Here is a 112,118-nt window from a genome sequence, read left to right on the forward strand (position 1 = left end):
TCCATCTGCCGTCGATCGGGGCAGGGGTGCCTGGATCCTCGACTTCAGAAGAAGAACAACCTGGGAAACGATACAATGAAAAAGTTCTCTGTCCTGATGGCAGCGACCGTCTTGGCTTCGGTCATGGCGACGTCCGCCTGGTCCAAAACGCTCGTCTATTGCTCTGAGGATTCTCCGGAAGGTTTCGATCCCGGCATCTACACCGCAGGCACGACGTTTGATGCGTCTTCGCGCACCGTCTATAGCCGCCTCGTCGAATTCAAGCATGGCAGCACCGAAGTCGAGCCTGGCCTTGCCGAGAGCTGGAAGGTTTCCGACGATGGCAAGGAATACACCTTCAAGCTCCGCAAGGGTGTGAAGTTCCAGACTACCGATTTCTTTACGCCGACGCGCGATCTCAATGCCGACGATGTTGTCTTTTCCTTTGAGCGCCAGCTTAAGGCAGACAGCCCGTGGGCAAAGTACATCTCTGGCGTATCCTACGAATATGCCGCCGGCATGGGTTTCCCGACGCTCATCAAGTCGGTTGAAAAGGTTGACGATCTGACCGTCAAGTTCACCCTCAACCACCCTGAAGCGCCGTTCATCGCCGACCTCGCCATGGACTTCGCCTCAATCATGTCGAAGGAATATGCCGACAAGCTTCAGGCCGACGGCAAGATGGAGCAGCTGAACCAGCAGCCGCTCGGCACCGGCCCCTTCACCTTCGTTGCCTACCAGCCGGATGCCGTCATCCGCTACAAGGCCAACGAAACCTACTTCAAGGGTAAGGAAAAGATCGACGATCTCGTCTTCGCGATCACCAAGGATGCATCCGTCCGCGCTCAGAAGCTGAAGTCGGGCGAATGCCAGATCATGCCTTACCCGAACGCTGCCGACATCAAGGACCTCAAGGCCGACAAGAGCCTCAAGGTTCTGGAGCAGCCAGGCCTGAACGTCGCCTACCTCGCCTACAACACGCTGGTTGCTCCGTTCGACAAGCCGGAAGTGCGCAAGGCGCTCAACATGGCGATTAACAAGCAGGCGATCGTCGATGCCGTCTTCCAGGGCTCCGCACAGGTTGCAACCAACCCGATCCCGCCGACCATGTGGTCCTACAACAAGAACATCAAGGACGATAAGTACGATCCGGATGCAGCCAAGAAGATGCTGGCCGATGCTGGCGTCAAGGATCTCAGCATGAAGATCTGGGCGATGCCGGTTTCGCGTCCCTACATGCTGAACGCTCGTCGCGCTGCTGAACTGATGCAGGCAGACCTTGCCAAGATCGGCGTCAAGGTTGAGATCGTGACTTATGACTGGGCTCAGTACCTGAAGCTCTCCTCCGCCAAGGACCGCGACGGTGCGGCAATCCTCGGCTGGACCGGCGATAACGGCGACCCGGACAACTTCCTTGACACCTTGCTCGGCTGCGATGCCGTCGGCGGCAACAACCGCGCTCAGTGGTGCAACAAGGACTTCGACGCCCTGACGAAGAAGGCGAAGCAGACGGCTGACATTGCGGAGCGCACCAAGCTCTACGAACAGGCGCAGGAAGTCTTCAAGAAGGAAGCTCCCTGGGCAACGCTCGACCATTCGACCGAGTTCGTTCCGATGAGCGCCAAGGTCTCCGGCTTTGTACAGGATCCGGTCGGTGTTCACCGCTTCGACGGCGTCGATATCGCCGAATAAGCAACATTATGTAAGAATGCCCGGTGAAGCCGGGCTAGCCGGCGGTCAGGATCAGTCCTGACCGCCGGAAAAATATTGGACAACTACCATGTTGCGATTTCTTCTGGGCCGTCTTGCGGTCCTGATCCCGACATTCCTCGGTGTATCGATCATCGCCTTTTCCTTCATTCGCCTGCTGCCCGGCGATCCGGTCATGCTGATGTCCGGCGAGCGCGTGATGGCGCCGGAGCGTCATGCGCAGATCATGCACGATCTCGGTTACGACCGCCCCATCGTGATGCAATATCTCGGCTATTTGAACGACATCGTGCACGGCAACCTCGGCCTGTCGCTCTTCACGAAAAAGCCGGTTCTGACCGAATTCCTGACCTTCTTTCCGGCCACGCTTGAGCTGTCGCTCTGCGCTATCATCCTGGCGATCTGTCTTGGCATTCCAGCCGGTGTCATTGCCGCCGTCAAGCGCGGCACCTGGTTCGACCAGGGCATCATGGGCGTGGCGCTGGTCGGCTATTCCATGCCGATTTTCTGGTGGGGCCTGCTCCTCATCATCGTCTTCAACGGTTGGCTGCACTGGACGCCGGTGTCGGGCCGCATTTCGCTGATGTATTTCTTCAAGCCCGTTACAGGTTTCATGCTCATCGACAGTCTCCTGTCCGGGCAGAAGGGCGCTTTTGCCTCGGCTTTGAATTCGCTGATCCTGCCGACCGTCGTGCTTGGTACCATTCCACTTGCGGTCATCGCGCGCCAGACGCGCTCGGCCATGCTGGAAATCCTTGGCGAGGATTATGTGCGCACCGCCCGATCCAAGGGCCTGACTCCAACGCGCGTCATTAGCGTCCATGCGTTGCGCAACGCCATGATCCCGGTCGTAACGACGATTGGCTTGCAGGTCGGCGTGCTCCTCGGCGGCGCCATCCTGACTGAGAGTATCTTCTCTTGGCCGGGCGTCGGAAAATGGATGATCGACGCTGTCTTCAAGCGCGACTACCCGGTCGTCCAGGGCGGGCTCCTCCTGATCGCTGGCATCGTTATGCTGGTCAATTTGATCGTGGACTTGCTCTACGGCTTCATCAATCCACGTATTCGTCACTAAGGAGCGGCTCATGAGTGTGGCAAGCGCCAAATCTGATCGACCCTCCGCAGCGGCGGAGTTCTGGTATTATTTCTCGCGTAACAAGGGCGCCGTCATCGGGTTGGCGATCTTCCTGTTTGTCTTCCTGTTGGCTGTTTTCGCCGGCGTCGTTGCTCCGCATGATCCGAACCTGCCCTATGGCAGTGAATTGCAGCGTCTCCCACCCGCCTGGGCGGCCGGGGGCAACGATTCCTTCCTGCTCGGCACTGATGCGAACGGTCGCGACCTCCTGTCGCGCCTGATCTACGGCACGCGTTTCTCGCTGTTCATCGGCCTCGTCGTCGCCTCGCTGTCGGCTTTGGCAGGCGTGCTGATCGGTCTCATCGCGGGTTATGTCCGCGGCCGCACCGATACGATCATCATGCGCCTGATGGACATCATTCTCGCCGTTCCGTCGCTGCTGCTGGCGCTGGTGCTGGTCGCGATCCTCGGTCCGGGCCTGACGAATGCGATGATTGCGATCTCGATCGTCAACCAGCCGCATTTCGTGCGCCTGACCCGCGCATCCGTCATGTCCGAACGCGAGAAGGAATATGTCGTCGCCTCTCGCGTTTCCGGTGCCGGTCCTTTGCGGCTAATGTTCAAGACGATCCTGCCGAACTGTCTCGGGCCGCTGATCGTCCAGGCGACGCTGTCCTTCTCTGCGGCGATCCTCGACGCCGCCGCCCTCGGTTTCCTTGGCCAGGGCGCCCAGCCGCCGACGCCGGAATGGGGCACGATGCTGGCGGATTCGCGTGAATTCCTCCAGAGCAACCCATGGCTCGTCACTTTCCCCGGTCTCTGCATCCTGATCACGGTTCTCGCCATCAATCTGATGGGCGACGGCCTGCGCGATGCGCTCGACCCGAAGCTGAAGAGGTCTTAAATGCCGCTTCTCAATATTGAAAATCTCACCGTCGAATTCCAGACTGCGTCCGGCCTGTTCCGTGCCGTCGATGGTGTCTCGCTCACCTGCGACAAGGGTGAAATCCTCTCCATCGTCGGCGAATCCGGCTCGGGCAAGTCCGTCTCCATGCTCGCCATGATGGGCCTTCTGCCCTGGACGGCTAAGATCACTGCGGACCGCATGTCGTTCGATGGCCAGGACCTGCGTGGCATTTCCGGCCGCCAGCGCCGCAAGATCATCGGCAAGGACATGGCGATGATCTTCCAGGAGCCGATGTCGAGCCTCAATCCATGCTTCACGGTCGGCTTCCAGCTCGGCGAGACCCTGCGCGTGCACATGGGCATGGGCCGCAAGGAGCGCCGTGATCGCTCGATCGAGCTTCTGAACCTCGTCGGCATCCCGGCACCGGAAGATCGCCTGTCGAACTTCCCGCACCAGATGTCGGGCGGCATGAGCCAGCGCGTGATGATCGCCATGGCGCTCGCCTGCAATCCCAAGCTTCTGATCGCCGACGAGCCGACGACGGCCCTCGACGTGACAATCCAGGCGCAGATCCTCGACCTCCTGGTGCGCCTGCAGCAGGAACAGGGCATGGCCCTTGTCCTCATCACCCATGACATGGGTGTCGTCGCGGAGACCGCCGAGCGCGTCCAAGTGCAGTATGCCGGCCAGAAGGTCGAGGAGCAGCCGGTCAAGGACCTGTTCCGCAACCCGCATCACCCCTATACGGCGGCCCTGCTTTCGGCCCTGCCGGAGCGTGCCGAGGTCGGCCAGCGCCTGCCGTCGATCGCAGGCGTCGTTCCCGGGCAGCATGACCGCCCAACCGGCTGTCTCTTCGCACCGCGCTGCTCCTTCGCGACGCCCGAATGCGATCGCGGCGTCAAGCGCCAGGGGCCGGAACTCGGCCGGACGCTTTGCAACTATCCACTTGAAGGCGGCAAGCCGGTCGGCCATCCCGGCCTTGTCGCGACCGAATCCGCAGGAGGCCTCGCATGACGGGTGCTGTTCTCGAAGGGCGCGATCTCGCCCGCTACTACACAGTCCGCCGCGGCATGTTCAAGCCGGAGGCCACGGTTAAGGCGCTGAACGGCGTCAGCTTCAGCCTTCAGTCTGGAAAGACGCTGGCCGTCGTCGGCGAATCCGGTTGCGGTAAGTCGACGCTCGCCCGCCTCGTCACCATGATCGAGGATCCGACTGCAGGCGAATTGCTGATCGACGGCAAGCCTGCGCATGTCGGTGACCGCAGCCTGCGCAGCCAGGTGCAGATCGTGTTCCAGAACCCTTACGGCTCGCTCAATCCGCGCCAGAAGGTTGGCTCTATCCTCGAGGAGCCGTTGAAAATCAACACCGATCTCGATGCTCGAGAGCGCCGCCGCAAGGCCGAGGAAATGATGGCGCGCGTCGGTCTCAGGCCCGAGCATTACGACCGCTATCCGCACATGTTCTCCGGCGGCCAGCGCCAGCGCATTGCGATCGCCCGTGCTTTGATGCTGCGGCCGAAGGTGCTGGTTCTCGACGAGCCGGTGTCCGCGCTCGACCTGTCGATCCAGGCGCAGGTGCTGAACCTCTTGATGGATTTGCAGAAGGAGATGGGCCTTGCCTATCTCTTCATCTCGCATGGCCTTTCCGTCGTCCATCACATCGCCGACGATATCATGGTCATGTATCTTGGCCGCCCGGTGGAAGTCGGCCCCGCGGCAGAAGTTTTCGCAAAGCCGCGCCATCCTTACACGGCGGCGCTGCTGTCGGCGACCCCGATTGCCGATCCCGAACGTGAGAAGAACCGTATCCGTCTACAGGGGGAGTTGCCGTCGCCGCTAAACCCGCCTACCGGTTGCCACTTCAATCCGCGTTGCTGGAAAGCTCAGGATCGTTGCCGTAACGTAACGCCCGAGCTCGGTGGAGAAGGCAAGCATGAGTATGCCTGCCATTTCCCGCTCGACTGACGACGTGGCATAGAAGGAGAAGGGTATGCAGGACCGACGGAAGAAGCCGCCCGCGATCATCGTCATGGGTGTCAGCGGCAGCGGAAAATCGTCCGTAGGTCAGGCGCTGGCAACCCGCCTCGGCCTCTCCTATGTCGAGGGCGACAGCCTGCATCCGGCCGCCAATGTCGAGAAGATGAGCAAGGGCATTCCGTTGACCGATGAGGACCGGATGCCCTGGCTCGACCTGATCGGTGAGAGGCTGCATGCAAGGACGACCCGCCGCGAGGGCGTCGTCGTCACATGCTCCGCCCTGAAGCTGTCCTACCGCGACCGGCTGCGCGCTGCCGCCGGCGGCCACCTCTATTTCGTCTATCTTGAAGGTTCGAAGGAGTTGCTGACGAAGCGCATGGGCGAGCGAAAAGGCCACTTCATGCCGGCCGCGCTGTTGGAAAGCCAGCTGAGCACGCTCGAAGTCCCGACCGGCGAACCCGGCGTGGTCACCGTTGGTATAGACAACACGGTCCACGGCATCGTCGATGCCGCAGTCGAGGAGCTTGCCGCGATTAGATAGCTTTTAGACTCCGAAACGCTGCGGTGAATAGGCCGAGATGTCGATGAACGGCGTCTCGCCGGTCATGAGTTCGGCCAGCGCACGGCCGGTGACGGGGCCGAGCGTCAGGCCATGATGGGCGTGACCGAAGGCGAACCACAATCCGTTATGTCGCGGTGCCTTGCCGATGATCGGCATCATATCAGGAGTGCAGGGGCGGGCGCCCATCCAGGGTTCCGGATCAAGCCTTTCGCCGATCGGGAATATCGTGCGGGCAACGGCTTCCGCGCGGTCGAGCTGGACCGGCGTCTTCGGCGCATCGCGGGATGCGAATTCCGCACCGGTCGTCAGCCGAATGCCCTGGTTCATCGGCGCCAGGAAATAGCCGCGCTCGGCATCCAGCGTCCAGTTGTTGAGGATGGCATTGCCCTGCGTCGAATAATGCATGTGGTAGCCGCGCTTGACGCCGAGCGGGAAGGCATAGCCGAGCCGCTGCGTCGCGATATCCGCCCACGGACCGAGCGCCATGACCGCATCATCGGCCGCGATGGAGCCTTCCGACGTCATCACCTTCCAGCCCGAACCCGACTGGCCGAGTGAGGCGGCATCGCCGGTAACGAAACGTCCGCCGAGGCTTTCGAAATAGCTGCGGTAGGCGGCGATCAGCGCATGCGGATCGAGCACCGACCATGGATCGGTCCATCTGATACCGCCGACGAAGCTTTCCGTGATGTTCGGCTCCATGCGGGCGATATCGGACGCACTGAGCGCCTCATAGGAGACCTCGAATTCCTTTTGCCACTTCGAAGCTTCAGCAAGCTCCGCGTCCCGCCTGGCCGCCGTGCGGAAAACCTTCATCCAGCCATCCTTGCGGATCAACGCTTCGGCATGCGAGGCCTCGATGAGATCCTTGTGCTCCAGGATCGAATTCTCGATCAGCGGCGCATAGGCCCTGGCGATCATCTCGTGCCGCTTGGCATTCGAATGCCACCAGTAGCGCGCAAGGAACGCAAGCTGGCTCGGCAGCGCCCGCAGATGGTAGTGGGCATCGATGCGATTGTTCAGCGCATAGCGCAGCAATATGCCGATCTGCTGCGGAAAGCCGTAGGGCACCACGCCTTCGCGCTGGATGAGGCCGGCATTACCGAAGGAGGTTTCCTTGCCGGGAGCCTTCCGGTCGATGAGTATTACCTGACGTCCGCGCCGCTGGAGATGGATGGCGGTCGACACGCCGACAATGCCGGCGCCAAGCACGATTGCGTCTTTTGTCATGAACCCTGCGATCTACTGCATTCATTCCCCAGCAATTCCAGCAAAAGTGTAACGCGGCTTTGCGTCCGGAATTGCGCTAAATCGAAGAGATGAAAATGCCTGCCGAATTGCTGCGACGCAACGGGGTAAACAAAATTCTTTCAAGCCTGAAGCATCGCCTTCGACAACGCCGCGTTCTCCGCCCGGATTCGGACTGTGAGGATCACGCCATTGAGGATTGAGAAAGCCAAGGCGTAGAGGGGCAGGCCGAAGGCAAGCGGCAGCGCCGCAATCTCGCCGATGACGATCGCATAGTTGGGATGCCGCAATATCCTGTAGGGCCCCGAGCGCACCAGCGGAGCATTTGGCAGCACGATGATCCGCGTCGTCCAGCGCTCCTTCAAGGTGACGAGCACCCAGATGCGCAGCAGTTGCAGGAGCATGAAGACGGCGAACCAGAGAAGATCGATCGACCGATCCGGAGCCAGCAGCCATAATCCGGCGAGCCAGACGGTATGCAGCATCACCATGTAAGGATAATGCTCGGCAGCGACCTCCCTGGCACCGCGGGAAAGCAGTGCCAGCGTATTGCGGCGGGCATAGAGGAGTTCGCCAAGCCGCTGCAGCGTGACGAAGAGCAGGAGCGCGACCGAGGGCCACATCATGCCAGTGCCTTCAACGTGACGCAGCTTGCCGCAAAGCCCGGGCCCATCGCGATCATCGCGGAACGCTTTGGCAGGCCGGCGATGATCGCCCGCTCCAGTACGAAAAGAACCGTGGGCGACGACATGTTGCCATAGTCGCTCAGCACGTCGCGTTCATGGTCCAGCGACCCCGGTTCTAACGAAAGCGAGCTCTCGATCGCCGTCAGCACCTTGGCGCCGCCGGGATGACAGATGAAGCGATCGATATCCGCCATTTTGAGATCCGAACGCGCGAGAATCCCGGCGATCGCCTCTCCGAGATACTTCTCGGCAAAGGGCGGCAGCGACTGCTCCAGGATGATGCCGAAGCCGATGTCGTCGATCTTCCAGCCCATGATACCGAGCGTATTCGGAAACAGATGTTCGCCGGTCGATTCCACTTCCGCCAATCCGCCTTCACCGGCTCTGAGGATGCAGGCACCGGCGCCGTCGCCGAAGAGCGCCGTCGCGATGATGTTCGGGCGGGTCAGTTCATCGAGCCGGAATGCGAGCGAGCAAAGCTCGATGGAAACAAAGAGAACCGTGGCGCCTGGCCGGCCTTTCGCCATCCGAGTCGCGATACCGAAGCCGGAAACACCCGCCGCACAGCCGAGGCCAAAAATCGGCACGCGCTCAATATCGCTACGGAAGCCCATTTCGGCGGCAAACCGTGCTTCCAGGCTCGGCGTCGCAAAACCGGTCGACGAGACGGTGACGATGCAATCTATATCCTGAGGCTTCAATCCGGCGCGATAAAGGGCCTTGTTCGTCACCTCGACGAACAGCTGCCCGGCGACCTCGGTGTAAGCCTCCATGCGGTCATGCCATGCATGCGGTTGTTCGAACCACGAGAGCGGCCGCGCTGTGTGGCGCTTATAGATACCCGCATTTCCAAAAACACGTGCCAGATGTCCGAAGTCGCTGAAGCGGCTGGAGAAAAGCCTGGCGGCGGTTTCGGCCGCGTCCGATTGGTAGATGACATGCTCCGGAGCGGCGACAGCCAGGCTCAGTAGCTTTACGGAATCGATCAATGTGTGTTTCTCCTTGGAGGCCCTCGGCAGCGATCTAGGAACACTTTTGCCGGCAGTAATATTCACTAACCCGTGATCACGAAAATGTGATCGCGACTGGTTAGATCACTCGTCGAAAAAAAAGAATGACCGGCCGAATAAAATCGGAAGATGGCGTGTTCTCTGGCCGCAACGTTCCATTTGCCAAGGAGAAATTCCATGACGTCTGCCATGATCCGCATTGCTTCTGTCGCTCTCGGCGCCTGCCTGACCCTCGGCGCGCTTTCCGTTCCGGTCTTTGCGATCGGTGATGACAGCAGCGACACGCCGACCTGCAAGAAAGGCGAAATCTACGACAAGAAGGCCAAGAAGTGCGTGAAGCAGCAGGGTGCGAACATCACCGATGAAAATCGCGCCGATTATGCATATTCGCTCGCCAAGAAGGATCATCGCTATGAGGAAGCCCTCGAAGTCCTCGACACGATGAAGGATCCGAACACCGCGGAAGCTCTGAACTATCGCGGCTATGCCACCCGCAAGCTTGGCCGCACGGATGAAGGCATTTCCTACTACCTCAAGTCCGTCGCGATGGACCCGAAATATCCGAAGGTCCGCGAATATCTCGGCGAAGCCTACGTCATCAAGGGCCAGATCGATCTCGCCAAGGATCAGCTGAAGACCATCCAGACGCTCTGCGGCACCGGCTGCGAGGAATATCAGGACCTCAACGAAGCGATCCAGAACCCCTCCAAGATCTGATGCGCCAGAGCCGGCATGAGCAGATCGGCGAATGATTTTCGGCACTTGCGAAAGGAATATGCGCGTGTCAATCGCTCATTCTTCATTTCCTGCTTATAGTCGGCCACAAAGGGAGTCGCCGGGTTGGCCGGCGACTCCGAAAAAGGCAGTCATTGCGGAGGGTGCCATAGCGAGCGAAGACGACATCAGGAAAGGGCTGTCGCAGCATTTGACGCGGCTCTGGCGCTATGCCGTCGTCCTGTCGCGTCAGCGCGACGTGGCGGACGACCTCGTTCAGGCGACCTGTGTGCGGGCGCTGGAACGCGCCGGGCAGTTCGTGTCCGGAACGAGATTGGATCGCTGGCTGTTTGCCATCCTCCATTCCATCTGGCTGAACGAAATTCGTTCTCGCCGCGTGCGTATGGGACAGGGTTTCGTGGATGCCGATGAGACGCTGGTTTTCGATGGGGCCCGGGAAACCGAGACGCATATTCTCGCCGGCCAGGTGTTGAAGCAGGTGCAGGCCTTGCCGGAGGCCCAGCGCACCGCAGTCTTCCTCGCCTATGTCGAAGGCCTTTCCTATCGCGAGGTGGCGGAAATTCTCGACGTGCCGATCGGTACTGTGATGAGCCGCCTGGCGACAGCGCGGGCGAAACTGGCGGATGGCATGGGACCGCCGGATGGTGCAAGACGAACAAGTGGGGGCCAGGGATGACCCAGAACGAAGACAGACAGATGCCCTCGGATGAATTGCTGGTCGCTTTCATGGACGGTGAGCTTGGCTCGCCCGAGCGTGAGCACATCGAGAAATTGATAGAGACGGATGAACGCGTGGCGGAACGCTTCGATTTCCTGTCGCGCAGCAACCTGCCGTTCGGCGAAGCTTTCCAACCGTTGCTTGACAAGGCGCCTGCAGCAAGGCTCGACGCCATGCTGGCCGCCATTCCCACAACATCTGGACGCAGGCAGGCATCGGGTGGCATGAGCCGCCGGAGTTTCTTCGCCGCGGCCGCAGCGTGTCTCGTCGCCGGCATCGCCGTCGACCAGACCATCAGCCGGGTCGGCCGCGAAATTTCAAGGCCGGACGAGGGCAGCGACTGGCGGGCCGTGGTGGCGGAGTATCTGGCGCTCTATACGACAGATACGCTGAGTGCGCTTCCCAATGACCGCAATACGCAGATGGCGCAGCTCGCCGAGGTCGGCTTCAAAGTCGGCCTGCCGCTGTCGCCGGAAACCGTGGCTCTTCCCGGTGTGGATTTCCGCCGGGCGCAGATCCTTGAATATGACAACAGACCGCTGGCGCAGATCGCCTATCTCGATCCTGAAACCGGCCCCATGGCGCTCTGCATCATACCTTCCGACAAGGGCGCGGCGGCACCCGACATGGAGCGCCGCCGTGGCATGAACGTCGTCTATTGGTCGAATGCCACCCACGCCTTCATGCTGATCGGCCATGATTCCGCCGACCGGATGAAAGAACTCGCCGACAGCGTGCGCGGAAGGCTGACGGCCTAGCTCAGCCGTGTGCGTAGCCGGGGAATGGCGAAGTCGAGAAAGGCGCGCAATTTCAGCGGCAGCAGACCTTGCCCGACATAGACGAAATTGACGGGCCACGGCGCCGGCTCGAACTCCTCGAGGATCGTGACGATCGTCCCGGCCTTGCGCTGCTCGGCAATCTGATAGGAAAGGACCCGGGCAATCCCAAGGCCGGCGGCGGCAGCATCGATGGCCGCCTCCGCCGTCGTAACAGACAGCCGCGGCCGGACGGGCACCTGGAAATCGCCTCCGCCCCTGCTGAATGACCATGCCTGCGATGGCGACGCTCCCATGCCTTCGAAGGCGATGAGGCTATGATGCTGCAGATCCTCCGGTGCTGTCGGTGTGCTCCTTTCCAGAAGATAGGCAGGACTTGCGCAGAAGACGCGGTGGATGGAGCCGAGACGCGTGGCAATCATGCCGCTGTCGGGCAGGTTGCCGATGCGTAGCGCCAGGTCCAGATGCTCGTCGGAGAGATGTGTGACCCTGTCGACGAGCGCGAGCCTGATGTCGATCTCTGGAAAGGCCCGTAGAAAGGCAACGACGACCGGCAGAACGTGCAACCGGCCGAAGACCACGGGCGCCGTGATGGTCAACTCGCCTCGCGGCGTCTGGTATTCCCCGGCCGCGGTGCGCTCGGCGTCGTCCACCTGTTCGAGAATACGCTTGCAGGAGGCCAAATAGGCCAGCCCGCTGTCCGTCAGCGAGAGTTTTCGGCCGCTGCGGCTGAAAAGCCGTGTCCGCAGATGATCCTCGAGATCGGCAACCTTTCGACTAACCGTTGCGAGCGGCATGTCGAGCCTACGCGACGTGGCGGAAAGGCTGCCGGTTTCCACCACCATCACAAAGATCGACATGGATTCCAGACGGTCCATTCATCCTCCCATTTTTTGAGAATAACGCTCTCGAATTTGCCAGATAGCGCAAAGAAATGGAAGAAATTACATACAATTCGTCGAATATCTTTTGGAGGTAAAATTTATGTCTCGCATTCCAACCCCGGCAACAGTCCAGGACGCCCCCGCAAAATCTCAGCCTATGCTTGAGGCCGTCGGGAAGCAACTTGGGGTGGTCCCCAACCTCTTCCGTCTCGTTGCGACAAGCCCGGCGGCGCTGGAGGGTTATCTCGGCGTCTCCGGAGTACTCGCAAAGGGCGGCCTTTCAGCAGCAACGCGTGAGCGCATCGCTCTCGCCGTGGCCGAGGTCAACGGTTGCAGCTACTGTCTTTCCGCCCATAGCTATCTCGCGAAGAATCTCGCCAAGTTGGACGAAGCCGAAATCAAGGCCAATCGCGACGGCCATTCGAACGACGCCAAGGCTGACGTGGCCGTACATTTTGCGGCAAAGCTTGCCCATGCGCGCGGCCATGTCAGCGAAGCCGATGTCAATGCGGTCAAATCCGCAGGCTACAGTGACGCGCAGGTGATAGAAATCATACTGGACGTCGCTCTCAACACCTGGACCAATTATCTCAACGAAGCGCTGAAGACCGAAATCGATTTTCCGCTGGTTCGCGCACGCGACGCCGCTTGATGTAGATTGATTTATCCGTTGGCGTCATTCGCGCCAGCGGGTTCTCTTGAAAAAGGACGAAAGCTATGAGCCGCCCACCACTTCCCCCATTCACCCGCGAAACCGCCATCGAAAAAGTGCGCCTGGCCGAGGATGGCTGGAACACCCGCGATCCTGCGCGCGTGTCGCTCGCCTATACCGTCGACAGCCATTGGCGCAATCGCGCCGAATTCATCGAAGGTCGCGAGGCCATTGTCGCCTTTCTTACTCGCAAGTGGAGCCGCGAACTCGATTACCGCCTCATCAAGGAACTGTGGGCATTCGATGGCAACCGCATTGCAGTGCGCTTTGCCTATGAATGGCACGACGACAGCGGCAACTGGTACCGCAGCTACGGCAACGAGAACTGGGAATTCGACGATGACGGACTGATGCGCCGCCGGCTGGCCTGCATCAACGATGCCCCCATCGCCGAGAAAGACCGTAAATATCACTGGCCGCTCGGCCGCCGGCCGGACGATCATCCGTCGCTAAGCGACCTTGGCTTCTAGAGGCACACGTTATGGACATGTCCCGGACTTATTCCAGCGACATCGCATTTACTCCCGTCGTCAAGGAGATCCAGGCGCGCAAGGGCTCGCGGCACGGCTATGCGAGCATGGAAGAGCGCGGGTCGTGGATGACGGAGATTACGCCGGATCTGAAGGTCTTCATCGAAAGCCAGATCAGCGCTTTCCTCGGCACAGCCAGCAAGGATGGCCAGCCCTATATCCAGCACCGCGGTGGCCCGCCGGGCTTTCTGACGGTGCTGGACGAAAAGACGATCGGCTTCGCTGATTTCTCCGGCAACCGCCAATATATCAGCCAGGGCAACCTGGCTGAAAACCCCAAGGCTCATCTCTTCCTGATCGACTACGGCACGCGCCAGCGGGTGAAAATCTGGGGGACCGCTCGCGTCGTCGAAGACGATGCCGCGTTGATCGGCCGCCTGATGCCCCATGATTACCGCGCCCGCCCGGAGCAGGTGATCCTCTTTACCGTCGAGGCCTGGGACGCGAATTGCCCGCAGCATATTCCGCAGCGTTTCGAAGCGGCTGAGGTCCTTGCTCTCATGACCGAGAAGGACGCGCGGATCAAGGCGCTCGAAGCCGAGATCGATCAGCTGAAAAGCAAGTCATAGGCTCCGGTTGCCGGTCATTCGTTGACGGCAACCGCCCGCGCTGTCGTTTGTGGCCTGGAGGTTGCGGCTAGTCCATGAACGCGCATGTTGCACCAGCAGGCAAAGGCGGAACTGACGAGGGCAAAGCTTTCGCCGATCGCCAGCCTGTTGTTGGAGTTGCTGAGCAGCGTCAGGGCAAAGAAGAACAGCCCCACCATATAGGCATGCATCGCGGCCCTCGGGATCACGCCGACCTGCCAGGCACGGCGGACGGAGACGACGAGCATGCCAAGAATGATCGACATCACGACGGCGCCGAAGAGACCGTAGCGAACGAGCATTTCCAGATAGCCATTGTGAAGCAGCGTATAGGGGACATCCGCATATTTGGTGTGGTACCAACGCTCCAGCCATCTGCTTCCCCAGCCGAAAATCGGTGCCGAGGAAAAGACTTCCCAACCGTTAGACCAGAGCTGAAGCCGCTGATCCATGGAAACGGGCGTGGCGGTGGAGCCGATCGTTCCATTGACCACGCCATTGATATCGTGGCCGCCGGTGATTTCGTCGATCATCAACGCGGCCGAGGTTACGGTCGGGCCGGCCGTCTGGATCAGGTTTCCACGCACCCCGTAAATGGCGGCAACGAGCGCTACGGCGAGACAGGCAATGACGAGGATGCCGGATTTCAGCTTCACATAGCGCAGCATGACGACGGCAAGCACAGGCAGCGTGATGCCCATCGCGAGCCACACGCCTTTTGACTTGGCGCCATAGATGGCGATCAGACAGAGCGCGAAAATCAGCGGCGACGCGACGAAAGCAAAACGGGCGATGAGCGGATTTGCCCTGCTGTCAGTCAGGTAATGCAGCAACCAGAAGCTCGTGAAGATGATGATGAGGCCGCAGGCGACCGCGCCATGGATCTGGTTGTTCATGATGAGAGGACGGATCGTGTCGCCGGCAAAAATCTCCCGGATATGCAGGCTGACGGTTACCGCAAGCATGACCAGCGTTATGCCAAGAAAGGCAGCGATGATCCTTTCCATGTAAGGCGCATAGAGGGCGAACGCGAAGCCCAGGATCGGGAAGAAAAAGGGAAAGGCGTAGAGCCAGTCGGATGCACCGACTTCATGCGGCGACGTCGTGAAATAGACGATCAGATAGCGAATGATGACATAGGCGCCCCAGGCCATGCAAAGCCATCCGAGCCGGTTCGTGCGCGGTCGGTTGGGCATGCGCAGATAGTAGGTCAACCCTATCAGCGCAAGTATACCGCAGACGTAGCGATAGGTGTCCGTTTCGACCAGAAGCGCTGATGCTGCAAGGATCCATAGCAAGCTTCCGAACAGTGTAAGAAGCAATGGCATCTTGGTCTTGGAAATCTCAAAGGTCATGGACACCGACACAACTTCATCATGCGGCTCCTCGATCGATCGGCTTTCGTGTAGACAGCCGCCTTCGTCTACACGCAATGCTATAGTTGCTATATCGAGATTTCTACGCGCCTGCGAGAGATCGTGGCCGGCAATTACACAACTCTTTTTGCCGAGATTGAGGCGATCACGTCTTTCAAGCTAAATCAGTGTCCACTGTTGTTAATGGGTCACGCCGTGGCTGCGAACTACTTGCGCAGCCGTCAGGAAGAGGATGCGCAAATCCAGAAGAAACGAGCGCCGGCGCAGATAGTCTTCGTCGAGTTTCACCTTCTGCGGTATCGGCAACTCGTCGCGCCCGTTGATCTGCGCCCACCCGGTCAGCCCGGGGACCAGCGCTTCGACGCCGCGTTCCGTTCGAAGCGCGATCAGATCGTGCTGGTTGAACAATGCCGGCCGTGGCCCGACGAGGCTCATCTCACCCTTCAGGATGCACCACAGCTGCGGCAGCTCGTCCAGGCTGGACTTGCGCAGGAAAGATCCGATCGGCGTCAGATAGGCGCCGGGATTGGTGAGCAGATGGGTCGCGACGGCAGGCGTATCCACCCGCATGCTACGGAATTTCGGCATGCGGAAAATGTGATTGCCACGCCCGACCCGGTCCGACCAGTAGAGCGCGGGACCCTTGGAGGTGATCTTGACCGCCGCCGCGATGATCAGAATCGGAATGAGGAAAACGATCGAGGCCAAGCAGGCGACCGACAGATCGAAAAGGCGTTTGGCAATCGGATACACGATTATTCCCTGCACCGCTCTCAGCGGCTTTATCTCTGGCGAACGTGGTGGTGTCGCGTGAAATCTCATATCCGCCTGCCTTTCACAATCGCTTTGATCGCGTTTTGCTCGAATTGGCTGGCTTCCGCGCCTGTGCAAACGGCCGGACATATGTTGCGAAAGGCCCGATCGACGCCTAAGCAGGCGAGGGACAATCGATGGAGCGCCGCATGATATTGGTGACGGGGGCAACGGGCTTCGTGGGGCATGCGCTCTGCGCCGAGCTTTCCAGGCGGCAGCTGCCCTACAGGCCGGTCAGTCGCAAACCGCAAACCGGCTTCCATCCGATCGGAGCGATTGATGCCGCCACGGACTGGTCTGAGGCCCTCAAAGGTATTGATACTGTCATCCATCTGGCCGCCCGCGTTCACGTCATGAATGATGAGGCGGCCGATCCGCTTGCCGCCTTCCGCGCAGCCAACGTCGATGCGACGCTGAATCTGGCTCGCCAGGCCGTGGCGTCAGGGGCGAAGCGCCTCGTCTTCATAAGCTCGATCAAGGTGAATGGTGAGGCGACAGAGAAGGGAAGGCCGTTCACGGCCTCCGACGTCCCTCGACCCGAGGACCCCTACGGACAATCCAAATGGGAGGCAGAACAGGCGCTTTTTGCATTGGGGCGGGCCACAGGACTGGAGATCGTGGTCATCCGGCCTCCGCTCGTCTACGGTCCTGGCGTCAAGGCCAATTTTGCCAGCATGATGAAATGGGTCCGCCGCGGCATTCCCCTACCGTTGGGACGCGTAGCGAACAAACGCTCGCTGGTCTTTGTCGGCAATCTGGTGGATTTCATTCTGCTGAGTGCCCATCATCCTCAAGCGCCGGGCCATGTCTTCCTTGTCAGCGACGGTGCGGACCTTTCCATCGCGCAGCTGTTGCGACGGTTGGCCGGGGCGATGGGGGTCAAGCCGCGTCTGCTGCCGGTGCCGACCGCCATTCTGCAGCACGCTGCTTCGCTTCTCGGACGCAGCGCGGCTGCGCAGCGGCTGTTGGGCTCGCTGCAGGTCGATATAACTGTTACCAGGACGATTACAGGCTGGACGCCGCCCTATTCGATTGATGAGGGACTTCTACTTACAGTCGAACGAACCTCAGTATAGCCGTAGATCAATTTCACGCAGGGCCAATCGGTATGCCCCGTAGAAGCGGTGAAACATCCCGTTTATCACCACTTTTTTACCGAAGCGTAAGGTTTCGGCGCCCTTACGCAGCGTTAGCCCGGACGGAAGGGCAATTTAGACCCTCTCACTGGATCGCTAGTCCTTTTGGTAGTCGTTTTCGGCCTTAACGAGCGCTGCGCGTCATTGCAACCCGTCTCTGATTATGGCTGAGGCAGGTGTCTAGCTCGAAGTACTTATTAAGGGTTGCATTGACCTCTCGTGACGGAAGGCGCACTGTGTGAATTGAGAAGGCAAAGTTGTGAAATACGAAATATATTATAAGTAATATGTAAATACATTCGTCAGTTTTTGATAATGTAATGCTGTATGTTGCATGTCTTCGTAATGATGGCTCCCGGAAATACTATTTGGTGCGCGTTTCTTGTTTGTAAGGTGGGGATTCGAGTGAGTATCGGGGGTCTGGCTTCGTTCTGCTGAGGACGATGGCCGGATAGTTGTGGGGATGCAAAGACGGACGTCGGGAAAACTGCCGTCGATGCCATGATACAGCGGAGTAATAGTGTGAGCGTTCTGCTGACTGGGGGTACAGGGTACATTGGGAGTCACGCGGCCGTGGCTCTTACACAGGCGGGCCATCGGGTCGTTCTTTACGACAATCTCTGCAATAGCAGCGCTACCGTGGTCGACCGCCTCTTTGCGATTACGGGAAAGCGATTGGCTTTCGTGGAAGGCGATGTCGCCGATACCAGGCTCCTTCTAAAGGTTCTAAGGGAGCATCAGGTCACCGCCGTCGTTCACTTTGCGGGCCTGAAGGCCGTGAATGAATCGATCATCGCGCCGGTGAACTATTATTCGAGCAACGTCCAGGGGACGATCAGCCTCCTCAAGGCAATGGACGCCATGGAGATCAGGAAACTGGTGTTCAGCTCGAGTGCCACGGTCTACGGCCATCCGGACTACACGCCGATCGATGAGGATCATCCCAAGCGGACGACCAATCCCTATGGAAGAAGCAAGCTGCATATCGAGGATATGCTGTATGACGTGGCGCAGTCGCATTCCGATTGGCGGATCGCTTGCTTGCGGTACTTCAATCCCGTCGGCGCTCACAAGAGCGGCCTCATCGGCGAGGATCCGATCGGCCTGCCGAACAATCTGATGCCCTATATCGCACAGGTTGCCGCGGGCAAGCTGCCGCGCCTCAGCGTCTTCGGAAGCGATTACGAAACGCCTGACGGCACGGGCATTCGCGACTATATCCACGTGATGGACCTTGCCGAAGGCCATCTGGCAGCACTCGATTTCCTTCGGGAAAGCCGCGGCTGGCACACCTTCAATCTCGGAACGGGAAAAGGTCACAGTGTCCTGGAGATGGCAAGGACCTTCGAGGCCGTCAGCGGGCGAAGCGTCCACTATCGCCTGGAGCCGCGGCGACGCGGCGATGTCGCGGTCTGCTATGCCAATCCGCAAAAGGCTGCGCGCTATCTCAACTGGACGGCAACCAGAACGTTGGAGGACATGTGCGCCAGCACATGGCATTGGCAGGCATCGCTGCTGCAGGACGAGATGCCGCTGACCCGCGCGCCAAGCAACTGGGAGTTTCGCGGAAATCCGGTAGCCGGCTAGGTTTACAGGCTGTTTCGATGAGATTGCTTCTGCTCCCCCAAGGGTGCAGAGGCGCCCGAAATCTCTGGTATCAAAAAGAATTTGGCTAAAGCCTGTCCTGCTGGTATCCTCACGCCAACGAAAAATCGAATGAGCGCCTGCTGCATGCCTTTTTGGCGTTGCGCGGCGCGGTGGAAAAGACACAGTGAGAGACCCCGACAGCGGCGCAAAGCCGCAATCCGGCGGGGCATCGACGGCAGAAGAACGCAGGAAGGGCAAATCCTCCCGGCGTGGCAAGCGTAAGCGTAGCGGGCTTCCCCGCAATGCCGCTTTTTCTGCCGAATCCAGCCAGAGCGGCAAGACCGATCTGGCGGCGATGCGCCCGACAGAAGACGATGCTGGCTCCCCGGCCCATAAGCGCAAGCGTCGCCGCCGTTCCCGTGGCGGCTCGCAGGCTGGCGCAACGTCACCCGCTCCCATGCAAGCCAGCAAGGCTGCTCCCCAACGGACCGTTACGGAGGAGAATTCCCAATCGGTTTTCCGAAAGGGAAAGCAGAGACGCAAGCACCGCGGTAAACGCGGCTTGCAGGGCCGTCCGCTCGCGCAGGAAAAGCAGCCGCAAATCGTGACGCCGACCGGAAGATCCGGTGGCGATCACGCGCCGGGCCATGCCGATAACAGGTTTCATGACGCGCGACCTCCTCATTCTCGTCGCGATGGCGGGTCGGCTCGATCGCATGCGGCGGCCGATGAAGAACGCTCCTATCCGGCCGATCTCTATGCGGCGCTCGATCTCGGCACCAACAATTGCCGGCTGCTGATCGCACAGCCGACCCGGCCGGGGCAGTTCCGCGTCGTAGACGCCTTTTCACGTATCGTACGCCTGGGCGAGGGGCTTGGCGCCAGCGGCAGGCTGTCCGGCGATGCCATGGATCGCGCTGTCGAGGCGTTGCGCATCTGCGCGTCTAAACTTAAGAGCCGCGAGATTCGCCGCATGCGGCTGATCGCGACCGAAGCTTGCCGCGCGGCTGAGAATGGCGAAGCCTTCCTTGCCCGCGTTACATCAGAGACGGGGCTTGAGCTGGAAATCATCGATCGCGAAACTGAGGCGCGGCTGGCCGTATCGGGCTGCTCGTCGCTGGTCGGTCCCGAAGCGCGGTCGGTCGTCCTCTTCGATATCGGTGGTGGCTCCTCCGAAATCGCCGTCATCAGAATCGACGAAAACCGCTCGAGCCGGCTTGCCAATCACATTACCCATTGGACATCGCTACCCGTCGGCGTCGTGACGCTGTCCGAGCGCCACGGTGGCCGCGACGTGACGCCCGACGTCTTCGAGACGATGGTCGTTGAAGTGCAGGGGATGCTGGCGAGCTTCGATTGCCCGCCTATCCATGAGGCGCTTGTCGAAGCCGGCAATTTTCATCTGATCGGCACATCGGGAACGGTGACGACGCTTGCCGGCGTTCATCTCGATCTTCCGCGCTACGATCGCCGCAAGGTCGATGGCGTCTGGCTGTCCGATGCGGAAGTGACGGCGATGCAGGCAAAGCTGCTGTCATGGGATTTTGCCGGCCGCGCCGCCAATCCGTGCATAGGCCCTGATCGCGCCGATCTTGTGCTCGCCGGCTGCGCGATCCTGGAGGCGATCCGCCGCCGTTGGCCGAGCCCGCGCATGCGTGTTGCCGATCGTGGCCTTCGCGAGGGGCTGCTCACCGACATGATGGCCGATGATGGCGTATGGCGCCGCAACCGCGCGCGCCGCCACCGTCCAAGGGATTCGAAAGGGCCGCAGGAATGACCAAGCCGCCGATCGCCGGTAACCGAACCGGCCGTAAACTTGGCCAGACGGTCAAGAAGAAGAAGTTGAAAGCCTCGTCGCGGCAATGGCTGCAGCGGCATATCAACGATCCCTATGTGCAGCGCGCGCAGCTCGAGGGATATCGCGCCCGCGCTGCCTTCAAGCTGCTCGAAATCGACGAAAAGCATCACATCCTGAAAGGCGCGCGCCGCATCATCGATCTGGGCGCTGCGCCGGGCAGCTGGTCGCAGATCGCTGCGAACGTCACCGGCTCGACCGACGAAGACATTCGCGTTGCGGCGATCGATTTCCTGGAAATGACGCAGCTTCCCGGGGTCAAGATCCTGCAGTTGGACTTCCTCGATCCCCAGGCGCCGCAACTGCTCATGGAAGCTGTCGGCGGAACGCCGGATCTCGTCATTTCCGATATGGCGGCGCCCACGACCGGCCACCAGCGCACCGACCATCTGCGAACCATGCATCTCTGCGAGGTGGCAGCACATTTCGCCGTCGAGGTTCTGGCAGAAGGCGGCCATTTCCTCGCGAAGACGTTCCAAGGTGGGACCGAGCGCGAGCTGCTGACCTTGCTGAAGCAGAATTTCCGCCAGGTCGTTCACGTCAAGCCGGCGTCGTCGCGTGCGGAATCGGTGGAGATGTTCCTGCTGGCAAAGGGCTTCAAGGGCCGCAAAACCGTGGGCGAAGCCGCAGAGGGTTGATTTAGCCGGGCCTTTCGTTCGATGATGTACGTTCATCGATAGTCAAAGGCGTATACATCAACACATGCTTCTCTATGTAACCCTCGGCACCAACGATATGCCCCGCGCACGAAGCTTCTACGACACCGTACTGCCGATCCTCGGCTACAGGCGCCAGCGCGATGCTGAGGAGGAGATCGGCTATGCGGCGGATGGCGACACGCGCTGCCGGCTATGGGTCGTCACCCCTTTCAATCACCGTTCAGCAACTGTCGGCAATGGATCGATGGTCGCGCTGCATGCGGAAACCCGTGCCGATGTCGATGCCTTCCACGCTGCGGCCTTGGCCCATGGCGGCGTGGACGAGGGCGCTCCGGGCCTGCGATCCTATCACGCGCATTTCTACGCGGCCTATGTAAGGGATCCTGACGGCAACAAGCTGTCCGCCGTTTGCGAGACCGCGGAATAGCCCTTCCTACTTGACCATCGGCGATTGCGTCTGCTGCAACTGCGGCTGAAGCTGTGCCACCCGCTTCAAACCGGCCTTGTGGCCCGAGACGACGGCGCCGGCGCTGCGATCCATCCGGATGAACGGGATGGTCGCAATGACCGTCAGCACCGAAATCGCGTAGAACGCGACATGGAAGTCGAAGACCGTCAGGGACGTTCCGCTGAAGAAGGTGCTGGTTTCGAGGATCAGCGCGGCAACGGCAACGCCAAGTGCAAGGCTGATCTGCTGCATGACTGAACTCATCGAGGTCGCCTGGCTTGCTTCCTTGTCATCGATGTCGGCAAAGGCCAGCGCATTGATGCCGGTAAAGAAGAACGAGCGCGCGAAGCCGCCGATCAGAAGCACGCCGACGATCAGCAGATGTGAGGTCCACGGCTCGAACATTCCCGTGGTGATGGTCGTGACTGTCGTCACGAAAGCGGCCGACAGAAGCGCCGTCTTGAAGCCGACGGCTGCAAAGACCCGACGTGCGATAAACTTCGTTGTGATCGCCCCGATCGCACCGGCAAAGGTGATAAGGCCTGACTGAAACGGGTTCAAGCCGAAACCGAGCTGCAGCATCAAAGGCGTGAGGAACGGCATGGCGCCGATGCAGATGCGGAAGAGCGTACCGCCCGTGACCGACGCGCGGAACGTCCCGTTGCGCAGCAGATTGAGGTTCAGGATCGGCGCGGGATGGCGACGGGCATGGCCGATATAGACGAAGCCGCAGATGAAGCCGACGACGACGGCGCTGATACCAACGATCGGCGGCAGCGCCGGCAGGCTGATGACGGACATGCCGAAGACAACGCCCGCAGCCGCAAAGGAGGTCAGCAGGAAGCCGATGAAATCCAGCTTCGGCGGCTGCACGGCCTCGACCTCAGGCAGAAAGATCGTCGCCAGAACGACGCCGAGGACGCCCACCGGCACGTTGATCAGGAAGATCCAGTGCCACGAGAAATAGGTGGTGATGAAGCCGCCGAGCGGCGGTCCCGCGAGCGGTCCGACGAGAGCCGGGATGCTGAGCAGCGCCATGGCGGAAACCAGATCGCTGCGCTTCGTCGTGCGCACCAGCACAAGTCGTCCGATCGGCGTCATCATCGAGCCGCCGACGCCCTGAAGGAAGCGGGCGAAGACGAATTCAAGCAACCCGCCCGAGAAGGCGCACATGATCGAGCCGACGACGAAGACGCCGATGGCGCAGCGGAAAATGAATTTTGCCCCGAAGCGATCAGCCATCCAGCCGCTGATAGGGATGAAGACTGCCAGTGCCACCATGTAGGAGGTGAGTGCAAGCTTTAGCGTAATAGGCCCGACATGAAGATCCGCAGCGATGGCTGGCAGCGCGGTCGCGATGACCGTGGAGTCCATTTGTTCCATGAAAAGGGCGACGGCAAGGATCAGAGGAACAATACGATTCATAGGCGGGCGCCTTGGAAGTTGTCATTTCTGGAAAGGGCCGCTGGCGCGGGCACCCGCTCTGTAGTCCTAAGCGTGGCCGCTGCCAATCCCGGAATCCGCTCCGGAAACCTCTCGCGATCACGTCTTCGTGAAGCCACTTGCACTGCAGTCTACGGCAATATGTTTGACATATGCTAAACGCATCGAATTGCTAAACGCATAGAGTAGATACTCGGTTCGAAGGCGATTTTAAAGGGCCTGAAGGCGTGACCAATTCGCCCGCCTTCACCCGCAGGCTCTATCCAACGTCGCAAGACGACAGCTCTTTTGGCAAACCATTTGATGATGACCCGCGCGGCATCAGCCGCGCAAACTGGAGAAATGAAAACATGACTGCCGCATTGCTTCCGCCGGTACACCAGTTCAAGCTCGGCTCCTTCACTGTGACAGTCGTCCGCGACGGCTTGAGCATTATCGAGAAGCCCTGGGAAACCTTCGGCGCGAACCAGCAGCCTGAGACGGTTCAGAAAATGCTATCCGACAATTTCCTGCCGACCGACAGGTTCGTGAACACCTATGCGCCTGCTATCATCGACACCGGTTCTGATCTGGTCGTCGTCGATACCGGCTTCGGCAAACCGGGACGGGAGAGGGGCAACGGATTGCTGCTCGCCGGCCTAAAGGCGGCAGGCTATGCGCCCGAACAGGTAACCGTGGTCGCGCTGACCCATCTGCACGGGGACCATATCGGCGGCATGGTGGAAGACGGGGCTCCGGCCTTCCCGAATGCGCGCTATGTCGCTGGCCGCAAGGAATATGACTTCTGGTCCGACAAAGCGCGTGAAGGCACCGCAGCCGAAGGCGGCCACAAGCTCGTTCTGTCGAACGTCACGCCGTTTGCCGAAAAGACGACGTTCATCGGGGAAGGCGATCAGGTTGTAGCGGGAATGACCGCGATGCTTGCAACGGGCCATACGCCCGGCCACATGGTCTTTCATGTCGAGTCCGACGGCAAGCAACTGGTCATGACCGGCGATACCGCCAATCACTATATTCTGTCGCTGCAGAATCCCGATTGGGAAGTTCGCTTCGATATGGACAAGGCGCAGGCAGCACAAAGCCGCCGCCGCGTCTTCGATATGATCGCAACGGACAGGATCGCCTTCCTCGGCTTTCACATGCCGTTCCCGGCTGTTGGTTTTGTGGAGAAGAACGGCAGCGGCTTCCGCTACGTGCCGAAGAGCTATCAGTTCGACCTATAAGTAAGAAGAGATGCCGGCGAAGCGCATGTTTCGCCGGCCTTCGACGATCAGCTGCGGTACATTTCGGCAGCGACGTCCTTCAGCATGTTGGCCATGCGGGTGCGAAGTTCGTCGTCGAGCACAACGACACCGGACTCGTTGAAATCGTGGCGAAGGCGATCGAAAGCTCCATCCGGCTGGGCAATGTCGGCTGCAATCAATTCGTTGGCATAGGCCTGCGCATCGTCATGATGCATCATGGCGGAGGCCCAGAGCGCAATCAGCTTGTTGCGGCGAGCCTGCGCCTTGAACATGAATTCCTGCTCATAGGCATAGTTATTCTCGAGCGCACGTGCCCGGCGTTGTAATGCTGTCATAATTAAAGTCCCCGTTTTGGTAAATTAAATATTAGCCTCTCTTGTCCGAAGGCTATGAGGGGAGTTATACATGGAAGTATTTTAAAATTGGTGTAGATGCAGAAGATATTCTTCGATGCAGTGCAAAATTTTTGAGGTCGATAATTTTGGCAGGGAAGGTCGTCACCTCCCTCATTTGCGCATGTCGCACATGCGCTTTTGGTATTCCCTTCCTGTCATAGACGTGTTACCAGCCCTCGCCAACTTCCAAGTAACTCTTGCAACGCCGCCGGGCGGACGATTCGTTCCGGATGGTTCTGCATTTCCTGAAGAATGAAGGAATTGGCAATGGCTCGCATCGTAGAAACGCCAACCGGCCTAGACGCTCTCACCTTTGATGACGTGCTGCTGCAACCCGGGCATTCCGAGGTTCTGCCTGGCCAGACCAGTGTCGCAACGCGGATTGCGACTGATTTCGACCTGAATATTCCGATCCTTTCATCCGCCATGGACACGGTCACTGAAGGCCGCCTTGCCATCGCCATGGCGCAGGCCGGCGGCCTCGGCGTCATCCATAAGAACCTGACCCCCAGCGAGCAGGCCGAACAGGTCCGCCAGGTCAAGAAGTTCGAAAGCGGCATGGTCGTCAATCCCGTCACCATCGGTCCCGATGCGACGCTGGCCGATGCGCTGGGCCTGATGAAGATGCACAGCATCTCGGGCATTCCCGTCGTCGAGAAGTCCGGCCGCCTCGTCGGCATCGTCACCAACCGCGACGTCCGCTTTGCATCCGATCCGTCCCAGAAGATCTACGAGTTGATGACACGGGAGAACCTGGTCACGGTCAAGGAAAGCGTCGAACAGCAGGAAGCCAAGCGCTTGCTGCACGCGCACCGCATCGAAAAGCTGCTTGTCGTCGACGGCGAAGGCCGTTGCGTCGGCCTCATCACCGTCAAGGATATCGAAAAGTCGCAGCTGAACCCCAATGCGTCAAAGGATGCGCAGGGCCGCCTTCGTGCCGCTGCCGCCATCGGCGTCGGCGATGATGGTTTCGAGCGCGCCGAACGTCTGATCGAGGCTGGCGTCGACCTCCTCGTCGTCGATACGGCGCACGGCCATTCGGCCCGCGTTCTCGAAGCCGTCACCCGCGTCAAGAAGCTCTCCAACTCGGTGCGCGTGATGGCCGGCAACGTCGCGACGTCGGAAGGCACCAAGGCGCTGATCGATGCCGGTGCGGATGCGGTCAAGGTCGGTATTGGCCCGGGCTCGATCTGCACGACGCGTATCGTCGCTGGCGTCGGCGTTCCGCAGCTTGCCGCCATCATGTCGGCGGTCGAGGCAGCGCAGGCGCAGAACATTCCTGTCATCGCCGACGGCGGCATCAAGTTCTCCGGCGACGTCGCCAAGGCGATCGCCTCGGGCGCCTCCGCCGTGATGATCGGCTCGCTGCTGGCCGGCACCGACGAAAGCCCGGGCGAAGTTTATCTTTACCAGGGCCGTTCCTTTAAGGCCTATCGCGGCATGGGCTCCGTAGGTGCCATGGCGCGCGGCTCCGCGGATCGTTACTTCCAGGCGGAAGTCCGCGATACGCTGAAGCTCGTGCCTGAAGGTATCGAAGGCCAGGTTCCCTACAAGGGTCCGGTCTCCGGCGTGCTGCACCAACTCGCAGGCGGCCTGAAGGCGGCCATGGGCTATGTCGGCGGCAAGGACCTCAAGGAGTTCCAGGAGCGCGCCACCTTCGTGCGCATCTCCGGCGCCGGCCTGCGCGAGAGCCACCCGCATGACGTGACGATCACCCGCGAAAGCCCGAACTATCCCGGCGCCGGCGCCTGATTGATGCCGGGCCGCAAGCCCACGACAGCGGTGGCGGCGATCCTCGCCGTCCTCTGCACTGCTCTCTTTGCCTGGACCTATCTCGGCTTCGTTCTGCCGTTCCGCGCCGTTGCCGCGGGACGGGACATGCTCGACGCCCGCATTGCCGGCTACGAGAGCGGCGACGTTCTCGACATGCTGCAGTTTCTGCGCGGACATCCCGATGCCGTTGCCATCCAGCACGCACTCTATCTCGGCCCCGAGCTGATTTTCCCTGCGCTGCTCGGCGCACTCCTTTTCCTTCTGATGCAGAAGGCGGAGCCCGGAGGCTTCTTTTTCGGTCGGGCGCTCCCGCCCGGCGCCGTCGCGGTCATCTTCGCGCTGCCGGTCCTCTATACGTTGGTGGATTACGCAGAGAATATAGCGGGCCTGCTGCTCTACCCGCCCGCCAGTCCCTCCGATGGGACCATTTCTCTCCTGTCGGTCACCTTACCGATCCTCGTGCGGATGAAATTCGCGCTGCTTGTCATCATCGTCATCATGCTCGCGCGCTTTGCCGCCTATCGCGGCCTCTCTCACGGCGATTCCGAGTAACATCAAGCCTCAGCGCGGCCAGCGCCATGTCGGATTGGAAAGCCGAGTCGCCACGAAATCCGCCAGTGCATCGACCTTGGCGGGGCGAGCGCGTGCGGATGGCGTGACGAAATAGAGTGCGCCGCTCGGCAGCGTCCAGTCGGTCAGGATGGGTTTGAGACGCCCATCGGCAATGTACTCGCTCGCCATGAATTCCGGCAGCTCGCAAATGCCGAGGCCGCGCAGGGCAAGCGGCACCAGCGCCTCCGAATTGGTGGCGCGCAGCGGCCCGTTCGGCGTGACCACCTCTTCCTCTCCGGCATTGCTTCTGAGCCGCCAGACATCCTGCCGCGGCCGATAGGTGTAACCGAGGATATGATGGGCGGCGAGATCCCGCGGATGTTGCGGGCAGCCGTGCTTTTCAAGATAGGCCGGTGCCGCGAGAATGAAGGGCGACACCGGCGTGATCCGGCGCGCGACAAGCGACGAGTCGGGCAGAACAGCGATGCGCAAGGCCGCATCAAAACCGTCTGCCACAAGATCGACGACGGCATCGCTCAGATGAAGGTCGATCTGAATATCGGGATAGAGCTCGAAGAAATCGGGCAGGATCGGCGCCACCCAGTGGACGCCGAAGGTCATCGGCGCCGCCAGCCGGATCAAGCCTCGCGGCCGGCTGGAAAGCTCGCGCGCCGCATTCTCGATCTCCTCTGCGTCGCAATAGATCCTCGATGCCCGTTCCGCAAGCTGACGACCGAAATCGGTCAGCGACAGTTTGCGTGACGTGCGATTGAAAAGCCGCGCCCCCAGCCGCTCCTCGAGCCTGCCCACGCCGCGCGAGACGGTGGCGACGGAAAGCCCCATCGCTTTCGCTGCCCGCGCAAAGGATCGCTCCTCTGCCACCTTGGCGAACATTGCCAGGCCCTCGAAATCGGGAAGCGCCATCGTTTCAATCCTGCAATGATAATTTGCATTTCTTTCTATTTAGAAACGATGTCCGCGTCCATATCTCAATTGGCATCGACACTGCAGTCGAGTTCAAACGGAGAAAGAACAATGACAGCAAGACTTCAGGGCAAGGTTGCCGTGGTCACAGGCGCCAATTCCGGCATCGGTCTTGGCATCGCCAGACGCTTCGTCGCAGAGGGTGCCCGCGTCTTCATCACCGGCCGCCGCGCCGATGCATTGAAGACGGCAGCCGAAGAGATCGGCGCGATCGCCGTCCAGGCGGATTCGAGCAATCTGACCGATCTCGACCGGCTCTATGAACGGGTGAAGAACGAAGCCGGCCGCATCGACGTGCTTGTCGCCAATGCCGGCGGCGGCTCGATGCTGCCGCTCGGCGAAATCACCGAGGAGCAATACGACGATACTTTCGACCGTAATGTAAAGGGTGTCCTCTTCACCGTGCAGAAGGCCCTGCCGCTGCTGGTCAAGGGATCTTCCGTCATCCTCACGGGTTCCACGACAAGCATAACAGGCACGCCGAATTTCAGCGTCTACAGCGCCTCCAAGGCCGCGGTCCGCAACTTTGCCCGCAACTGGATCCTCGACCTTAAGGATCGCGGCATCCGCATCAACACGCTGAGCCCGGGCCCGACCGAAACGCCCGGCTTGGTGGGTCTTGCCGGCGAAGACGCCGCCCAGCAAAAGGGCCTTCTCGACTATATGGCAACCCAGGTCCCGCTCGGTCGCGTCGCCCATGTCGACGAGATCGCAGGCGCCGCCCTGTTCCTGGCATCGGATGATTCCAGCTTCGTCAACGGCGTCGAACTCTTCGCTGACGGCGGACAGGCACAGGTCTGATTGCTGAATGAAACATCCGCCGCGAAATAGCGGCGGATGCCTGCTCCGGATGCTGGCAGCGGTGGTCGATTTCATTTACTGCTTCTGCCGAACTTGAACCGCACAGGAGCGCCGAATGACCGGCTATGAAATGTTCTGGCCCCTTTTGGCGCATGCCGTCCTCGTCTTCATTCTCTATGGCCTTCTCAGCATCCGGCGTTCCGCGGGGGTAAAGGCGGGGAAGATACAGAAGGAACAGTTCCGCGAAAATCGTGACGAACCCGCCGAAAGCCTGGTTGTTCGCAATAGCATCGCCAACCAGTTCGAACTCCCGGTCCTCTTCTACGCCGTCTCCATCGTGCTTTTCATCACCGAGGCCGATAACCTGCCGGCGCTTATCCTCGCCTGGATTTTCGTCGTCTCGCGCTATGCGCATGCCTTCGTCCACGTGACGAGCAACAATCTGCGCTATCGCAGCCCGCTGTTCGCGCTGGGTTTTCTGGTTGTCGTCGCGATGTGGGGATGGCTCGGCATCTGGATGGCCTTTTCCTGACACGCGCCGACGCGCTCGACCACACGCCAGTGTAGTCAACCGCAAGCGGTAACGCGCTTGTGTTCTTCCATAAGTCGTCCCTGACATATCTTCCCATGGGACGGTTTCCTCGTCGGCAGAGGGCCCGCGATGACCATGGAGGATCAAGATGGAAAAGCCCGTCGTCACACAGGCGATGATCAATGCCTATGATGAATATACGCATCTGACGCTCGACCGCCGCGCTTTCATGGAAAAGCTGACGAAGCTCGCCGGTTCGGCAGGTGCCGCCGCAGCCATCGCTCCGTTGCTTTCGGCCAACAAGGCGGCTGCCGAAATGATCAAGCCGGACGACGACAGGCTGGAGGCGAAGGATGTCACCTATCCCGGCACCAGCGGAGATATGAAAGGTTATCTCGTCCGGCAAAAGAATGTGTCTGCGCCGGCGCCGGGCGTCATCATCATCCACGAAAACCGCGGCCTCAATCCGCATATCCGCGATGTCGCGCGCCGCATGGCGCTGGAAGGCTTTGTCGCTCTTGCCCCCGACTTTCTTTCGCCGCTCGGCGGAACGCCTAATGACGAAGACAAGGCTCGCGACATGTTCGGCAAGCTAGACCGAACGATGACCGTTTCCAATGCCGAGGCGAGCCTGAGCTATCTCGCCAATATCGATGGCGTCAACGGCAGTGTCGGAGTGGTGGGTTTCTGCTGGGGCGGTGGTCTTGCCAATCTTTTTGCAACCAAATCGCCGGAATTGAAGGCGGCAGTCGCCTATTACGGGATGCAGCCGCCAATCGAGGACGTGCCGACCATCAGGGCAGCGCTGATGCTGCACTATGCCGGTCTCGACGACCGCACCAATGCCGGCATCGATGCCTATCGCGACGCGCTGGCCGCCAACAACAAGACCTTCGAAATCTACATCTATGACGGAGCCAACCACGCCTTCAACAACGACACATCAGCCGCACGCTATGACAAGACCGCGGCAGACCTCGCCTGGAAGCGCACGGTGGATTTCCTGAAGAAAAACCTTGCCTGAGCAGGCCGCAACCGAGTTCGCCGCTTGACTACTGCTGCTTGAGATCGGGACAGTCAGCGCATCGTTGATCACCAGCAAATAAGGCGATTCCTGCTTCGGGACGTACTAATTCGGGCCTTCGTGGCCCCGTTTTTTCATTTTGAGATATAATACTTAAAATTGAAATATCCATGTTTACGCGGCCTGAACGCGGTCGTGTGATATCGAGACGAACCTCTCCGGTTCGAATCCGGCTACGGATCGTTCGATGTCAGACGATGGAAACAGGATGAGCCCAGACAGATTGTCCCGCATCAGGCCACGCAGGCAGCCTCAGCAGGAGCGCAGCATACAGCGCGTGGATGCAATTCTTGCCGCTGCGGCCAAGTTGATTGCCGACAAGGGCGTAAACGCGATGAAGATGACGGAGTTGGCCGTCGAGGCCGGCGTGCCGATTGGTTCGCTCTACCAGTATTTTCCGGAAAAGGCGGCAATCGTCAAAGCGCTGTTCGATCGTCATTCGGTTGCGGTCCAGGCGAAGAGCGAAACAGCTTTCGCCTCGGTGGAATCGCTCGACCATGCGCTGGATATCGTCTGCTCGATTATCGATTGGTACTATCGGGAGTACCGCAACGATCTTGCCTATCTTGGCGTCTGGCTCGGTACCGAAACCGATAAGGACCTGCTTCGCTTGAATATTCAGCATAGCAAGCGCTCGGCCGAGATATTCCGAGAGGGCATCAGCCATCTCATTCCGCCAGACAGCCGTATCGACATGCAGGCGAGAAGCTATATGTTCAGCCATCTGATCGGCGCATCGATCCGTCTGGCGGTCATGAGCGACGACGAACTCGCGGCCCGCATGCTTGCGGAATGGAAGACGGTGATCCGGGCGACGCTATTTGCCGAACCGGATCCCGCCTGACGCTCACCAGCTGGGAAGTATCTGCCCCGACCGCATGCGCGGATAAATGCGCGTGATGGACTTCACATCGCCTTCCAGATCGTCGTCGACCATCGGTGGCGTCATGTTGTCCAGGCAAGCCGAAATATGCGCGGTGATGGCGTTCATGAGGGAAGGCGATACGCCGGCGCGCTTCATGATACCGATCTGCACTGGGGGCAGAGGCGGAAAACCATCGGCCTGGCTCAGTACCTTCATCCCGGTGCGCAGCGCGGATTCCGGCACGACGGAAACGGCCATGCCGGCGAGCACCGCTGCGGCAACAACCGTACAGGACCAACTGGTGAACAGGATCTGATAATCGCGGCCGACGGCATCCAGCGTCGCACAGGCGACCTGCCGCCACTGACAGTCGCGGCGTCCGACCGCAAGCGGCACCGGCGCATCCTCGCGGATCGGATGGTTCGCGGAACTGACCCAGCAGAGCGGCTCGGTACGCACTACATCCGAGACCCGAAGCCGCGGATTGTGCGTTACCAGCGCAATATCGAGCTCGCCCTTGAGCATGCGATCGGCAAGGTCGGGCGATGGTTCGCAGACGATATACATCTCGACATTCGGATGGGTCTTGGCGAAACGGCCGATGATCTCGGGCATGAAGCGATCGGCATAGTCGTCAGGCGTACCGATCCGCAACGTGCCTTCCAGCCTGTTGTCGTCGAAGGCGGCGATCGCCTCGTTGTTTAGCCGGATGATGCGCCTTGCATAGTTGAGCAGCTTCTCGCCCTCGGCGCTCAGCCGGTTGCCGCGGCCGTCCTTGATGAAAAGTTGCTTGCCGACGCGCTCTTCCAGGCGACGCATCTGCATCGAGACGGCGGACTGCGTCTTGAAGACGCGATCGGCCGCCTTCGTGAAGCTGCCGGAATCCACGATGGCGATGAAGGTCTGCAACTGATCGATATCGAGCGGCGTGGCCATGGGTTCCACCTATAAATGTACTTGATGATAATCATTAGAAACATTCGTTGGACTGATCAATAGGGCTTTGGCATCTTTCGATTGCAAATCAGCACAGTGATCGACCGGACAGCCTGCCTCGTCCGGGGATTTCAGCCTTCGCTCGTCCTTGGGACCTCCCGGGGAAGGGGAGGGCCGCTGTGTGCCGAAAGGAGGATATCATATGCCTGAACAGATATTGGACTGCGACCTCGCAACGTCCCGGCGACCGACGATGGTAGCGCGTATTGTGCTTACCCTTGCAACAGTGACGTCCCTTTTGGGCGCACTGCGAAATCGCAAGGAGATCAGCAGCCTGTACGATCTCGACGACAACCAGTTGCGCGATATCGGATTGACGCGTCACGACTTGGATTCGGCGTTTCTATCCTCGGCCTACTTCGAGGATCCGTCGAGCCATCTGACTGCAGCCGCCAGCCGGCGTGTCAGCCGCCGCTCACGCATGGCCTTTCTGGACTCGTTGCGCCGATAGCGGTTGACGTCAAACAGTTCCCCGCAGGGTGATAGCCAATAGCCCTGCCTTTTACCCGGTGTTCGGTTTCCCAACCAGCACCGGGTTTTTTTGTTCGCTTTGTAAGTGATCGCTTACTTTTTTGCGGGAGCAGACGGCGTATCCGACGGCTTCAGATAGGTATCGAAGATGGCTTCCATGTTCTTCTGATAGTTCTTCTGAACCTCGAGACCGCTGTCGAACATGGCGTTGAGCATGTTGGTATATTGCGCCATGTCGATGCCGGCTACAGCCGGCGGCGGCTCCTTGGCCGGCTCAGGCGGGCGGGCAGCGCCGCGCATCATATCCTGGAAAGCCTTGGCGAAGGGATTGTCGAGGAACGGATTGGCGGGCGCGCGCTCCGGTGCCTGTTCGCCGAACATCAGTTCCATCGCCTGGGTAAAGGGGTTGTCGAAGATGCTTTGCTGCGGCGTCGGCTTTTGCTTCGGCGCAAAGCCCATCGTCTGCAACCAGGTCTGCATCATCTCGCCCATGTCAGTGTTGAGGAAGGGGTTGGCTGCGACATTGATCTGCCCCGTCGTCTCCTTGAACAACCCGCCGACCAGCGTGTCGGCCATGACGGGCAACATCCGCTTGTAGATCTCCTGGCCGATACCCGTCATCTGCGCGGCTTGTGCTGCGATCGCCCGCGAGACGTCCTTGGAACCGAAGAGCCGCGCCAGCACATTGTTGCCATCGGCAATGCCCTCGGGCGTGAAGGCCTTGCTCATATCCTCGAAATACTTGGCATAGTTGCCAGACGCGATCGACTGCATCAGGCTGGTGAAATTATAGGGATCGGTGGCGCTACGCTTGAAGCCGGAGGAAAAGGCCGGCATCAGCGCGGCCATCGCCTTGGTGGTCTGTTCCTGGGCAAGGTTGAACTGCTTGCTCATCGCCTCCATCGCCGCCCCGTTCTGGGCCTGCATCATCATATCGAAGAGTGGCAGCATGGAAGTCCCCTTTTCCCCCGGGAAGCCCGGAATCGCATTGCCTATGGTGGTGGCAGTATAGCGGGAAAAGGGAGGGCGCAAACCGCTTTTTGCCGATTGCGCCTGCCCAAGAAAATTGCTGAAAATCGGTATGAAAGCCGATCGGTAGTCGGATCAGTACTGGTATTCCTCGAAGACGGGCTCGACCGACTGGTTCCAGCGGCCGTTATAGAGCATCAGCAGATCGTCCGCGAGCGTCCCCCGCTTGGCGAGCACTTCGTCGAGCGGCGCGAGGAACACGGTCTCGTCCTGACCTTCGCCATTCAACCGGGCGCGGGACTTCAATCCGAGGCGGGAAATTTCCACGACTTCGCGCGCGATGTCATAGAGACCATGGCCGCCGATCGAAGCCTTCAGACCCTCGACGGGTACGACGTCGCGCAGTGCGTTGACCTGATCATACGACCAATCCTTGGTCAGGACATCGGCAGCCTCGAGCGCACCATCGTCATAGAGCAGGCCGACCCAGAAGGCCGGCAGTGCGCAGATGCGCCGCCAGGGGCCGCCGTCGGCGCCGCGCATTTCGAGGAACCGCTTCAGCCGCACGTCGGGGAAGAGCGTCGACAGATGGTTCGTCCAGTCGCCCATGGTCGGCTCCCACGCGGCGACCTCGCCCTTCAGCGCGCCGTTCATGAACTGGCGGAAGGTGACATGCGTACAGTCATGATAGCGGCCGTCGCGCACGATGAAATACATTGGCACGTCGAGCGCCCATTCGACATAATGCTCGAAACGGAAATCGTCGCGGAAGGTGAAGTCGAGCAGGCCTGAGCGCTGATTGTCCGTGTCGCGCCAGATATCGCCGCGCCAGGACTTGAGGCCGTTCGGCTTGCCTTCGGTGAAGGGCGAGGAGGCGAAAAGAGCCGTAGCAAGCGACTGAAGCTTCATCGAGACGCGCATCTTTTTGCGCATGTCCTCTTCGGAGGAGAAGTCGAGGTTCACCTGGATCGTGCAGGTGCGGTACATCATGTCGAGACCCTTGGTGCCGACCTTCGGCATATAACGGGTCATGATGTCGTAGCGCGATTTCGGCATGCGCGGCGTCTCGGCCAGCGTCCACTTCGGGCTGCCGCCGATGCCGAGGAAGCGAATGCCCATCGGCTCGGCGATCTCGCGCACGGTTGCCAGATGCTGGTTCGATTCCTTGCAGGTCTGGTGCAGGGTCTCAAGCGGTGCGCCCGACAGTTCGAACTGGCCGCCCGGCTCGATGGAGATCGCGCCCATGCCATGGGGTTCGGCAAGGCCGATGATATTGCCGGCGTCGACGATTTCTTCCCAGCCGAGCTTGTCGCGCATGCCCTTGAGCAGCGCCGAAATGCTGGCGTCGCCAAGATAGGGAACCGGGCTGTTGTCGGCGCGGAAGAAGGCAAATTTCTCGTGTTCGGTGCCGATGCGGAAGCGCTCCGTCGGCTTGCTCCCCTCGGCAAGGTAGGTGGTGAGTTCGGAAACCGAAGAGAGCGGTGTCTGGTCGGTGGTGTCGCGGGCCATGGGATTACCTTGAACTCTGGAAAGGCCCGGAAAAACCTGAGGCCGACTGGGAAGGCTGATAGGACCGCACTCAGGTACGGTGCAAGTGAAATTCTTTCAATAGAGGATCAAAAAAATAGGATTTTACCTTGATCCCCTAAAACAGGAAAGTCAGTTCCAGTCGCCGATTGCGGCCTGAATGACCGCCATCGCCGCAACGGCCGCCGTATCCGCGCGCAAGATGCGGGGGCCGAGCGGGATCGCGGTGACGAAATCAAGGCTGCGCAGCCTTGCTCTTTCGTCTTCGGAAAACCCGCCCTCGGGACCGACCAGCAGGGCCAGATGTTTCTCCTTGATGCCAGACAGCAGCGGCAGCGGGTTCTGCCCGGCATCACCCTCGTCGCAATAGATGATGCGGCGTTCGCTCGGCCACCGATCGAGAAGCTCGGAAAGCTTCACCGGTTCCGCTACGTCAGGAATGGCGAGGATGCCGCACTGCTCGGCCGCCTCGACCGCGTTCGCCCTCAGGCGATCGATACTGGTGATCTTGCCCTGCACGTGCTGCGTCATGACCGGCTGCAAAATGCCCGCACCCATCTCGACGGCCTTCTGCACAAGGTAGTCGAGCCGGCCGACTTTCAGCGGCGCAAACAGATAGTGCAGATCCGATGCCGGCGGTTGCGGCCGCGTCTCCTCGACAGGCGTCAGCAGCAGGCGCTTGCGGCTTGGAAAGCTTAAGACTGCCCTCCATTCTCCGTCGCGGCCGTTGAAGAGCAGAATCTCGGCGCCGTCGCCCATGCGCAGCACGTTGACCAGGTAGTTGAACTGGTCCTGCCCGACCTCGATCCCGACGCCCGCTCGGATGTCTGCCTCGACGAAAAGCCGCTGCATGCGGAAGTTTGCGCGCATGATTGTCCCCGGTTGCTGAACGAAAGTCCCTTAAACGAAAAGCGCGGCCATGAGCCAGTAGGTGAGAGCAGCCAGCGTACCCGAAGCAGGAACGGTGACGACCCAGGCGGCGATGATGGTCATGAAATGCGATCGGCGCACCAGCAGGCGGCGATGCGCCTCATCCGGATTGTGAACCTTCGGATCCTCGATCTCCCATTGCTTCGCCCGCATGCGCATGTAGTTCGCGCGGCGCTTGGAATGCCGATTGTACCATTCGCGAAAGAAGCCGACGCCGAAGACGGCCCCAACGGCGATATGGGTCGAACTGACAGGCAGGCCGAACCAGGACGCAACGATGACCGTAAGCGCCGCCGACAACGCAACGCAATAGGCGCGCACCGGATTGAGCTTGGTGATCTGCTCGCCGATCAGCCGGATCAGGCGCGGCCCATAGAGGAGAATACCGACCGAGATGCCGAAGGCGCCGATCAGCGTTACCCATAGCGGCGCGTTGTTGCCGGAAAGAAGCGCCGACGCGCCCGAGCGCACGATCGCCGCCAGCGGCCCGATCGCGTTGGCGACGTCGTTGGCGCCATGCGCAAAGGACATCAGCGCCGCCGCGCCGATCAGCGGCAGGCGGAAGAGGGTGCGAAACGCGTAGTTCTTGTTTTCGAGGCCCTGCGATTGCGCGGCGACAAGCGGCCGCGCGGCAAGCCATGCCAGGCATCCGCACAGGATACCGAAGAGGATCGTGGAAACATCCGAGAACCATTCGGTCGGAGCCACCTGAACGGAGAGATAGGCCGCGAATGCACCTGCCATGACGCCGATCAGGATCGGGATCCAGTATCGCGCGGCGGCGATCTTGTCGTCGCGATAGACGATGAAAGTGTTGATGAAGAACAGGAAGCCGGCGGCAATCAGGCCGCCAAGGAGCGGCGTGAACACCCATCCCGCCGATATGACCGCCATGACGCGCCAGTTGACCAGCTCCGGTCCAACCGCCGCAATGCCCGCCCCCATGACGGCGCCGACAATCGCGTGGGTGGTGGAAACAGGCGCCTTCAGCCATGTGGCGAGATTGATCCAGACTGCCGCAGACAGGAGTGCGGCCATCATCAGCCAGCCGAGCTTGCCGTTAGTGGCGAATTGCGTGGTGTCGATGATATGGGTGGAGATCGTCGTGACGACGGGTCCGCCAGCAATGATAGCGCCGAGAACCTCGAAGATCGCCGCCATGACAAGCGCCTGCGACATGCCGATAGCCCGCGCGCCAACGGCAGCGCCGACATTGTTGGCAACATCTTTAGCGCCGATATTCATGGCCATGTAGGCGGCGAGCGCGGCAGCCGCGATGGCAAGCGTCGCATCGGGCCGGTCGAGCACGTAGATGCCGGCAAACAGCATCGCAAGGCCGAGGAAAATCAGACCGAAGCCGGGCGCCACCAGCCGCTGGGAGACGTGCTCGCTCGCATCCTCGACATAGCTTATCTTGTCGAGGTCCTTGTCGAGCTGTCGTTTCGCCAGTTTTACCGGTCGGTCAGGCATTCTGTTCCTTCTGTCGCTTGCCGTGCTCTACTGCCGCAACGGCAGCAATGCAACGGCGGCGATCACTTTGAAGAAACTTGGCCTTCGCTTGTTGTCTGCCGATTGCCCAGACGGCGGGAAAAGGCCAGGATCAGAGCCTTCAGCTCAGGTTCGTTGACGCGGTTTGCGGCTTCCTCGAAGGAAACCCATTCCAGCTTGCGCTCACCCTTTTCCTTGAAATTCTTGGCAAGGTCCGAGACTTCAAGCGCATAGACCTGCACCCGGCAGGCAATCTTGACGCCGTCGCGCAGCATCTTGTTATAGATGAAGGCGCCGAGCATTTCGGTCTCGACCGTGCCGCGCACGCCGGCTTCCTCATAGGCTTCCTGGGCAGCCACTTCGTGCGACAGCTTGCCCGACATCGGCCAGCCCTTCGGAATGACCCAGCGGCCGGTATCGCGGCTCGTCAAAAGCAGCATTTCCGGTTCGCCGCTCTTCTTCTTCACTCGATAGCAAAGCGCGCCATACTGCTGTCGCGGCGGGCGCCGAAACATGAGCTGCACATCATTTGCCAGTCGAGCGATAAGGGTCAATTGTCGGGTCACCTTTGAGTTTAGTAAAGAATCAGCCGTATATAAGCATTGTACGTTATACATATGGCACGTATCCGGTAAAAATGCGTATCCACCGGAAAATTTGATCTCCGTTACATATGGGAAACACGTCGCGATCCGGCCTTGGATCTCCGCCGAAGGATATCCTGAAAGCGACAATTCACAGGTATGGAATGCCGCTTATGTAATATAATCGTCCGGCACTTTCCATAGGTCGTCACGATGCTTTAGATGAAATCTATGTCTCGCCGTCTGCCGCCCCTGAATGCATTGCGCGTTTTCGAAGTCGTCGCCCGCTGCGGTAGCATTCTGAAGGCTGCCGAAGAGCTCGGCGTGGTGCGTGGCGCGGTCCGTCAACAGCTGACGGTGCTCGATGCGCATTTCGGCATGACGCTTTTCGAGCGAAACGGCCGCCGCCTTGAACTGACCGAAAAGGGCCGCAGCCTAGCCGAATCCGTCGCCGCCGCCTTCGGCATTCTCGAGCGGGCGGCTATGGAGCTCGAAGCCGCCGGCCGCCCGAAAATCAGGATCGGCGTACCCTCCGCCTTCGCAGTCTGGTGGCTGATGCCGCGGCTTGGCACTCTGCAGGCGGCACTGCCTGAGATCGATCTCGACATCATTCCCGTCACAGTTGTCGAGCCGCTGTCGCGTCATCCGGAATTCGACGCCGTGATCATGGGCGGCGAATATCGCCCGTCGCCGGATATAACGGCGATCCGTTTCATGGAGGACGAGTTCGGCCCGGTTGCCACGCCTGAGCTCGCCTCCCGTTTGAACCTCAATGACGGCCCCGATGCATTGGGAAAGGCGACCGGCCTCGGCATCCGCTCCGTACCGCGCCTGTGGGACGACTGGTTTGCCGAGAGCGGAGCACCGTCCCGCGGTTTCGCGCGGCTGCAGCAGTTCGAGGACCTGCTCCTGGCAATCGCCGCAGCCCGCTCGGGCATCGGTGTTGCCATCGCCCCGAAAACCGCTGTTGGCGATGACCTCGCACGCAAGACGTTCATCGCGCCATATGGCTTTATCCGCCGCCCGGCCGGCTTCAGCATCAGCTTTCGCACCGCGGATGCCACCAAGAAGCCGTTCTCGGCGCTTGGCGAGTGGCTGACGCTGCAGGGTTCGCTGGAGCTTTGAGATCGGCCAAAGTGCAGTTTTTCTGCTCCTTGGCGCAGATTTATGTCCATGGACAGATCGTCCATTGCCGATAGGAATGATGCCCGATCAATCTCTCAGGCCAGGTCATTCTCATGGACAATGCTTCCTCTTCTCTTTCCCGCATCGACTGGGTCGGCCGCAGCTGCCGCCTCTTGCAGGCGACCGCGTCGGAATTTCGCGATACGCGTCCCTTCGAAGGCTTGTCGATCGGGACAGGTATCCATCTTGAGCCGAAGACGGTGGCGCTGTTGATGACGCTGAGGGCCGGCGGCGCGCAGCTTGTCTGCACTGGCAACCTGAACAGCACCCAGCCCGAGACGGTGGAATACCTGCGCGGCCAGGGTATCAAGGTTTTCGCCACGCAGACGACCGACCTCGCTGAACACGCCGCAAGCCTGGACGCCATCCTTGCCGAAAAGCCGGACCTGCTGCTCGACAATGGTGGCGATCTCTTTGCCCGTGTCGCCGAGCGCCCCTATGCCAATCTGCTTGGCGGCACGGAGGAAACCACATCGGGCCGCACGCGGCTGATGCCCATGCGCGAGAAGCTGGCAATGCCTGTTCTCGTCATCAACGACAGCCCCATCAAGCAGTTTGCGGAAAACAAGCACGCCGTCGGTCAGAGCCTCTTCGAAAGCTATCTGCGCTTCACCAACCGCTCGACCAACGGCAAGCGGGTGACGGTTTTCGGCTACGGGGCCTGCGGCAAGGGCACGGCGGCCTGTTTCCGCAACGCGTTCTCGACCGTCAGCGTCGTCGATATCGACCCTGTCACCACGCTGGAGGCGCATCTCGACGGCTTCGTCACGCCGCTACGCGAGCAGGCAATCCGTTCTGCCGATATCCTCGTGACCGTCACGGGCTTTCCCTCGATCATAACAGCAGCCGACCTGCCGCTGATCAAGGACGGTGCAATCCTGATGAACGGCGGCCATTTCCCGCACGAGATCGACGTCGAAGCCTTCCGCAACAGCCCTGAGGTTAAAGGCGTCGATCGCTTCGAGGCCGATCACATCGAGACTTTCCACCTGAAGGATGGCCGCAGCTTCCATGTTCTGGGTGCCGGCCACATGGCCAACCTCGCCGGTCCGCGCCCCCTCGGCAATACCGTCGAATCCATGGACCTCGGCTTCACCCTGCAGGCTCGTTGCCTGGAGCGCGTCGCCAAAGGCAGCCTCGGCGCCGAAGCTTGCGTCGTTCCGGTTCCCGCGGATATCGATGCGATGGTGGCCGGCGCTTATCTCGACCTAGCGCGGTAAGGGTGTTGAGCGGGCGGCATTGGTCTTCTCCCCTCGGGGGGAACGGGGCGGCAGCCGGATGAGGGGGCCGCTCGCGCCGCACCTTGCTACTCGCTCACGCTCATAGCGTCGCTTCGTTCCTCCCCCTCATCTGCCCTTCGGGCATCTTCTCCCCTTGGGGAGAAGGGGGATCAGTGCGCACTCTCAATCCACCTCCACGACAAGCTTCCCATCCGCCCCACGGCTTTCGATCAGCGCATGCGCATCTCCCGCATTGGCAAAGGTGAAGCGGCGGCTGTCGAGTTTCGGCGCCAGCCTGCCGGCCTCTGCAAGCTTCGTCGCCTCAGCCATGATCTCGCCATGATGGGCACGGCCTTCGCCGCTGAGCAGCGGCAACAGCGTGAAGACGCCGGAATAGGTGGCGGCCTTAAAGGATAGCGGCGCCAGCGCATGGGTGCCCCAGCCAAGGCAACTGACGACATGGCCGAAACGGCCGACGGCTTGGAACGCGGCGTCGAGCCCCGCGCCGCCAACCGTGTCATAGACGAGGTCGAAACCTTTTCCACCGGTATGGGCCTTGACGTAGCTTTCGATGCTCTCATTCCGGTCGATCGGTGTCGCGCTCAGGCTTCTGATATCGTCGGCCTTGCTCGCGCTATCGACGGCATAGACATCGGCACCGGATGCCTTGGCGATCTGGATGACGATATGGCCGACGCCTCCCGCGCCAATGACCAGCACCTTCTGCCCAGCCTGCACATGGGCACGGTCGACAAGGCCCTCCCATGCGGTGATGAAGATCAGCGGCAGGGCAGCTGCCTCGCGCATCGATAGATTGCCGGGCTTGACTGCGAGCAGTCGCGCATCGACGGCAGCATATTGCGCTAGGGATCCCTGGATGCCGCCGACGCCACCGGTCATCCCATAGACCTCGTCGCCGACCCGGAAACCGGAAACGCCGTCACCGATGGCCTCGACGATCCCGGCAAGATCGATGCCGAGAATGGCGGGCAGGGGGTGGCGGGCATGCCCTGCTGCGCCCGCCCTGATCTTGGTATCCAGCGGATTGACGCCGCTCGCCTTGATGCGAACGAGAACCTCTCCCGTAGCCGGCGACGGCTGCGGTACCTCAGCCAGCCGGAAAGCAGCGTTATGGCTGTCGACGACGAGGGCTTTCATGACTGTTGAAGTGGACATCGCCTTGCTCCTTGGCTTTCGATGTCGAGACTATGTTCCCTCGAATAAGGAATGGAAATAAAAGAGATCGTACGCTATCCATGCATTTTTGTTTGGATGGAGGTCCGGCAATGGAATGGAGCGACATCGAAATCTTCCTGGCCATTGCCCGCGAGGGAACGCTCGGTGCGGCAGCCAGAAAGTTGAAGCTGACACAGCCCACCATGGGCCGGCGCCTGAGGAGCCTGGAGGCAGCGGTCGGCCAGACGCTGTTCCAACGCACGGCGGATGGCTTCGTACTGACCGATGAGGGCGCTGCCATCATGGGCTATGCCGAACGGATGGAGGAGGAGGCTCTCGCGCTCCGCCGCTCGCTCGCCGGCCAGGGCCAGCAACTGGACGGAATGCTGCGGCTATCCTCATCCGACTGGTTCGGCGCGCATGTTCTCTCACCTGTCCTCGCGGAATTCTCCGCCGCCTATCCCAGGATCGTCGTCGAGCTGATCACCGAAAGCCGATTGCTCAGTCTCGCCCGCCGCGAGGCCGATCTCGTCTTCCGCATCGCGCCCTTCACGGAGCCGGAGGTGATTTCTCGCAGGCTGATGCGCATCGAATACGGCCTCTACGTGAAGAAAGGCGGCGACCATCCTCGCCTCGGCGATGGAACAGACGCCCGCCTGATCACCATGGACGAAGCCTTCGGCGGCATGCCCGATGTCGCCTGGCTCAAGCGTGTATTGCCCAAGGCCGAGGTTGCGATGCGCAGCAACAATCGCGATGTCCAGGCAACCCTCTGCGCCAACGGCGCCGGCCTCGCCGTCCTGCCACGCCCTCTCGGCGACAGCATTGCGGCACTCGAGCGCATTGAGGTCGACGGCGCTCCGCCCAGCCGTGACACCTGGGTCGGCTATCACCGCGACCTGAAACGGCTGGCGAGACTGAGGGCTTTGCTCGATCTTGTGATCGAGCGGCTGGCGAATTGAAGCAATCACCGCTCCCAGTAGGGCACCGGCCCATAGAGCTCCGCGAGGAAATCGATGAAGAGCCGCACCTTGGCCGGCAGGAACTGGCGGCTCGGATAGACGGCCGAAAGCGTGACATTATGCGAACCTTCATATGCAGGCAGGACCTGGACGAGCCGCCCATCCTGTAGTTCCTGGCCGATATCCCAGGTGGAGCGCAGTGCGATACCGAGGCCGGCTATGACGGCTTCGCGGATGACCTCGCTGGAATTGGTGACGAGCATACCTTCGGGACGCAGGGTCATAGAGCCTTTCGGGCCATCGAGGCGCCAGGCGTCGTTATTGTGTGCCGGCAGGCAGACATGTTTGCGAAGGTCCTCGATATCTCCGGGCTGGCCTCTGGCGGCGATATAGGCGGGGGAGGCGCAGAGCACGCGGCGTACGGGGGCCAAGCGGCGGGCAACCAGGCTGGAATCGGTGAGTTCCGCAATTCGGATCGCAAGGTCGAAGCCGCCGCCGACGATATCGGTAAATTCGTCCGTCAGCACCAGATGGATGGCAAGCTCCGGATGCGCATCCATGAAGGCCTTGAGATGCGGCGCGATATGCATGCGCCCGAACGAGGTAGGGGCGGATATCTTCAGCGTGCCATGCATCTGCGCGGAACGGCCGGCTATATAATCCTCTGCTTCCTCCAGGCCGGCGAGGATCGCAAGCACGCGATCGTAAAAGCCCTGGCCGGCCTCGGTCAGCGAAATCTGGCGCGTCGTTCGCTGCAGTAGGCGGGTGCCGAGCCGATCCTCCAGCCGTTTGATGCGCTTGGAGATGACGGCCGGCGAAAAACCGAGCGCACGCCCTGCCAGCGACATGCTGCCTGTCGACACCACGCTTGCGAAAATTTCCAGATCGCCGAGATTGGTCATGCGTTGCTGGCCACTTTTTCCCCTTTTTACATAAGTGCTTAGCATTTGCGCCGAATTCGGGAAAGTGCTACGCCTTGAGCTACGAGGAAATGTGCGAACTATCTCCGGGGGAGGAGAAATCATGGCCCACGCCATTCCATTTCTGGCGCCGCGCGCCGAGGTGCTGGCGCGCCGTACCGAGATCGTTGCCGATCTGGTCGATCTCCTGCCGCGGGAGTGCCTGATCCATGAGGCGCGCGAAGTCGTTCCCTTCGAAACGGACGGCTTCATTTCCTATCGGCGCGTGCCGTTGGCGGTTGCCCTGCCACGCTCGACATCAGAAGTCGCAGCGGTGATGAAATACTGCAATCGCTATGGAATTCCGGTCGTGCCGCGGGGAGCAGGAACGTCCCTGTCCGGTGGTGCCATACCGCAGGAGGATGCCGTCGTTCTCGGCCTTTCGAAGATGAACCGCATCCTCGACATCGATCTCGCAAACCGCACCATGACTGTTCAAGCCGGCGTGACGAACCTGAACATCTCCGAAAAAGTCTCCGCGGACGGCTTCTTCTACGCACCGGACCCGAGCTCGCAGCTGGCCTGCACGATCGGCGGCAATGTCGGCATGAATTCCGGCGGCGCCCATTGCCTGAAATACGGCGTCACGACCAACAATCTGCTCGGCGTGACCATGGTTTTGACTGATGGCACGGTCATAGAGCTGGGTGGCAAGGCGCTCGACGCGGCCGGCTATGATCTCCTCGGCCTCGTCTGCGGCTCGGAAGGCCAGCTCGGGATTGTCACCGAGGCGACGGTGCGGCTGATTGCCAAGCCGGAAGGGGCAAGGCCGGTGCTCTTCGGCTTCGACACGTCGGAACAGGCAGGCTCCTGCGTGTCAGATATCATCGCGTCCGGCATCATTCCCGTTGCCATCGAATTCATGGACAAGCCGGCGATCGAGATCTGCGAAGCCTTTGCCCAGGCCGGCTATCCGCTCGATGTCGGCGCGCTGCTGATCGTCGAGGTCGAGGGGTCGGAGGCGGAAATGGATGCGATGTTGAAAAGTATTGTCGATATCGCCCGCAACCATGGCGTCAAGACCGTGCGCGAATGCCAGTCGGCAACAGAGGCAGCGCTGATCTGGAAGGGCCGCAAATCTGCCTTTGGCGCGACCGGCCGCATCGCCGATTATATCTGCATGGACGGCACGGTGCCGCTGAGCCAGCTCTCCTATGTGCTGAAGAAGACCTCCGAGATCGTCGATCATTATGGCCTGCGCGTCGCCAACGTTTTCCACGCCGGCGATGGCAACATGCATCCGCTGATCCTCTTCAACGCCAATGATCCCGAAGACGCCGCAAAGGCCGAAGCTGCCGGCAATGATATCCTCAGGCTCTGCGTCGACGCCGGCGGCTGCCTGACCGGTGAACACGGCGTCGGCATCGAGAAGCGCGACCTGATGCGCCACCAATATGCCGAGGCAGACCTCAAGCAGATGATGGCGGTCCGCTCCGCCTTCGATCCGGGCTGGATCCTCAATCCATCCAAGGTCTTCCCCCTCGATGGACGCAGCGCCGCATGAGCGACTTGATACCGACGACAGAGGAAGAGGCGGCGGAATTCATCCGCTCCCATGCCAGGGTCAGCGTGCCGCTTGCCATTTCTGGTGGTGATACCCGCTCAGGCTTCGGCAATGCGGTTGCGGCAAGCGCCCGGCTCCGCTCGACTGGGCTGACCGGCATCGTCGCCTATAATCCCGGCGAGATGGTGATGACCGTTCGGTCCGGCACGCTGGTCGCCGAGGTCGAGGCAGCACTTGCTGCCAACAACCAGATGATGGCCTTCGAGCCGATGGATCACAGGCCGCTGATGGCGACATCGGGCGAGCCGACCATCGGCGGTGTCTTTGCCGCCAACGTCTCCGGTCCCCGCCGCTTCGTCGCCGGTGCCGCTCGCGACAGCCTGCTTGGCGTCCGCTTCGTCAACGGCAAGGGCGAAATCGTCAAGGCCGGTGGCCGGGTGATGAAGAACGTGACGGGCCTCGACCTTGCCAAGGTCATCGCGGGCTCGCACGGCACGCTCGGCCTTTTGACCGAAGTCACCTTCCGCGTGCCGCCCGCACCGAAGACCGAGGCAACGCTCATCGTCTCAGGGCTCAACGATGCGGAAGCTGCGCACGCGATGGCGGCTGCGATGGCGCTGCCGGTCGAAGTTTCGGGAGCAGCGCATCTGCCGCTAACGGTTGCCTGGAAATTCCTCGGGGGCAAATTGCCGGAAGGTGAGGCGACCGTACTGCGTATCGAAGGCCTGCCTGATTCCGTCGACGTGCGGATGAAAAAGCTCGGCGCGGCCATGTCCGCCTTCGGCCGGGTTGCCCGCCTGGATGCGGAGAACAGCGGTCGGCTCTGGCGTGAAATCCGCGATGTGCTTCCCTTTGCCGATGGCACGGAGCGCCCGGTCTGGCGGGTATCCGTCGCGCCCGGCACCGGCCATCAGCTGGTGGCAGCCCTCCGGCTCGAGGCGGGCGTCGATGCATTTTACGACTGGCAGGGCGGTCTGGTCTGGCTGCGCATGGAAGCAGAGCCGGACGGCGCCCTCATCCGCCGTTTCATCCACGCCCTCGGCGGCGGCCATGCCACGCTGCTCCGCGCGTCTGCGACGGCAAGGGCAGGGGAGGCCGCCTTCCAGCCGCAGCCCGAAGCCGTCGCGCTGTTGTCGCAGGGGGTCAAGGCGAGCTTCGATCCGGCGGGGATTTTCAATCCGGGGAAGATGGGGTGATGGCGATGTCGAGTGCCACGACCTTCCGAGAGAGGCTCGATTAATGCAAACCAACTTCACCGCCGAACAGCTTGCAGATCCCGATGTGGCCGAATCGGAAAAGATCCTGCGCAAATGTGTGCATTGCGGCTTCTGCACGGCGACCTGTCCCACCTATGTGACGCTCGGCAACGAGCTCGATAGTCCGCGCGGGCGGATCTATCTGATCAAGGACATGCTGGAAAACGGCCGTCCGGCCGATACTGAGGTGGTCACCCATATCGATCGTTGCCTGTCCTGCCTCGCCTGCGTGACCACCTGTCCTTCCGGCGTCGACTATATGCATCTGGTTGACCATGCCCGTGCGCATATCGAAAACACTTACCAGCGCCCCTTCATGGACCGGCTGACGCGCGGCATCCTGGCGGCGGTGTTGCCCTATCCCGGCCGTTTTCGCCTCGCCCTCAACCTTGCGAGGCTCGGCCGTCCCCTCAAGGGGTTGCTGAAGGGCATGCCGGCGCTGAAACCTTTTGTGGCCATGCTCGACCTCGCCCCACGCTCCGTTCCAGCGCCCTCATCATTCTCAAGTCCCGGCTTGCATCCCGCCGAGGGGCCGAAGCACGGCCGCGTTGCGATCCTGACCGGATGCGCCCAGCCGGTGCTCGACCCTAATATCAACGCAGCGACGATCCGGCTGCTCACAAGGCTCGGCATCGAGGTCGTCGCGCCAGAGGGCGAGGGGTGCTGCGGCTCGCTGGTTCATCATATGGGGCGCAAGGAACAGGCGCTCGAAAGCGCGCGGTCGAATGTCGATGTATGGACACGCGAGATCGACAATGGCGGCCTCGACGCCATCATCATCACGGCATCAGGCTGCGGCACGACGATCAAGGATTATGGCCATATGCTGCGTCTCGATCCCGCCTATGCCGAAAAGGCGGCGAAGATTTCGGCGCTCGCAAAGGATGTCACCGAATATCTGGCGACCTTGGATTTACCCACCCATTTGCCGCGCGGCATCACTGTCGCCTATCACTCCGCCTGCTCCATGCAGCACGGCCAGAGGATAACAGGCCTGCCCAAGCAACTGCTTAAGGCGGCGGGCTTTATCGTCCGCGATCCCGCCGAGGGCCATCTCTGCTGTGGGTCGGCCGGCACCTATAATATTATGCAGCCGGAAATCTCCGCCGAGCTGAAAGCCCGCAAGATCAGGAACATCGAAGCGACGAAACCGGATATCATCGCAACCGGCAATATTGGCTGCATTACCCAGATCGCAACCGGAACTGATATTCCCATCCTCCATACCGTAGAATTGCTCGATTGGATTTATGGGGGCGAACTTCCGGGAAAATTAAGAGGCCTCAAAATAGCATAGTCACAGCGGGAGACATTGCGTCCCCGATAATGGGAGATCACAGCATGCGGCATCTGTTCTTCCTGGCGGCGGCAATGATTATCGGTATCGAACCGACTTACGCCGCAAATCGCTACAACTGCGCGGTCGACGACACGAATATCAAGTTGAATATCGATGCAGGATTCGCTGAGGACGGCGGCCACAAGCTCAACCATTTTCGTGGTGCCCTGATCGCCAAGTCCGACCGCGTTCCGGAAGGCTTCCGGCGTTTGATGCTCGACTCCGATCAGCTCATGCAGAGTTGGGCGTCCGATAGCGAGTTACGCTTGAGGATCTATGCGCAGAACGACGTTGACGATCCCGCCAACAATTTCGACCTCTTGCTCACGGTCGATGGCAGCGCGAACCCCATGCGGGGAAATTATCTTCTGACCTTTAATGCCAAGGGTCAGTCACAGCCGGCACAGTTCAAGGGCCGGCTGACCTGTTCCGAGCAATAAGAGCTTGCCGCCAACGGCGGCACGCTCGCAACGTCAGAAGTTGAAGGACACGCCGAAGTTCAGGGCGTTGGTGAAGACATTCGTCTTCAGCGTTGCACCGCTATCAATCGGAACGTCGTTCACGAAGCTGTAGTTGCCCTTGTACTCGAGGAACGTCGACCAGTGCTTGGTGATCTGGTAGCTGACGCCCGCCTGGGCCTGCAGCGCGAGACCGCCGAACTCATAATCGAAGGTCCGGCCCGATGCCCGGGTGACTTCGACATGCGGAACGTTGATGCCGGCGCCGAGACCGACATAGGGCGTCCACTTGCGGCTCGGATCCTGGAAGCGATAGAGCCCGTTGACCGTCAGAAGGTTAAGGCCGTCGGTGAATTCGAAATGGCTCCAGCCCGGCGTGTTGCCGAGGTCGCCATAGACCTTGGCATGGGTATAGTCGAGGCTGATGCCCCAATCGGGCTTGTTGAGGTCGTCCAGCCACCACGTGCCGCGGATACCGTAATAGGGCGGGTTCGCGAAGGACTTGCCCGACCAGTTCGGATCGAAATCGGCACCATCAGATGTCTTGACGTTGCTGCCGGTTGCTCCCTGCACGCCGCCATAGATGGAGAGCTGCATTTCAGCAGAGGCAGTGCCCGCAACGGAAACGAGGGCGGCGAGAGTCAGTGCGGCAAGGGCCGACTGGCGAATGCGGCATGCACGATTCATTTGGATTCCCCGGATCGCAATGGAACCGCATTGATGGCTGCCTTTCGTGACAACGCTATTACAGTTCCGACTCTGTAAACGGCATAATCGGCGAATCTGACAGTAAACTGAAAGGGGCAGCCCTTGGCTGCCCCCTTCCGAAACGCAATTCACGACAGTTGCAAATCAGCCACCGAGGCCGAAGAGCGTGCGCAGGACGTCGACCCCGCGATCTTGGTAGCTGACCTCGCCCTGCTTGTTGCCGGGGCCTACGACGATGACCTTGGCGCCAACAGGGACGCGATCGTAGAGCTCGGTCACGTCCTGGTTCATCATGCGGATGCAGCCGGAAGAAAGGTTGAGGCCGATCGTCCAGGGCTGGTTGGTCCCGTGAATGCGGAAGATCGTGTCGTGGCCGTTCTGGTAGAGATACATTGCGCGCGCACCGAGCGGATTGTCCGGGCCGCCGGGCATGAAGGGCGGGATCTTGTGTCCTTCCTTGGCTTCACGGACCCGCATTTCAGCAGGAGGCGTCCATGTCGGCCATTCGGCCTTGCGCCCGACATTCACCACGCCGGACCAGCCGAAACCGTCGCGACCGACGCCAATGCCGTAGCGGGTGGCGCGGTTGTTGCCTTCGACGAGATAGAGAAACTTGTTGTTGGTATCGACGATGATGGTGCCCGGAGCCTCATCGGTCGCCAGTCGGACCAGACGCTTGTGAAACTGCGGCTTGACCTGGTTGGTCGGCTTGATGCCGCGGACTGCGTCCGTCGCCGTCGTCGTGGGGCCTGCGTCAGCGACAGCCATCATGCATACCATCGCAACAGCGCTCGCCGCCACGAGCCGTATAAAATGCTTCATCCTGAATTCCCCTCGTGTACAAATCGCACGGGAGGCTAATCAAACCGGATTAGATTTCAAGCTCAAGAAGGCGGCAACACGGTTTTTTGTACGATGGCGAGCAGATAAACTGGCCGCTCGCCACCCTTAATTGCGAATTTACATCACTATGACGCGGGTGCCGACCTTCACGCGGTTGTAGAGGTCGGTGACGTCCTCGTTGCGCAGACGGATGCAGCCGGAAGAAACGGCATTGCCGATCGTCCAGGGAGCGTTGGTTCCGTGAATGCGATAGAGCGTGGAGCCGAGATACATGGCGCGGGCGCCAAGCGGGTTTGCCTCGCCGCCTTCCATATGCGCCGGCAGGTAGTGCCCCTTGGCAGCTTCGCGCGAAAGCATTTCGGAGGGCGGCGTCCAGTCCGGCCATTCCTGCTTTCGGGTGATCGTATGGGCGCCCGCCCATTCGAAGCCGGGCTTGCCGACGCCGACGCCGTAGCGCCGTGCCTTGCCGCCGTCCATCACGAGATAGAGGAAGCGATTGTTGGTATCGATGACGATGGTGCCGGGACGTTCCTTGGTCTGGTAGTCGACCACCTGCGGCAGGAATTGCGGATCGAGGTGACCCTGGATCGCCGGGATGCCCGGCCGACCCATCGCGACCTGTTGTACCGGCGCGCCGCCGAAGAGCGGATGGACAACACGCGGCGCAAAGAGGCCGCGAGGCTGGGGCGGCTGCTGCTGGGCGACAACAGGTGCCGGCGCACGCGGGTAGACCACCGGCTGCACGCGCGCGCCGCCGAGCTGGTTGATCCACGGCGCGGTCAGATCGGGGCTGACGATGACAGGCGGACGCGACTGATAGCGGTCGTCTGCAAGAACGGGGGAGGCAATCAAGCCGGCAATGCCGGCCAGCAGCAGAAAGCACTTTTTCATCATCGGACAAACTCTCTACAATGGACCGAGGATGGGCGCGCGGGCACCCTTTCGATGGGGCATCGTGTCACCGGCGCGCCAGCGAAAGGTAAACGGGTGTTCATTAAAATGCCGCGAAGCCTATAAACTTTTCGTCAGGGTTACTGGCCGGTATGGAAAGAGGGTTTGCAAATGGTAAAGCTTAGAAAAAACAGGGGCGAATCGCAAAAATGACCGGCACGGGCATTATCACTGGCGAGGACGGCAGGGACCGTTGTTCGTGGCACGGGGGGCTTCCCGAATACCTGCGCTATCACGACGAGGAATGGGGGCGTCCCGTCACCGACGATATCCGCCTTTTCGAGAAGATCTGCCTTGAAGGCTTCCAGTCCGGGCTTTCCTGGCTGACCATCCTGCGCAAGCGCGAGAATTTCCGCGCAGCTTTTGCCGGTTTCGACTTCGAGAAGGTGGCCCTGTTCGACGACGCGGACATCGAACGCTGCGTTGCCGACGCCGGCATCATCCGCCATCGCGGCAAGATCGTCTCGACGATCAACAATGCCCGCCGCGCCATCGATCTCAGAGGCGAGTTCGGCTCGCTCGCCCACTATTTCTGGAGCTATGAGCCGAGGCCCGAGGAACGACCGGCGCGCGTCGACCGCGAGACGATTGCCGCCAATCCGACGACGCCCGTATCCGTCCGTATCTCGAAGGATCTGAAGAAGCGGGGCTGGACCTTTGTCGGTCCCACCACAGTTTATGCCTTCATGCAGGCTATGGGTCTCGTCAACGATCACCTTGAAGGTTGTTATTGCCGCCACGACGTCGAGGCGATGCGAGCCGCATTGGTGCGTCCATGAAGGGCCTCGTCCTCGGCCTCTCGCTTTTTTCCGCAATTGCCCTGGCGGGCCAGCACGTCTGCGCGCAGGACGCCGGGGACCAGAAACCGGCGCAGGCACAGGGTGAGCAGCCTCCCGAGCTCGATCCCGGCGAAACGATCGAAAAGCTGGGTTTTCCCGCCGTTACCATGCGGCTTGCGGGCTGGACGAAATTCGGCAAGGGCAAGGTCTATACGCTGCCGCTCAAGAAGGGTCAGCACGTAAGGATCACCTTTTCCTCGAAGAGCCGCTATGCCTTCATGGCGATCTTCGATCTCTCCTCCAGCGAAGACGAATCCTTCTTCGGTACGGATGAGGATGGGAACATCGCCGACGTGACCGTGCAGGCTGATACGACCTGGCTGATCAAGCCCTACTATTCCCGCGTCACCCGCCGCCGCGGCCTCGGCGCGCCCTATGAAATCCTGATCGACCCCAATCCGACAGGGTCGGTGCCTGCGCAATCGCAGACACCGGATCAAAGCGCGCCCGCCGATAAGCCTTCGCTCTTCCCGCCCAGGGCGCCTGTCGCACCGTCGCCGCAACCTTCGCTATTCCCGCCGAAAGGCGAAGCACAACCACAATAAGCGTTTGTTCGGACTTTCCTGCTACAGACGATCTTCGTCTGCAGGGGTGGGGTCATGCTTGTTCTCGATCAGGGCGCTCTGTCCGGTTTTGGATGCGGTCAGCGCATGGGCATCGTATTTCTCGGTGCAGTCGTCGCGCAATTCGCCATGGTTGGCTTCGGTGTTTTTTGGTGGAAAGGGGACGGCGACAAAGTCGAAACCTTGAGGGGCACGCCATTTTTTACGCCCGCCCGCGTCTTTCTCGCCGGCATATGGGTGTTGGTCACCCTCATCGTCGCAATCATCTGCATGCTTCTGCGCACCGAAACGATGATCTCGACGGATGACAACTCAGTTGTCGAGACGAGCTGTTACGGCCCTTTTTCCGGCGATTACCAGCTTGATCGATCGAAAACCGTCGTCCACTACATCACGGAAATTTCCTCGGGCAAAGGGGGACGAACGCACGAATTAAATTATCTGGCACTGGAGGAAGCAGGGAAAGACCGGCAGCTGTATATCGTGCTGGACGGCAGCCACTATCTTTCAAATCTCGAACAGTTCGCGCCCCGGGCCATCAGTAGCTACCGAGATTACCTGAAGCAAAATCAGCGACCATCGTCTCCCCAGACTATCGTTCGGACACCCTGATGGCTAAGACAGCCCTTCGATCAACGGCCTGAGCTCGCCGATATGCTCGATCTTGCGGAAGCGCGGCGCTTCCGTCGGTTCTTCGACATGTTCGAGCACCCAGGTCAGCGCATGCGGTATGAAGACACCATAGCTGCCCGCGGCAATCGCCGGCACCACATCCGATTTCAGCGAGTTGCCGACCATCATCGCCCGCTCCGGTCCGTCGCCGAGTTTCGAGAAGATGCGGCGATAGGTGACCGCCGTCTTGTCCGAGACGATTTCGACCGCATCGAAGAAATCCCCCAATCCTGATTGGGCGAGCTTGCGCTCCTGATCGAAAAGGTCGCCCTTCGTGATCATCACGAGAAGGTAACGACCCGCCAATGCCTCAAGCGTTTCCTTCACCTCCGGCAACGTTTCGACGGGATGAGAGAGCAGGTCGCGACCGATGTCGAGGATCTGCGCGATGACTGACGCCGGCACCTCGCCTTGGGTAATCTCGATCGCAGTTTCGATCATCGAGAGCGTGAACCCCTTGATGCCGAAGCCATACTGGCTGAGGTTGCGCTTCTCGGCCTCCAGCAGCCGTTCCGAGATACGCTCGCCCTCGGCGTAGTCTCCCAGCAGTTCGGTAAAGAGCTGTTCGGTCAGGCGGTAGAATTGTTCGTTTTGCCAGAGCGTATCGTCTGCATCGAAGCCGATCGTCGTAAGCGGACGCAGAGTCATCAAAATATCCTCCGATGCTTCCTCGTCACAGGCCCGTCACAGGAATGCAAGCAAGGGAATCTATTCAAGTAGAGGAGAGAGGCAAGAGCGCCGGCGAGGTAACAGTTTTGTGAGGGCAAAAGGGGCTCGCGTTGAAAAGCGATCCTGGTGCATTATCTCGCTGCTTGCCAGGCATGTGCTTCTCTCCCGCCAACATGCGACGGCCAATAAGAAAGAAACGGACATTCGCCAGCCAGCGGCTTTGCTTTCGCGGCTGAACATAAGGAATTTTCACCATGCGTTATAATCAACTCGGCAATACCGGCCTGTTCGTCTCCGAACTTTGCCTCGGCACCATGACCTTTGGCGAAGCCGGCGCCGGTTCGACCTGGGGCGCCATCGCCGATGTCGATCAGGATACGGCCGACAAGATCGTCGAGCGTTCGCTGGCTGCGGGCGTCAACTTTATCGACACGGCCGACGTCTATTCCTTCGGCGTTTCGGAAGAGATCCTTGGCCAGGCGCTGCAGAACCTCGAAGTCCCGCGCAAGGATGTCGTCATCGCCACCAAGGTCTATGGCGTCATGGGCGACAAGCCGAACGATCGCGGTGCATCGCGCGGCCATATCATGGACTCGGTCGAAGAAAGCCTCGAGCGCCTGCAGACGGACCATATCGACCTCTACCAGATCCACGCGACCGACACGGTGACCCCGATTGACGAGACGCTGCGCGCCTTCGACGACCTCGTGTCCAGCGGCATGGTTCGTTATATCGGCGTCTCGAACTGGCAGGCTTGGCGCATCGCCAAGGCGCTCGGCATTTCGGAACGCAAGGGCTTTGCCCGCTTCGAGACCGTCCAGGCCTATTATTCGATCGCCGGCCGCGACCTCGAACGCGAGATCGTGCCGATGATGAACGAGGAAAAGCTCGGCCTTATGGTCTGGTCGCCGCTGGCAGGCGGTCTGCTGTCCGGTAAGTACGGTCCGGGCGCTCCGGGCAACGGCGAAGGCCGTCGCGCCAACTTCCACTTCCCGCCTGTCGACGAGAACCGCGCCTGGGCTTGCGTCGCCGCCATGCGCGAAATTGCTGCCAAGCATGACACCAACGTGGCAACGGTCGCGCTCGCCTGGATACTTGAAAAACCCTTCGTGACCAGCATCATCATCGGCGCCAAGCGTCTCGAACAGCTCGACGAGAACCTCGACGCCGTCAAGCTGAAACTCGACGCCGACGATATGGCCAAGCTCGACGAGGTCAGCGCGCTGGCTCCGGAATATCCGGGCTGGATGCTTCCCCGCCAGGCCGCCGGCCGCCGCCCGCAGCCTTTCGAACCGAAGGCTTGAGCGGCTTAGTCGCCCCGTGAAAGACAGACGCCGCCGCTGTTATTCGCAGCGGCGGCGTTTCCATCAGATCTCGACGACGATCTTGCCGAAGGCGCCGCGATCGAGATGGTCGAAGGCGGCGGGGACTTCGGAAAATGAATAGCGATGCTCGATGACCGGCTTCAGCCCGATCCGATCTACAGCGCGGACGAAGTCTTCGAGCGCCCGGCGGTGGCCGACTGCAATGCCCTGTATAACAGGCGATTTCAGCAATAGCGGTCCGGCCGGCCCCGATATATCGAAGCCCTCGAAGACCCCGATCAGCGAGATCCGACCATTCAGGGCGACTGCCTTTAGCGACTGGCCGAGATGCGGGCCGCCGACGATTTCGAAGATATGGTCGACGCCCCGGTCATTGGTGAGCTGATAGACCTGCTCGACCCAGTCGCCGGTCTTGCGGTCTATGCCATGACGCGCGCCCAGTGCCTTTGCCTTTTCGAGCTTCTCCCGGTCACCCGAGGTGACGATGACATCTGCGCCCTGGGCCGCTGCAATCTGCAGCCCGAACATTGCGACGCCGCCGGTCCCTTGTACCAGCACTGTATCGCCGGGCTTGACCTTGCCGCGCTCCACCAGCGCGAACCAGGCCGTCAGGCCGGCGCAGGTCAGCGTGCTTGCCTCGCCATGGTCGAGGGTTTCCGGGGCGCTTACGAACCAATCGGCGGGAAAGGCGACATATTCCGAGAGAACGCCGGGATAGAAGCCGCCGAGCGTCCGGTAGGGTGGGTTTCGGGCAGAGCCGAGCGGCTTGTCGTCGATCCAGCCGGGAGCGAAGGTGGATATGACCCTGTCGCCGGAGTGGAACCGCGTTACGCCTTCGCCGACCGCCTCGACCACGCCGGACATGTCGGAAGCCGGCACGAAGGGAAATTCTATCGGCAGCCCCATTCCGGTTTCTCGGACAAGCTTGTCCCGGTAGTTGAGCGAGGCGGCCTTCACGCGCACCAGCACCTCGCCCGGAGCGGGATTGGGAACCTCGGCCTCGGTGAACTTCAACTCCGCATCGATGCCGACCGTGTCGAGCGTCCAGCGCTTCATCATTTTGGGCATGCATTTTCTCCCTGCTGATATCAAACAAGGATTTTCTTTTATCGTTGATCTGATTTCGCCAGTGGCGATAAGATTGCGGAACTTTGGTTCCTAATAGGAAACAATCGCGATGAACGATGTGATCTCAGGCATCCCGGAATTCGTGGAAGCCGTGGAGGCGGGAGGTTTTTCTGCGGCCGCCGTCCGAATGAACCTCTCCCGCTCGGCGATCGGCAAGACCATCGCCCGGCTTGAAGCGCGCCTCGGCGTCCGGCTTTTCCATCGCACGACCCGCACGCAGAGCCTGACGGACGAAGGGCACGCCTTCTATTTGCGCTGCCGCCGTGCGCTCGATGAGATCCGCTCGGGCCAGGCGATGCTGGAATCAGGCAAGAGCGAAGTCGCCGGCCGTCTTCGCATCTCCATGCCGGTACTGTTCGGGCGGCGCTGCATCTCGCCCTTGCTGATGGAGTTTGCCCGGCAGCATCCGAAACTCGAACTCGATCTTTCCTTTAGTGATCGCGTGGTCGATCTCCTCGACGAGGGCTTTGATCTCGCCATTCGCAACGGGCCATTGAAGAATAGTTCCGGTCTGCTGGCCCGCAGGCTCGCCCATCACCGCATGCTCTGTTTTGCCTCGCCCGAATATCTGGAGAGCCGCGGCACGCCGCTATCTATCGCGGATCTCGATGGCCACGATTGTTTGGCCTATGTCAGGTCGGGCGAACTGCGAACCTGGTTCTTCTCGCAGGACAACACACAGCAGGAATTCGTTCCCCCTGCGCGTCTGCGTTTCGATGATCTGGAAGCGATTGCCGATGCCGCCGTCGCCGGCATGGGGCTCGCATGGCTCACCCGCTGGCTGGTCCGCGACGATCTTCAATCCGGCGCTCTTGTACCGGTCCTGAAGGGCCTCTCCTGCATAAGCTATGAGGCTCACGCCGTCTGGCCGCGAACCCCGCATCTGCCGCTGAAGATGCGCGCGGTCATCGATATGCTGGCCGCAAGGCTGCCAGGAATGATGGAATGATACCGGAGCCAGGGCAGCGAGGAAATGCCGGAGATATCTCCGGCACTTCAAGTTGCAAAAAGCCTACTTGCCGTGCTTCTTCAGCCAGGCGTCCATTTCGGCAATTTCCGCTTCCTGCGCCTTGATGATGGCTTCCGCCATCTTTCTAAGCTCCGGATCCTTGCCATATTGCAGTTCGATCTTGGCCATGTCGATCGCGCCCTGATGATGTGGGATCATCCCGCGGACGAAATCGACATCGGGATTGCCGCTGTAGTCGATGGCCATGTCCTTGTGCATCTTGGCATTGGCCTTGGCGAAGGCTTGGCTCGACGGCCCCTGGTCTCCCGTGGGTTTACTCATGTCCATCGACATGCCTTTTCCGGACATTTTCATGCCGGACATGTCATCGGCGATCGATGGGGCTGCGAAGCCGGATGCAAGCGCAGCCGTAAGGAGAATGGACTTCAAAGACATGCGTTTTCCTTTTCGCTGTCTGACGATAATGGATCGCGGGCAGGCTATCCTGCCGCGTCGTAAATAAGATGACGTCCTCAGATAGAACGCGGAGGGGGCGCCAGCGGAACGGGGCGGTTATCGCGAAGCGGATAGGAAAGAGCCGGTGCCGGATAGGAGAAGGCGAGCGGCTTATCGCTATCGATGGTGACAAAGGGCGGCACGATCATGCAGGCGGCACAGAAGGCCACATGTGCCATATCTCCGGCGCATGGATTGCTACGATGGCCGGCGGACCCGCCATCGCCATGCATGCTCATCCCGCTCATGCCTTCCATTACCGGTGATTGGGCCATCTCGGCGCTCATCGAGACAGCGGAATCGCAGATCGGACACTCCGCTAGCGTCGGCATGGCGCCATAGAGCAGCCAGGCGATGATCACTAGGGCAATGGCGAAAGGGCGCTTCATGGCGGCAAAGATAGGTCACCGAGGACGGGAAGCCAACGGGGTTTCCGTCGTCGTTCTGCGTTAAAGCTTCGCCGCCTTGCGGAGCGCATCGTTGATGCGACCTTGCCAGCCCTTGCCGGTCGCCTTGAAGGCATCGATGACATCAGGATCGAGCCGCAGCGAAATCTGCCGCTTCGGCCTTTCCACCGCGGGCCGTCCGCGGGCGCGCCTGATGCTTTCGGCAAGCTTTGGGAAAACCTCGGCGAAAGGCCGGGCATTCTTGAAATCCTCTTCGGTCCACTCGGGGTTGTCGGATACGTCATCCCAGTCTTCTCTGGAGTAGCCGCGGCCCTCCTGAAATTCGGCAGGTGCTTCAGATCTTTTCTTTTCCATTCAGCAATCCCCTTTCTGTCTTTCTAGCCGCCAGCATGGAGATGATCGATAATCCCTCAGAGTCCAGCCTTACGAAAATCACGACAATAACGCCGTTACCAAGACGCCCGATGGCCATGAGACGTCCCATCTTCGCCGGGCGAACGACGGCCGTAAAAAAGAATTCGAGATCCAGATCGACGAAATCGAGCCCATGCTTGTCGAGATTGGCGAGGCGCTTCGGCTCATCCCATAAAATTCTCATCGGACAATACCTGAAAATAAAAGTGATACAATAAATCTTTGATTGCACCCAGGCTATTACACGCCGGATCTTGCTGCAATCACCTGATGAATAATCTGGTAGTCGCGGCTTTCCTCGCCAAGCGGCGCGACGGGCCATGTCCAGCGATCCGGCGCGAGGGGCGGCGTGATACCCAGCAGCAGATCGGCCTCCTCATGCGTCTTCCCCATCCGGTCGATGACGGCGTAGGAGATATCGGTGATCAGGCATGTCCTACAGGGAAGGGCGGCAAGGCCTTCGATGTGGGCGGCGATCAGCCTGCTTGCTCCGTCTTGCACCGTGCCCTGTGGTTCGCTTTCGATCCTGCGGACGACGCCGCGGCCGATCTGCGATAGCAGGTTCGCGGATACGACGAAATCGAGGTAGGGCACTTGTCTCAGGAATGCCAGCGGCTCCGGCGATCCGCCGGAGATCAGTTCGTCATAGCCGGACAGGTCGCGCTCGATCAGCCGGATGTTCCGATAGCCCCGCGCCTTCAGCCAGAGCCGCACGGACGCAAGATGGACGAGATCGATCAGCACGACGGTGTCGAAACTCTTCGCCAGCACGTCGATCGGCACATCGCGCAGCAATCCGGAACCGAGGACGACTGCGGTGCGCTTCTGCCTGAGGCCGGCCATCGCATCTAGAACTGCTTTCCGGCTACGCTGCTCGTGTTCCGCCCATTCCTTGCTGCAACGGCGGGCGCGCGACCATAGATTGACCGAGTAGCGAATGAAGGGACGATGCGGCTTGGTGGTGACGGGCAGGGTGGCGAGATAGACGGCTGCTTCGGCGATCATTCGATCCCTGACGACTATTGGAGGCTATTTCATTCAGTCTGATGATTCTTAGGCCGACATCAAGGGCCTTCTCCCTTGCCGCACCCCGCCCAATCCGCTAGGTAACCGCCACTGTCATAATGACCGGATCGCACCTCAAAATGAACGACAAGCAGAAGAAACCGCAAAAGCTCAAGGCCCGTCTACCGCGGGGCTTCGTAGACCGTTCGGCCGCCGATATCAGGGCCGCCAACGAAATGATCGCCAAGATCCGCGAAGTCTATGAGCATTATGGTTTCGATCCGGTCGAAACGCCGCTGTTGGAATATACCGATGCGCTCGGCAAATTCCTGCCGGATAGTGATCGTCCGAACGAGGGCGTCTTTTCGCTGCAGGATGACGACGATCAGTGGATGTCGTTGCGCTACGATCTCACGGCGCCGCTCGCCCGCCATGTCGCGGAGAATTTCAACGAGATTCAGCTACCCTATCGCACCTATCGCGCCGGCTACGTCTTCCGCAATGAGAAGCCCGGCCCCGGTCGCTTCCGCCAGTTCATGCAGTTCGATGCCGACACCGTCGGAGCGCCCGGCGTCCAGGCCGATGCCGAAATGTGCATGATGATGGCCGATACGCTGGAAGCGCTCGGCATCAAGCGCGGCGACTATGTCATCCGCGTCAACAACCGCAAGGTTCTCGACGGCGTGCTGGAAGCGATCGGCCTCGGCGGCGACGACAAGGCGGCCCAGCGGCTGAACGTGCTGCGCGCCATCGACAAGCTCGACAAATTCGGCCCGGAAGGCGTGTCTCTCCTGCTCGGCCCCGGCCGCAAGGATGAATCAGGCGATTTCACCAAGGGCGCTGGCCTCGACGCGGAGCAGATCCAGAAGGTTCTCTTCTTCGTCGGTATCAAGGACTATGCGGAAAGTGCTGCGCAACTCGCCGACCTCGTGGCCGGAACGTCGCAGGGTGTCGAAGGCGTCGAGGAGCTGAATTTCATCGGCAGCCTCGTTGCCGGTGCCGGCTACAACTCCGACCGCATCAAGATCGATCCGTCAGTCGTTCGCGGCCTCGAATATTACACCGGTCCGGTCTACGAAGCGGAACTGACCTTCGACGTGACAAACGAGAAGGGCGAAAAGGTCGTCTTCGGCTCCGTCGGTGGCGGCGGACGTTACGACGGTCTCGTCTCGCGCTTCATGGGCCAGCCGGTTCCTGCAACGGGCTTTTCGATCGGCGTCTCGCGCCTGATGACGGCGCTGAAGAACCTCGGCAAGCTCGGCCAGAACGATGTCATCGAACCCGTTCTCGTCACTGTGATGGACGGCGATGTCGAGGCTATGGGCCGCTACCAGCGGATGACGCAGGAACTGCGCGCATCAGGCATTCGCGCCGAGATGTACCAGGGCAACTGGAAGAAATTCGGCAACCAGCTGAAATATGCCGACCGCCGCAGCTGCCCGATCGCCATCATCCAGGGCGGCGACGAGCGGGCCGAAGGCGTGATCCAGATCAAGGACCTGATCGAGGGCAAGCGCCTCTCCGGCGAGATCGAGGACAACGCGACATGGCGCGAGGCGCGTGTCGCGCAGGAGACGGTTCCGGAGGCAGCGCTCGTGGCCAAGGTCAGGGAGATTCTGGCGGCACAGGCGGAAGACAGGCGCCGAGCCGCGGACGGTAAGTAAGGCCATGGGCATCGTCGCACTTGATCATGTGCAGCTGGCGATGCCGGCGGGGCAAGAAGACAAGGCTCGGGAATTTTACCAGGATATTCTCGGTATTCCCGAGCGTGTGAAGCCTGCCAATCTCGCCGCCAGAGGCGGCTGTTGGTTCGAGGCGGGCCATGTCCGCGTTCATCTGGGCGTAGACCCCGAATTCAAGCCTGCGGGCAAGGCGCATCCGGCATTTTTGGTCGATGATCTCTCTGCGCTGAGGAAAAGACTTGAAGCAGCGGTCTGCCGTGTGGTTGAGGATGAGCCCTGGGAAGGGTATGAGCGGTGTTACACCTACGACCCTTTCGGAAACCGCATCGAACTGATGCAGCCGGTTGAACCGTGAAGAAAAGTATCGCTCCATGCCTTTGATCGGCCTACCTGATTTTGCCGAAGACCTGTTGACGGAGTTCACGAGCCGCAAGACGACGCGGGCCGAAACGCCGGTCATCCAGCCGGCGGAACCCTTTCTCGACATGGCCGGCGAAGACCTGCGCCGCCGCATCTTCATGACCGAAAGCGAGACGGGCGCGAGCCTCTGCCTGCGCCCGGAATTCACCATTCCCGTTTGCCTGCGCCACATCGAGACCGCGACGGGCACGCCGAAGCGCTACTCCTATTTGGGCGAAGTCTTCCGCCAGCGCCGCGACGGTTCGAATGAATTCTATCAGGCCGGTATCGAAGATCTCGGTGATAAGGACATGGCAAGCGCTGACGCCCGCGCCATCGGCGATGCGGTCGGCATCCTCAATCGGCTGCTGCCGGGCAAGGCATTGAGGGTCGTTCTCGGCGATCAGGCCGTGTTCGAGGCGGTCGTGCAGGCGCTCGGCCTGCCCTCGGGCTGGCAGAAGCGGCTCGTACACGCCTTCGGCAACATGGTGCAGCTCGAAGCGCTGCTGGCGCGGCTTTCAAGCCCGCAGCCGGTGACGGGGCTTAACCCGCGAATTCTGGAACTGGTTGCGCTCGGAGATGAGCCGGCGCTGGTCGCCCACATTGCCGAGACGATGCAGGCGACGGGCTACGCCAGCAATGTCAGCCGCTCGCCGCAGGATATCGCGCGCCGGCTGCGCGAAAAGCTCGTCCTCTCCTCGACAAGGATGGACGACGCATCCTTCGGCATCCTTCAGGAATTCCTGTCGCTGAGCGTCCCGCTGGACGACGCGGCCTCGGCGCTGGCAGGCTTTGCCGATGCTGCCGGCTTGAAGTTGGGGCCGGCGCTTGAACGCTTCGATGCGCGTGTCGCAGCCCTTGCCAATAGCGGCATTGACACCGCATCGATCGAATATCGCGCCGCCTTCGGCCGCCCCCTGGATTACTATACGGGCTTGGTCTTCGAGGTCACGGCTGATGAGACCGCGCCCGTGCTTGCGGGCGGCGGCCGCTTCGACCGGTTGCTGACGCTGCTTGGTGCCAAGGATCACATTCCCGCCGTCGGCTTTTCGCTCTGGCTCGACAGGATCGAAGAGGAGAGGGTGGCATGACAATCACCATCGCATTGCCCTCCAAGGGTCGGATGAAGGAAGACGCTTCCGCAATCTTCGAGCGAGCCGGAATGAAGATCTCCGCGGTCGGCAATGATCGCTCCTATCGCGGCCGGGTCGAAGGCTGGGAGGATGTCGAGATCGCCTTTCTGTCGGCGTCGGAAATCTCTCGCGAGATCGGCAGCGGCTCGATCGATTTCGGCGTGACCGGCGAAGACCTGATCCGCGAAGGCCTGGCGGAGGCCGACCGGCGCGTCGAATTCTGTGCGCCCCTCGGCTTCGGCAAGGCCGATGTCGTTGTTGCCGTGCCGGAAATCTGGCTCGACGTCGACAGCATGGCCGACCTTAATGATGTGGCCGCCGATTTTCGTGCCCGCCGTGGCCACCGCCTGACGATCGCCACCAAATACTGGCGGCTGACGCAGCAGTTCTTCTCCAGCCAGCACGGCATTCAGCTCTATCGTATCGTCGAAAGCCTGGGCGCCACGGAAGGCGCACCCGCCTCCGGCTCGGCCGATATCATCGTCGACATTACTTCGACCGGATCCACACTGAAGGCAAACCATCTGAAGGTCCTGTCCGATGGCGTGATCCTGCGCTCGCAGGCCTGCCTCGTCAGGGCGCGCAAGGATGCACACGAAGGCAATCCGACCGTTTCACGCATCATCGAAGCCGTGAATATGGCTCTCTGATCAACTATCGCAGAATACAAAAATGCCCGCCGTTTGTGACGGCGGGCAGGGATGCTTGGGAGGCTATTCGTCAAGTAATTAGGCGTGAGCGACCTGGGCACCGCGACGTGCGTCCAGCGAGTAGGCGCCTGCACCGTTGGTGGCGAGCATGATGTAGGCGCCGGCGAGCGTGATGTTCTTCAGGAAGTTCACGAAGTTCAGGCCGTTGATCCAGCCGTTTGCCATTGCCGGGAAGTCCGGAACGTTGACGGTCGGCAGATGGAAGACGACGCCGGTGAAAACACAGAAGGCAGCAAGCAGCCAGCCGACGATACGAACCTGGAAGCCGACGAGAACGCAAAGGCCGGTTACAAGTTCGAAGAGGCCGGCGACATAGGTCAGCAACGTGGCGGCGGGGATACCTGCGCCAGCAACCATGCCCGCGGTGGCGGACGGATCGCTGAGCTTGCCGAAACCGGTATAGATGAACATGAAGGCGAGCAGGATGCGCGCCACGAGTATGACTGTGTTGTTGACGTTGGACATGGAACTCTCCGCTGATGGGTTGATTGCCGGTCGGGCAATTTCTGGAGTGGAATATCCGTTGTTTCAGGAGAGTTGAAAAGATAAACAACCACAGACACTTTGTTCACAAAAAGAGAACGACCTTCAGCCAAAGCGCTCTTTTCATGTCCGTCGCATCCTTTATGGTGCTCGCGGCGTTTTGCTAAACCATTCCATACAAACCGATAAGTGAGACCCCATGGCAGATCTATCCTCTTTTCCGATCACCAAGCGCTGGCCGGCCAGCAATCCCGACATCATCCAGCTCTATTCGCTGCCGACGCCCAACGGCGTGAAAATCTCGATCGCCCTTGAAGAAATGGGCCTTCCCTATGAGGCGCACACCATCTCTTTCGGCACAAATGACCAGAAGAGCCCGGAATTCATTTCGCTCAATCCGAACGGTCGTATCCCGGCGATCATCGATCCCCATGGTCCCGGCGACAATCCGATCGGTCTGTTCGAGTCTGGCGCCATCCTCCTCTATCTGGCTGAAAAGACAGGCAAGCTGATCCCGGCCGATGCCGCTCGCCGCTACGAAGTCATCCAGTGGGTGTTCTTCCAGATGGGAGGCATCGGCCCGATGTTCGGCCAGTTCGGCCACTTCTTCAAATTCGCTGCCGACAAGGTCGCCAACAATTCCTATCCGGTAGAACGCTATCGCGACGAGGCAAAGCGCCTGCTGGGCATACTGGAAGCGCGTCTGGAAGGCCGGCAGTGGATCATGGGCGACAAATATACCATCGCCGACATCGCAAGCTTCCCCTGGGTTCGTGGCGTCGACATTTTCTACGGCGGCAGAGAGGTATTGGAACTCGCAAGCTTCCCGCGAGTCATGGACTGGGTTGCGCGCGCAGCGGCACGCCCTGCAAGCGAAAAGGGATTGAATACGCCGAAGCGTCCATCCTAAGGCCCGCGTCCTCTTAAAACTAAAAAGCCGGCCATTTGGGCCGGCTTTGCAAAGAGATCCGCTAATCCTGCGTCTATTGCCTTGCGGAGAGCTGGCTGCCCGGCTCCAGCTTGAAGCGCGGGAACATGAAGACGCCGACCATGCTGCCGGTATATTTTTCCTCCGTTCCGATCGATTCCCCGATGCAGAACACCGGCTGGCGATGACCGCTGGCGGCAAGGACCGTGGTGGAAAAGCAGAAGGACGAGGATGACGTTGCTGCCTGCTCGAACAGTTCGAGTATATGGGCACGGTCATGGGCTTCGTAGCAGCGCATCAGGCTTAGGAGGCCGCACTCGGAAGAGGTGAGGCCATGCATCACGGCGCTCCAGCTCCCGAGTCTGATGACACCGTTCGCAAGGTCTCCGACCCAGCCTTCCGACACGCAGAATTGCGACAGGAGATCGTATTCAGAAGTCTGTGCCTCCGGCAAACCGGAAAGAAAAGGTGTGGCAAGATTGGCTTTGGCAATCTTAAACAAGATGTTCCCCAGATCAGGCGGGACTTCTCCACAGCCGCGCATTGTAACCAAATTGCATTTCGATATCAGAATGCTGCGACGGTGACCGTATAGCGCCGTCGCGGGTAGCGTAATGGAGCAGTAAAGCCCGACTGAAATTCACCCGGCGACATCATGGACGCCTTGGAAATATCAGAACAAGCCACGTCGCTGCAGATAACATTGCATGTACAGTTTTCGCGCGCAAGTTTCAATTTTATTTGATTGCGCGCCGTACGTGTCGATTTGAGGAGGATTGATGAGCAACCCCAGCAAACCCCTTTAAATCGCTGGGGATGGACTTATAGAATGTTTTAAGAAAACGGCAATGGGGCTTTCGCCGCAAAGACAATTGTTTTGCGATCAATTCATCAAAAAGTTGTCATACTTTAGCCGGGGTGCATTAAATCCACGGGTAAATCATTTGATGCAAGAATAAAGAGATAATAGGCCGAAGACAACAGGAAATTGTTTTTGGTTGTGTATGATAGACGCAAAAAGGGCGGCCCGAGAGCCGCCCTTCGTCAATGCCTGATTGGCAAAGGCATCTGAGTAATAGGCCTTCAGCCTATCACATCATGTCCATGCCGCCCATGCCGCCCATGCCGCCCGGCATGCCAGCAGGGGCATCCTTCTTCGGCAGTTCGGCGATCATGGCTTCGGTGGTGATCAGCAGCGAAGCAACCGAAGCTGCGTTCTGCAGAGCCGTGCGAACAACCTTGACCGGGTCGACGATACCCATGGCGATCATGTCGCCATATTCAGACGTCTGAGCGTTGTAGCCGTAGTTGTCTTCGTTCTTGTCGAGAATCTTGCCGACAACGATCGAAGCTTCGTCACCAGCGTTTTCAGCGATCTGGCGAACCAGCGACTGAAGCGCCTTGCGAACGATGTTTACGCCGGCTTCCTGGTCCTGGTTCTCACCCTTTGCGGTGATCTTCGTGGACGAACGAAGCAGGGCAACGCCGCCGCCCGGTACGATGCCTTCCTGAACAGCAGCGCGCGTTGCGTTCAGAGCGTCGTCGATGCGGTCCTTCTTTTCCTTGACTTCGACTTCCGTCGAGCCGCCGACGCGGATGACGGCGACGCCACCAGCGAGCTTGGCAAGGCGTTCCTGCAGCTTTTCGCGGTCATAATCGGAAGAGGTTTCTTCGATCTGAGCCTTGATCTGGGCAACGCGGCCTTCGATGTCGGACTTGGCGCCAGCGCCGTCGACGATCGTGGTGTTTTCCTTGGAGATCGAAACCTTCTTCGAACGGCCGAGCATGTCGAGCGTTACGGATTCGAGCTTGATGCCGAGGTCTTCGGAGATGACAGTGCCGCCCGTGAGGATAGCGATGTCTTCGAGCATGGCCTTGCGGCGGTCGCCGAAGCCAGGAGCCTTAACAGCAGCGATCTTCAGGCCACCGCGCAGCTTGTTGACGACGAGCGTAGCAAGAGCTTCGCCCTCGACGTCTTCAGCGATGATGAGGAGCGGCTTGCCGGTCTGAACGACAGCTTCGAGAACCGGCAGCATAGCCTGGAGGTTCGAGAGCTTCTTCTCGTGCAGGAGGATGAACGCGTCTTCGAGGTCGGCGATCATCTTTTCCGGGTTGGTGACGAAGTAGGGGCTCAGGTAGCCGCGGTCGAACTGCATGCCTTCGACGACTTCGAGTTCGGTTTCAGCGGTCTTGGCTTCTTCGACGGTGATAACACCTTCGTTGCCGACCTTCTGCATAGCTTCAGCAATGTCGAGGCCGACCTGCTTTTCGCCGTTTGCGGAGATCGTGCCGACCTGTGCGACTTCTTCCGAAGTGTTGATCTTCTTGGCCTTGGCCTGGAGATCCTTGACGACTTCAGCAACAGCGAGGTCGATACCGCGCTTCAGGTCCATCGGGTTCATGCCGGCTGCAACAGCCTTGCCGCCTTCGCGAACGATCGCCTGGGCGAGAACGGTTGCAGTCGTGGTGCCGTCGCCGGCAATGTCGTTGGTCTTCGAAGCCACTTCGCGGACCATCTGGGCGCCCATGTTTTCGAACTTGTCGTCAAGTTCGATTTCCTTGGCGACCGAAACGCCGTCCTTGGTGATGCGCGGAGCGCCGAAGGACTTGTCGATGATGACGTTACGACCCTTCGGGCCGAGCGTTACCTTCACTGCGTCAGCGAGAATGTCGACGCCCTTGAGCATCTTTTCGCGCGCGGTGCGGCCAAACTTGATTTCTTTAGCTGCCATGATTGAAACTCCTGAATTCGAGTTGTCCGGGCTTTGGGCCCGTGGCTAAATCGGAAAGGGACGACGGCTGATCAGCCGATGATGCCCATGATGTCGGCTTCCTTCATGATGAGAAGGTCTTCGCCGTTGATCTTGACTTCGGTGCCCGACCACTTGCCGAACAGAACGCGGTCGCCAGCCTTGACGTCGAGTGCGACAACCTTGCCGGAATCGTCACGAGCGCCGGAACCGACGGCGACGATTTCGCCTTCCTGCGGCTTTTCCTTGGCGGTGTCAGGAATGATGATGCCACCCTTGGTCTTTTCTTCGGACTCAACGCGGCGAACAACGACGCGATCGTGAAGGGGGCGGAAGTTGGTGCTTGCCATTGTCTAATCCCTCGATCAAATGACATCAGCGGATCGGCTTGATCCGCACGGAACTGATGCTAGCACTCTGTCTCGGCGAGTGCTAGCAGGGGTCATTTAGGGACGGCTTGGAATTGAGTCAAGAAGACCTATCGCGAAATTTTGTGCCGGAATTATGAAAATCAGCGCAACTTAGTTTTGTTTCTCGAACGTTCCGAAAAATAGCGGCCTCGTTCGACCCGCCTGCTGCGCTGCCACCATTTATACTGCAATGCAAAAACCTTGGCGCCGCCCTTGTATTCTGGCGGCGGTTTTGCGACATGACCGCTTATCCTCATCAAGCGGCACGGGATCGGCATGGGAAAGCGCATCGAAAGCTTCAGCGAGATCAGCAACCATTATGATGTCGTGCTCAGCGATGTCTGGGGTGTCGTCCATAACGGCGTCTCCGCCTATAAAGAAGCATCCGTCGCACTCGAGGCGGCGCGGGACCGTGGCCTCACCGTCGTCCTTATCACGAATTCGCCGCGGATCGGCTGGCAGGTGGTCGAGCAGCTACGGCACCTCGGCGTGCCCGACAGCGCCTATGACCGCATCGTCACGTCAGGAGACGTTACTCGCGCATTGATCGCCAAGGGACCGAAAAAGGTCTTTCTGCTCGGCCCAAATCGAGACACGCCGCTGTTGGACGGTCTGGGTGTCGAACGGGTAGGGGCAGATGAAGCCGAATCCATCGTCTGCACCGGCTTTTTCGACGACGAAACGGAGACGCCGGACGATTACAGCGACATGCTGGCCGCCTTCCGCGCCCGCAATGTACCCCTGATCTGCGCCAATCCCGATCTTGTCGTCGAGCGCGGTCATCGCATGATCCCCTGTGCCGGTGCAATGGCGGCTGCCTATGCGCGGATCGGCGGCGAAACGCTGGTCGCCGGCAAGCCGCATGAGCCGATCTACGAAGCGACGATCGCGGCTGCCCGCGACGCACGCGGCGAATTTCCACTGGAGCGCGTTTTGGCAATCGGCGACGGCATGCCGACCGATGTGCGCGGCGCGCTCGATTACGGCTTGGATTTGCTCTACATCAGCCATGGCATCCATGCGCGTGAATATATGGTCGAGGGCAAGACCGACGAAGCCGCTCTCGGCGCCTTCCTTGCCCGCGAGCAGGCCTCGCCGAAATACTGGATGCCGCGCTTGGTCTGATCCCCAGGCCTGATCCGAGGAGTGCCGATGACCGTTTTCCACCGCAACGAGACCCGTGATCCGCTACCCGAAGGTCTGAAGGGAGGCGTCGTTGCCATCGGCAATTTCGACGGCGTCCATCGCGGTCATCAATCCGTGCTCAATCGTGCGCTGGAGATTGCGGAAAGTCGCGGCGTCCCGGCGCTGGTGCTAACCTTCGAACCGCATCCGCGCACCGTTTTCAGGCCCGATCAGCCTGTCTTCCGGCTGACGCCGGCGCCCTTGAAGGCCCGCATCCTGGAAGCGATGGGCTTCCGCGCCGTTATCGAATACCCTTTCGATCGCGCGTTTTCGCAGCGCTCGGCCGATGAGTTCGTGCATTCGATCCTGATCGACTGGCTCGGTGCATCGGAAGTCGTCACCGGTTTCGATTTCCATTTCGGCCACGGCCGCGAGGGCGGACCGGCCTTCCTGATGAATGCCGGCAGCCACAATGGCTTCGGCGTTACCCTAATCGACGCCTTTCGCGACGAGAATGCCGAAGTCGTCTCGTCGAGCCGTATCCGGAGCCTGCTTGCCGAAGGCGATGTCGCCGAGGTGGCAGGCCTGCTCGGCTATCGCTATACGGTCGAGGCAGAGGTGATCGGCGGCGAAAAGCTCGGCCGTTCGCTCGGCTTTCCGACCGCCAACATGCAGCTTCCGTCGGAAGCTGAATTGAAATCCGGCATCTATGCCGTCCGTTTCCGTACCGCCGACGGCAAAATGCATGATGCCGTCGCAAGCTACGGTCGCCGCCCGACGGTGACCGAGAACGGCGCTCCGTTGCTCGAAACCTATGTCTTCGATTTCAGCGGCGATCTCTACGGCCAGGTCTGTTCCGTCTCCTTCTTCGCCTATCTCAGGCCGGAGCTGAAATTCGATGGCCTCGATCCGCTTGTCGCGCAGATCAAGCGGGATGAGGAGGAGGCAAGGGCGGTGCTGTCAGGCGTCACACCTCTCAGCGAACTCGATCGTATTCTCTGCGCCTGACGCGGCGCTTGCAGGTGACGCGGCGCTCACAGGAATTGTGGAGATTTCAAGGCAAAAGTGCTTGCGCTCAAATGCTCAGGCACTATTCCTAATATTAGGGCTGCGAGGGATTCGGAGCGGCCCATAAAGGCGTGGTGGGGGCTGCGCAAAATCTCCGAAAGGCGTCGAAAATCATGGACAAACGTTTTGGAACAGCGGCCTGCTGGCTGCTCATCATTCCCTATATCGGCCTTCTCTGGGTTCCCTTTTACAACAGTCACGATCCGGTGCTGTGGGGCTTCCCGTTCTTCTATTGGTACCAGCTCCTCTGGGTTCCCATCACCTCTTTCCTGATCTGGATCGCCTATCGGAGCATGCGCAATGACGACTGACATCAATGGCACGGCGCTTGCCGTCTTCATCTTCTTCTTCCTGCTCGTCACCGTCATGGGCTTCATCGCGGCCCACTGGCGCAAGCCCGAAACGCTCGCTCATATCGATGAATGGGGCCTCGGTGGCCGCAGCTTCGGCACCTGGATCACCTGGTTCCTCGTCGGCGGCGACTTCTATACGGCCTATACCGTGATCGCTGTGCCTGCGCTCGTCTATACCGTCGGAGCCTATGGCTTCTTCGCGCTGCCCTATACGATCGTCGTCTATCCCTTCGTCTTCATGGTCATGCCGGTGCTCTGGAAGCGGGCTTCGGATTTCGGTTATGTGACCGCCGGCGACGTCGTTCATGGCCAATACGGTTCGCGCGGCCTTGAGCTCGCCGTCGCCATCACAGGCGTCATCGCCACCATGCCCTATATCGCGCTTCAGCTCGTCGGCATGGCTGCCGTTCTCAAGGCATTGGGCCTGCAGGGGGAATTGCCGCTGGCGATCGCCTTCATCGTCCTTGCGCTCTATACATATTCGGCAGGCCTGCGCGCGCCGGCGCTGATCGCCTTCGTCAAGGATATCATGATCTATATCGTGGTGCTTACGGCGGTCGCCGCAATCCCGATTAAGCTGGGCGGTTATGCCAACGTCTTTGCCGCTGCGGACGCGGCCTTCCAGGCGAAGGGATCGGGCAGCATCCTGCTCGGTAGCAACCAGTACGTGGCCTATGCATCGCTGGCGCTTGGCTCGGCACTTGCCGCCTTCATGTATCCGCACACGCTGACCGGCATCTTCGCCTCCAACAGCGGCAATACCATCCGCAAGAATGCGATACTTCTGCCGGCCTACACGCTGCTGCTCGGTCTTCTGGCGCTCCTGGGTTACATGGGCCACGCCGCCCATCTGACGCTCGAAAGCCCGAACGACGTCGTGCCGCAGCTTTTCAAGACGCTCTTCCCGAGCTGGTTTGCGGGCTTTGCCTTCGCCGCGATCGCAATCGGCGCGCTGGTGCCGGCCGCCGTCATGTCGATCGGGGCGGCCAATCTCTTCACCCGCAATTTCTGGAAGGCCTATGTCAATCCTGATGTCAGCCATGCCGGCGAGGCGAAGGTGGCCAAGGTAACGTCGCTGATCGTCAAGATCGGCGCGCTCCTCGTCATCCTCTTCCTGCCGACGCAGTTCGCCCTCGACCTGCAGTTGCTCGGCGGCATCTGGATCCTCCAGACCTTGCCGGCGCTGGTCTTCGGCCTGTTCACCAACTGGTTCCGCGCGCCAGGCCTGCTGGTCGGTTGGTTCGTCGGCTTCTTCGGCGGCACCTACCTGGTCTGGATCAACGGCCTGAAACCGCTGCAGGCGATCAGCCTCGGCGGCGCGCCTTTCACCGTCTATATCGGCCTTTTGGCGTTGGTGGCCAATATCATCGTTGCCGTGGTGATCAACGTGCTGACGCCGGCAAGGGTGGCCGCTAGGGCGTAATCTCGAAATCTCTATTGCAAAGACAGGGCCGCGGGCGGAAACGCCCGCGGCCCTGTCTTTGAGGTAGCGGCGAATCTCCTCTTCCTTTTCCTCCAAAAACGCCGTAATAACCGCCAGCGATGACCCAATTTCGGCTGTCCATAGCAATGCGAATTATTGGCCCGGCCTTCCGCGTGCAGTGATCTGCCGGAAGGTCCGGGTTCTTGGCGCTTGTTCAGAGCGCCGTTACGCCACAAAAATCCCAAACGAGACGCGCCTGTTTGAAGGCTGCAGCAAACGATTGTCAGGACAATGACCGACACCGCCGAAAAGATTGATTATTCGAAAACCCTTTATCTGCCCGAGACCGATTTTCCGATGCGAGCAGGCCTGCCGCAGAAGGAGCCCGAAACGGTTGCGCGCTGGCAGCAGATGGACCTCTACAAGAAGCTGCGCGCCTCCGCCGCCGGCCGCGAAAAATTCGTACTGCACGACGGCCCGCCCTATGCCAACGGCAACATCCATATCGGCCACGCGCTGAACAAGATCCTGAAAGACGTCATCACCCGCTCGTTCCAGATGCGCGGATATGACTCGAACTATGTTCCCGGCTGGGACTGCCACGGCCTGCCGATCGAATGGAAGATCGAGGAAGAGAACTACCGCTCCAAGGGCAAGGCGAAGCCGGACCTGACGCAGCCCGATGCGATGATCGAATTCCGCAAGGAATGTCGCGCCTATGCCGAAAAATGGATCAAGATCCAGGGCGACGAGTTCAAGCGCCTCGGCATCATCGGCGATTTCGACAATCCGTACCTCACGATGAACTTCCATGCCGAAAGCCGCATCGCCGGCGAACTCCTGAAGATCGCCATGAGCGGTCAGCTCTATCGCGGCTCCAAGCCGATCATGTGGTCGGTCGTCGAGCGCACAGCGCTGGCGGAAGCCGAGGTCGAGTATCATGATTATGAGAGCGACACGATCTGGGTGAAGTTCCCGGTAAAAGTTGTCAGCGATGTCAGCTTTCCGGAGGGGGCGGAGGCCGCGGAAGCACATCTCATGTCCGTGGCTTCGATCTTCAATCCTCCAGCGTCTGTTGTCATATGGACGACAACTCCATGGACAATCCCCGGCAACAGGGCGATCGCTTATTCGCCTAAGGTTTCTTATGGCCTCTACGAAGTCATTGCAGCAGAGAATGACTTTGGACCGCGTCCAGGTGAGCGACTAATCTTTGCAGACAATCTGGCAGAAGAGAGCTTTGCTAAAGCAAAACTGCAATATCGTCGGATCGATGATGTTCCCACGAGAGCGCTTGCCTCGATCACGTGTGACCACCCCCTCAAGGGCCTCGGCGGCGGCTACGAATACGCTGTCCCTCTCCTCGCCGGTGATCACGTCACCGACGATGCCGGTACCGGTTTTGTCCACACCGCTCCCAGCCACGGCCGCGAAGACTTCGAGGCCTGGATGGATCATGCGCGCGAGCTCGAAGCCCGCGGCATCGACACCAAGATCCCGTTCCCGGTCGACGATTCCGGCACCTATACCGCCGATGCTCCCGGCTTCGAGGGTGCCCGGGTCATGGATGATAGCGGCAAGAAGGGTGATGCCAATGATCGCGTCATCAAGGCGCTGATCGAGCGCAACATGCTGTTTGCCCGCGGCCGCCTGAAGCATTCCTATCCGCATAGCTGGCGCTCGAAGAAGCCGATCATCTTCCGCAACACGCCGCAATGGTTCGTCTACATGGACAAGGACCTTGCCGATGGCACGACGCTGCGCAGCCGCGCGCTGAAGGCGATCGACGATACGCGCTTTGTTCCCGCCGCCGGCCAGAACCGCCTGCGCGCGATGATCGAGCAGCGGCCGGATTGGGTTCTGTCGCGTCAGCGCGCCTGGGGCGTGCCGATCTGTGTCTTCGTCAACGAAGAAGGCGAGGTCCTGAAGGATCAGGCTGTCAACCGGCGCATCCTCGATGCCTTCGACGCCGAAGGTGCGGACGCCTGGTTCGCGGAAGGCGCCAAGGAGCGCTTCCTCGGAAACGAACATGATCCGGTGAACTGGACACAGGTCATGGACATCCTCGACGTCTGGTTCGACTCTGGCTCGACGCACACTTTCACGCTGGAGGATCGCCCCGACCTGAAATGGCCGGCCGACGTCTATCTCGAAGGCTCCGACCAGCATCGCGGCTGGTTCCATTCATCGCTGCTCGAATCCGCCGCCACCCGCGGCCGCGCGCCCTATGACACGGTCGTCACCCATGGCTTCACCATGGATGAAAAGGGCCAGAAGATGTCCAAGTCGCTCGGCAACGTCGTGGCGCCGCAGGACGTCATGAAGGATGCTGGTGCCGATATCCTGCGTCTCTGGGTCATGACCACGGACTATTGGGAAGACCAGCGTCTCGGCAAGACAATCATCCAGACCAACGTCGATGCCTATCGCAAGCTGCGCAACACCATCCGCTGGATGCTCGGCACTCTGGCGCATGACAAGGGCGAGGTCATCGCGCTTGCCGATCTGCCGGAGCTGGAACAGCTGATGCTGCATCGCCTGGCCGAACTCGACAAGGTCGTGCGCGAAGGCTACGACGCCTTCGAATTCAAGAAGATCGCCCGTGCGCTCATCGATTTCTCGAATATCGAGCTTTCGGCCTTCTACTTCGATATCCGCAAAGATGCGCTCTATTGCGACGCGCCCTCCAGCCTGCGCCGCCGTGCAAGCCTGCATGTCATCCGCACCATCTTCGAATGCATGGTGACCTGGCTTGCGCCGATGCTGCCCTTCACGACAGAAGAGGCGTGGCTCTCGCGCAATCCTTCGGCAGTCTCGATCCATCTCGAGCAGTTCCCGACCATTCCGGCGGAATGGAAGAACGAGGCGCTGGTCGAGAAGTGGAAGAATATCCGTGCGGTTCGCTCGGTTGTGACCGGCGCGCTCGAAATCGAACGCAAGGACAAGCGCATCGGCTCGTCGCTTGAGGCCGCCCCGGTCGTGCATGTGACGGATCCGGAGTTGCTGAAGGCGCTTGAGGGCGAGGATCTCGCGGAGATCTGCATCACCTCGGATATCTCGCTCCTATCGGACGAAGGCCCGGCTGACGCCTTCCGTCTTTCGGAGGTTGCGGGCGTCAGCGTGGAGCCGAAACTGGCAGAGGGCACAAAGTGCGCCCGCTCCTGGCGCATCACCAGGGATGTCGGCTCCGACCCCGCTTATCCCGAGGTGTCTGCACGCGACGCTGCCGCATTGCGTGAACTTGCAGCCTTGCAGTGAAGAAAGTTACCGGATGAATTGCGTTTGCGCAGTTCATCCGGTAAAAGCTGCCTGAAAATGGCCCGATTTTTCCGCCACTGAGCGCAAGGATCGTGGCGGGCAATGAATGCACCGGCGCGGCTGGGAAGGGTTTTCATGATTGCGATGCACAGGGTTCGCGTAGGCGTCTGCTTTGCGGCACTTTTGGCTGGATGCGGGATGATGTCCGGCTGCATGAGCAGCCCGACATATGGTACCGGCAAGACGGCCAACGAACAGCTCTTCGATGACCTCAGCGACATCGCGTCCATTTCGGCTGTGGCGCCGAAGGACAAGGGCGTAAAATACCCCAACCGTCCAGGCCTTGTCGTTCCCGCGGAAAACAATCGCCAACAGCTGGCGCAGCCCGAGCAGTCGCTTGCCAGCAAGGACAATCCGCAATGGCTGGAATCGCCGGAAGATACCCGCAAGCGTCTGATCGATGACGCCGAGGCGAACAAGAACAATCCCAACTATCGCTCGCCGCTGGCGAAAGCCGACAGCGCCAGCGCCCGGATGACCGAAACCCAGCAGACGGCCGCCTATCGCGCCGCTCGCCAGGACCAGGACGGCACCTATATCGACCAGCGCCGCTATCTGATCGATCCGCCGCAGCAATATCGCCAGGTTTCCGATCCGGCAGCCCTCAGCGATCTCGGCACGCCGGAATCGAAGAAGGAAAAGAAGCGTAAGAAGGATGCCGAAGCCGCGCAGGGCAAGGCCACCTGGTGGAACCCCTTCGACAGCAATTGATGATCGAACGGCTCGGTCAACCGGGCCGTTGCATCTGCGGCCAGGCAAATCTCCGGCCTTAATTCGTGTCCCGCTTTTCCGCGAAAAATTGCTTCAATATCTGCCCGGCCTCTTGCTCCGCTAATCCGGAATATACTTCTGGCGCGTGATGGCAGGTTGGTTGCGCATAGAAGCGCACGCCGTTATCGACCGCACCACCCTTGGGATCCTCGGCGCCGTAATAGAGGCGACGGATCCGCGCGAAGGAAATTGCCGCCGCGCACATGGTGCAAGGTTCCAGCGTGACGTAGAGATCGGCGCCGACGAGCCGCTCCTGATCCAGCGCTTCGCAGGCCATGCGGATGGCCGCAATCTCGGCATGGGCGGTGATGTCGCGAAGCTCGCGCGTGCGGTTGCCGGCCTTGCCGACCACTTGGTTGTCGAGCACGACGACGGCGCCGATCGGCACCTCGCCCCTTTCCCCGGCGGCGGTGGCTTCGGCAAGCGCAAGCTCCATAAAGTGATTTGTCTTCACCATTCAGGTTTTTTCCACTTAACCGCAGCGGCGTGACCTGATAGGACACGCGAAAGGCCATTTGGGTCTAAAAATTCAGGCAAACAGCAAATGACAGTCAATGACAAGCCCAAGCGGCCTGGGTCCAAGCCCGTTTTTCGCGACAAGCAGACGAAGCCGGCTGCCAAACGCGGCGATGACAAGCCGGTGAAGACGGCCTCGGCAAAGGTCGCTGCGGTGGCAACCGAAGGCGGCGAAAAGGCCGAGCGCATTTCCAAGGTGATGGCCCGCGCCGGTGTCGCCTCGCGCCGCGACATCGAGCGCATGATCATGGAAGGCCGTGTCAGGCTGAACGGCGTGCTGCTCGACAGCCCCGTCGTCAACGTGACGCTGACCGACAAGATCGAAGTGGACGGAATGCCGATCCGCGGCATCGAGCGCACCCGGCTTTGGGTCTATCACAAGCCGTCCGGCCTCGTGACCACCAATTCCGATCCGGAAGGCCGCCCGACCGTCTTCGACAACCTGCCGGAAGAGCTGCCGCGCGTCATGTCGATCGGCCGCCTCGACATCAACACCGAAGGCTTGCTGCTGCTTACCAACGACGGCGGCCTTGCCCGCGTCCTCGAGCTGCCGACGACGGGCTGGCTGCGCCGCTACCGCGTGCGCGCCCATGGCGAGATCGATCAGGAAGCGCTCGACAAGCTGAAGGAAGGCATTGCCGTCGACGGCGTGCTCTACGGCTCGATCGACGCGACGCTCGATCGCACCCAGGGCTCCAACGTCTGGATCACGATGGGTCTGCGCGAAGGCAAGAACCGCGAAATCAAGAACGTGCTCGGCGCGCTCGGCCTCGACGTCAACCGCCTGATCCGCATCTCCTACGGCCCCTTCCAGCTCGGCGACCTGCCGGAGGGCGAGGTCGTCGAGGTGCGCGGACGCACGCTGCGCGACCAGCTCGGCCCGCGCCTCGTCGAAGACGCCAAGGCGAATTTCGACGCGCCGATCTATAATGCGCCTGCCGTCACTTCGGCCGATGACGAAGAAGAAGACGACAAGCCGCAGCGCAGCGTATCGAAGGGTGATCGCGCCAAGGACGATCAGCGCTCCTGGGGCGAGGGCCAGCGCGAGCAGCGCCCGCGCCGCGAAAAGCCGGCCGACAAGCGCGAGCGCGCCTTGAGCCGCCTCGATACGAAGCGTGACGATCACCGCGACGACGATCGTCCGAAGCGCCCGGCGCTCGGCTCGCGCCGCAACGCCAATGTCTGGATGGCGCCCGGCGCCCGCCCGCTCGGCGAAAAGGCGGCCCAGAAAGCAGCAAAGAATGCCAAGACCGACGCCAAGCGCGGTGAGCGCGACCGTCCGCAGCGTGGCGCACCCGCTGCTGCTCCGGCATCAGCGCCGAGAGTCCAGGTCAATCGTGTCCGGGAAGAGGATGGCGAGTGGATCCGCTCCAGCGAGACGCGTGATGACGAGGGCGGTTTCGGCCGCAAGCGCTCCTTTGGAGATCGCCCGGCGCGTGGTGACCGTCCCGAGCGAGGGGATCGTCCTGCCCGCGGTGAGCGTTCCTTCTCCGATCGTCCGGCTCGCGGCGACAGACCGTTTGGCGACAAGCCGCGCGGTGACCGCAGGCCGCGTGCTGAAGGCGAAGAGCGTCCCCGTGGTGAGCGTTCTTTCGGTGATCGTCCGCCTCGTGGCGACAGGCCGTTTGGCGATAAGCCGCGCGGTGATCGCCGGCCGCGCGCTGAAGGTGCAGAACGCCCTCGCGGCGAAAGGTCTTTTGGCGATCCCGCTCGCGGCGACAAGCCCTTCGGTTCCAAGTCTTACGACGACAAGCCGCGCGGCAATCGCGGCCCCCGTCCGGATGGCGCCGAGCGGCCGCGTGCAAAATCTTTCGGTGGCGAGCAGCGCTCCGAGCGCGCCGGCGGCGAGCGTTCCTTCGGAGATCGGCCTGCTGGTGGCAAGCCTGCGGGCAAGTCTTTCGGCGGCAAGCCGGGCGGAAAGTCCTTTGGCGGCAAGCCGGGCGGAAAGCCGGGAGCGAAGGGCTTCTCGGGCAGGCCGCGCGGTGACGGTGCAGGCGGTGGCCGGCCGTCGGGTGGTCCCGGCAGGGGCGGTCCCAAGGGCAAAAGGGGTTGATGGGCAGTGCGGATCGTCGGCGGTGAATTTCGCGGACGGCCTCTCGCCGTGCCCAAATCAAACGAGATCCGGCCGACAGCCGACCGGACTCGCGAGAGCCTGTTCAATATCCTGAGCCATGCCTATCCCGATGCCATCGACGGCACGCGGATGATGGATCTGTTTGCCGGCACCGGTGCGGTCGGCCTGGAGGCGGCGTCCCGCGGATGCCGTCATGTGCTTTTTGTCGAGAGCAGCGTCGAAGGGCGCGGCCTTCTCTGGGAAAACATCGATTCTCTCGGGCTCCACGGGCGGACGCGAATGCTGCGCCGCGATGCCACCGATCTCGGCAGTGTCGGCAATCTCGAACCCTTCGACATGCTTTTCGCCGACCCGCCCTATGGCAAGGGACTGGGCGAAAAGGCCTTTGCGGCGGCGGCCAACGGCGGCTGGCTGGTGCCGGGCGCATTGGCGATCCTCGAAGAACGCGCAGATGTCGTCGTATCGGTACCATCGTCCTATATGTTCCTGGAGGAACGAACCTTCGGCGACAGCAAGATGCATTTCTTCCGCTATCAGCCGGTTTAAAACGGTGGTTGGGGTGTCGAATGGCTAGCGCCGAGCGAGCGGGTTTCAGTCTTCTGACCCCGGCTGCATCAGGGCCTTCCGTGGCAGTCGCGTTCGGCGGCGGTGGTGCTCGTGGCCTGTCACACATCCATATCATCGAAGCCCTGGACGAGCTCGGCATCCGGCCGGTGGCGATATCGGGCTCCTCGATCGGCGCGATCATGGGCGCCGGCATGGCGGCGGGCATGAGCGGTGCCGAGATCCGCGAACATGCGCTGGCAACCGTCGGCAACAAGGCAGCCGTCGTCAGCCGCATCTGGGGCATGCGCCCGCAAACGGTGCGCGATGCCGTCGCCAAGGGCATTCGCATCGGCCAGTTCAATCTGGAGCGGATCCTGCGGGCCTTCCTGCCGGAGGAGCTGCCCGCCAAGTTTTCGGATCTCCTCATCCCCATGAAGGTCATCACGACCGATTATTATGGACAGTGCGAAGTGATCGTGGAGGAGGGCGAGCTTTTCCCGGCGCTGGCTGCCTCTTCCGCCATCCCGGCGGTCTTCATGCCGGTGCGCCTGCACAATCGCGTGATGATCGACGGCGGCATCGCCAATCCGGTTCCCTATGAATGCCTGATGGATATCGCCGACATCGTCATCGGCATCGATGTCGTCGGCGCCCCTGAAGGCGACGGCGCGCATATCCCCAACCGCATGGAAAGCATCTTCGGTTCCGGCCAACTGATGATGCAGACTTCGATCTCGCTGAAATTGAAGCTGAGGCCGCCGCAAATCTTCTTGAGGCCGACAGTCGGCCGCACCGGCGTCATGGATTTCCTGAAGGCTCGCGAAGTGCTTGCCATGTCGGCAGGCGTCAAGGACGAGCTCAAGTTTGCGCTGGAGCAGGCGATCGAGGCGCATGGCTGATCGGCTGTATTTTTTGGCCGTGGCGTCGGATACTTATGCAGAGGCCGAGAACGAAACCACGAGCTAGGCTACGCATCGGCGGTCTGTTTTTCCGTCGGTGCAGCAAGATCGTCGTCGAAGACGTCCATCGTCCGCTTCGGCTTCATCAGCGGCTCCGGCTTGACCGGATGCGAGAACAGCATGTCGCGGCCGGCCTGCAGGCCTTCCGTCGTCTGCAGCACCAGCCGCTGTTCGTCCCGCTTGCGGATATCCTCTTCGATTGCATAGGCATCGGCCTCGCCGATGCCGAGCGCCTCCAGCGTCCTGCGGCCGAAGAGCAGGCCGGATTCCACCGTTTCGCGCAATTCATAATCGACGCCGTTGTTTCTAAGAGCGATGGAATGGATGCGGTCATAGGAGCGCACGAATAGCTTGGCATGCGGATATTCGGTCTGCACGAGCTCCACGATCTTGTCGGTAATCTCACGATCATGCGTGCAAACCATCACGATCTTGGCTTTGTCGATACCCGCGGAGCGCAGCACGTCCTTGCGCGTGCCGTCGCCGAAATAGATGCGGAAACCGAAGGCGGATGCCTGCCGTATGCGGTCTGCGGAATAGTCGATAACAGTGACGTCACGGCCGCCGGCAAGCAGAATCTGCGCGGCGATCTGGCCGAAGCGCGAGAACCCGATCATCATCACATCCGAGCCGGCACCTTCGAAATCCTCGTCCAGCTCCTCATGGGCATCGTCGCGCAGAAAGCGCTTTGCGAGCGCGGTGCTCAGCGGCGTGAGCGCCATCGAAAGCGTCACGATGGCAATCAGCAGCGAAGCGGTGCTGCCCGTCAGCAGGGCGCCGCTGGCACTTGCGGTGCTGAAGAGCACGAAGCCGAATTCGCCGCCCTGTGGCAGCAGGAAAGCAATGCGGATCGCGTCATTGTGTGGCGAACCCGAGACGCGACAGATCGAATAGATCACTGCCGCCTTGATGACCATGATGATGGGAACGGCCACGATGATGAGAAGCACATTATCGAGAATGACCTGCAATTGCAGCGACAGGCCGACGGCAATGAAGAAGATTGCGAGCAGCACGCCGCGGAAAGGCTCGATATCGGCCTCCAGTTCGTGCCGGTAGGAGGATTCCGCCAGCATCACACCGGAGAGGAAGGCGCCCATTGCCATCGACAGGCCGGCAAGCTGCATCAACGTCGCCGAGCCCATGACGACGAACAGCGCGGCCGCGATCATCGCCTCTCGCGCGCCGGTGCGGGCGATGACCTGGAAGAGCGGCGTCAGCAGATAGCGTCCCGCAATGATCATCGCGCCGACCGCGCCGACGGCGATGGCGAAATCGGGAACGGGATTGGTTGCCTCCTTCGGACCGTCGAGAACGGTAACCAGCGCCAAAAGCGGCACGATCGCAAGATCCTGCAACAGCAGCATGGAGAAGGAGCGCTGGCCGTAGCGCGTATTGACGTCGCCCTGTTCCTCCAGGATCTGCATGGCGAAGGCGGTCGAGGAAAGGGAAAGGCCAAAACCGGCAATGATGCTTCCGCGCCATCCGGTCACGCCGCTGAGATAGGCGGCGCCGGTCAGCAAAATGCCGGTGATGACGACCTGGGCGGTGCCGAGGCCGAAGATGTCGCGCCGCATCTGCCACAGCCGCGAAGGCTTAAGCTCCAGTCCGATGATGAAAAGCAGAAAGACGACGCCGAGCTCGGCCACGCCGAGAACGGATTCCCCGTCCCCGATGCCATGCAGGATCGGGCCGATCACAACGCCGGCAGCAAGGTAGCCAAGCACGGTTCCGAGCCCTAGCTTCTTGAAGATCGGGGCCGTGACCACGGCTCCGCCCAGCAGCAGGAGTGTTTCGGTAAAGAGGGCGTTGGGCGCTGACATCGTCTGTTTCTTTCATGGGCAGGCGGTGCTTCGGACATCCCGGGGAAGAATCGACATTCCCGCCCTTGATGCTTTTCGTAGTGCACAATAAATGGAACGCGAAGGAAAGGCCAAATCATGTCCTCAGAAATCGATTCCGCTCAGCTTCTTTCCCGTGCCAGCCAATTGATCGATCTCGCCCGAAAGGCCGGCGCCGACGCTGCCGATGCCGTCGTGGTGCGCTCGCGCTCTCAATCGGTCAGCGTTCGCCTCGGCAAGGTCGAAAGTACCGAATCCTCCGAAAGCGACGATTTCGCGCTCCGCGTCTTCGTGGGTCAGCGCGTCGCCAGCGTCTCGGCAAATCCGGGCTTCGAGCTGCAGGTGCTCGCCGAACGCGCCGTCGCCATGGCGAAGGTCTCTCCGGAAGACCCCTATGCCTGCCTCGCCGACGAAAGCAGGCTGGCCCGCACCTACAAGGATCTCGAGCTGTTCGACCCGACCGAAGTGTCGACGGAGCAGCTACGCGAAGCCTCGCTCGCCATGGAAGAGGCGGCCCTTGCCGTTTCCGGCGTCAGCAATTCCTCGGGCGCCGGCGCGTCTTCCGGCATGGGCGGCCTGGTGCTCGCCACGTCCCACGGTTTTGCCGGCAGCTACATGGGCTCGCGCTTCGGTCGCTCCGTCAGCGTGATTGCCGGCGAAGGCACCGGCATGGAACGCGATTATGATTTCGACAGCCGCCTCTATTTCGCAGAGCTTGACGATCCCGCCGAGATCGGCCGCCGCGCCGGCGAGCGCGCGATCAAGCGCCTCAACCCGCGCCAGGTGCCGACGGGCAAGGACCTGACCGTCATTTTCGATCCGCGCGTTGCGCGCGGCTTCGTCGGTCACATCGCCGGCGCGATCAACGGCGCCTCGGTGGCACGCAAGACCAGCTTCCTGCGCGACCGCATGGGCGAACAGGTCCTGAAATCGGGCCTGTCGATCACAGACGATCCGCTGATCGTTCGCGGTCCTTCTTCCCGTCCCTTCGATGGCGAAGGCGTCGTCGGCGAGCGGATGGTCATGATCGAGGACGGCGTGCTGAAGCACTGGTTCCTTTCGACGTCGACAGGCCGTGAGATCGGCATGGAAACCAACGGTCGCGGCGTGCGCGGCGGCACCACGGTTTCCCCGTCTTCGACCAATCTGGCGCTGGAGCCAGGCGATATTTCTCCTGAGGACATGATCAAGGGCATCGGCAACGGCTTCTATGTGACCGAGCTGATCGGCCAGGGCGTCAACATGATAACAGGCGAATACAGCCGCGGCGCCACCGGCTTCTGGATCGAGAACGGCGAACTGACATTCCCCGTTTCCGAAGTCACGATCGCGTCCAACCTCAAGGACATGTTCATGCGCACGACGCCGGCAAACGACATCGACCGCAAGTTCGGCGTCGCCTCTCCCACGCTTGCCATCGAGGGCATGACGCTGGCAGGTCTGTAAGGCGAGGTGCGCAACGATGAGTGATATTGCCGAGGCCGGTCGCCAGAACGATCTGGAGTTGATCGTCGACGCCGCCCGCCAGGCAGGAGAAGTGGCCCTTCGCTATTTTCGCCGTGAACCTGAAGTCTGGTGGAAGAACGAGGGGCGCTCTCCCGTCAGCGCCGCCGATTTCGCCGCCAACGAGGCCTTGGCGTCGATCCTCAGAACCGCCCGCCCGAATTACGGTTGGCTTTCGGAGGAAACGGACGATGATCCGGCCAGGCTCAATTCCGAGACACTGTTCGTCGTCGATCCAATTGATGGAACTCGCGGCTTTATCGCCGGGCTGGAGATGTGGTGCGTCAGCGTCGCCGTGGTGACGAAGGGTCGTCCGACGGCCGGCGTACTTTATGCGCCGGCGCTGGACGAGCTTTTTACCGCCGAGACCAGTGGTCCGGCATTGAAGAACGGAACCCCCATTGGCGTCTCCGATCGACCGGCAACCGAGATGCAGAGGCTTGCGACTGCCGAGGAAATGCTGAGCGGCTTCGATCCCGATTTTCGCAAGACGATTGAGCGTGCCAAGCATGTGCCGTCGCTCGCCTATCGTCTGGCGATGGTCGCCGACGGGCGGCTGGAAGGAACGCTGGTCAAGCGCGACTCCCACGATTGGGATCTGGCGGCGGCTGATCTCATTCTGGAGCGTGCGGGCGGCGCACTCGTCGACCTATCCGGCCATGCGCTGAACTATAATCGCCCCGAGCTTAGCCACGGCGAGCTTTGCGGCGCTCCTGCCGCCCATCTTGAGGCCTTTTTACGTCAGCTCTCCCATCGTCGAGATGGTTGACCTTTCGGTCAAAATCCCTCAGATGAAGGGGGGAGGAGAGAGACAGCAGAAAAGAGACAATCATGACGGACTCAAGCAGCAAAAAGCAGCTCCTGCACCTCGTATTTGGCGGCGAACTGGAAAGCCTTGAAGAGGTTCAGTTCCGCGATCTGAAGGATCTCGATATCGTCGGGATTTTCCCCGACTATGCGAGTGCGCTCGTGGCCTGGAAGGCAAAGGCACATCAGACCGTCGACAACGCCCATATGCGTTACTTCATCGTGCACATGCATCGCCTGCTTGACCCGGAATCTGCCATCAAGGGCTGATTTTCGTCCCGTGGAAATTTGATGCGGTCAGTAAAGGCGGCAATCTGCCGCCTGTCGTTCCATAAATACTATTTTTGACGCATTCAGAACTTAACTGCAGGCCTTCCGCCATAACAATAATCGGGATTTGGCTTTGATGACGATCAGCAGCGATCGGAGGCGAACAAGATGAGCAGCCTGAGGGCGCGCTTTGCCTTGGGTGCCTACCGCCTGGGCGGCATCGCGATCTATCCACTGATGAGCCCCTACCTCGCCGTCCGTGCCGCCAGAGGCAAGGAGGAGCGCGCACGCCGGTTGGAACGTTTCGGCTATGCCAGCGCCAATCGCCCCCAGGGTCCGCTGGTCTGGTTTCATGCCGCAAGCGTCGGTGAGAGCCTCGCCGTCATGCCGCTCATCCGGGAAATCCGCCGCCGCGATATTCACGTTGTCCTGACGACCGGAACGGTGACATCGGCCAGGCTGGTCAGGGAGCGGCTGGGCGACGATGTCATCCATCAATATGTCCCGCTCGACCTGAAGCCGGCTGTTCGCCGTTTCCTCGACTACTGGCAGCCCGATTGCACCATTATTGCCGAGTCCGAAATCTGGCCGACGACCATCATGGAGCTCGGCCAGCGCCGCATTCCGCAGATTCTCGTCAACGCTCGTATATCGGATCGCTCCTTCTCCCGCTGGAAGACCCGCCTGTCGCTGGCCGAAGCGCTGTTCGAGAACCTGGCGTTGGTGATTGCCCAATCGGATATCGATGCCGAGCGTTTCCGTGATCTCGGCGTCCGGCAGGTCATCATGTCGGGCAATCTCAAGGTCGATACCGACGCGCCGCCCTATGACGCCGCACTTCTTGCCCGATACGCAAAGCAGATCGGCGATCGCAAGACCTGGGCTGCCGTCTGCACCTTCGACGGCGAAGAGAGTGCGGCAGCGACTGTCCATCGTGCCCTGAAGGAGCGAAACGGCCAGCTGACCATCATCGTCCCGCGCCATCCCGAGCGGTCCGACGAGATCGAAAAGATGCTCGTCGGGCAGGGCCTGAAGGTCGCTCGCCGCACGCGCAACGATATTCTTTCACCCGATGTCGATGTCTTTCTCGGGGACACGATCGGCGAGATGGGCCTCTATCTCAGACTGACCGAAGTTTCCTTCGTCGGCCGCTCGCTGTTCGCCGAGGGCGGCCAAAACCCGCTGGAATCAGCCATGCTCGGCTGCGCCATTCTGTCGGGCGGCCATGTGCAGAATTTCCGTGAGGCCTATCAGCGTCTTGCCCGCAGCGGCAGCGCCAGGATGGTGCGCGATACCGAAATGCTGGCCAAGGGCGTGCATTACCTGCTGACCAATGACGCGGCCCGACGCGGCATGATCGAGGCAGGTTTTGCCACGGTCCAGGAAATGCGCGGCGCATTGACGGCGACGCTGAAGGGCCTTGAGCCCTACATCAATCCGTTGACGGTCAAGGCGCGGCTTCTTCCCAAAATGGCCCAGGGCTGAAGAAAAGAGCTGAGGAAACGGATGACGGCGGAGAAGCTTTCGAAGATTGCGGCCATCCTGTTCGACAAGGACGGTACGTTGCTCGACTATGACGATAGCTGGCTGCCGGTCAATCGCGAGCTTGCCCGCATCGCCGCGAAGAATGATCCCGATCTTGCCGATCATCTCCTGCGCGAATGCGGCATGGACCCGGAGACCGGACATATCGTCCCGGACAGCCTGCTTGCGGCCGGCAATACGCGCCAGATTTCCGAGGGGCTGATTGCGGCCGGATCGGAGGTCTATCTTGAGGAACTCGTACACCGCCTGGATGAACTCTTTTCCAACGCTGTGGATTTTTCGGTTCCGGTGACGGATCTCAAGGCCTTCTTCGGCCGCATGCACGCCCGTGGCTACAAGCTGGGAATTGCTTCCAGCGACAATGAACGCTCGATCCGTCAGTTGGCCACCCGCTTCGGTTTCCACGACCATGTCGACTATATCGCCGGCTATGACAGCGGTTTTGGCAGCAAGCCCGAGGCGGGAATGGTCCTTGGTTTCTGCCGGGCAACCGGCCTCTCGCCGGAGCAGATCGCCGTTGTCGGTGACAACAATCACGATCTCCATATGGGCCATAATGCCGGCGCCGGCCTGAAGATCGCCGTGCTGACCGGGACCGGTTCGCGGGAGTCGCTGGCGGCTGCCTCCGACTACTGCCTCAACGACATTACGGAGCTGGAAAGCCTGCTCTCCGAACCGCAGCCGGCCTGATTAGGCAACGGCTTGCTTTTTCTGCCGGTTTGGCCTTTCTTTCATGCCAAATCGAATATTTTTGAGGGTTCTGCCCGCAACATCAGCTATGTGGGTCATGGGGGCGGTAAGACTGCATGGTATCTGAAGCACCGCCTTTCTGGTGGACGAAGCCCGATTGGCGTGCACGGCTCCTCTGGCCTCTTTCCTTTCTCTATGGTCGTGTTGCGGGCTACCGCATGGCGCATGGCAAGCGTGCCTCCGTCCCGCTGCCCGTCATCTGCGTCGGAAATTTCACCGTTGGCGGCGCCGGCAAGACGCCGACGGCTCTCGCGATTGCCCGTGTCGCAAAGGAGAAGGGCCTGAAGCCGGGCTTTCTCAGCCGCGGCTATGGCGGTCTTCTCGATGTCACGACGGTCGTCGATCCCGCCCATCATCTCTCGACAGCCGTGGGCGACGAACCCCTGCTTCTGGCGCGCGAAGCCCTGACCGTGGTCTCGCGGCGCCGGGTGGAAGGCGCGGAGCGTCTTGTCAAGGAAGGTGTCGATCTCATCATCATGGATGATGGTTTCCAGAGCGCCCGGCTGGTCATCGACTATGCGCTTGTGGTGGTCGACACGACGCGCGGCATCGGCAACGGGCATATCGTGCCAGGAGGCCCCGTCCGCGCGCCGATCCGCCGGCAGCTACACTATGCTTCGGCCCTTCTGAAGGTCGGTAGCGGCAATGCCGCGGATGCGATCGTGCGCATGGCCGCTCGCGCCGGAAAACCGTTCTTCGCAGCCTCGCTCAAGGTGCTGGGTCAAAGCGATCTGGCTGGCCGGAAGGTGCTTGCCTTTGCCGGCATCGCCGATCCGGAAAAATTCTTCCGGACAGTCGGATCGCTAGGGGCGGAGATCGCAAGCCGTCGCTCGTTCGGCGACCATGAGCATCTGAGCGACGACGAGATCACTGACATGCTTGACGCTGCTACCCGCGAAGGGCTCGAGATCGTCACGACGTCCAAGGACATGGTCCGTCTAGCAGGGCGTCACGGCAAGGCCGAAGAACTTGCGCATCGCGCCCGCGTCATCGATGTCGAAATGGCCTTCACCGATCCGCGCGCGCCGTATCTGATCATCGACCGTGCGATGGAAGCCTGTCGTCAGCGTCGCATAAGGGAAGGGCGCAAGGCCGGAAAATAGCGGTAGCGCTTTCCGCAATTCCGGACGCAAACCGCTGCACGCTTTTGTTGGAACCGCTTAGCGCTTCTGGTTTGGCAGGGCGCCGGCGCGCTTGTCCGCTTCCAGCGCCAGCGCGACATTAGCATAGGGTTCCTGCCGGGCAACGCTCCAGTAGCGCAGCTCATCGAGGGGAATATGTTTGCCGGACATGGCGCAGACGACATAGGAGCCGGGCATCAGGATCTGGAAGTCGCCGTCGAGATAACGAATTTTCGCCTCGCGATTTCCATGTCCTTCGAAAAGATTCATCGCACGCCGTCTCCACGTCCATCAGAAGAATGAAATATACTATACAGGCTTGCGCGCGTCCAATGGAGCGCGCGGCCTCCACATCCCTTCGACTGCCTTACCCTTGCAAAACCGATTTTTCCAGCTTTTTCAGCTTCGGCCGAACAGTCGCTCGATATCCGAGAGTTTCAGCTCGATATAGGTCGGCCGTCCGTGATTGCACTGCCCGGAACCGGGAGTAGCCTCCATCTGGCGCAGCAGCGCGTTCATTTCCTCCGGCCGCAGCCGTCGACCTGACCGCACCGAGCCATGGCAGGCCATGGTCGCCGCCACATATTCGAGCTTGGCTGCAAGGCCGGAGGAGGTGTCCCACTCGGCGATCTCGTCGGCAAGCTGCCGGACGAGCCCCTGCGCATCCACCTCGCCAAGCATGGCCGGCGTTTCGCGCACGGCGACCGCGCCTGGGCCAAAGCGCTCCACCGCGAGCCCAAGTTTCGCAAGCCCTTCGGCATGCACCATCAGCCGATCGCAATCCTCTTCCGGCAGGTCGACGATCTCGGGAATGAGCAGCACCTGCGAGGGCATGCGCTTGGAATGCATCGCCTTGCGCAGTTCTTCGAACACCAGCCTCTCATGGGCCGCATGCTGGTCGACGATGATGAGACCGTTTTCGGTCTGCGCGATGATGTAGTTCTCGTGCAATTGCGCGCGGGCTGCCCCGAGCGGAAACTGTGAACCCGCCTCCTGGCGCGGCAGCTCCGGACGCTGCGCCGGCGAAGCGTCTGCCCTTGCGGTCGGCATTGTCAAACCATCGAACGACGCCTGCGGGCGCTCCGAAACACCAAAGCTGCTGCGTGAGGCGCCGACGGTCTCAACTTCCCTGTCGATCGGCCGATATGGAGAGGTCTGAGGGCTCCACGCCCCGTTCGCGCCCGAAGACGGTCGCCATCCAGGTTGATAGCCGGCCCGGAAAGCCCGCATCATGCCGTCGGCGCCTGTCGTTGCCGCCCGATCGCCTTCGCGTGCCAGCGCCTCGCGGACGGCGCCCACGATCAGGCCGCGCACCAGCCCGGGATCGCGGAAGCGCACGTCGGATTTGGCCGGGTGGACATTGACGTCGACCAAGGCCGGATCGAGAGCGATCGACAGGACGGCCACCGGATAGCGCCCGGCCGGAATGGTCTCGGCATAGGCACCGCGAATTGCCGAAAGGATCAGCTTGTCCTGGACGGGGCGGCCGTTGACGAAAGCATATTGATGCGCCGAGTTGCCGCGATTGAAGGTCGGCACGCCGGCAAAACCGGTCAGTTGCACATCTTCTCGCTCGGCATTGAGCTCGATGGCGTTGTCCTTGAACTCGCTGCCGAGTACCTGAGCCATGCGCGCCAGGTGATCGTCGCCGGTTGCCGGGAACTCCAGCGTCGAGCGGTCGCTGCCAGACAGCACGAAGCGCACCTTCGGAAAGGCGATTGCCATCCGCTTGACGATCTCGGTGATCGCAGCCGCTTCCGCCTTCTCCGTCTTCAGGAATTTCAGCCGGGCCGGGGTCGCGAAAAACAAGTCGCGCACTTCCACGATGGTGCCGACATTGGCCGCGGCCGGCCGCAGATGGACCACTTTGCCGCCGGCAACCGCGATTTCCGCGCCGCCTTCGCCATCTGCCCTGCGGCTGGAGATCGTCAGCCGCGCCACCGATCCGATGGATGGCAACGCTTCGCCGCGAAAGCCGAGCGTGCGGATATCGTCGAGCGTGTCCGATATCTTCGACGTGCAGTGACGTCTGACGGCGAGTTCGAGATCGGTCTGATCCATGCCGGAACCATTGTCGCTGACGCGCAAAAGCGCCTTGCCGCCACCGGCGGTGGCGATTTCGACGCGCGTCGCGCCGGCATCGAGGGCATTCTCGATCAGTTCCTTTGCCGCGCTGGCAGGTCGTTCGATGACTTCGCCGGCCGCGATCTGGTTGATCAGGGTTTCTGTAAGCTGTCTGATGGCCATGGCCTATTCTCGGGGATTCGCCGCGTCGTGAAAAGGGAGAAAGGGTGCCATCGCGCTTCCGTCCACCCGATTGTGGGCCGCTACCCTATGATTAAAAATTAATCTGACCTTAAGACAAAAATGACATTCTGCGCTGTAGTGCTTGAAATGATCGCAGGCAGCATTTTCGCAATTTAAGGCTGAGTGGCGCCGATGCTGGAATCGCCACATCCTCCGGCCGAGGGCTGTCTGTTTCAAGTCTCCATCCCAGCATGCCATCGCAATTGGCCCGGCCCTCGGGCGCCGGCCTGCATGCCGTGATACCGGAAAAATGTGGGAACCTAGAAAATGACCGCCGGTGTTGGGACGACAGTCGTTTCGGGATTGGAAGACGTGCCGCCGGATGCGAGTCTTCAGGCAGCGTTGCTCGATGCCGTGTGCGATGGCTTGACCACCGCGTTTCTCGTTTATGACCGGAACGATCTGCTGCTCTTTGCCAGCCGTCAGGTCCTGAATTTCTTCCCGCTGCCGGCGCATATCCTGCGCCCCACCACGCGCCTGCGCGACATGCTGGGCGCGATTTTCGATACCGGCATTCGTCCGCGCGACGCGTCGGCCAATTCCAATGCCGCCGTCAATCGCGAAAACTGGATATCGCAGAACATAGCCTCGCATTGGCGCGAGCGCTTCGAAACCGTCGAGCGCCATGGTGCCGATCGATGGATCCGCTTCGTCAAGCGCCGCCTTCCGTCCGGCTTCGGCATCTGCATCATTTCGGATATTTCCGAGGAGAAGAAGCGCGAAGATCAATGGCGCGCCGATCTCGAACGCGTGCAGCTGACCGAAGACATCCTCGACAATCTGCCTTTTCCGCTGTTCGTCAAAGACCGGGAAATGACCTATGTCGCGGTCAACAAGGCTTTCTGCAGCAAATACCAGACGACAGCCGACGAGGTGCTGGGCAGAAAGGGCGTCGACCTCTTTTCGAGCGAAGTCGCGAATCGTTTCGAGGAGAGCGACCGCCACGTATTGGAAACCGGCGAGATGTCGATCTCGCGCCAGCGACAGATCGCACGCGACGGCATCGAACGCGACATCGTCACGCGCAAGCAGAGGATCGGCAAGCCGGGCCGCTATTTCCTGGTCGCGACCATGCAGGACCTTCCGAAGGAGGGTGGGGATTTCGACGAGTTCACCCTGGCTTCCTCGATCAAGGAATCCGGTGACCTGTCCTACCGGCGCGCCTATGTGCCGGCGGCCGCATTGCATGCCGCCTCGCAGAAACCCGTGGCGATGGAGACCTTCGTCCCGGAGAATTTCTCCGGCAGGAAGGTTCTTGTCGTCACGGCGGATATGGCGGCTGGGTCAGCGGCCCTGAAAACGCTCGCCAAATATAGATTCGAGACCTGCCTTGTTCATGACGAAAACGAGCTGGCGGCTTTCCTTGATGTTTCGGCCGCCCACGGCATCAGGATCGACCTCGTCATCGCCGACAATCAGCTCTGCAAGCGTTGCATCGAACTCGCCGAACGGCAGAACGTGCCTGCGCTCCTGGTTGACGGCTTTCAGTTGGCGAATGAGCTGACCTTCCTTATCGCCCGCCATTTCAATCGCGAGCGCCGTGGCGGTTCCACGGGCTCGAGCGCGGAGACGGTTTCGGCCGAAAAGTGGACGCCGGCGACCGTTCAAAGCAACGAATGCCAGATACTTGTCGCCGAAGACAATGAGATCAACCAGATCGTCTTCTCCCAGATTCTGGAGGGTCTCGGCTATCGTTACCGGATCGCCGCTACGGGCGACGAGGCGGTACGCATGTGGAACGAATTCCGTCCGAAGCTTGTTTTGATGGATATTTCATTGCCGGGATTCAACGGTTTCGAAGCTGCCCGGCTCATTCGACAGGTGGAAGGGGAAAGTGGAACAAAAACCCCGATCATCGGCGTCCTGTCCCAGTCCTTCGAAAAGGATCGTGCCGAATGCCGTGCGTCAGGCATGGATGACGTAATCCTCAAGCCGGTCAGTCCGGATATGCTTGAAACGATATTTCAGAAATACATGCAGGACGATCAGTTACGCCAATCGCTTTGAAGTTTTTAGTTGCGTCAACCCCCTAAAATTGGGGCAGAACTTGGGCTTTCAACGCGTTTACCGCTATCTTTTTTTTAAGACTTCCCCCCCATTCTCGCCCATTAGTGGGAGGAAACCTCGGGACTGAAAATGAAATCGGCTGAAATACCGCTCATGCAAGTCAGTCAGAACGAGTTGCAGGCGATGGCATACACCGATCCGCTGACCGGATTGGGAAATCGTTATCGAATGCGCGACAAGGTGCGGCTGCTCTCGGCGGAGCGGGCCAGCGATCCTGCGCCGTTCACCGTCGGCATCGCCAATCTCGACGCCTTCAAGCCGATTAATGATCTCTTCGGCACTGAGGCCGGCGACGAGATTCTCTGCCAGGTTGCCCACCGGCTCAAGGCTTGCATTCCCGACGGCGCTGTCGTCACGCGCCATGAGGGTGATGAATTCGCCTTCGTCCTGCCGCTCGTCTTCGAGCGCGTCGGTGCTGAAAAATTCGGCCAGATGATCCGTGAAGTCTTGTCGGCGCCCTATGATCTCGGCGACCGCAATGTCCGCCTTTCGGCTTCCTTCGGCTTTGCGATCTATCCCTTCGCCGGCGAGGAATTCGAGGATCTGCTGAAGAACGCCGACACGGCTCTCTATCGGTCCAAGCGGCGCGGACGCGGCCAGATCACCGTCTATTCCAAGGAAATCGCCCAGGAAATGAAACGTGCGACGCAGCTGGAACAGGCGCTGCGCAATGCCATCATTTCCGACGCCATCGAAGTGCATTTCCAGCCGATCGTATCGCTTGCCAACAATGCGACGGTGGGCTTCGAGGCACTGGCACGCTGGAATGATCCGGATCTCGGCTTTGTCTCTCCAGCCGTCTTCGTTCCGCTTGCCGAAGAGCGCGGCTTCATCGATGCCCTCTCGGAAGCCCTTCTGAGAAAGGCTGCTGAAGCGGCCCTCTCCTGGCCGCGTGAACTCTTCCTCTCGTTCAACCTTTCGTCGGCCCAGCTCATGGATCCCGGGACAAGCGGCAGTATCCTTGCCATCCTCAGCCGTGTCGGTTTGGATCCGCATCGCCTGGAACTGGAGATCACCGAAACCGCGGTCATGAGTTCTGCCGATACCGCCCATCGCATCATCGCCGATCTGCGCGCTGCCGGCGTTCGCATATCGCTCGACGATTTCGGAACGGGGCAGTCGAGCCTGGGACGGTTGCGCGATTTCATCTTCGACAAGGTCAAGATCGACCGCGCCTTCGTGTCCCGTATCAATTCAGACCGCGCGTCGGAACATATTATCAAGGCAATCTTGGCCATGTGCGAAGGCCTCGACCTGCAGGTCGTGGCCGAAGGCATCGAGGACCGCAGCGAGGCCGCCAAGCTTCGGGCGCTGGGCTGTGGCATGGGGCAGGGTTATTATTACGGCAAGCCGGTCGACGGAGCCGCGACCTTGCGCTATCTGCGCGAAAACCACTACGAAGCCGCCGGCGAACGCGTCAGCGCCTGATAACGCCAGCGGCTGACCGTCTTTCTTTTTCCCTTCGCGGCGCATCGGGGCCATTCAGCGCCGCCTTTGGAGGGCACCTCCTTGTTTGTCGTAGTGATGATGCCTCTTTGAGAGCTGCTATTCAGACCGGCTCGCAATCCGAGGGTAAGACATGACCGCGTCCAATGATCCGCTGCTGCAACCCTACCAGCTGAAACACCTGACGCTGAAGAACCGCATCATGTCGACGGCGCATGAGCCGGCCTATTCCGAGGAGGGCATGCCGACGGATCGCTACCGACTCTATCACCTGGAAAAGGCAAAGGGCGGCATAGCACTGACGATGACCGCCGGTTCGGCTGTCGTGTCGCCCGACTCGCCGCCGGCCTTCGGAAATCTTCATGCCTATCGCGACGAGATCGTGCCGTGGCTGAAAAAGCTTGCGGACGACTGTCATGAATATGGCACGGCCGTGATGATCCAACTCACCCATCTCGGCCGCCGCACCGGATGGAACAGGGGCGACTGGCTGCCGGTATTGGCTCCGTCACCGATCCGGGAGCCTGCCCACCGCGCCTTTCCCAAGGAGGCGGAGGAGTGGGATATCGAGCGGATCGTCGCGGACTATGCAAGCGCCGCCCAGCGCATGCAGGCAGCCGGCCTCGATGGGATTGAGTTCGAGGCCTATGGCCACCTGATGGACGGCTTCTGGTCGCCCGCCACAAACCGTCGAGACGACGAATTCGGCGGATCGTTGGAAAATCGCATGCGGTTTTCGACGATAGTGACGGAAGCGGTGCGCAAGGTTGTCGGGCCGGATTTCATCGTTGGTATTCGCCTGGTCGCCGATGAGGACTGGGAAAAGGGCCTGTCGCGCGAAGAAGGTGTGGAAATCGCCAGCCGCCTTGCAAGATCAGGTACGATTGATTTCCTCAACATCATTCGCGGCCATATCGATCATGACGCCTCGCTGAACAAGGTTATCCCCATCCAGGGCATGCCGGCTTCGCCCCATCTCGATTTTGCCGGTGAGGTGAGGGCTGCGACGAAATTTCCGGTCTTCCACGCAGCGCGGATCAGCGATGTCGCCACCGCCCGTCACGCGATCGCGGAGGGGAAGCTGGATATGGTCGGCATGACACGCGCCCATATCGCAGACCCCCATATCGTCAAGAAGATCATGGCCGGCGAAGAGGCGCGCATTCGCCCCTGCGTCGGCGCCACCTATTGCCTGGACCGCATTTACGAGGGCGGCGAGGCGCTCTGTATTCACAATGCGGCCACCAGCCGCGAGGCTGAAATACCGCACGATATCGCCAAGGCTAAGGTTTTGCGGAAGGCTGTGGTCATCGGTGCCGGTCCAGCCGGCCTGGAGGCCGCCCGCGTCCTTGCGGAACGCGGGCACAAGGTCGACGTGCTGGAAGCGACGAGCCAGGCCGGTGGGCAGGTCAACCTGCTTACCCGCAATCCCAGGCGCAAGGAGATGGTCGGCATCATCGACTGGCGCCTCTCGGAGCTGGAACGCCTCGGCGTGAACATTCACTATGACGTCTATGCCGGTGCTGACGACGTCCTAGCCTTCGAGCCGGATCTCGTCATCGTCGCCACAGGTGGCATTGCCCAATCTCCCGAACTCGATGCGGGCGAGGAACTGGTCACGTCGAGCTGGGATATCCTGGCGGGTGCGATCAAGCCTGAAGGCTCCGTGCTTTTGTTCGACGACAATGGCGGTCATCAAGGCATGTCTGCCGCGGAGGTCATCGCGAATGCCGGCGCCGAACTGGAACTCGTATCGCCGGAGCGTTTCTTCGCACCGGAGATGGGCGGCATGAACCATGTGCCCTATGCGAAGACTTTCGCCGAGAGGAACGTTCGCGTGACGATCAACACCAGGCTGAAATCCGTCCGCCGCGACGGAAATTCGCTGGTTGCGACACTGGGTTCGGATTTCTCCGAAACGACGGCGACCGAACGACGCGTCTCGCAGGTGGTCGTCGAGCACGGCACGATGGCCAATGCCGATCTCTATCTCGAGCTCAAGCCGATGTCGCGCAATCTAGGTGCTGTCAACTACGATGCCCTGATCCGCCGCCAGCCGCCTTTGCCGGTCAGAAACGACGAAGGCCGGTTCGATCTCATCCGCATCGGCGATGCCGTCTCAAGTCGCAACATTCACGCGGCGATCCATGACGCGCTGCGCTACTGTTCTCTGCTGTAAAACATAGCAAAACGGCGGCGTGTGGGGCGCCGCCGTTTCCGCCTGTTCAGGCGCTGCCGGATGCTTACTCACTACTTGTTCGTCGTAGAACCGGTGGTCGTAGTGTCCGTACCGGTCATACCTGCACCCGAACTCGGAGCCTTCGCCGCAGACTGCATTTCAAGGGTCTTGAACTCCGGAGCGGCCTTCAGCGAGTCGGCCGTTTCGGTCGTCGACAACTTGACGCTGCCGTCCTGCGTATTCTGGGCGATCGTGATCTTCTTGATCGGCACCGCAACGTTCTTGGCACCGATGCCCAGGAAGCCGCCGACGCCGACGACAGCGGCGACGATGCCGCCTTCCTTCTGCATGATCAGGTCGTTGACCTTACCGATGCTTTCATTGCTGCCGTTATAGACGGACTGGCCGATATAGGTGTTGGCGCTGACCTGGTCCGGAGACTGCTGGGTCAGATAGCTATCGGCCTGCGCGGTGTCTGTGGTCGCAGCCGGTGCCGGAGCCTGGGCGTTGTCAGCCGGGGCCATGGGGGCAGCTGGCTTCATCGCGTCAGGTGCTGCCGGCGCGGTCTGCGTTGCTGCCGGTGCATTGTTGTTGGAAGGCTGCGTCGCCTGTGCGAAAGCTGCGGGAGCGAGCACGGATGTTGTCGCAAAGATTGCACCCGCCGCTACGGAAGTGAGAAACCTGCCTGTCATCGTGAACCTACCTTTCATTCAGATGGCTGATCCAGCTCCGCGGCGTCTCTCCTAGACTAACCATCATCGAGCCGGTTCAGTAAGGGAATGACCGGCGCCTTATTTGGTTCCACAGAAAAAAAGCGAAAGAATATAGACGCTTGATGGAACTTTTCCGGAAATGCAGGTGCGAAGTTCGCCAATTTCTCGGTCGTTTCGACCCAAGTCGCACGCCGATGACGGCGCTGAGGACCGCAAATGATTGGGTAGGAATGAGACAATGAAGGCCTTTGCAGGCCTTCACCAATGATGCAATCTTAAAGCGTATAAACCGGGTCGAAAACGCCGCGAACGGTGATGCCGAGTTCCATCAAGGCACCCGCTTCCGGCTGCATGGAGCGGGCATCCTCATCAAGTCCTTCCCACGCGGTCGTGACCGCAAGCCGATCGGCGTTCTTGCCGATGAAGGCAGGGCAGGAGGGTTGCATGGCAGGCACACGGTAGCGTTCGATGCGCAACCCGTCCGGGCTGTAGCGATCGACGAAGCCGGAACCCCATCGTGCATTCCAGATATAGCCGTCCGCATCGCAGACGGAGCCGTCGATACCGCCGGGGTCCTCCATGCTGTCCACCATGACGATCGGCTCGCCGGCTGGAAGGCCTGTCTGCGGATCGACGAGAACGCGCATCAGCCGGCTGATGCGGGTATCCGTGAAATACCCGATCGAGCCATCCGGTGAAAAGCAGATCGAGTTCGGAATGCTGATACCGTCGAAGATCTTCGTCACCTTGCCGCCGGCAACGTGATAGATCCCGCCCGCCTGCATTTCCGCCCGCTTGCCCATGGTGCTGATCCAGAGCGAGCCGGAAATATGGGTGCGGCCGTCATTGGAGCGGTTTTCCGGCTTGTCGTTTTCGAGGGCCGCATAAAAAGTCAGTTCGCCCGTCCCGATATCGCGGATGAAGAGCCCTTCTTCCGTCGCAATCAGCTGTCGCTCAGCATCGACGCGCGCCAGAACGCTTGCCATGACAGGCAGGCTGTGAACGTTTTTCTTACCCGTCGCAAGATTGAGTTCGTGCAGTTCCTTGCCGAGGATATTGAACCACCAGACCGTATCCGTATCGGGATCGTAGGTCGGGCCTTCTCCAAGGACTGAGGACGTATTGCAGAGGATACTGCCCTGGAAATCGTGAATGTCGGTCATTGCGCTTTAGGCTCCTATGGCGGCGTCATAGGCTAAAATGGTCACCTTGGCGCGCTCGGCAACCTCAGCCGCGGTCATGCCGGGCTTGTAAAGGCTCGTGCCAAGACCGAAAGCCAGGATACCGGCCTTGGTATAGTCGGCGAAATTCTTGTCGGAGACACCGCCGACGGCCGCAATGACCAGTTCCGGCGGCAGGACGGCGCGGATTGCATTGATGCCCGAAGCGCCAAGCACGCCGGCGGGGAAGAATTTGAGACCGGTTGCGCCGGCGCGGGCAGCGGAGAGCGCTTCGGTTGCCGTAAAGCAGCCCGGCATGCTGACCATGCCCTTTTCATGGGCGCGGCTGATGACGGAAGGTTCGACATTCGGCGTGACCAGCAACCGCCCACCAGCAGCATCGAGCCTGTCTACATCTTCGACGGTAAGCACCGTACCCGCGCCGATGAGGCAATCGGCCGGCGCCATCTTTGCTGCGATCTCGATCGAGCGGAAGGCGTCCGGCGAGTTCAGCGGGATTTCGATCGCCGTCAGGCCGTTTTCGATCAGGCCGCCGACAGTCGCCTCGATTTCCTCGGGCTTGATGCCGCGCAGGATGGCGATCAGGGGACGCTTCATGGAAGGGAAGGGAACGCGGTTCATGCGGTTTTTCTTTCGTGATCTGGCCAGATTGCCTTTGCCGCAGCGGAGAGCCCGCGGCGGACGGCAGCATCGGCATCAATGGTTTGATAGGACAAAGACAGGGATTGGAATGCCGTTTCGTATAGGGTCTGCAGACGCCCTGACGCAACGAGCGTAATCGCCGCATCCTTGCCGGCGGCAGAAAGCGCGCCCGCGATCTCGGCGCCGACAAGCGTGCCGGATATGCGCGCCTGTGCGCCGGCAGCCGTCAGGCCGTGCAGAAGCTGTCCGGCACGGGCGCCGAAGATCAGGTTGGTGGCAAGTGCGGGCTGCTTGAACGCAGCAAGAAGGGCGGCCTCGAAGGCTTGGTCATCAGTCGGCATGTCCTGCGCTCTTGCCACCGCATGGGCAAGGATGCTGTGCTTGGTGATGACGTCGAAGAGTTCGCCGGTCATGAAGGTCGAGAAGCCGGTGACCATGCCGTCGACCACGCGAACCCATTTCGAATGGGTGCCCGGCATGCAGACGATCTGATCGCCCCGGCTGTCGGCCGGGATCGCGCCGAGAAGCTGGGTTTCCTCGCCGCGAATGACATCGGGCGCTTCCTTGGACCTCTGGGCGAGCCCGGGAAGGATGCGCACATCGCGTGACTGGCCGGGCACGGAGACCGCGCCGGTCAGGATCGCGGAAAGCGAGGTCGGCGTGTCGATATAGCCCGCTTCCACCCAGCCCTGCCGTGCGCCTGCCATGCCGCAGACGATGACCGGAATGCCCTCGGGGGCGGACAAAGCCGTCAGATGCGATTGCAGCACGTTGACAAAGCCTGTCTGCGCCGCCGTCGTCATGCCTTCGCCGCTGCGGCGCTCGCCGAGCACCTCGCCGTCCTCGCCGATCAGCCAGAGCCGAAAGCTGCTCGTGCCCCAGTCAACCGCGACATATGCGGGTTTCGCCATCAGAAAGTGCCTCCATCAACGATAATGGACTGCGCGGTGATGCTTGCCGAGCAGTCGGATGCAAGAAACAGGCAGGGCCCAACCAGATCCTCCGCCTTCAATACGCGTTTGAGACATTGGCGCTGGACGCTTTTGGCGATGATATCTTCGGTCAACCAAAGCTCCTTCTGCCGCTCGGTGACGATCATGCCGGGCAGCACCGCGTTGACCCGCACATTCTCAGGCCCGAGACGCCCGGCCATGCTCTTGGTCAGCCCGATGATCCCAGCCTTGGCCGTCGTGTAGACCGAGAGCTGTGGCATGTTCAGCATGAAGGCGATCGACGAGAAGTTGATGATCGATCCGCCGCCCGCCGCCCGCATCAGCGGAGCGACCGCCTGCGAGACGAAGAACACCTGCTTGAGATTGATCGCCTGGCTGTTGTCCCAATATTCTTCCGTTACGGTATCGAAGTCATGCCGGTCATCCCAGGCGGCGTTGTTGACGAGCACCTGGATCGCGTTGAAATCGGATTCGATCGCAGCGACTGTGCTGCGGACATTGTCCACGTCGCGTAGGTCCGCATGATAGAAGGAGACCGGATGCGCCGAGGTTGCGGATATCCGCGCGGCCAGCGCCTTGCTCTCCGCCTCGACGATATCAATGAAGGCGACTTTCGCGCCCTGCTGCGCAAAACCTTCGACCAGGGCAGCGCCGATGCCGGAGCCGCCACCTGTCACGAGTACGGCCCGATCCTTCAGATCGGGAAACTGAGCCACTGGACCGGTCAATTTTCCTCTCCCAATTTGCCAATTTGTGAACTGCGGAGTTCCATTATTTGGAACTGAATTTGACTATATGGAATTATCGATCTACGCTGCCAAGCTGTCAAGGCAACAGAGGAACTCGAAAATGAGCCCTGGACAAGGCGGCGCGATCGAAGGCAAGGGGCAGGGCGGCGATACCGGCACGCTTGGCAAGCTGATGGCGCTTCTCGACCTAGTGGCGATGTCCGATCGTCCCATGCGGTTCACCGATCTCCTCTCCTTATCCGGTCAGCCGCGGGGAACGCTTCATCGTCAGTTGACGCATCTGGTCGGCGAGGGGCTGCTCGACGTCGACCGTGAGGGGCGCTACCAGCCCGGTATTCGTCTGCTCAACCTTGCCTCGCGCAGCTGGGCCCGCAATGAACTCAGGATCGTCGCCGAACCGCATCTCCGCCGCCTTCAGGAGCAGACGGGTGAAACGGTTCATCTCGGCGTGCTGCGCGGTGTAGAGGTGATCTATCTCGACAAGGTGGAGGGGCGGCAGTCGGTGCGCATGTATTCGCAGATCGGCAATGCCTCACCCGCTTATTGCACCGGTGTCGGAAAGGCTGCTCTCTCCACCATGGATGACGAAAGCCTTGGCACCCTTGTTGCGGGGATCGCGTTTCAGCCCTTCACTGCTTGGACGCACCGCGATGCCTCCGCGCTGCTTGCCGACATCGCGGCGATAAGAGCGCGAGGTTATGCATTCGACCACGAGGAGCATGAGGCGGGCATCTGCTGTGTTGCCGCTCCCATACGGTCCGACCGGCATAATATTCTCGCAGGAGTTTCGGTGACCGGTCCATCATATCGCGTTACGCTAGAAAATCTGGAATGCTGGGCTCCACTGGCAAGCACTGCAGCGGCAGCGATTATCAACGATATGCACAGCCTGCTCGGCCCTCGGCGGTAGAATTATTCGCCTGCAACTGGAAATTTTCCAATTTTAGCCCGTGTCCTGCTGGACCTCGGGTAACTTTACCGATTAACTTGAGTGTGTTGGTTTTGAATCGCAGCGGGAACAATCGTGCCGCTGCGGTGTTAGGCCAGCGATCAAGGTCCGTAGCGTTGCGTTAGGCGTGGTCATGTTGCCGGGCATGCGACATGGCCGCAATTCTTCGATTCGGTGATACTTGGAAGACTGACAATGACAGCATTAGAGACAGGAAAATCTCCCCGAGGTGAGGATTACATCGAGGAGATCGCCGGTCTGAAGACCCAGTTCGATGTTTTCCGCTTCATGAAACGCTTGACGGAGACCTTTCGCAGCCGGGCCTTCATGATCATCAATCTTCCGGCCATCACCTCCTTCGATCTGCAGAGCAATTCCGTGATCACCAGCTGGCCGGCCGAACTTCTGGCGATCTACGACCAGGAAGGCCTGATGGTGAACAGCCCCGTTCTGCGACGCCTGCGCAATTCGACGCTGCCGTTCTTCCACGACACCGTTGGAAGCAGCGCCGCGCGCGACGACGGCAAGACAAACCTCATCGTGACGTTGTTCGAGCGCTTCCGGATGCCGCGCTGCGCGTATTTTCCAACACATGATGCATCGGGAATGCGTGGTGCGATATCGCTGGCCGGAGACCGGGAGCCGTTCTCGCCGGAAGAGATGAAGGACCTGAGCTATATTTCCATCCACGTCTTTGATCGGCTGGCGGAAATCCGCAATATGGATACCCGCATCAGCGACACGCTCAATGATCGTGAGATCGATTGTCTGAACTGGACAGCCGCCGGCAAGACCAGCGCCGAAATCGCCGATATCCTTGGATTGTCCGAACATACGGTCAATCACTACCTCAATCGCGCCACCAAGAAGCTCGATACGGTCAACCGGACGCAGGCGGTCGCAAAGGCATTGCGCATCGGCCTCATCAAGTAAACTGCCTGACATTTCCCATTTGACCAGTTTTTGCGCAGCGCGCGACGTTGCTGCCTGCAGAATGGGCTGCTTCTTCTGTGACGGCCAACACATGCTGGTCAGAGATATGTGTTAAGTCTTTGAAAAAACAAAGATATTTCCATAGGATCGGAATTGGCACGTTTTCTGCATCTTATTTTTCAGAGGTCCAGAGGGGACTTTCATATCAGCGCTGATCAAACAGGCGCGAATGGTAACACACCGCCGATATCGGTCGTCTTCTCCTTGGCGACCTGGTGCCGGCGGTGTTGTTGCACCTGGGGGAGGCCCCACGCAACGCATAGGGATGGGAATGGTTTCTTGCCATTCCCTGATTTCCATTGGCGAATTCCCATTGCTCGACTATCTAAGCTGAAAGACTTTCAGTGAGGATGGAATGACCGACGTCACCCAAGAACAGGTTCTGGAAACGCTGAAGACTGTTCGCGGCCCGGACCTGGAGCATAATATTGTCGAACTGGGCATGGTTTCGGATGTCTTCATCTCCGATGCCAAGGTCTATTTCTCCATCACTGTCCCCGCCGAGCGTGCAAAGGAACTCGAGCCTCTGCGCCAGGCCGCTGAGCGTGTCATCAAGGAAATGCCGGGTGTGAAGGGAGCGCTTGTCGCTTTGACAGCCGACAAGAAGGTCGGCTCCGGTGGCGCGCCCGCCGCCCGCCCGGCGCCCCAGCCTCATTCCCATGGTCATGCCCATGCCCCCCAGCAGCCGGCCCGCGCCGCCAAGATCGGCGTTCCCGGCATCGGGGCGATCGTCGCCGTGGCGTCGGGCAAGGGTGGCGTCGGCAAGTCCACGACCGCAGTCAATCTGGCTCTCGGTCTCGTCGCAAACGGCCTGAAGGTCGGCATCCTCGATGCGGATATATATGGTCCCTCGATGCCGCGGCTGCTGAAGATCTCCGGTCGCCCGACGCAGATCGAAGGCCGCATCATCAACCCGATGGAGAATTACGGCCTCAAGGTCATGTCGATGGGCTTCCTCGTGGATGAGGAGACCGCGATGATCTGGCGTGGGCCGATGGTGCAATCGGCACTCATGCAGATGCTACGGGAAGTCGCCTGGGGTGAGCTCGACATCCTCGTTGTCGATATGCCGCCCGGCACCGGCGATGCGCAGCTGACCATGGCGCAGCAGGTGCCGCTCGCCGGCGCCGTCATCGTCTCCACGCCGCAGGATCTGGCCCTCATTGATGCCCGCAAGGGCCTTAACATGTTCCGCAAGGTCGAGGTGCCCGTCCTCGGCATCATCGAGAACATGAGCTATTTCATCGCCCCGGATACCGGCGCCCGCTATGACATCTTCGGCCATGGCGGCGCCCGCAGCGAGGCGGAACGCATCGATGTGCCCTTCCTTGGCGAGGTTCCGTTGACGATCGCCATCCGCGAAACTTCGGATGCGGGGACGCCACTCGTGGTTTCCGAGCCGGATGGTCCGGTCGCCAAGATTTATCGGGACATAGCCGCTAAAGTTTGGGAGCAGCTCAGCGGTGCGCCTCAGCGCGCCGCGCCTGCGATCGTCTTCGAATAAGATGGCCTGCGTCCCTGTGGCGCCCTCGTGCTGGTTGTCTTAAGCCAAGCCTGTGCTATGACTCTGCCGACATCGGGAATCTGCGGTGAATGCGCGCAATTGAGGGCTATGGCTTGATTCTTTCCGAGCTTTGCTGCATATGCGCCGCCGGCGTGATTATGGTCAGACATGCTTGACGACAGCCTCGGGCCTCAAGGTGGTTCCAGCTGCTTCGTTCGGTCGAAGTTATCGTGTCAGTCGAAGGATTGGTACTGCTGCGCAATGAAGCATGAACAGGTATTCGTGGCCGAAAGCCTAAAGGATACGCCCGGAGTTTTATGAGCTTTTTTCATTTGTCGCAGTCTGGATCGGAACGGGAGCGCATCGAGCGCCATGGCCTTTGTCTTGCGCGCCGGACGAAGGGAGTGATCCTTTGATCACGGCCTACCGGACAGACTGCAAGTCGTTCGAGCTTACCGGCCTTTCCGAGTCCGCAAGTCTTCCCGACGATGCGTTATGGATTGATTTGCTTGAGCCCACCCACGAGGAAGAAATCGGTATCGAGAAACTGCTCGGCGTCGAATTGCCCACACGCGACGATCTCAAGGACATCGAACCCTCCAGCCGCCTCTATGTCGAGAACGGCGCGGTCTTCATGACCGCTTCGCTGGTGTGGAAGGCCGATACGGAAACGCCGACACTGACCGATGTCGCTTTCATTCTGATCGGCAACAGGCTGGTGACCATCCGCTATGCCCATCCGAAATCTCTCGCTCTCTTTATTGCCGGGATGCATCGGGTTCCGGAGAATATGCGCAGTGGCGCAGCACTCCTGGCGAAGCTTCTGGAAACGATCATAGACCGCACGGCCGAAATCCTGGAACAGTCCGTTGCGCGCATCGATATCCTTTCTACCCATGTATTCGGGGATAAGGCAAAGAAGGTCCGGCATCCTTCCAACTATCTTGAAGAAAAGCTGAAGACGATTGCCAGTTATCACCGTCTCGTCAGCAAGGTGCGCGACAGCTTGATGTCGCTATCCCGGCTTCTTACATTTGTGCAGACGATCCCCGCTGTTCACGAGGATCGGGAAACAAAGGCACTGTGTCGCAATGTATCTCGCGATATTCAGTCGCTCTCCGAGCATGCGTCTTTCATTGCCAGCAACATCACCTTTCTGCTCGATGCGTCGCTGGGGCTGATCAATATCGAGCAGAATGCAATCATCAAGATCTTCTCGATCGCATCGGTGGTTTTCCTGCCGCCGACGCTGGTCGCTTCGGTCTACGGAATGAACTTCGAACACATGCCGGAATTGCACGCCGTCTTCGGCTATCCGGCATCGTTGCTTCTGATGGTGATTTCCGCCGTCGTCCCGTTTTTCTTTTTTCGCTGGAAAGGCTGGCTCTGAGAGCCTAGTGATCCTGAATGTCTGAACAAACCGATCATTCTCCCGAAGGGAAAATGAGCAAGAACAAACTCTTTGCCCTCGCCCTCGGCTCGATCGGCGTTGTCTATGGCGACATCGGTACCAGCCCGCTCTATGCCTTTCGTGAGGCGCTGAAGCCGGTTGCCGCAGACGGCCTGACGCGCGGCGAGGTCATCAGCCTCGTGTCGCTGATGTTCTGGACCCTGACCATCATCGTCACCATAAAATATGTTCTCTTCCTGCTGCGCGCCGACAACGACGGCGAAGGCGGGACCTTGTCGCTTTTGGCCCTCCTATTGAAGACTTCCAACGGCCACACAGCGGTCCTGATGCTGCTCGGCCTGACGGGTGCGGCACTCTTTCTCGGCGACGCGATGATCACGCCGGCGCTGTCGGTGCTGTCGGCCGTCGAAGGTCTGAAACTCGTGGCGCCGGAGCTTTCGGACTATATAGTGCCGATTTCCGTTGCCATTCTGGCACTTCTCTTCGCCATACAGTCGCATGGAACAGGTGCGGTGGCGCGTTTCTTCGGCCCGATCACGGCATTGTGGTTCATCGTCATGGGTCTCTCCGGCATCATGCATATCGCCGACGACTGGAGCATCCTTGCCGCTTTCAATCCCTGGTACGCGATCAATTTCCTGCTGCATGAAGGCTTCTTCGGCATCGTCGTTCTCGGCGCCGTCTTCCTGACGGTCACGGGTGCCGAGGCGCTTTATGCGGACCTGGGCCATTTCGGCCGTCGGCCGATCCAATGGGCGTGGTTTGCGTTGGTTTTCCCGTCGCTGACGCTGAATTATTTCGGTCAGGGTGCGCTCGTGTTGCACGAGCCGCTGGCCATGTCCGATCCGTTCTTCCTGATGTATCCACATTGGGCGATCCTGCCCGTGGTCATCCTGGCGACCTGCGCCACCATCATCGCCAGCCAGGCGGTCATTACTGGCGCCTTCTCGCTGACGCGCCAGGCGATCCATCTCGGCTTCCTGCCGCGCATGGAGATCCTGTTCACCTCGGAGACGAATACCGGGCAAATCTTCCTGCCGTCGGTCAATACCGTGCTGTTCTTCGGTGTCATCTTCCTGGTCTTAAGTTTCCGCACGTCGGACTCGCTCGCGACCGCATATGGCATATCGGTCACCGGCGCGATGGTCGTCACCTCGATCATGGCCTTCGAATTCGTCCGGATGCGCTGGCAGTGGTCGCTGCTGACGGCAACGGTCGTGCTTCTGCCGCTTCTGGTGCTGGAATTCATCTTCCTCGGCGCCAACCTGTTGAAGATCCACGATGGCGGCTATATCCCTGTTCTGATCGCGTCCGTCTTCACGCTCATCATGTGGACCTGGCGTCGCGGCACGGCGATCCTGATGGAAAAAACGCGTCACACGGACATTCCGCTCGCCGCCTTCGTAAGCTCCATCGAGCGCAAGAGCGAACATTCTCCGGCCTCCGTCCCCGGAACGGCAATCTTCCTGACCAGCGACCCGGAATCCGCGCCTGCGGCTTTGCTGCATAACCTGAAGCACAATCACGTCCTGCACGACAAGAACGTCATCCTGACCATCCGTACGATCAACAAGCCGCGCGTTTCACCGGACAATCGCTATACGGTGGAGAAGATCTCCGAGCGCTTTTCGCGCGTCGAGCTGCGCTTCGGCTTTATGGAATCGCAGAATGTGTCCCAGGCGCTCGCTGCCTTGCGTAAATCCGGGCTGAAGTTCGACATCATGTCGACCTCCTTCTATCTCGGCCGGCGCAAGCTCGTGCCAGACGCGAAGTCCGGCATGCCGCATTGGCAGGACAGGCTCTATATCGCGCTCGCCAACGCAGCGACCGATCCGTCCGACTATTTCCGCCTGCCGGCCAACCGTGTCGTCGAGCTGGGTTCGCACGTCATCATCTGATCGGCAACAAGATTACGCTGATCAAGGCCTCGTTTCCGCGGGGCCTTTTTCATGCGTGTAAACAGCGCTTCCCCCACTGAAGGCTCATGCATGAATTGTCGCATATTAGAATTAACCATCCATCAAGGTTAATGAGGGATTATCGCGTCTCATGTTTCCGAGTGCGGTTGGAGTCCGGTGTTGCGTCGCATGATGAGTTCAAATAGCAAGCGCCTGCTGCCGAAGAACTGGACTTCGCCTGCCGTATTTGGCTTTTGCGCCTGGCTGATCTTTCCATCCGTCGCTGCCCACGCCGATCTTGCGGGTCTGCTCGCCGGGCTTGACCGGGGAGGGGACAACTGGCGCATGGTGCTCACCAATTCGCCGGCCGGTTCCATCCACCAGGGCGAACTCGCCTTTGCAAATGCGGACGCTCAGAAAATCGGTGCTGAGGGCGGCATGGTGCTGCCGGACGGTCGCCGCATAGCCTTTTCCGAAGGCGAAAAGGGCAGTGATCCGAGACCGGACGAGGATCGGATCAACCGCAGCGAGAAGAAGCCTCGGCTCGTCTCTGTCCTTCCCATGCAGCCGCCCAAGGATTTTACCGCCGGCTCGATCCTGCAGCGGCAGAGCCTGCTCTCGCCGCCGCCATCGGCACTCTCGACGAAGCTTGCGTTTGCGAAGCCCCGCATCACCGACAAGTCGATCGTGGTTGCCTCAGCCTTTGAAAAGCCGCTACCGCCTCCGCCGGCCTATGTGGTTCCGGCCTATCTGGCGAGCCTTGTCACAAATCAGAACGCCGATTCTCTCGCGCTGGGTTATGCGTCGCCGCAGGCTGATGACAGCAAGGTTTCGCCCTTCGATTCCATTCTGACCAAGGATCAGGGGACCGAAGGCCGCTTCGTGCCGCAGATCGGCCCTGAGGATCACGCCTGGGCGGCAAGCATCCTGCCGCCCACGGTCTTCTCGCCGGATGAGCAGCAGTGCCTCGCAACCGGTATCTATTTCGAAGCGCGCGGAGAATCGCTGAAAGGCCAGGCAGCCGTTGCCCAGGTCATTCTCAATCGCGTGCGCAATCCGGCCTATCCCAAGACCATTTGCGGCGTCGTCTACCAGAACGAGGATTGGCACAATGGCTGCCAGTTCTCCTTCGCCTGCGACAAGATCAAGGACAAGGTCAACTCCGCCTATCATTGGCAGGTAGCCCGGCAGGTTGCCATGGCCGTTACCGCTGGCAAGATCTGGCTACCGCAGATTGGCTCGGCTACCCATTACCATGCGGTCTACGTTCACCCCCGCTGGGCATCGACGATGGAAAAGGTCGGGCGCATCGGCATGCACATCTTCTATCGCACCTATGGCGGGGGCTGGATCTGAATACCTCTGCTGGGTTAATCGCCCGGATGAGCAGCGCTTCCGCGGGAAACCGCCGGATGAATGTGCCCTCCGCCCAAGGGATTCTTTGCGGCCGTTTTGAGCGATCGTCGTCGATTTGTCATAAGCCCATGATTCTTCATGGCTAATTTATGGCTGGACATATACTGCCTACGCCTTGACTATGCTTTTTCCTAAAACTATGTTGCGCGCGACTTCAAAACGGGCCGAAAGGTGGCAAAACCTCCCGTTCGTTCGTGCGTTTACCGGGGTAGCGGTAGCGTAAGCAGCGAAAAGACGAGGAGGAATGGCACCATGTCGGATGACCGGGACGAGGGTCTGGAAAAGCGACGGGCGCAACTGGGAGCCGAACTGGCGAGCAAGCGCGCTGCGGAGGGAGAGGACGAGCAGGGGGAAATTCGCGCCGAGGCCAGCCGCAAAGGCTATGCTGAGGCGATGAAACTCTCGAGCGAGTTCATCGCCGCCATTATTGTGGGCGCTGTTCTGGGCTATCTCTTCGACCGTTTTGTCGGCACGGCGCCGTGGGGTATGATTATACTGCTGCTTCTCGGTTTCTGTGCTGGTGTATTGAATGTTCTGCGGGCAGCCGGAAAGGTGGCATCACCTGGCGCTGATCTCAGAACAGGAAAGAAATGAGACGGAAGCTTCGCTGACAGCGTGGTTTTCAAGGCATTGGTTTCCGTCGTGACGGCGGACAAAGAAGAGAGAACAAGCGGTGGCAAACGGTCCTACCCATCAGTTCCTGATCCACAAGATTGTACCGATCGAAATCGGTGGGATTGATTTTTCGTTCACCAATGCTTCGCTGTTTATGGTCGCTGCTGCCGTCATTTCTGCCGGCTTCCTCTATTTTGCCACCTCCAGCCGCGGCGTTATCCCGACCCGCTCGCAGTCCGTGGCGGAAATGTCCTATGAATTCATCGCGAAGATGCTCAAGGAAGGGGCAGGGACGCAGGGGATGAAATTCTTCCCCATGGTGTTCTGCCTGTTCATGTTCGTGCTGACTGCAAACCTGCTCGGCATGGTGCCTTACTTCTACACCGTCACCAGCCAGATCATTGTCACCTTCGCGCTGGCGCTCTTCGTTATCCTGACGGTCATCATCTACGGTTTCTGGAAGCACGGCTTCGGCTTCCTGAACATCTTCGTGCCGCAAGGCGTCCCCGGCATACTTCTGCCGCTGGTGGTGTTGATCGAAATCATCTCTTTCCTGTCCCGTCCGATTTCGCTCTCCGTTCGTCTCTTCGCCAACATGCTCGCTGGCCATATCACGCTCAAGGTGTTCGCAGGCTTCGTTGCCTCGCTCGGAGCCCTTGGCGCGCTTGGTGTCGGCGGTGCCATCCTTCCCCTGATCATGACCGTCGCCCTGACCGGTCTTGAGCTCCTCGTCGCCTTTCTCCAGGCCTATGTCTTTGCGGTGCTGACTTGCATGTACCTCAACGACGCAATCCATCCTGGCGGGCACTGAGGATATCAACATTGACGTCTTCAGGGCGTCAGTCATTCGCCGCAACAACCATTCAAAGGAGTTCAACATGGAAGCGGAAGCAGCAAAGTTCATCGGTGCAGGTCTGGCTTGCTTTGGTATGGCCGGTACGGCTCTCGGCCTCGGCAACATTTTCGGCAGCTACCTCTCCGGCGCTCTGCGCAATCCGTCTGCCGCTGACAGCCAGTTCGGCCGTCTGGTATTCGGCTTCGCCGTTACGGAAGCTCTGGGCATCTTCTCGCTGCTCGTAGCTCTCCTCCTGCTCTTCGCCGTCTGATTTCAGCGGCTTGATAGATCACGGTCTGCGGCCAGCGGGCCGTGATTTTTTACATTTGTACACCTGGAGGTGAGCATGTTCGTGACCCCGGCTTACGCAGAAGAAGCCGCGCCGGCAGCCGGCGAGACACAGACCGAGACCGGCACGCCTGGAGCACATCCGACTTTCCCGCCATTTGACGCCAAGTGGTATCCGTCGATGCTGCTCTGGCTGGTGATCACGTTTGTCATCTTCTATATCGTGATGCAGAAGGCCGTCATTCCGCGCGTCGGCGGCATTCTCGAAAGCCGCCATGCCCGCATCGCACAGGACGTCGAGGAAGCAAGCCGCCTGAAGGCTGAAGCAGACGCTGCTGTCGAGACCTACGAAAGCGAGCTGGCTGCAGCACGCGTCAAGGCCAATGCCATCGGAACGGCAGCCCGCGACGCCGCAAAGGTCAAGGCCGAAGAAGATCGCCGCGCGATCGAGGCAAGTCTTTCGGAAAAATTGAAGGCTGCCGAGGCACGTATCGCCGAAGTGAAGACCAAGGCTTTCGCCGACGTCGGATCGATCGCCGAGGAAACAGCATCGAGCGTCGTCGAGCATCTGATCGGCGCAGCTGGCGCCCAGGGTGACGTCGCTGCAGCCGTCGCGGACGCATCCGCCAAGCGGGAGGGTTGATCATGGAATTCGGTTTTGACGAAACTTTCTTTGCATTCGTCGCCCTCATCATCTTCCTGGGCCTGATGGTCTACCTCAAGGTTCCGGGCATGATGGCGAAGTCGCTTGACGACCGCGCTGATCAAATCCGTAACGAGCTGGCGGAAGCCAAGCGTCTGCGCGAAGAAGCCCAGCACCTGCTGGCCGAATACCAGCGCAAGCGCAAGGAAGCCGAAGCCGAAGCCGCCCATATCGTTGCCGCCGCCGAGCGCGAGGCAGAGATGCTGACGGCCGAAGCACGGAAGAAGACGGAAGAATTCGTTGCCAACCGCACGGCGCTTTCGGAAGCCAAGATCAAGCAGGCTGAAGTTGACGCAATGAAGGCGGTTCGTTCCGCTGCCGTTGACCTCGCGATCGCTGCTGCAGGCTCGGTTATCGCCAAGAAGGCAGATGGCGGTGTTCAGTCGCAGCTCTTCCAGAACGCCGTCGGCGAAGTGAAGAGCCGCCTGAACTAAGCAGCTCGCATCTGATGATTTTGAAAGGCCCCGCTTCGGCGGGGTTTTTTGTTTTTGGGGGTGCAGCTATTCCGAAAAGCTTGCGTCGTGCCAACCCCCTCTGCCCTGCCGGGCATCTGCCCCACAGGTGGGGAGATTGGCTGGGCGCACGGGCTTCCCCAAACAATTGGCATTTCTGCACATCGAAACGGTTGAAAGAGGGAAATCCCAAGCCACTTGTAATCTCCCCACCTGTGGGGGAGATGCCCGGCAGGGCAGAGGGGGGAATTGCAGGCACCTTTGCCTGCGACCCTTACTCCTCCACCACGCCCGCACCATCCTTGCGTAACGGCCTAAAACTCATGCGATGAAGCGAGCAGGGCCCGTGTTCCTCGATGCCACGCCGGTGTTGCGCGGTGCCATAGCCGGCATGCGCGGCAAAGCCGTAGGCCGGGAAGACCAGATGCGCCCGCGTCATCATCCGGTCACGCGTGACCTTGGCGACGATCGAGGCGGCGGCGATGGAGAGCGAGCGCGCATCGCCTTTGACGACGGCCTTGCCCGGGCAGGGAAGGCCTGGTGGAACGTCGAGCCCGTCGGTCAGCACGTAGCTTGCCGGCAGTGAGAGGCCGATCACGGCGCGGCGCATGGCGTCGAGGCTTGCCTTGCGGATATCCGTTTCGTCGATGCGGGTGGAGCTGGACGAGGCGATCGCG

The 112,118-nt window shown here is 60.4% G+C and carries 110 protein-coding genes and 2 pseudogenes (1 of these 112 running past the window's edge); 71 read left to right on the forward strand and 41 right to left on the reverse strand.

Features of this window, described 5'->3' with window-relative positions; all coding sequences use genetic code 11:
- The first annotated feature begins 75 nt into the window (after positions 1-75).
- The 6 genes from DTW90_RS09300 to DTW90_RS09325 all read left to right on the forward strand — a co-directional run bounded on the left by DTW90_RS09300 (position 76) and on the right by DTW90_RS09325 (position 6,188).
- The gene (locus DTW90_RS09300; protein ID WP_132521302.1) at positions 76-1,671 is read left to right on the forward strand and encodes an ABC transporter substrate-binding protein; all 1,596 of its coding nucleotides are present in this window, start codon (positions 76-78) and stop codon (positions 1,669-1,671) included.
- Positions 1,672-1,759: 88 nt separating this feature from the next.
- Positions 1,760-2,764, forward strand: coding sequence for an ABC transporter permease subunit (locus DTW90_RS09305; protein ID WP_132521304.1), 1,005 nt, complete (start codon positions 1,760-1,762; stop codon positions 2,762-2,764).
- A gap of 10 nt (positions 2,765-2,774) precedes the next feature.
- Complete coding sequence (locus DTW90_RS09310; RefSeq protein ID WP_149337824.1) at positions 2,775-3,668, forward strand: ABC transporter permease subunit; 894 nt, start codon at positions 2,775-2,777, stop codon at positions 3,666-3,668.
- Positions 3,669-4,685 (forward strand): ABC transporter ATP-binding protein, encoded by a 1,017-nt coding sequence (locus tag DTW90_RS09315; RefSeq protein ID WP_132521308.1) that lies wholly within the window; start codon positions 3,669-3,671, stop codon positions 4,683-4,685.
- Positions 4,682-5,635 (forward strand): peptide ABC transporter ATP-binding protein, encoded by a 954-nt coding sequence (locus DTW90_RS09320; RefSeq protein ID WP_149337826.1) that lies wholly within the window; start codon positions 4,682-4,684, stop codon positions 5,633-5,635. Before DTW90_RS09315 ends, DTW90_RS09320 begins: the two co-directional genes overlap by 4 nt.
- Positions 5,636-5,660: 25 nt before the next feature.
- Positions 5,661-6,188, forward strand: coding sequence for a gluconokinase (locus tag DTW90_RS09325; RefSeq protein ID WP_149337828.1), 528 nt, complete (start codon positions 5,661-5,663; stop codon positions 6,186-6,188).
- Between the two features lie 3 nt (positions 6,189-6,191).
- On the opposite strand, the gene DTW90_RS09330 is transcribed toward DTW90_RS09325, so the two are convergent.
- The 3 genes from DTW90_RS09330 to DTW90_RS09340 form a co-directional block, all read right to left on the reverse strand.
- Positions 6,192-7,439: an FAD-binding oxidoreductase gene (locus DTW90_RS09330; protein WP_132521314.1), complete on the reverse strand. Its 1,248-nt coding sequence runs from the start codon at positions 7,437-7,439 to the stop codon at positions 6,192-6,194.
- Between the two features lie 140 nt (positions 7,440-7,579).
- Entirely contained in the window at positions 7,580-8,083 is a 504-nt protein-coding gene (locus DTW90_RS09335; protein ID WP_149337830.1) for an isoprenylcysteine carboxylmethyltransferase family protein, read from the reverse strand.
- The gene (locus DTW90_RS09340) at positions 8,080-9,132 is read right to left on the reverse strand and encodes a type III polyketide synthase (RefSeq protein WP_149337832.1); all 1,053 of its coding nucleotides are present in this window, start codon (positions 9,130-9,132) and stop codon (positions 8,080-8,082) included. Before DTW90_RS09340 ends, DTW90_RS09335 begins: the two co-directional genes overlap by 4 nt.
- 198 nt (positions 9,133-9,330) lie before the next feature.
- Here DTW90_RS09340 and DTW90_RS09345 point away from each other — a divergent pair, with 198 nt between their 5' ends.
- The 3 genes from DTW90_RS09345 (at position 9,331) to DTW90_RS09355 (ending at position 11,364) form a co-directional block, all read left to right on the forward strand.
- A complete protein-coding gene (locus DTW90_RS09345; protein ID WP_132521320.1) occupies positions 9,331-9,870 on the forward strand; it encodes a hypothetical protein in 540 nt (179 codons plus the stop codon).
- A 64-nt stretch (positions 9,871-9,934) separates the two neighbouring features.
- The gene (locus tag DTW90_RS09350; RefSeq protein ID WP_132521322.1) at positions 9,935-10,564 is read left to right on the forward strand and encodes an RNA polymerase sigma factor; all 630 of its coding nucleotides are present in this window, start codon (positions 9,935-9,937) and stop codon (positions 10,562-10,564) included.
- On the forward strand, positions 10,561-11,364 hold the full coding sequence (locus tag DTW90_RS09355) for an anti-sigma factor (RefSeq protein ID WP_245512645.1): 804 nt from the start codon (positions 10,561-10,563) through the stop codon (positions 11,362-11,364). Before DTW90_RS09350 ends, DTW90_RS09355 begins: the two co-directional genes overlap by 4 nt.
- Here DTW90_RS09355 and DTW90_RS09360 read toward each other — a convergent pair.
- Positions 11,361-12,260, reverse strand: coding sequence for a LysR family transcriptional regulator (locus DTW90_RS09360; RefSeq protein WP_149337834.1), 900 nt, complete (start codon positions 12,258-12,260; stop codon positions 11,361-11,363). The two genes, DTW90_RS09355 and DTW90_RS09360, sit on opposite strands and share 4 nt — an antisense overlap.
- A 106-nt stretch (positions 12,261-12,366) precedes the next feature.
- Here DTW90_RS09360 and DTW90_RS09365 point away from each other — a divergent pair, with 106 nt between their 5' ends.
- From DTW90_RS09365 to DTW90_RS09375, 3 genes are all read left to right on the forward strand, one after another.
- Positions 12,367-12,918 (forward strand): peroxidase-related enzyme, encoded by a 552-nt coding sequence (locus DTW90_RS09365; protein ID WP_149337836.1) that lies wholly within the window; start codon positions 12,367-12,369, stop codon positions 12,916-12,918.
- A gap of 65 nt (positions 12,919-12,983) precedes the next feature.
- Positions 12,984-13,448 carry a nuclear transport factor 2 family protein gene (locus tag DTW90_RS09370; protein WP_149337838.1) on the forward strand — a complete coding sequence of 155 codons (465 nt, stop codon included), beginning with the start codon at positions 12,984-12,986 and terminating at the stop codon, positions 13,446-13,448.
- Positions 13,449-13,459: 11 nt separating this feature from the next.
- Entirely contained in the window at positions 13,460-14,077 is a 618-nt protein-coding gene (locus DTW90_RS09375; protein ID WP_149337840.1) for a pyridoxamine 5'-phosphate oxidase family protein, read from the forward strand.
- Between the two features lie 14 nt (positions 14,078-14,091).
- Here the strand turns inward: DTW90_RS09375 and DTW90_RS09380 are convergent, their stop codons facing one another.
- Both DTW90_RS09380 and DTW90_RS09385 read right to left on the reverse strand, forming a co-directional pair.
- Positions 14,092-15,450, reverse strand: a complete 1,359-nt coding sequence (locus DTW90_RS09380) for an O-antigen ligase family protein (RefSeq protein WP_149338412.1) — start codon at positions 15,448-15,450, stop codon at positions 14,092-14,094.
- 201 nt (positions 15,451-15,651) lie between these two features.
- The gene (locus DTW90_RS09385; protein WP_246664934.1) at positions 15,652-16,227 is read right to left on the reverse strand and encodes a sugar transferase; all 576 of its coding nucleotides are present in this window, start codon (positions 16,225-16,227) and stop codon (positions 15,652-15,654) included.
- A gap of 206 nt (positions 16,228-16,433) precedes the next feature.
- On the opposite strand from DTW90_RS09385, the gene DTW90_RS09390 reads away from it, so the two are divergent.
- The 5 genes from DTW90_RS09390 (at position 16,434) to DTW90_RS09410 (ending at position 21,948) form a co-directional block, all read left to right on the forward strand.
- Complete coding sequence (locus tag DTW90_RS09390) at positions 16,434-17,360, forward strand: SDR family oxidoreductase (protein ID WP_149337844.1); 927 nt, start codon at positions 16,434-16,436, stop codon at positions 17,358-17,360.
- Between the two features lie 561 nt (positions 17,361-17,921).
- Positions 17,922-19,007: a UDP-glucose 4-epimerase GalE gene (galE, locus tag DTW90_RS09395; protein WP_348642636.1), complete on the forward strand. Its 1,086-nt coding sequence runs from the start codon at positions 17,922-17,924 to the stop codon at positions 19,005-19,007.
- Between the two features lie 184 nt (positions 19,008-19,191).
- A complete protein-coding gene (locus DTW90_RS09400) occupies positions 19,192-20,784 on the forward strand; it encodes a Ppx/GppA phosphatase family protein (RefSeq protein ID WP_149337848.1) in 1,593 nt (530 codons plus the stop codon).
- Positions 20,781-21,500 carry an RlmE family RNA methyltransferase gene (locus tag DTW90_RS09405; RefSeq protein WP_149337850.1) on the forward strand — a complete coding sequence of 240 codons (720 nt, stop codon included), beginning with the start codon at positions 20,781-20,783 and terminating at the stop codon, positions 21,498-21,500. Before DTW90_RS09400 ends, DTW90_RS09405 begins: the two co-directional genes overlap by 4 nt.
- Before the next feature lie 64 nt (positions 21,501-21,564).
- Entirely contained in the window at positions 21,565-21,948 is a 384-nt protein-coding gene (locus DTW90_RS09410; protein WP_132521340.1) for a VOC family protein, read from the forward strand.
- A gap of 6 nt (positions 21,949-21,954) precedes the next feature.
- Here DTW90_RS09410 and DTW90_RS09415 read toward each other — a convergent pair whose 3' ends face one another.
- Entirely contained in the window at positions 21,955-23,394 is a 1,440-nt protein-coding gene (locus tag DTW90_RS09415) for an MFS transporter (RefSeq protein WP_149337851.1), read from the reverse strand.
- Between the two features lie 324 nt (positions 23,395-23,718).
- Here DTW90_RS09415 and DTW90_RS09420 point away from each other — a divergent pair.
- A pseudogene (locus DTW90_RS09420) lies at positions 23,719-24,635 on the forward strand (MBL fold metallo-hydrolase).
- A gap of 47 nt (positions 24,636-24,682) precedes the next feature.
- On the opposite strand, the gene DTW90_RS09425 reads toward DTW90_RS09420, so the two are convergent.
- On the reverse strand, positions 24,683-24,991 hold the full coding sequence (locus DTW90_RS09425) for a DUF1476 domain-containing protein (protein WP_132521346.1): 309 nt from the start codon (positions 24,989-24,991) through the stop codon (positions 24,683-24,685).
- A gap of 327 nt (positions 24,992-25,318) precedes the next feature.
- On the opposite strand from DTW90_RS09425, the gene guaB reads away from it, so the two are divergent.
- Both guaB and DTW90_RS09435 read left to right on the forward strand, forming a co-directional pair.
- The gene (gene guaB, locus DTW90_RS09430; RefSeq protein WP_132521348.1) at positions 25,319-26,803 is read left to right on the forward strand and encodes an IMP dehydrogenase; all 1,485 of its coding nucleotides are present in this window, start codon (positions 25,319-25,321) and stop codon (positions 26,801-26,803) included.
- A 3-nt stretch (positions 26,804-26,806) separates the two neighbouring features.
- Positions 26,807-27,376: a hypothetical protein gene (locus tag DTW90_RS09435; protein WP_149337853.1), complete on the forward strand. Its 570-nt coding sequence runs from the start codon at positions 26,807-26,809 to the stop codon at positions 27,374-27,376.
- A 9-nt stretch (positions 27,377-27,385) separates the two neighbouring features.
- Here the strand turns inward: DTW90_RS09435 and DTW90_RS09440 are convergent, their stop codons facing one another.
- The gene (locus DTW90_RS09440; protein WP_149337855.1) at positions 27,386-28,300 is read right to left on the reverse strand and encodes a LysR family transcriptional regulator; all 915 of its coding nucleotides are present in this window, start codon (positions 28,298-28,300) and stop codon (positions 27,386-27,388) included.
- Positions 28,301-28,411: 111 nt separating this feature from the next.
- On the opposite strand from DTW90_RS09440, the gene DTW90_RS09445 reads away from it, so the two are divergent.
- The 4 genes from DTW90_RS09445 (at position 28,412) to DTW90_RS09460 (ending at position 31,621) form a co-directional block, all read left to right on the forward strand.
- Entirely contained in the window at positions 28,412-29,161 is a 750-nt protein-coding gene (locus DTW90_RS09445; protein WP_149337856.1) for an SDR family oxidoreductase, read from the forward strand.
- Between the two features lie 115 nt (positions 29,162-29,276).
- On the forward strand, positions 29,277-29,693 hold the full coding sequence (locus DTW90_RS09450) for an MAPEG family protein (protein WP_132521356.1): 417 nt from the start codon (positions 29,277-29,279) through the stop codon (positions 29,691-29,693).
- Positions 29,694-29,841: 148 nt separating this feature from the next.
- Positions 29,842-30,717, forward strand: a complete 876-nt coding sequence (locus DTW90_RS09455; protein ID WP_149337858.1) for a dienelactone hydrolase family protein — start codon at positions 29,842-29,844, stop codon at positions 30,715-30,717.
- Positions 30,718-30,985: 268 nt separating this feature from the next.
- Positions 30,986-31,621, forward strand: a complete 636-nt coding sequence (locus tag DTW90_RS09460; protein ID WP_149337860.1) for a TetR/AcrR family transcriptional regulator — start codon at positions 30,986-30,988, stop codon at positions 31,619-31,621.
- 3 nt (positions 31,622-31,624) lie between these two features.
- Here DTW90_RS09460 and DTW90_RS09465 read toward each other — a convergent pair whose 3' ends face one another.
- Positions 31,625-32,578: a LysR substrate-binding domain-containing protein gene (locus DTW90_RS09465; protein ID WP_149337862.1), complete on the reverse strand. Its 954-nt coding sequence runs from the start codon at positions 32,576-32,578 to the stop codon at positions 31,625-31,627.
- Positions 32,579-32,831: 253 nt separating this feature from the next.
- Between DTW90_RS09465 and DTW90_RS09470 the strand changes: the two genes are divergently transcribed.
- Entirely contained in the window at positions 32,832-33,089 is a 258-nt protein-coding gene (locus DTW90_RS09470; protein WP_245512652.1) for a hypothetical protein, read from the forward strand.
- A 113-nt stretch (positions 33,090-33,202) separates the two neighbouring features.
- Here DTW90_RS09470 and DTW90_RS09475 read toward each other — a convergent pair whose 3' ends face one another.
- The 5 genes from DTW90_RS09475 to DTW90_RS09495 all read right to left on the reverse strand — a co-directional run bounded on the left by DTW90_RS09475 (position 33,203) and on the right by DTW90_RS09495 (position 38,577).
- Entirely contained in the window at positions 33,203-34,060 is an 858-nt protein-coding gene (locus DTW90_RS09475; RefSeq protein WP_149337864.1) for a DUF937 domain-containing protein, read from the reverse strand.
- A gap of 153 nt (positions 34,061-34,213) precedes the next feature.
- Positions 34,214-35,587 (reverse strand): glutamate--cysteine ligase, encoded by a 1,374-nt coding sequence (locus DTW90_RS09480; protein WP_149337866.1) that lies wholly within the window; start codon positions 35,585-35,587, stop codon positions 34,214-34,216.
- 150 nt (positions 35,588-35,737) lie between these two features.
- A complete protein-coding gene (locus DTW90_RS09485; RefSeq protein WP_132521370.1) occupies positions 35,738-36,475 on the reverse strand; it encodes a 16S rRNA (uracil(1498)-N(3))-methyltransferase in 738 nt (245 codons plus the stop codon).
- A gap of 30 nt (positions 36,476-36,505) precedes the next feature.
- Positions 36,506-38,005: an inorganic phosphate transporter gene (locus tag DTW90_RS09490; RefSeq protein ID WP_149337868.1), complete on the reverse strand. Its 1,500-nt coding sequence runs from the start codon at positions 38,003-38,005 to the stop codon at positions 36,506-36,508.
- A gap of 62 nt (positions 38,006-38,067) precedes the next feature.
- Positions 38,068-38,577, reverse strand: coding sequence for an NUDIX hydrolase (locus tag DTW90_RS09495; protein WP_149337870.1), 510 nt, complete (start codon positions 38,575-38,577; stop codon positions 38,068-38,070).
- A gap of 252 nt (positions 38,578-38,829) precedes the next feature.
- Between DTW90_RS09495 and DTW90_RS09500 the strand changes: the two genes are divergently transcribed.
- A complete protein-coding gene (locus tag DTW90_RS09500; RefSeq protein WP_149337871.1) occupies positions 38,830-39,732 on the forward strand; it encodes a LysR substrate-binding domain-containing protein in 903 nt (300 codons plus the stop codon).
- Between the two features lie 113 nt (positions 39,733-39,845).
- Complete coding sequence (locus tag DTW90_RS09505; RefSeq protein ID WP_149337873.1) at positions 39,846-41,012, forward strand: adenosylhomocysteinase; 1,167 nt, start codon at positions 39,846-39,848, stop codon at positions 41,010-41,012.
- Between the two features lie 183 nt (positions 41,013-41,195).
- On the opposite strand, the gene DTW90_RS09510 is transcribed toward DTW90_RS09505, so the two are convergent.
- Positions 41,196-42,188 carry a zinc-dependent alcohol dehydrogenase family protein gene (locus DTW90_RS09510; RefSeq protein WP_149337875.1) on the reverse strand — a complete coding sequence of 331 codons (993 nt, stop codon included), beginning with the start codon at positions 42,186-42,188 and terminating at the stop codon, positions 41,196-41,198.
- A gap of 110 nt (positions 42,189-42,298) precedes the next feature.
- Between DTW90_RS09510 and DTW90_RS09515 the strand changes: the two genes are divergently transcribed.
- Positions 42,299-43,150, forward strand: a complete 852-nt coding sequence (locus tag DTW90_RS09515; protein ID WP_132521382.1) for a LysR family transcriptional regulator — start codon at positions 42,299-42,301, stop codon at positions 43,148-43,150.
- Between the two features lie 5 nt (positions 43,151-43,155).
- Here DTW90_RS09515 and DTW90_RS09520 read toward each other — a convergent pair whose 3' ends face one another.
- The gene (locus tag DTW90_RS09520) at positions 43,156-44,052 is read right to left on the reverse strand and encodes a LysR family transcriptional regulator (protein ID WP_149337876.1); all 897 of its coding nucleotides are present in this window, start codon (positions 44,050-44,052) and stop codon (positions 43,156-43,158) included.
- A gap of 121 nt (positions 44,053-44,173) precedes the next feature.
- Between DTW90_RS09520 and DTW90_RS09525 the strand changes: the two genes are divergently transcribed.
- From DTW90_RS09525 to DTW90_RS09540, 4 genes are read left to right on the forward strand one after another with little or no spacing between them, the layout of a single operon-like run.
- Positions 44,174-45,613: an FAD-linked oxidase C-terminal domain-containing protein gene (locus DTW90_RS09525; RefSeq protein WP_149337878.1), complete on the forward strand. Its 1,440-nt coding sequence runs from the start codon at positions 44,174-44,176 to the stop codon at positions 45,611-45,613.
- Positions 45,610-46,809 (forward strand): FAD-binding protein, encoded by a 1,200-nt coding sequence (locus DTW90_RS09530; RefSeq protein WP_149337880.1) that lies wholly within the window; start codon positions 45,610-45,612, stop codon positions 46,807-46,809. Before DTW90_RS09525 ends, DTW90_RS09530 begins: the two co-directional genes overlap by 4 nt.
- Before the next feature lie 43 nt (positions 46,810-46,852).
- Positions 46,853-48,166 (forward strand): glycolate oxidase subunit GlcF, encoded by a 1,314-nt coding sequence (gene glcF / locus DTW90_RS09535; RefSeq protein ID WP_149337882.1) that lies wholly within the window; start codon positions 46,853-46,855, stop codon positions 48,164-48,166.
- 44 nt (positions 48,167-48,210) lie between these two features.
- Entirely contained in the window at positions 48,211-48,648 is a 438-nt protein-coding gene (locus tag DTW90_RS09540; protein WP_149337884.1) for a hypothetical protein, read from the forward strand.
- A gap of 33 nt (positions 48,649-48,681) precedes the next feature.
- Here DTW90_RS09540 and DTW90_RS09545 read toward each other — a convergent pair whose 3' ends face one another.
- From DTW90_RS09545 to DTW90_RS09555, 3 genes are all read right to left on the reverse strand, one after another.
- The gene (locus DTW90_RS09545; RefSeq protein WP_132521394.1) at positions 48,682-49,353 is read right to left on the reverse strand and encodes an outer membrane beta-barrel protein; all 672 of its coding nucleotides are present in this window, start codon (positions 49,351-49,353) and stop codon (positions 48,682-48,684) included.
- 165 nt (positions 49,354-49,518) lie between these two features.
- A complete protein-coding gene (locus DTW90_RS09550; protein WP_149337886.1) occupies positions 49,519-50,196 on the reverse strand; it encodes a L,D-transpeptidase in 678 nt (225 codons plus the stop codon).
- A 138-nt stretch (positions 50,197-50,334) separates the two neighbouring features.
- Positions 50,335-51,108: a L,D-transpeptidase gene (locus tag DTW90_RS09555; RefSeq protein ID WP_149338414.1), complete on the reverse strand. Its 774-nt coding sequence runs from the start codon at positions 51,106-51,108 to the stop codon at positions 50,335-50,337.
- Between the two features lie 209 nt (positions 51,109-51,317).
- On the opposite strand from DTW90_RS09555, the gene DTW90_RS09560 reads away from it, so the two are divergent.
- Genes DTW90_RS09560 through DTW90_RS09570 form a run of 3 tightly spaced genes read left to right on the forward strand, consistent with a single transcriptional unit; the run spans position 51,318 to position 53,182 of the window.
- Entirely contained in the window at positions 51,318-51,947 is a 630-nt protein-coding gene (locus DTW90_RS09560; RefSeq protein ID WP_149337888.1) for a DNA-3-methyladenine glycosylase I, read from the forward strand.
- Positions 51,944-52,552 (forward strand): hypothetical protein, encoded by a 609-nt coding sequence (locus DTW90_RS09565; RefSeq protein WP_149337890.1) that lies wholly within the window; start codon positions 51,944-51,946, stop codon positions 52,550-52,552. Before DTW90_RS09560 ends, DTW90_RS09565 begins: the two co-directional genes overlap by 4 nt.
- Before the next feature lie 54 nt (positions 52,553-52,606).
- Positions 52,607-53,182, forward strand: coding sequence for a hypothetical protein (locus DTW90_RS09570; protein ID WP_132521402.1), 576 nt, complete (start codon positions 52,607-52,609; stop codon positions 53,180-53,182).
- Positions 53,183-53,185: 3 nt separating this feature from the next.
- Here DTW90_RS09570 and DTW90_RS09575 read toward each other — a convergent pair whose 3' ends face one another.
- Positions 53,186-53,890 (reverse strand): HAD family hydrolase, encoded by a 705-nt coding sequence (locus tag DTW90_RS09575; protein WP_132521404.1) that lies wholly within the window; start codon positions 53,888-53,890, stop codon positions 53,186-53,188.
- Between the two features lie 275 nt (positions 53,891-54,165).
- On the opposite strand from DTW90_RS09575, the gene DTW90_RS09580 reads away from it, so the two are divergent.
- On the forward strand, positions 54,166-55,215 hold the full coding sequence (locus DTW90_RS09580; RefSeq protein WP_132521406.1) for an aldo/keto reductase: 1,050 nt from the start codon (positions 54,166-54,168) through the stop codon (positions 55,213-55,215).
- 63 nt (positions 55,216-55,278) lie between these two features.
- Here the strand turns inward: DTW90_RS09580 and DTW90_RS09585 are convergent, their stop codons facing one another.
- Positions 55,279-56,304, reverse strand: a complete 1,026-nt coding sequence (locus DTW90_RS09585; protein ID WP_149337892.1) for an NAD(P)-dependent alcohol dehydrogenase — start codon at positions 56,302-56,304, stop codon at positions 55,279-55,281.
- A 109-nt stretch (positions 56,305-56,413) separates the two neighbouring features.
- On the opposite strand from DTW90_RS09585, the gene DTW90_RS09590 reads away from it, so the two are divergent.
- Positions 56,414-57,313: a LysR family transcriptional regulator gene (locus DTW90_RS09590; RefSeq protein WP_149337894.1), complete on the forward strand. Its 900-nt coding sequence runs from the start codon at positions 56,414-56,416 to the stop codon at positions 57,311-57,313.
- 63 nt (positions 57,314-57,376) lie between these two features.
- Here DTW90_RS09590 and DTW90_RS09595 read toward each other — a convergent pair whose 3' ends face one another.
- The 5 genes from DTW90_RS09595 to DTW90_RS09615 all read right to left on the reverse strand — a co-directional run bounded on the left by DTW90_RS09595 (position 57,377) and on the right by DTW90_RS09615 (position 59,655).
- Entirely contained in the window at positions 57,377-57,769 is a 393-nt protein-coding gene (locus tag DTW90_RS09595) for a DUF305 domain-containing protein (RefSeq protein WP_149337896.1), read from the reverse strand.
- A gap of 77 nt (positions 57,770-57,846) precedes the next feature.
- The gene (locus tag DTW90_RS09600) at positions 57,847-58,218 is read right to left on the reverse strand and encodes a hypothetical protein (RefSeq protein WP_149337898.1); all 372 of its coding nucleotides are present in this window, start codon (positions 58,216-58,218) and stop codon (positions 57,847-57,849) included.
- Positions 58,219-58,278: 60 nt separating this feature from the next.
- Positions 58,279-58,590, reverse strand: a complete 312-nt coding sequence (locus DTW90_RS09605; protein WP_149337900.1) for a BrnA antitoxin family protein — start codon at positions 58,588-58,590, stop codon at positions 58,279-58,281.
- A complete protein-coding gene (locus tag DTW90_RS09610) occupies positions 58,571-58,834 on the reverse strand; it encodes a BrnT family toxin (RefSeq protein WP_149337902.1) in 264 nt (87 codons plus the stop codon). Before DTW90_RS09610 ends, DTW90_RS09605 begins: the two co-directional genes overlap by 20 nt.
- 56 nt (positions 58,835-58,890) lie before the next feature.
- Entirely contained in the window at positions 58,891-59,655 is a 765-nt protein-coding gene (locus tag DTW90_RS09615) for a hypothetical protein (protein ID WP_149337904.1), read from the reverse strand.
- A gap of 140 nt (positions 59,656-59,795) precedes the next feature.
- Between DTW90_RS09615 and hisS the strand changes: the two genes are divergently transcribed.
- The 4 genes from hisS to hisG are packed head-to-tail and all read left to right on the forward strand — an operon-like array spanning position 59,796 to position 63,519.
- A complete protein-coding gene (hisS, locus tag DTW90_RS09620) occupies positions 59,796-61,319 on the forward strand; it encodes a histidine--tRNA ligase (RefSeq protein ID WP_149337906.1) in 1,524 nt (507 codons plus the stop codon).
- Between the two features lie 4 nt (positions 61,320-61,323).
- Complete coding sequence (locus DTW90_RS09625; protein WP_132521424.1) at positions 61,324-61,692, forward strand: VOC family protein; 369 nt, start codon at positions 61,324-61,326, stop codon at positions 61,690-61,692.
- A gap of 16 nt (positions 61,693-61,708) precedes the next feature.
- Entirely contained in the window at positions 61,709-62,827 is a 1,119-nt protein-coding gene (locus tag DTW90_RS09630) for an ATP phosphoribosyltransferase regulatory subunit (protein WP_132521426.1), read from the forward strand.
- The gene (hisG, locus tag DTW90_RS09635) at positions 62,824-63,519 is read left to right on the forward strand and encodes an ATP phosphoribosyltransferase (RefSeq protein WP_132521428.1); all 696 of its coding nucleotides are present in this window, start codon (positions 62,824-62,826) and stop codon (positions 63,517-63,519) included. Before DTW90_RS09630 ends, hisG begins: the two co-directional genes overlap by 4 nt.
- Positions 63,520-63,597: 78 nt before the next feature.
- Here hisG and DTW90_RS09640 read toward each other — a convergent pair whose 3' ends face one another.
- Positions 63,598-64,044 carry a DoxX family protein gene (locus tag DTW90_RS09640; protein WP_132521430.1) on the reverse strand — a complete coding sequence of 149 codons (447 nt, stop codon included), beginning with the start codon at positions 64,042-64,044 and terminating at the stop codon, positions 63,598-63,600.
- 217 nt (positions 64,045-64,261) lie between these two features.
- Between DTW90_RS09640 and DTW90_RS09645 the strand changes: the two genes are divergently transcribed.
- Positions 64,262-64,972, forward strand: coding sequence for a glutathione binding-like protein (locus DTW90_RS09645; RefSeq protein ID WP_149337908.1), 711 nt, complete (start codon positions 64,262-64,264; stop codon positions 64,970-64,972).
- Between the two features lie 73 nt (positions 64,973-65,045).
- Here the strand turns inward: DTW90_RS09645 and DTW90_RS09650 are convergent, their stop codons facing one another.
- The 3 genes from DTW90_RS09650 to groES all read right to left on the reverse strand — a co-directional run bounded on the left by DTW90_RS09650 (position 65,046) and on the right by groES (position 68,090).
- Complete coding sequence (locus DTW90_RS09650; protein WP_188079913.1) at positions 65,046-65,492, reverse strand: hypothetical protein; 447 nt, start codon at positions 65,490-65,492, stop codon at positions 65,046-65,048.
- A gap of 589 nt (positions 65,493-66,081) precedes the next feature.
- Positions 66,082-67,722 carry a chaperonin GroEL gene (gene groL, locus DTW90_RS09655; RefSeq protein ID WP_132521434.1) on the reverse strand — a complete coding sequence of 547 codons (1,641 nt, stop codon included), beginning with the start codon at positions 67,720-67,722 and terminating at the stop codon, positions 66,082-66,084.
- 71 nt (positions 67,723-67,793) lie between these two features.
- Complete coding sequence (gene groES, locus DTW90_RS09660; RefSeq protein WP_065689628.1) at positions 67,794-68,090, reverse strand: co-chaperone GroES; 297 nt, start codon at positions 68,088-68,090, stop codon at positions 67,794-67,796.
- A gap of 336 nt (positions 68,091-68,426) precedes the next feature.
- Between groES and DTW90_RS09665 the strand changes: the two genes are divergently transcribed.
- From DTW90_RS09665 to DTW90_RS09690, 6 genes are all read left to right on the forward strand, one after another.
- Positions 68,427-69,275: a TIGR01459 family HAD-type hydrolase gene (locus tag DTW90_RS09665; protein ID WP_149337910.1), complete on the forward strand. Its 849-nt coding sequence runs from the start codon at positions 68,427-68,429 to the stop codon at positions 69,273-69,275.
- 9 nt (positions 69,276-69,284) lie between these two features.
- Positions 69,285-70,283 (forward strand): bifunctional riboflavin kinase/FAD synthetase, encoded by a 999-nt coding sequence (locus tag DTW90_RS09670; RefSeq protein WP_188079927.1) that lies wholly within the window; start codon positions 69,285-69,287, stop codon positions 70,281-70,283.
- Between the two features lie 173 nt (positions 70,284-70,456).
- On the forward strand, positions 70,457-70,654 hold the full coding sequence (locus tag DTW90_RS09675; RefSeq protein ID WP_132521440.1) for a DUF3311 domain-containing protein: 198 nt from the start codon (positions 70,457-70,459) through the stop codon (positions 70,652-70,654).
- Positions 70,644-72,119, forward strand: coding sequence for a sodium:solute symporter family protein (locus tag DTW90_RS09680; RefSeq protein WP_149337914.1), 1,476 nt, complete (start codon positions 70,644-70,646; stop codon positions 72,117-72,119). The genes DTW90_RS09675 and DTW90_RS09680 overlap by 11 nt, the downstream gene beginning before the upstream one ends.
- A gap of 291 nt (positions 72,120-72,410) precedes the next feature.
- On the forward strand, positions 72,411-75,377 hold the full coding sequence (gene ileS, locus DTW90_RS09685) for an isoleucine--tRNA ligase (protein WP_149337915.1): 2,967 nt from the start codon (positions 72,411-72,413) through the stop codon (positions 75,375-75,377).
- A gap of 135 nt (positions 75,378-75,512) precedes the next feature.
- Positions 75,513-76,148 (forward strand): hypothetical protein, encoded by a 636-nt coding sequence (locus DTW90_RS09690; protein WP_132521446.1) that lies wholly within the window; start codon positions 75,513-75,515, stop codon positions 76,146-76,148.
- Positions 76,149-76,206: 58 nt separating this feature from the next.
- Here the strand turns inward: DTW90_RS09690 and DTW90_RS09695 are convergent, their stop codons facing one another.
- Positions 76,207-76,665, reverse strand: coding sequence for a nucleoside deaminase (locus DTW90_RS09695; protein ID WP_132521448.1), 459 nt, complete (start codon positions 76,663-76,665; stop codon positions 76,207-76,209).
- 87 nt (positions 76,666-76,752) lie between these two features.
- On the opposite strand from DTW90_RS09695, the pseudogene DTW90_RS09700 reads away from it, so the two are divergent.
- The 3 genes and pseudogenes from DTW90_RS09700 (at position 76,753) to DTW90_RS09710 (ending at position 80,243) form a co-directional block, all read left to right on the forward strand.
- Positions 76,753-78,803: pseudogene (locus DTW90_RS09700) on the forward strand (pseudouridine synthase).
- The gene (gene rsmD / locus DTW90_RS09705) at positions 78,784-79,344 is read left to right on the forward strand and encodes a 16S rRNA (guanine(966)-N(2))-methyltransferase RsmD (RefSeq protein WP_132521452.1); all 561 of its coding nucleotides are present in this window, start codon (positions 78,784-78,786) and stop codon (positions 79,342-79,344) included. The pseudogene DTW90_RS09700 and the gene rsmD overlap by 20 nt, the downstream one beginning before the upstream one ends.
- Before the next feature lie 20 nt (positions 79,345-79,364).
- The gene (locus tag DTW90_RS09710) at positions 79,365-80,243 is read left to right on the forward strand and encodes a patatin-like phospholipase family protein (protein WP_132521454.1); all 879 of its coding nucleotides are present in this window, start codon (positions 79,365-79,367) and stop codon (positions 80,241-80,243) included.
- A gap of 68 nt (positions 80,244-80,311) precedes the next feature.
- Here the strand turns inward: DTW90_RS09710 and DTW90_RS09715 are convergent, their stop codons facing one another.
- On the reverse strand, positions 80,312-82,126 hold the full coding sequence (locus DTW90_RS09715) for a monovalent cation:proton antiporter-2 (CPA2) family protein (protein WP_149337919.1): 1,815 nt from the start codon (positions 82,124-82,126) through the stop codon (positions 80,312-80,314).
- Positions 82,127-82,243: 117 nt separating this feature from the next.
- Here DTW90_RS09715 and DTW90_RS09720 point away from each other — a divergent pair, with 117 nt between their 5' ends.
- From DTW90_RS09720 to lpxK, 6 genes are all read left to right on the forward strand, one after another.
- Positions 82,244-83,590 (forward strand): TldD/PmbA family protein, encoded by a 1,347-nt coding sequence (locus DTW90_RS09720; protein ID WP_149337921.1) that lies wholly within the window; start codon positions 82,244-82,246, stop codon positions 83,588-83,590.
- A gap of 16 nt (positions 83,591-83,606) precedes the next feature.
- Positions 83,607-84,416: a 3'(2'),5'-bisphosphate nucleotidase CysQ gene (locus DTW90_RS09725; RefSeq protein WP_149337923.1), complete on the forward strand. Its 810-nt coding sequence runs from the start codon at positions 83,607-83,609 to the stop codon at positions 84,414-84,416.
- Positions 84,417-84,478: 62 nt separating this feature from the next.
- A complete protein-coding gene (locus DTW90_RS09730; protein ID WP_132521462.1) occupies positions 84,479-84,724 on the forward strand; it encodes a DUF4170 domain-containing protein in 246 nt (81 codons plus the stop codon).
- A 168-nt stretch (positions 84,725-84,892) separates the two neighbouring features.
- The gene (gene waaA / locus DTW90_RS09735) at positions 84,893-86,209 is read left to right on the forward strand and encodes a lipid IV(A) 3-deoxy-D-manno-octulosonic acid transferase (RefSeq protein WP_149337925.1); all 1,317 of its coding nucleotides are present in this window, start codon (positions 84,893-84,895) and stop codon (positions 86,207-86,209) included.
- Between the two features lie 21 nt (positions 86,210-86,230).
- On the forward strand, positions 86,231-86,959 hold the full coding sequence (locus DTW90_RS09740; RefSeq protein ID WP_149337927.1) for an HAD family hydrolase: 729 nt from the start codon (positions 86,231-86,233) through the stop codon (positions 86,957-86,959).
- A 116-nt stretch (positions 86,960-87,075) separates the two neighbouring features.
- Entirely contained in the window at positions 87,076-88,122 is a 1,047-nt protein-coding gene (gene lpxK / locus DTW90_RS09745) for a tetraacyldisaccharide 4'-kinase (protein ID WP_149337929.1), read from the forward strand.
- 57 nt (positions 88,123-88,179) lie between these two features.
- Here lpxK and DTW90_RS09750 read toward each other — a convergent pair whose 3' ends face one another.
- The gene (locus tag DTW90_RS09750; protein ID WP_132521470.1) at positions 88,180-88,410 is read right to left on the reverse strand and encodes a DUF2093 domain-containing protein; all 231 of its coding nucleotides are present in this window, start codon (positions 88,408-88,410) and stop codon (positions 88,180-88,182) included.
- 129 nt (positions 88,411-88,539) lie between these two features.
- Positions 88,540-90,387, reverse strand: coding sequence for a DNA mismatch repair endonuclease MutL (mutL, locus tag DTW90_RS09755; RefSeq protein ID WP_149337931.1), 1,848 nt, complete (start codon positions 90,385-90,387; stop codon positions 88,540-88,542).
- 327 nt (positions 90,388-90,714) lie between these two features.
- On the opposite strand from mutL, the gene DTW90_RS09760 reads away from it, so the two are divergent.
- From DTW90_RS09760 to DTW90_RS09770, 3 genes are all read left to right on the forward strand, one after another.
- A complete protein-coding gene (locus DTW90_RS09760) occupies positions 90,715-92,454 on the forward strand; it encodes a response regulator (protein ID WP_149337933.1) in 1,740 nt (579 codons plus the stop codon).
- Between the two features lie 129 nt (positions 92,455-92,583).
- Entirely contained in the window at positions 92,584-93,942 is a 1,359-nt protein-coding gene (locus DTW90_RS09765) for an EAL domain-containing protein (protein ID WP_132521476.1), read from the forward strand.
- A 151-nt stretch (positions 93,943-94,093) separates the two neighbouring features.
- Complete coding sequence (locus tag DTW90_RS09770; RefSeq protein WP_149337935.1) at positions 94,094-96,139, forward strand: NADH:flavin oxidoreductase; 2,046 nt, start codon at positions 94,094-94,096, stop codon at positions 96,137-96,139.
- Positions 96,140-96,210: 71 nt separating this feature from the next.
- Here the strand turns inward: DTW90_RS09770 and DTW90_RS09775 are convergent, their stop codons facing one another.
- The 5 genes from DTW90_RS09775 to DTW90_RS09795 all read right to left on the reverse strand — a co-directional run bounded on the left by DTW90_RS09775 (position 96,211) and on the right by DTW90_RS09795 (position 100,356).
- Entirely contained in the window at positions 96,211-96,831 is a 621-nt protein-coding gene (locus DTW90_RS09775; RefSeq protein ID WP_149337937.1) for a PRC-barrel domain-containing protein, read from the reverse strand.
- A 296-nt stretch (positions 96,832-97,127) separates the two neighbouring features.
- Positions 97,128-98,015, reverse strand: a complete 888-nt coding sequence (locus tag DTW90_RS09780; protein WP_149337939.1) for an SMP-30/gluconolactonase/LRE family protein — start codon at positions 98,013-98,015, stop codon at positions 97,128-97,130.
- A gap of 6 nt (positions 98,016-98,021) precedes the next feature.
- The gene (locus DTW90_RS09785; RefSeq protein ID WP_149337940.1) at positions 98,022-98,654 is read right to left on the reverse strand and encodes a 2-dehydro-3-deoxy-6-phosphogalactonate aldolase; all 633 of its coding nucleotides are present in this window, start codon (positions 98,652-98,654) and stop codon (positions 98,022-98,024) included.
- Complete coding sequence (locus DTW90_RS09790) at positions 98,651-99,586, reverse strand: 2-dehydro-3-deoxygalactonokinase (protein ID WP_149337942.1); 936 nt, start codon at positions 99,584-99,586, stop codon at positions 98,651-98,653. The genes DTW90_RS09785 and DTW90_RS09790 overlap by 4 nt, the downstream gene beginning before the upstream one ends.
- The gene (locus DTW90_RS09795) at positions 99,586-100,356 is read right to left on the reverse strand and encodes an SDR family oxidoreductase (protein ID WP_149337944.1); all 771 of its coding nucleotides are present in this window, start codon (positions 100,354-100,356) and stop codon (positions 99,586-99,588) included. The genes DTW90_RS09790 and DTW90_RS09795 overlap by 1 nt, the downstream gene beginning before the upstream one ends.
- Before the next feature lie 121 nt (positions 100,357-100,477).
- On the opposite strand from DTW90_RS09795, the gene DTW90_RS09800 reads away from it, so the two are divergent.
- The 11 genes from DTW90_RS09800 (at position 100,478) to DTW90_RS09850 (ending at position 111,423) form a co-directional block, all read left to right on the forward strand.
- Positions 100,478-101,287, forward strand: a complete 810-nt coding sequence (locus DTW90_RS09800) for an IclR family transcriptional regulator (RefSeq protein ID WP_149337946.1) — start codon at positions 100,478-100,480, stop codon at positions 101,285-101,287.
- Between the two features lie 234 nt (positions 101,288-101,521).
- Complete coding sequence (locus tag DTW90_RS09805) at positions 101,522-102,259, forward strand: autoinducer binding domain-containing protein (protein WP_149337948.1); 738 nt, start codon at positions 101,522-101,524, stop codon at positions 102,257-102,259.
- Between the two features lie 415 nt (positions 102,260-102,674).
- Complete coding sequence (apbC, locus tag DTW90_RS09810) at positions 102,675-103,823, forward strand: iron-sulfur cluster carrier protein ApbC (protein WP_149337950.1); 1,149 nt, start codon at positions 102,675-102,677, stop codon at positions 103,821-103,823.
- 412 nt (positions 103,824-104,235) lie between these two features.
- Positions 104,236-105,213 carry a magnesium transporter CorA family protein gene (locus tag DTW90_RS09815; protein WP_149337952.1) on the forward strand — a complete coding sequence of 326 codons (978 nt, stop codon included), beginning with the start codon at positions 104,236-104,238 and terminating at the stop codon, positions 105,211-105,213.
- Positions 105,214-105,230: 17 nt separating this feature from the next.
- Positions 105,231-107,132 (forward strand): potassium transporter Kup, encoded by a 1,902-nt coding sequence (locus DTW90_RS09820; protein ID WP_132521498.1) that lies wholly within the window; start codon positions 105,231-105,233, stop codon positions 107,130-107,132.
- 189 nt (positions 107,133-107,321) lie between these two features.
- Positions 107,322-108,488, forward strand: coding sequence for a cell wall hydrolase (locus DTW90_RS09825; protein ID WP_149337954.1), 1,167 nt, complete (start codon positions 107,322-107,324; stop codon positions 108,486-108,488).
- A 312-nt stretch (positions 108,489-108,800) separates the two neighbouring features.
- Positions 108,801-109,142 carry an AtpZ/AtpI family protein gene (locus DTW90_RS09830; RefSeq protein ID WP_132521502.1) on the forward strand — a complete coding sequence of 114 codons (342 nt, stop codon included), beginning with the start codon at positions 108,801-108,803 and terminating at the stop codon, positions 109,140-109,142.
- A 79-nt stretch (positions 109,143-109,221) separates the two neighbouring features.
- Positions 109,222-109,974: a F0F1 ATP synthase subunit A gene (locus DTW90_RS09835; RefSeq protein WP_132521504.1), complete on the forward strand. Its 753-nt coding sequence runs from the start codon at positions 109,222-109,224 to the stop codon at positions 109,972-109,974.
- Positions 109,975-110,041: 67 nt separating this feature from the next.
- Positions 110,042-110,269, forward strand: a complete 228-nt coding sequence (locus DTW90_RS09840; protein ID WP_003588243.1) for a F0F1 ATP synthase subunit C — start codon at positions 110,042-110,044, stop codon at positions 110,267-110,269.
- Between the two features lie 75 nt (positions 110,270-110,344).
- The gene (locus tag DTW90_RS09845) at positions 110,345-110,929 is read left to right on the forward strand and encodes a F0F1 ATP synthase subunit B (protein ID WP_149337956.1); all 585 of its coding nucleotides are present in this window, start codon (positions 110,345-110,347) and stop codon (positions 110,927-110,929) included.
- A gap of 2 nt (positions 110,930-110,931) precedes the next feature.
- Complete coding sequence (locus tag DTW90_RS09850) at positions 110,932-111,423, forward strand: F0F1 ATP synthase subunit B (RefSeq protein WP_132521508.1); 492 nt, start codon at positions 110,932-110,934, stop codon at positions 111,421-111,423.
- Between the two features lie 292 nt (positions 111,424-111,715).
- On the opposite strand, the gene DTW90_RS09860 is transcribed toward DTW90_RS09850, so the two are convergent.
- On the reverse strand, positions 111,716-112,118 hold the 3' portion of the coding sequence (locus DTW90_RS09860) for a ribonuclease HII (RefSeq protein WP_132521510.1). Its footprint extends 272 nt past the window's final position; the window shows 403 of its 675 coding nt (coding positions 273-675); the start codon falls outside the window, past its right edge; it ends in the stop codon at positions 111,716-111,718.

The organism is Neorhizobium sp. P12A, from assembly GCF_008365395.1.
Taxonomy (GTDB): domain Bacteria; phylum Pseudomonadota; class Alphaproteobacteria; order Rhizobiales; family Rhizobiaceae; genus Rhizobium.

What these genes read in the sequence shown, in the direction of transcription:
- DTW90_RS09720 (WP_149337921.1), top strand. Translation starts at nt 82,244, where the DNA reads ATGTCCTCAGAAATCGATTCCGCTCAGCTTCTTTCCCGTGCCAGCCAA.
- DTW90_RS09805 (WP_149337948.1), top strand. Translation starts at nt 101,522, where the DNA reads ATGACAGCATTAGAGACAGGAAAATCTCCCCGAGGTGAGGATTACATC.
- DTW90_RS09715 (WP_149337919.1), bottom strand. Translation starts at nt 82,126, where the DNA reads ATGTCAGCGCCCAACGCCCTCTTTACCGAAACACTCCTGCTGCTGGGC.
- hisG (WP_132521428.1), top strand. Translation starts at nt 62,824, where the DNA reads ATGACAATCACCATCGCATTGCCCTCCAAGGGTCGGATGAAGGAAGAC.
- DTW90_RS09640 (WP_132521430.1), bottom strand. Translation starts at nt 64,044, where the DNA reads ATGTCCAACGTCAACAACACAGTCATACTCGTGGCGCGCATCCTGCTC.
- DTW90_RS09630 (WP_132521426.1), top strand. Translation starts at nt 61,709, where the DNA reads ATGCCTTTGATCGGCCTACCTGATTTTGCCGAAGACCTGTTGACGGAG.
- lpxK (WP_149337929.1), top strand. Translation starts at nt 87,076, where the DNA reads ATGGTATCTGAAGCACCGCCTTTCTGGTGGACGAAGCCCGATTGGCGT.
- DTW90_RS09740 (WP_149337927.1), top strand. Translation starts at nt 86,231, where the DNA reads ATGACGGCGGAGAAGCTTTCGAAGATTGCGGCCATCCTGTTCGACAAG.
- DTW90_RS09480 (WP_149337866.1), bottom strand. Translation starts at nt 35,587, where the DNA reads ATGGCCCGCGACACCACCGACCAGACACCGCTCTCTTCGGTTTCCGAA.
- DTW90_RS09600 (WP_149337898.1), bottom strand. Translation starts at nt 58,218, where the DNA reads ATGAAGCGCCCTTTCGCCATTGCCCTAGTGATCATCGCCTGGCTGCTC.
- DTW90_RS09730 (WP_132521462.1), top strand. Translation starts at nt 84,479, where the DNA reads ATGACGGACTCAAGCAGCAAAAAGCAGCTCCTGCACCTCGTATTTGGC.
- DTW90_RS09645 (WP_149337908.1), top strand. Translation starts at nt 64,262, where the DNA reads ATGGCAGATCTATCCTCTTTTCCGATCACCAAGCGCTGGCCGGCCAGC.
- DTW90_RS09440 (WP_149337855.1), bottom strand. Translation starts at nt 28,300, where the DNA reads ATGGCGCTTCCCGATTTCGAGGGCCTGGCAATGTTCGCCAAGGTGGCA.
- DTW90_RS09585 (WP_149337892.1), bottom strand. Translation starts at nt 56,304, where the DNA reads ATGCCCAAAATGATGAAGCGCTGGACGCTCGACACGGTCGGCATCGAT.
- DTW90_RS09765 (WP_132521476.1), top strand. Translation starts at nt 92,584, where the DNA reads ATGAAATCGGCTGAAATACCGCTCATGCAAGTCAGTCAGAACGAGTTG.
- DTW90_RS09590 (WP_149337894.1), top strand. Translation starts at nt 56,414, where the DNA reads ATGAACGATGTGATCTCAGGCATCCCGGAATTCGTGGAAGCCGTGGAG.
- DTW90_RS09365 (WP_149337836.1), top strand. Translation starts at nt 12,367, where the DNA reads ATGTCTCGCATTCCAACCCCGGCAACAGTCCAGGACGCCCCCGCAAAA.
- DTW90_RS09380 (WP_149338412.1), bottom strand. Translation starts at nt 15,450, where the DNA reads ATGACCTTTGAGATTTCCAAGACCAAGATGCCATTGCTTCTTACACTG.
- DTW90_RS09575 (WP_132521404.1), bottom strand. Translation starts at nt 53,890, where the DNA reads ATGACTCTGCGTCCGCTTACGACGATCGGCTTCGATGCAGACGATACG.
- DTW90_RS09330 (WP_132521314.1), bottom strand. Translation starts at nt 7,439, where the DNA reads ATGACAAAAGACGCAATCGTGCTTGGCGCCGGCATTGTCGGCGTGTCG.
- DTW90_RS09565 (WP_149337890.1), top strand. Translation starts at nt 51,944, where the DNA reads ATGAAGGGCCTCGTCCTCGGCCTCTCGCTTTTTTCCGCAATTGCCCTG.
- DTW90_RS09470 (WP_245512652.1), top strand. Translation starts at nt 32,832, where the DNA reads ATGGTAGCGCGTATTGTGCTTACCCTTGCAACAGTGACGTCCCTTTTG.
- DTW90_RS09780 (WP_149337939.1), bottom strand. Translation starts at nt 98,015, where the DNA reads ATGACCGACATTCACGATTTCCAGGGCAGTATCCTCTGCAATACGTCC.
- DTW90_RS09310 (WP_149337824.1), top strand. Translation starts at nt 2,775, where the DNA reads ATGAGTGTGGCAAGCGCCAAATCTGATCGACCCTCCGCAGCGGCGGAG.
- DTW90_RS09390 (WP_149337844.1), top strand. Translation starts at nt 16,434, where the DNA reads ATGATATTGGTGACGGGGGCAACGGGCTTCGTGGGGCATGCGCTCTGC.
- glcF (WP_149337882.1), top strand. Translation starts at nt 46,853, where the DNA reads ATGCAAACCAACTTCACCGCCGAACAGCTTGCAGATCCCGATGTGGCC.
- DTW90_RS09545 (WP_132521394.1), bottom strand. Translation starts at nt 49,353, where the DNA reads ATGAATCGTGCATGCCGCATTCGCCAGTCGGCCCTTGCCGCACTGACT.
- DTW90_RS09845 (WP_149337956.1), top strand. Translation starts at nt 110,345, where the DNA reads ATGTTCGTGACCCCGGCTTACGCAGAAGAAGCCGCGCCGGCAGCCGGC.
- DTW90_RS09540 (WP_149337884.1), top strand. Translation starts at nt 48,211, where the DNA reads ATGCGGCATCTGTTCTTCCTGGCGGCGGCAATGATTATCGGTATCGAA.
- DTW90_RS09555 (WP_149338414.1), bottom strand. Translation starts at nt 51,108, where the DNA reads ATGAAAAAGTGCTTTCTGCTGCTGGCCGGCATTGCCGGCTTGATTGCC.
- DTW90_RS09570 (WP_132521402.1), top strand. Translation starts at nt 52,607, where the DNA reads ATGCTTGTTCTCGATCAGGGCGCTCTGTCCGGTTTTGGATGCGGTCAG.
- DTW90_RS09760 (WP_149337933.1), top strand. Translation starts at nt 90,715, where the DNA reads ATGACCGCCGGTGTTGGGACGACAGTCGTTTCGGGATTGGAAGACGTG.
- DTW90_RS09490 (WP_149337868.1), bottom strand. Translation starts at nt 38,005, where the DNA reads ATGCCTGACCGACCGGTAAAACTGGCGAAACGACAGCTCGACAAGGAC.
- DTW90_RS09515 (WP_132521382.1), top strand. Translation starts at nt 42,299, where the DNA reads ATGGAATGGAGCGACATCGAAATCTTCCTGGCCATTGCCCGCGAGGGA.
- galE (WP_348642636.1), top strand. Translation starts at nt 17,922, where the DNA reads ATGATACAGCGGAGTAATAGTGTGAGCGTTCTGCTGACTGGGGGTACA.
- DTW90_RS09315 (WP_132521308.1), top strand. Translation starts at nt 3,669, where the DNA reads ATGCCGCTTCTCAATATTGAAAATCTCACCGTCGAATTCCAGACTGCG.
- DTW90_RS09405 (WP_149337850.1), top strand. Translation starts at nt 20,781, where the DNA reads ATGACCAAGCCGCCGATCGCCGGTAACCGAACCGGCCGTAAACTTGGC.
- DTW90_RS09335 (WP_149337830.1), bottom strand. Translation starts at nt 8,083, where the DNA reads ATGATGTGGCCCTCGGTCGCGCTCCTGCTCTTCGTCACGCTGCAGCGG.
- DTW90_RS09850 (WP_132521508.1), top strand. Translation starts at nt 110,932, where the DNA reads ATGGAATTCGGTTTTGACGAAACTTTCTTTGCATTCGTCGCCCTCATC.
- DTW90_RS09710 (WP_132521454.1), top strand. Translation starts at nt 79,365, where the DNA reads ATGGCTAGCGCCGAGCGAGCGGGTTTCAGTCTTCTGACCCCGGCTGCA.
- DTW90_RS09355 (WP_245512645.1), top strand. Translation starts at nt 10,561, where the DNA reads ATGACCCAGAACGAAGACAGACAGATGCCCTCGGATGAATTGCTGGTC.
- groES (WP_065689628.1), bottom strand. Translation starts at nt 68,090, where the DNA reads ATGGCAAGCACCAACTTCCGCCCCCTTCACGATCGCGTCGTTGTTCGC.
- DTW90_RS09450 (WP_132521356.1), top strand. Translation starts at nt 29,277, where the DNA reads ATGACCGGCTATGAAATGTTCTGGCCCCTTTTGGCGCATGCCGTCCTC.
- DTW90_RS09305 (WP_132521304.1), top strand. Translation starts at nt 1,760, where the DNA reads ATGTTGCGATTTCTTCTGGGCCGTCTTGCGGTCCTGATCCCGACATTC.
- DTW90_RS09455 (WP_149337858.1), top strand. Translation starts at nt 29,842, where the DNA reads ATGGAAAAGCCCGTCGTCACACAGGCGATGATCAATGCCTATGATGAA.
- DTW90_RS09415 (WP_149337851.1), bottom strand. Translation starts at nt 23,394, where the DNA reads ATGAATCGTATTGTTCCTCTGATCCTTGCCGTCGCCCTTTTCATGGAA.
- DTW90_RS09825 (WP_149337954.1), top strand. Translation starts at nt 107,322, where the DNA reads ATGATGAGTTCAAATAGCAAGCGCCTGCTGCCGAAGAACTGGACTTCG.
- DTW90_RS09690 (WP_132521446.1), top strand. Translation starts at nt 75,513, where the DNA reads ATGATTGCGATGCACAGGGTTCGCGTAGGCGTCTGCTTTGCGGCACTT.
- DTW90_RS09465 (WP_149337862.1), bottom strand. Translation starts at nt 32,578, where the DNA reads ATGGCCACGCCGCTCGATATCGATCAGTTGCAGACCTTCATCGCCATC.
- DTW90_RS09770 (WP_149337935.1), top strand. Translation starts at nt 94,094, where the DNA reads ATGACCGCGTCCAATGATCCGCTGCTGCAACCCTACCAGCTGAAACAC.
- waaA (WP_149337925.1), top strand. Translation starts at nt 84,893, where the DNA reads ATGAGCAGCCTGAGGGCGCGCTTTGCCTTGGGTGCCTACCGCCTGGGC.
- DTW90_RS09675 (WP_132521440.1), top strand. Translation starts at nt 70,457, where the DNA reads ATGGACAAACGTTTTGGAACAGCGGCCTGCTGGCTGCTCATCATTCCC.
- DTW90_RS09695 (WP_132521448.1), bottom strand. Translation starts at nt 76,665, where the DNA reads ATGGTGAAGACAAATCACTTTATGGAGCTTGCGCTTGCCGAAGCCACC.
- DTW90_RS09830 (WP_132521502.1), top strand. Translation starts at nt 108,801, where the DNA reads ATGTCGGATGACCGGGACGAGGGTCTGGAAAAGCGACGGGCGCAACTG.
- DTW90_RS09580 (WP_132521406.1), top strand. Translation starts at nt 54,166, where the DNA reads ATGCGTTATAATCAACTCGGCAATACCGGCCTGTTCGTCTCCGAACTT.
- DTW90_RS09320 (WP_149337826.1), top strand. Translation starts at nt 4,682, where the DNA reads ATGACGGGTGCTGTTCTCGAAGGGCGCGATCTCGCCCGCTACTACACA.
- DTW90_RS09840 (WP_003588243.1), top strand. Translation starts at nt 110,042, where the DNA reads ATGGAAGCGGAAGCAGCAAAGTTCATCGGTGCAGGTCTGGCTTGCTTT.
- DTW90_RS09485 (WP_132521370.1), bottom strand. Translation starts at nt 36,475, where the DNA reads ATGCGCGCAAACTTCCGCATGCAGCGGCTTTTCGTCGAGGCAGACATC.
- DTW90_RS09300 (WP_132521302.1), top strand. Translation starts at nt 76, where the DNA reads ATGAAAAAGTTCTCTGTCCTGATGGCAGCGACCGTCTTGGCTTCGGTC.
- DTW90_RS09820 (WP_132521498.1), top strand. Translation starts at nt 105,231, where the DNA reads ATGTCTGAACAAACCGATCATTCTCCCGAAGGGAAAATGAGCAAGAAC.
- DTW90_RS09505 (WP_149337873.1), top strand. Translation starts at nt 39,846, where the DNA reads ATGGACAATGCTTCCTCTTCTCTTTCCCGCATCGACTGGGTCGGCCGC.
- apbC (WP_149337950.1), top strand. Translation starts at nt 102,675, where the DNA reads ATGACCGACGTCACCCAAGAACAGGTTCTGGAAACGCTGAAGACTGTT.
- DTW90_RS09625 (WP_132521424.1), top strand. Translation starts at nt 61,324, where the DNA reads ATGGGCATCGTCGCACTTGATCATGTGCAGCTGGCGATGCCGGCGGGG.
- DTW90_RS09615 (WP_149337904.1), bottom strand. Translation starts at nt 59,655, where the DNA reads ATGATCGCCGAAGCAGCCGTCTATCTCGCCACCCTGCCCGTCACCACC.
- guaB (WP_132521348.1), top strand. Translation starts at nt 25,319, where the DNA reads ATGGCTCGCATCGTAGAAACGCCAACCGGCCTAGACGCTCTCACCTTT.
- DTW90_RS09375 (WP_149337840.1), top strand. Translation starts at nt 13,460, where the DNA reads ATGGACATGTCCCGGACTTATTCCAGCGACATCGCATTTACTCCCGTC.
- DTW90_RS09775 (WP_149337937.1), bottom strand. Translation starts at nt 96,831, where the DNA reads ATGACAGGCAGGTTTCTCACTTCCGTAGCGGCGGGTGCAATCTTTGCG.
- DTW90_RS09520 (WP_149337876.1), bottom strand. Translation starts at nt 44,052, where the DNA reads ATGACCAATCTCGGCGATCTGGAAATTTTCGCAAGCGTGGTGTCGACA.
- DTW90_RS09750 (WP_132521470.1), bottom strand. Translation starts at nt 88,410, where the DNA reads ATGAATCTTTTCGAAGGACATGGAAATCGCGAGGCGAAAATTCGTTAT.
- DTW90_RS09425 (WP_132521346.1), bottom strand. Translation starts at nt 24,991, where the DNA reads ATGACAGCATTACAACGCCGGGCACGTGCGCTCGAGAATAACTATGCC.
- hisS (WP_149337906.1), top strand. Translation starts at nt 59,796, where the DNA reads ATGAACGACAAGCAGAAGAAACCGCAAAAGCTCAAGGCCCGTCTACCG.
- DTW90_RS09475 (WP_149337864.1), bottom strand. Translation starts at nt 34,060, where the DNA reads ATGCTGCCACTCTTCGATATGATGATGCAGGCCCAGAACGGGGCGGCG.
- DTW90_RS09605 (WP_149337900.1), bottom strand. Translation starts at nt 58,590, where the DNA reads ATGGAAAAGAAAAGATCTGAAGCACCTGCCGAATTTCAGGAGGGCCGC.
- DTW90_RS09500 (WP_149337871.1), top strand. Translation starts at nt 38,830, where the DNA reads ATGAAATCTATGTCTCGCCGTCTGCCGCCCCTGAATGCATTGCGCGTT.
- DTW90_RS09410 (WP_132521340.1), top strand. Translation starts at nt 21,565, where the DNA reads ATGCTTCTCTATGTAACCCTCGGCACCAACGATATGCCCCGCGCACGA.
- DTW90_RS09725 (WP_149337923.1), top strand. Translation starts at nt 83,607, where the DNA reads ATGAGTGATATTGCCGAGGCCGGTCGCCAGAACGATCTGGAGTTGATC.
- DTW90_RS09525 (WP_149337878.1), top strand. Translation starts at nt 44,174, where the DNA reads ATGGCCCACGCCATTCCATTTCTGGCGCCGCGCGCCGAGGTGCTGGCG.
- DTW90_RS09345 (WP_132521320.1), top strand. Translation starts at nt 9,331, where the DNA reads ATGACGTCTGCCATGATCCGCATTGCTTCTGTCGCTCTCGGCGCCTGC.
- groL (WP_132521434.1), bottom strand. Translation starts at nt 67,722, where the DNA reads ATGGCAGCTAAAGAAATCAAGTTTGGCCGCACCGCGCGCGAAAAGATG.
- DTW90_RS09510 (WP_149337875.1), bottom strand. Translation starts at nt 42,188, where the DNA reads ATGTCCACTTCAACAGTCATGAAAGCCCTCGTCGTCGACAGCCATAAC.
- DTW90_RS09460 (WP_149337860.1), top strand. Translation starts at nt 30,986, where the DNA reads ATGAGCCCAGACAGATTGTCCCGCATCAGGCCACGCAGGCAGCCTCAG.
- DTW90_RS09560 (WP_149337888.1), top strand. Translation starts at nt 51,318, where the DNA reads ATGACCGGCACGGGCATTATCACTGGCGAGGACGGCAGGGACCGTTGT.
- DTW90_RS09680 (WP_149337914.1), top strand. Translation starts at nt 70,644, where the DNA reads ATGACGACTGACATCAATGGCACGGCGCTTGCCGTCTTCATCTTCTTC.
- DTW90_RS09360 (WP_149337834.1), bottom strand. Translation starts at nt 12,260, where the DNA reads ATGGACCGTCTGGAATCCATGTCGATCTTTGTGATGGTGGTGGAAACC.
- DTW90_RS09370 (WP_149337838.1), top strand. Translation starts at nt 12,984, where the DNA reads ATGAGCCGCCCACCACTTCCCCCATTCACCCGCGAAACCGCCATCGAA.
- DTW90_RS09800 (WP_149337946.1), top strand. Translation starts at nt 100,478, where the DNA reads ATGAGCCCTGGACAAGGCGGCGCGATCGAAGGCAAGGGGCAGGGCGGC.
- DTW90_RS09445 (WP_149337856.1), top strand. Translation starts at nt 28,412, where the DNA reads ATGACAGCAAGACTTCAGGGCAAGGTTGCCGTGGTCACAGGCGCCAAT.
- DTW90_RS09610 (WP_149337902.1), bottom strand. Translation starts at nt 58,834, where the DNA reads ATGAGAATTTTATGGGATGAGCCGAAGCGCCTCGCCAATCTCGACAAG.
- DTW90_RS09785 (WP_149337940.1), bottom strand. Translation starts at nt 98,654, where the DNA reads ATGAACCGCGTTCCCTTCCCTTCCATGAAGCGTCCCCTGATCGCCATC.
- DTW90_RS09595 (WP_149337896.1), bottom strand. Translation starts at nt 57,769, where the DNA reads ATGTCTTTGAAGTCCATTCTCCTTACGGCTGCGCTTGCATCCGGCTTC.
- DTW90_RS09790 (WP_149337942.1), bottom strand. Translation starts at nt 99,586, where the DNA reads ATGGCGAAACCCGCATATGTCGCGGTTGACTGGGGCACGAGCAGCTTT.
- DTW90_RS09325 (WP_149337828.1), top strand. Translation starts at nt 5,661, where the DNA reads ATGCAGGACCGACGGAAGAAGCCGCCCGCGATCATCGTCATGGGTGTC.
- DTW90_RS09550 (WP_149337886.1), bottom strand. Translation starts at nt 50,196, where the DNA reads ATGAAGCATTTTATACGGCTCGTGGCGGCGAGCGCTGTTGCGATGGTA.
- DTW90_RS09665 (WP_149337910.1), top strand. Translation starts at nt 68,427, where the DNA reads ATGGGAAAGCGCATCGAAAGCTTCAGCGAGATCAGCAACCATTATGAT.
- ileS (WP_149337915.1), top strand. Translation starts at nt 72,411, where the DNA reads ATGACCGACACCGCCGAAAAGATTGATTATTCGAAAACCCTTTATCTG.
- DTW90_RS09435 (WP_149337853.1), top strand. Translation starts at nt 26,807, where the DNA reads ATGCCGGGCCGCAAGCCCACGACAGCGGTGGCGGCGATCCTCGCCGTC.
- mutL (WP_149337931.1), bottom strand. Translation starts at nt 90,387, where the DNA reads ATGGCCATCAGACAGCTTACAGAAACCCTGATCAACCAGATCGCGGCC.
- DTW90_RS09530 (WP_149337880.1), top strand. Translation starts at nt 45,610, where the DNA reads ATGAGCGACTTGATACCGACGACAGAGGAAGAGGCGGCGGAATTCATC.